Origin of the sequence: Thauera sp. SWB20, from assembly GCF_000831325.1 — a bacterium.
Taxonomy (GTDB): domain Bacteria; phylum Pseudomonadota; class Gammaproteobacteria; order Burkholderiales; family Rhodocyclaceae; genus Thauera; species Thauera aminoaromatica.
In genome coordinates this window covers 228317-340598 of sequence record NZ_JTDM01000017.1, presented here as the reverse complement: position 1 = coordinate 340598, position 112282 = coordinate 228317, and the positions used below count along the sequence as shown (strand labels likewise).

General features: G+C 69.4%; 104 protein-coding genes, 4 tRNA genes and 1 pseudogene (2 of these 109 cut by a window edge). 72 read left to right on the top strand and 37 right to left on the bottom strand.

What is annotated here, in order from left to right:
* The 3 genes from PO78_RS10445 to PO78_RS10435 form a co-directional block, all read left to right on the top strand.
* On the top strand, window positions 1-1020 hold the end of the coding sequence (locus PO78_RS10445) for an ABC transporter permease (RefSeq protein ID WP_043743513.1). 1503 nt of this gene lie to the left of the window's left edge; only the last 1020 of its 2523 coding nucleotides appear in the window; its start codon lies off the left edge, out of view; it ends in the stop codon at window positions 1018-1020.
* 4 nt (window positions 1021-1024) lie between these two features.
* Window positions 1025-2278 carry a DNA recombination protein RmuC gene (locus PO78_RS10440; protein ID WP_012585504.1) on the top strand — a complete coding sequence of 418 codons (1254 nt, stop codon included), beginning with the start codon at window positions 1025-1027 and terminating at the stop codon, window positions 2276-2278.
* A 191-nt stretch (window positions 2279-2469) separates the two neighbouring features.
* The gene (locus PO78_RS10435) at window positions 2470-2754 is read left to right on the top strand and encodes a hypothetical protein (protein ID WP_004321819.1); all 285 of its coding nucleotides are present in this window, start codon (window positions 2470-2472) and stop codon (window positions 2752-2754) included.
* A gap of 277 nt (window positions 2755-3031) precedes the next feature.
* Here the strand turns inward: PO78_RS10435 and PO78_RS10430 are convergent, their stop codons facing one another.
* Window positions 3032-4756, bottom strand: coding sequence for a hypothetical protein (locus tag PO78_RS10430; RefSeq protein ID WP_043743509.1), 1725 nt, complete (start codon window positions 4754-4756; stop codon window positions 3032-3034).
* Window positions 4757-4890: 134 nt separating this feature from the next.
* Here PO78_RS10430 and PO78_RS10425 point away from each other — a divergent pair, with 134 nt between their 5' ends.
* Window positions 4891-5718: a creatininase family protein gene (locus PO78_RS10425; protein WP_043743504.1), complete on the top strand. Its 828-nt coding sequence runs from the start codon at window positions 4891-4893 to the stop codon at window positions 5716-5718.
* Between the two features lie 32 nt (window positions 5719-5750).
* Here PO78_RS10425 and ribA read toward each other — a convergent pair whose 3' ends face one another.
* Window positions 5751-6908: a GTP cyclohydrolase II RibA gene (gene ribA / locus PO78_RS10420; protein WP_043743500.1), complete on the bottom strand. Its 1158-nt coding sequence runs from the start codon at window positions 6906-6908 to the stop codon at window positions 5751-5753.
* 97 nt (window positions 6909-7005) lie between these two features.
* Between ribA and PO78_RS10415 the strand changes: the two genes are divergently transcribed.
* The 3 genes from PO78_RS10415 to PO78_RS21880 all read left to right on the top strand — a co-directional run bounded on the left by PO78_RS10415 (window position 7006) and on the right by PO78_RS21880 (window position 9006).
* Window positions 7006-7878, top strand: a complete 873-nt coding sequence (locus tag PO78_RS10415; RefSeq protein ID WP_012585500.1) for a RibD family protein — start codon at window positions 7006-7008, stop codon at window positions 7876-7878.
* 267 nt (window positions 7879-8145) lie between these two features.
* Complete coding sequence (locus PO78_RS21885) at window positions 8146-8658, top strand: hypothetical protein (protein WP_144312161.1); 513 nt, start codon at window positions 8146-8148, stop codon at window positions 8656-8658.
* A gap of 18 nt (window positions 8659-8676) precedes the next feature.
* Complete coding sequence (locus PO78_RS21880; RefSeq protein WP_082047726.1) at window positions 8677-9006, top strand: helix-turn-helix transcriptional regulator; 330 nt, start codon at window positions 8677-8679, stop codon at window positions 9004-9006.
* On the opposite strand, the gene PO78_RS10405 is transcribed toward PO78_RS21880, so the two are convergent.
* From PO78_RS10405 to PO78_RS10385, 5 genes are read right to left on the bottom strand one after another with little or no spacing between them, the layout of a single operon-like run.
* On the bottom strand, window positions 8981-9961 hold the full coding sequence (locus PO78_RS10405; RefSeq protein WP_012585499.1) for a lysylphosphatidylglycerol synthase transmembrane domain-containing protein: 981 nt from the start codon (window positions 9959-9961) through the stop codon (window positions 8981-8983). The genes PO78_RS21880 and PO78_RS10405 overlap by 26 nt on opposite strands.
* Window positions 9958-10911 carry a class I SAM-dependent methyltransferase gene (locus PO78_RS10400; RefSeq protein WP_012585498.1) on the bottom strand — a complete coding sequence of 318 codons (954 nt, stop codon included), beginning with the start codon at window positions 10909-10911 and terminating at the stop codon, window positions 9958-9960. Before PO78_RS10400 ends, PO78_RS10405 begins: the two co-directional genes overlap by 4 nt.
* A gap of 29 nt (window positions 10912-10940) precedes the next feature.
* The gene (locus PO78_RS10395) at window positions 10941-12014 is read right to left on the bottom strand and encodes a glycosyltransferase family 4 protein (protein ID WP_012585497.1); all 1074 of its coding nucleotides are present in this window, start codon (window positions 12012-12014) and stop codon (window positions 10941-10943) included.
* Complete coding sequence (locus PO78_RS10390; RefSeq protein WP_004323165.1) at window positions 12011-12409, bottom strand: 6-pyruvoyl trahydropterin synthase family protein; 399 nt, start codon at window positions 12407-12409, stop codon at window positions 12011-12013. Before PO78_RS10390 ends, PO78_RS10395 begins: the two co-directional genes overlap by 4 nt.
* A gap of 30 nt (window positions 12410-12439) precedes the next feature.
* Window positions 12440-13438 carry a zinc-dependent alcohol dehydrogenase gene (locus PO78_RS10385; protein WP_043743499.1) on the bottom strand — a complete coding sequence of 333 codons (999 nt, stop codon included), beginning with the start codon at window positions 13436-13438 and terminating at the stop codon, window positions 12440-12442.
* A gap of 137 nt (window positions 13439-13575) precedes the next feature.
* Between PO78_RS10385 and PO78_RS10380 the strand changes: the two genes are divergently transcribed.
* Together PO78_RS10380 and PO78_RS10375 are read left to right on the top strand one after the other, a co-directional pair.
* Window positions 13576-14316 carry a CDP-alcohol phosphatidyltransferase family protein gene (locus PO78_RS10380; RefSeq protein ID WP_043743498.1) on the top strand — a complete coding sequence of 247 codons (741 nt, stop codon included), beginning with the start codon at window positions 13576-13578 and terminating at the stop codon, window positions 14314-14316.
* Window positions 14317-14358: 42 nt separating this feature from the next.
* On the top strand, window positions 14359-14976 hold the full coding sequence (locus tag PO78_RS10375) for a YceI family protein (RefSeq protein WP_043743497.1): 618 nt from the start codon (window positions 14359-14361) through the stop codon (window positions 14974-14976).
* Between the two features lie 43 nt (window positions 14977-15019).
* Here PO78_RS10375 and moaA read toward each other — a convergent pair whose 3' ends face one another.
* Complete coding sequence (gene moaA, locus PO78_RS10370) at window positions 15020-16108, bottom strand: GTP 3',8-cyclase MoaA (RefSeq protein ID WP_043743496.1); 1089 nt, start codon at window positions 16106-16108, stop codon at window positions 15020-15022.
* A 254-nt stretch (window positions 16109-16362) separates the two neighbouring features.
* Here moaA and PO78_RS10365 point away from each other — a divergent pair, with 254 nt between their 5' ends.
* On the top strand, window positions 16363-18792 hold the full coding sequence (locus PO78_RS10365) for a Lon protease family protein (protein ID WP_004323159.1): 2430 nt from the start codon (window positions 16363-16365) through the stop codon (window positions 18790-18792).
* Window positions 18793-18814: 22 nt separating this feature from the next.
* Here the strand turns inward: PO78_RS10365 and PO78_RS10360 are convergent, their stop codons facing one another.
* Complete coding sequence (locus PO78_RS10360) at window positions 18815-20197, bottom strand: FAD-dependent oxidoreductase (protein WP_043743495.1); 1383 nt, start codon at window positions 20195-20197, stop codon at window positions 18815-18817.
* A gap of 139 nt (window positions 20198-20336) precedes the next feature.
* Complete coding sequence (locus tag PO78_RS10355) at window positions 20337-20951, bottom strand: DUF2238 domain-containing protein (RefSeq protein ID WP_043743494.1); 615 nt, start codon at window positions 20949-20951, stop codon at window positions 20337-20339.
* A 265-nt stretch (window positions 20952-21216) separates the two neighbouring features.
* Here PO78_RS10355 and PO78_RS10350 point away from each other — a divergent pair, with 265 nt between their 5' ends.
* The 7 genes from PO78_RS10350 to mnhG all read left to right on the top strand — a co-directional run bounded on the left by PO78_RS10350 (window position 21217) and on the right by mnhG (window position 28263).
* Window positions 21217-21786: a lipocalin family protein gene (locus PO78_RS10350; protein WP_043743491.1), complete on the top strand. Its 570-nt coding sequence runs from the start codon at window positions 21217-21219 to the stop codon at window positions 21784-21786.
* 372 nt (window positions 21787-22158) lie between these two features.
* Complete coding sequence (locus PO78_RS10345) at window positions 22159-25068, top strand: monovalent cation/H+ antiporter subunit A (RefSeq protein ID WP_043743473.1); 2910 nt, start codon at window positions 22159-22161, stop codon at window positions 25066-25068.
* Window positions 25068-25409, top strand: a complete 342-nt coding sequence (locus tag PO78_RS10340; RefSeq protein ID WP_012585489.1) for a Na+/H+ antiporter subunit C — start codon at window positions 25068-25070, stop codon at window positions 25407-25409. The genes PO78_RS10345 and PO78_RS10340 overlap by 1 nt, the downstream gene beginning before the upstream one ends.
* Window positions 25406-27031 carry a monovalent cation/H+ antiporter subunit D gene (locus tag PO78_RS10335; RefSeq protein WP_004316291.1) on the top strand — a complete coding sequence of 542 codons (1626 nt, stop codon included), beginning with the start codon at window positions 25406-25408 and terminating at the stop codon, window positions 27029-27031. Before PO78_RS10340 ends, PO78_RS10335 begins: the two co-directional genes overlap by 4 nt.
* A complete protein-coding gene (locus tag PO78_RS10330) occupies window positions 27028-27546 on the top strand; it encodes a Na+/H+ antiporter subunit E (protein WP_004316288.1) in 519 nt (172 codons plus the stop codon). Before PO78_RS10335 ends, PO78_RS10330 begins: the two co-directional genes overlap by 4 nt.
* Window positions 27543-27827, top strand: a complete 285-nt coding sequence (locus tag PO78_RS10325) for a K+/H+ antiporter subunit F (protein WP_004316286.1) — start codon at window positions 27543-27545, stop codon at window positions 27825-27827. Before PO78_RS10330 ends, PO78_RS10325 begins: the two co-directional genes overlap by 4 nt.
* A 79-nt stretch (window positions 27828-27906) precedes the next feature.
* Window positions 27907-28263 carry a monovalent cation/H(+) antiporter subunit G gene (mnhG, locus tag PO78_RS10320; RefSeq protein ID WP_012585488.1) on the top strand — a complete coding sequence of 119 codons (357 nt, stop codon included), beginning with the start codon at window positions 27907-27909 and terminating at the stop codon, window positions 28261-28263.
* A gap of 284 nt (window positions 28264-28547) precedes the next feature.
* Here mnhG and PO78_RS10315 read toward each other — a convergent pair.
* From PO78_RS10315 to PO78_RS10305, 3 genes are all read right to left on the bottom strand, one after another.
* Window positions 28548-28623, bottom strand: a tRNA-Asn gene (locus PO78_RS10315).
* Between the two features lie 58 nt (window positions 28624-28681).
* A tRNA-Asn gene (locus tag PO78_RS10310) sits at window positions 28682-28757 on the bottom strand.
* Between the two features lie 88 nt (window positions 28758-28845).
* Window positions 28846-30054: an amino acid aminotransferase gene (locus PO78_RS10305; RefSeq protein ID WP_012585487.1), complete on the bottom strand. Its 1209-nt coding sequence runs from the start codon at window positions 30052-30054 to the stop codon at window positions 28846-28848.
* 151 nt (window positions 30055-30205) lie between these two features.
* Between PO78_RS10305 and uvrB the strand changes: the two genes are divergently transcribed.
* Both uvrB and PO78_RS10295 read left to right on the top strand, forming a co-directional pair.
* Window positions 30206-32293 carry an excinuclease ABC subunit UvrB gene (uvrB, locus tag PO78_RS10300; protein WP_043743470.1) on the top strand — a complete coding sequence of 696 codons (2088 nt, stop codon included), beginning with the start codon at window positions 30206-30208 and terminating at the stop codon, window positions 32291-32293.
* Window positions 32294-32317: 24 nt separating this feature from the next.
* On the top strand, window positions 32318-32791 hold the full coding sequence (locus PO78_RS10295; RefSeq protein WP_004316277.1) for a low molecular weight protein-tyrosine-phosphatase: 474 nt from the start codon (window positions 32318-32320) through the stop codon (window positions 32789-32791).
* Between the two features lie 153 nt (window positions 32792-32944).
* Here PO78_RS10295 and PO78_RS10290 read toward each other — a convergent pair whose 3' ends face one another.
* Window positions 32945-36130, bottom strand: a complete 3186-nt coding sequence (locus PO78_RS10290; RefSeq protein ID WP_012585485.1) for an Rne/Rng family ribonuclease — start codon at window positions 36128-36130, stop codon at window positions 32945-32947.
* A gap of 448 nt (window positions 36131-36578) precedes the next feature.
* Between PO78_RS10290 and PO78_RS10285 the strand changes: the two genes are divergently transcribed.
* A complete protein-coding gene (locus PO78_RS10285; RefSeq protein WP_004302746.1) occupies window positions 36579-37538 on the top strand; it encodes an RluA family pseudouridine synthase in 960 nt (319 codons plus the stop codon).
* Window positions 37531-38187, top strand: coding sequence for an HAD-IA family hydrolase (locus PO78_RS10280; RefSeq protein ID WP_043743467.1), 657 nt, complete (start codon window positions 37531-37533; stop codon window positions 38185-38187). Before PO78_RS10285 ends, PO78_RS10280 begins: the two co-directional genes overlap by 8 nt.
* A 15-nt stretch (window positions 38188-38202) precedes the next feature.
* Here PO78_RS10280 and PO78_RS10275 read toward each other — a convergent pair whose 3' ends face one another.
* On the bottom strand, window positions 38203-38931 hold the full coding sequence (locus PO78_RS10275) for an SAM-dependent methyltransferase (RefSeq protein WP_004302742.1): 729 nt from the start codon (window positions 38929-38931) through the stop codon (window positions 38203-38205).
* Window positions 38928-39503: a Maf family protein gene (locus PO78_RS10270; protein WP_004302740.1), complete on the bottom strand. Its 576-nt coding sequence runs from the start codon at window positions 39501-39503 to the stop codon at window positions 38928-38930. Before PO78_RS10270 ends, PO78_RS10275 begins: the two co-directional genes overlap by 4 nt.
* A 141-nt stretch (window positions 39504-39644) precedes the next feature.
* On the opposite strand from PO78_RS10270, the gene PO78_RS10265 reads away from it, so the two are divergent.
* The 9 genes from PO78_RS10265 to PO78_RS10225 all read left to right on the top strand — a co-directional run bounded on the left by PO78_RS10265 (window position 39645) and on the right by PO78_RS10225 (window position 46363).
* Window positions 39645-40169 (top strand): YceD family protein, encoded by a 525-nt coding sequence (locus tag PO78_RS10265; RefSeq protein ID WP_040828651.1) that lies wholly within the window; start codon window positions 39645-39647, stop codon window positions 40167-40169.
* A gap of 29 nt (window positions 40170-40198) precedes the next feature.
* Window positions 40199-40378, top strand: a complete 180-nt coding sequence (gene rpmF / locus PO78_RS10260; protein WP_004302736.1) for a 50S ribosomal protein L32 — start codon at window positions 40199-40201, stop codon at window positions 40376-40378.
* A gap of 95 nt (window positions 40379-40473) precedes the next feature.
* The gene (gene plsX / locus PO78_RS10255; RefSeq protein ID WP_004302734.1) at window positions 40474-41490 is read left to right on the top strand and encodes a phosphate acyltransferase PlsX; all 1017 of its coding nucleotides are present in this window, start codon (window positions 40474-40476) and stop codon (window positions 41488-41490) included.
* Complete coding sequence (locus PO78_RS10250) at window positions 41487-42452, top strand: beta-ketoacyl-ACP synthase III (protein WP_004302731.1); 966 nt, start codon at window positions 41487-41489, stop codon at window positions 42450-42452. Before plsX ends, PO78_RS10250 begins: the two co-directional genes overlap by 4 nt.
* Window positions 42453-42497: 45 nt before the next feature.
* On the top strand, window positions 42498-43427 hold the full coding sequence (gene fabD / locus PO78_RS10245) for an ACP S-malonyltransferase (RefSeq protein WP_004302728.1): 930 nt from the start codon (window positions 42498-42500) through the stop codon (window positions 43425-43427).
* 3 nt (window positions 43428-43430) lie between these two features.
* Window positions 43431-44180, top strand: a complete 750-nt coding sequence (gene fabG, locus PO78_RS10240) for a 3-oxoacyl-ACP reductase FabG (protein WP_004302726.1) — start codon at window positions 43431-43433, stop codon at window positions 44178-44180.
* An 88-nt stretch (window positions 44181-44268) separates the two neighbouring features.
* Window positions 44269-44508: an acyl carrier protein gene (gene acpP, locus PO78_RS10235; RefSeq protein ID WP_002930040.1), complete on the top strand. Its 240-nt coding sequence runs from the start codon at window positions 44269-44271 to the stop codon at window positions 44506-44508.
* Window positions 44509-44607: 99 nt separating this feature from the next.
* Window positions 44608-45843 carry a beta-ketoacyl-ACP synthase II gene (gene fabF / locus PO78_RS10230; RefSeq protein WP_004302724.1) on the top strand — a complete coding sequence of 412 codons (1236 nt, stop codon included), beginning with the start codon at window positions 44608-44610 and terminating at the stop codon, window positions 45841-45843.
* Window positions 45844-45865: 22 nt separating this feature from the next.
* The gene (locus tag PO78_RS10225; protein ID WP_004302722.1) at window positions 45866-46363 is read left to right on the top strand and encodes a protein YgfX; all 498 of its coding nucleotides are present in this window, start codon (window positions 45866-45868) and stop codon (window positions 46361-46363) included.
* 48 nt (window positions 46364-46411) lie between these two features.
* Here the strand turns inward: PO78_RS10225 and nadB are convergent, their stop codons facing one another.
* Window positions 46412-48010 carry an L-aspartate oxidase gene (nadB, locus tag PO78_RS10220; protein ID WP_004302720.1) on the bottom strand — a complete coding sequence of 533 codons (1599 nt, stop codon included), beginning with the start codon at window positions 48008-48010 and terminating at the stop codon, window positions 46412-46414.
* Between the two features lie 217 nt (window positions 48011-48227).
* Between nadB and rpoE the strand changes: the two genes are divergently transcribed.
* From rpoE to PO78_RS10115, 21 genes are all read left to right on the top strand, one after another.
* Window positions 48228-48827: an RNA polymerase sigma factor RpoE gene (gene rpoE / locus PO78_RS10215; protein ID WP_004302718.1), complete on the top strand. Its 600-nt coding sequence runs from the start codon at window positions 48228-48230 to the stop codon at window positions 48825-48827.
* Between the two features lie 8 nt (window positions 48828-48835).
* The gene (locus PO78_RS10210; RefSeq protein ID WP_004302716.1) at window positions 48836-49375 is read left to right on the top strand and encodes a sigma-E factor negative regulatory protein; all 540 of its coding nucleotides are present in this window, start codon (window positions 48836-48838) and stop codon (window positions 49373-49375) included.
* A gap of 14 nt (window positions 49376-49389) precedes the next feature.
* Complete coding sequence (locus PO78_RS10205; protein ID WP_004302714.1) at window positions 49390-50340, top strand: MucB/RseB C-terminal domain-containing protein; 951 nt, start codon at window positions 49390-49392, stop codon at window positions 50338-50340.
* Window positions 50337-50807 (top strand): SoxR reducing system RseC family protein, encoded by a 471-nt coding sequence (locus tag PO78_RS10200; protein WP_231570676.1) that lies wholly within the window; start codon window positions 50337-50339, stop codon window positions 50805-50807. The genes PO78_RS10205 and PO78_RS10200 overlap by 4 nt, the downstream gene beginning before the upstream one ends.
* A 14-nt stretch (window positions 50808-50821) precedes the next feature.
* On the top strand, window positions 50822-52267 hold the full coding sequence (locus PO78_RS10195) for a Do family serine endopeptidase (protein WP_004302711.1): 1446 nt from the start codon (window positions 50822-50824) through the stop codon (window positions 52265-52267).
* Between the two features lie 11 nt (window positions 52268-52278).
* The gene (locus PO78_RS10190) at window positions 52279-52539 is read left to right on the top strand and encodes a glutaredoxin family protein (protein WP_012585479.1); all 261 of its coding nucleotides are present in this window, start codon (window positions 52279-52281) and stop codon (window positions 52537-52539) included.
* 78 nt (window positions 52540-52617) lie between these two features.
* A complete protein-coding gene (gene lepA / locus PO78_RS10185; protein ID WP_004302707.1) occupies window positions 52618-54414 on the top strand; it encodes a translation elongation factor 4 in 1797 nt (598 codons plus the stop codon).
* A 40-nt stretch (window positions 54415-54454) separates the two neighbouring features.
* Window positions 54455-55243 carry a signal peptidase I gene (gene lepB, locus PO78_RS10180; protein WP_004302705.1) on the top strand — a complete coding sequence of 263 codons (789 nt, stop codon included), beginning with the start codon at window positions 54455-54457 and terminating at the stop codon, window positions 55241-55243.
* Between the two features lie 13 nt (window positions 55244-55256).
* Entirely contained in the window at window positions 55257-55619 is a 363-nt protein-coding gene (locus tag PO78_RS10175; RefSeq protein WP_012585478.1) for a DUF4845 domain-containing protein, read from the top strand.
* 4 nt (window positions 55620-55623) lie between these two features.
* On the top strand, window positions 55624-56295 hold the full coding sequence (rnc, locus tag PO78_RS10170) for a ribonuclease III (RefSeq protein ID WP_004302702.1): 672 nt from the start codon (window positions 55624-55626) through the stop codon (window positions 56293-56295).
* Complete coding sequence (gene era / locus PO78_RS10165) at window positions 56292-57221, top strand: GTPase Era (protein WP_004302700.1); 930 nt, start codon at window positions 56292-56294, stop codon at window positions 57219-57221. The genes rnc and era overlap by 4 nt, the downstream gene beginning before the upstream one ends.
* A gap of 15 nt (window positions 57222-57236) precedes the next feature.
* Entirely contained in the window at window positions 57237-57995 is a 759-nt protein-coding gene (gene recO, locus PO78_RS10160; RefSeq protein WP_004302698.1) for a DNA repair protein RecO, read from the top strand.
* Complete coding sequence (locus tag PO78_RS10155; RefSeq protein WP_004302695.1) at window positions 57995-58747, top strand: pyridoxine 5'-phosphate synthase; 753 nt, start codon at window positions 57995-57997, stop codon at window positions 58745-58747. Before recO ends, PO78_RS10155 begins: the two co-directional genes overlap by 1 nt.
* A gap of 197 nt (window positions 58748-58944) precedes the next feature.
* Window positions 58945-59322: a holo-ACP synthase gene (gene acpS, locus PO78_RS10150; protein WP_004302693.1), complete on the top strand. Its 378-nt coding sequence runs from the start codon at window positions 58945-58947 to the stop codon at window positions 59320-59322.
* A 19-nt stretch (window positions 59323-59341) separates the two neighbouring features.
* Entirely contained in the window at window positions 59342-60487 is a 1146-nt protein-coding gene (gene nagZ, locus PO78_RS10145; protein ID WP_043743463.1) for a beta-N-acetylhexosaminidase, read from the top strand.
* Between the two features lie 79 nt (window positions 60488-60566).
* Window positions 60567-62384: an excinuclease ABC subunit UvrC gene (gene uvrC, locus PO78_RS10140; RefSeq protein WP_004302690.1), complete on the top strand. Its 1818-nt coding sequence runs from the start codon at window positions 60567-60569 to the stop codon at window positions 62382-62384.
* A 138-nt stretch (window positions 62385-62522) separates the two neighbouring features.
* Window positions 62523-62597 (top strand) — tRNA-Val (locus tag PO78_RS10135).
* 69 nt (window positions 62598-62666) lie between these two features.
* Window positions 62667-62741, top strand: a tRNA-Val gene (locus tag PO78_RS10130).
* A gap of 403 nt (window positions 62742-63144) precedes the next feature.
* Entirely contained in the window at window positions 63145-64536 is a 1392-nt protein-coding gene (locus PO78_RS10125) for a hypothetical protein (protein ID WP_004302688.1), read from the top strand.
* A gap of 6 nt (window positions 64537-64542) precedes the next feature.
* Window positions 64543-67893, top strand: a complete 3351-nt coding sequence (locus PO78_RS22850; protein WP_156147798.1) for a hypothetical protein — start codon at window positions 64543-64545, stop codon at window positions 67891-67893.
* A gap of 173 nt (window positions 67894-68066) precedes the next feature.
* Window positions 68067-69914: a M61 family metallopeptidase gene (locus PO78_RS10115; RefSeq protein WP_043743455.1), complete on the top strand. Its 1848-nt coding sequence runs from the start codon at window positions 68067-68069 to the stop codon at window positions 69912-69914.
* 99 nt (window positions 69915-70013) lie between these two features.
* On the opposite strand, the gene PO78_RS10110 is transcribed toward PO78_RS10115, so the two are convergent.
* From PO78_RS10110 to PO78_RS10090, 5 genes are all read right to left on the bottom strand, one after another.
* Window positions 70014-70598, bottom strand: a complete 585-nt coding sequence (locus tag PO78_RS10110; RefSeq protein ID WP_004302682.1) for a hypothetical protein — start codon at window positions 70596-70598, stop codon at window positions 70014-70016.
* 253 nt (window positions 70599-70851) lie between these two features.
* Entirely contained in the window at window positions 70852-72369 is a 1518-nt protein-coding gene (locus tag PO78_RS10105; RefSeq protein ID WP_012585472.1) for a Y-family DNA polymerase, read from the bottom strand.
* Between the two features lie 113 nt (window positions 72370-72482).
* Window positions 72483-73301, bottom strand: a complete 819-nt coding sequence (imuA, locus tag PO78_RS10100; RefSeq protein WP_043743450.1) for a translesion DNA synthesis-associated protein ImuA — start codon at window positions 73299-73301, stop codon at window positions 72483-72485.
* A gap of 22 nt (window positions 73302-73323) precedes the next feature.
* The gene (gene lexA, locus PO78_RS10095; protein ID WP_004320360.1) at window positions 73324-73932 is read right to left on the bottom strand and encodes a transcriptional repressor LexA; all 609 of its coding nucleotides are present in this window, start codon (window positions 73930-73932) and stop codon (window positions 73324-73326) included.
* Window positions 73933-73991: 59 nt separating this feature from the next.
* The gene (locus PO78_RS10090) at window positions 73992-75029 is read right to left on the bottom strand and encodes a zinc-dependent alcohol dehydrogenase family protein (protein ID WP_231570673.1); all 1038 of its coding nucleotides are present in this window, start codon (window positions 75027-75029) and stop codon (window positions 73992-73994) included.
* A gap of 220 nt (window positions 75030-75249) precedes the next feature.
* Between PO78_RS10090 and PO78_RS10085 the strand changes: the two genes are divergently transcribed.
* The 3 genes from PO78_RS10085 to PO78_RS10075 all read left to right on the top strand — a co-directional run bounded on the left by PO78_RS10085 (window position 75250) and on the right by PO78_RS10075 (window position 78469).
* A complete protein-coding gene (locus PO78_RS10085) occupies window positions 75250-75747 on the top strand; it encodes a peroxiredoxin (RefSeq protein ID WP_004320365.1) in 498 nt (165 codons plus the stop codon).
* Window positions 75722-76210, top strand: a complete 489-nt coding sequence (locus tag PO78_RS10080; RefSeq protein ID WP_012585468.1) for an FKBP-type peptidyl-prolyl cis-trans isomerase — start codon at window positions 75722-75724, stop codon at window positions 76208-76210. The genes PO78_RS10085 and PO78_RS10080 overlap by 26 nt, the downstream gene beginning before the upstream one ends.
* 171 nt (window positions 76211-76381) lie before the next feature.
* The gene (locus tag PO78_RS10075) at window positions 76382-78469 is read left to right on the top strand and encodes an ABC transporter ATP-binding protein (RefSeq protein WP_004320371.1); all 2088 of its coding nucleotides are present in this window, start codon (window positions 76382-76384) and stop codon (window positions 78467-78469) included.
* 157 nt (window positions 78470-78626) lie between these two features.
* Here PO78_RS10075 and PO78_RS10070 read toward each other — a convergent pair whose 3' ends face one another.
* Both PO78_RS10070 and gloB read right to left on the bottom strand, forming a co-directional pair.
* Window positions 78627-80003: a transglycosylase SLT domain-containing protein gene (locus PO78_RS10070; protein ID WP_043743449.1), complete on the bottom strand. Its 1377-nt coding sequence runs from the start codon at window positions 80001-80003 to the stop codon at window positions 78627-78629.
* A gap of 6 nt (window positions 80004-80009) precedes the next feature.
* The gene (gene gloB / locus PO78_RS10065) at window positions 80010-80783 is read right to left on the bottom strand and encodes a hydroxyacylglutathione hydrolase (protein ID WP_004320376.1); all 774 of its coding nucleotides are present in this window, start codon (window positions 80781-80783) and stop codon (window positions 80010-80012) included.
* Between the two features lie 28 nt (window positions 80784-80811).
* Here gloB and PO78_RS10060 point away from each other — a divergent pair, with 28 nt between their 5' ends.
* Genes PO78_RS10060 through dnaQ form a run of 3 tightly spaced genes read left to right on the top strand, consistent with a single transcriptional unit; the run spans window position 80812 to window position 82731 of the window.
* Window positions 80812-81537 carry a methyltransferase domain-containing protein gene (locus PO78_RS10060; protein ID WP_004320379.1) on the top strand — a complete coding sequence of 242 codons (726 nt, stop codon included), beginning with the start codon at window positions 80812-80814 and terminating at the stop codon, window positions 81535-81537.
* A 2-nt stretch (window positions 81538-81539) separates the two neighbouring features.
* Entirely contained in the window at window positions 81540-81998 is a 459-nt protein-coding gene (gene rnhA, locus PO78_RS10055; protein ID WP_012585465.1) for a ribonuclease HI, read from the top strand.
* Between the two features lie 13 nt (window positions 81999-82011).
* Window positions 82012-82731: a DNA polymerase III subunit epsilon gene (dnaQ, locus tag PO78_RS10050; protein WP_004320384.1), complete on the top strand. Its 720-nt coding sequence runs from the start codon at window positions 82012-82014 to the stop codon at window positions 82729-82731.
* Between the two features lie 200 nt (window positions 82732-82931).
* Here the strand turns inward: dnaQ and PO78_RS10045 are convergent, their stop codons facing one another.
* The 4 genes from PO78_RS10045 to mutS form a co-directional block, all read right to left on the bottom strand.
* On the bottom strand, window positions 82932-83339 hold the full coding sequence (locus tag PO78_RS10045) for a CBS domain-containing protein (RefSeq protein WP_012585463.1): 408 nt from the start codon (window positions 83337-83339) through the stop codon (window positions 82932-82934).
* A 15-nt stretch (window positions 83340-83354) separates the two neighbouring features.
* Entirely contained in the window at window positions 83355-83558 is a 204-nt protein-coding gene (nqrM, locus tag PO78_RS10040; protein ID WP_041589852.1) for a (Na+)-NQR maturation NqrM, read from the bottom strand.
* A gap of 130 nt (window positions 83559-83688) precedes the next feature.
* Window positions 83689-84459, bottom strand: a complete 771-nt coding sequence (locus tag PO78_RS10035) for a fused MFS/spermidine synthase (RefSeq protein ID WP_004328146.1) — start codon at window positions 84457-84459, stop codon at window positions 83689-83691.
* Window positions 84456-87062, bottom strand: a complete 2607-nt coding sequence (mutS, locus tag PO78_RS10030) for a DNA mismatch repair protein MutS (RefSeq protein WP_407083906.1) — start codon at window positions 87060-87062, stop codon at window positions 84456-84458. The genes PO78_RS10035 and mutS overlap by 4 nt, the downstream gene beginning before the upstream one ends.
* Before the next feature lie 163 nt (window positions 87063-87225).
* Between mutS and PO78_RS10025 the strand changes: the two genes are divergently transcribed.
* Window positions 87226-87747 carry a retropepsin-like aspartic protease family protein gene (locus PO78_RS10025; RefSeq protein WP_004308208.1) on the top strand — a complete coding sequence of 174 codons (522 nt, stop codon included), beginning with the start codon at window positions 87226-87228 and terminating at the stop codon, window positions 87745-87747.
* Window positions 87748-87768: 21 nt separating this feature from the next.
* On the opposite strand, the gene PO78_RS10020 is transcribed toward PO78_RS10025, so the two are convergent.
* Window positions 87769-88569, bottom strand: a complete 801-nt coding sequence (locus PO78_RS10020; RefSeq protein WP_004308207.1) for an inositol monophosphatase family protein — start codon at window positions 88567-88569, stop codon at window positions 87769-87771.
* A gap of 143 nt (window positions 88570-88712) precedes the next feature.
* On the opposite strand from PO78_RS10020, the gene PO78_RS10015 reads away from it, so the two are divergent.
* Window positions 88713-89450, top strand: coding sequence for an RNA methyltransferase (locus PO78_RS10015; protein WP_004308205.1), 738 nt, complete (start codon window positions 88713-88715; stop codon window positions 89448-89450).
* 82 nt (window positions 89451-89532) lie between these two features.
* On the top strand, window positions 89533-91737 hold the full coding sequence (locus PO78_RS10010; RefSeq protein ID WP_012585459.1) for a RelA/SpoT family protein: 2205 nt from the start codon (window positions 89533-89535) through the stop codon (window positions 91735-91737).
* 114 nt (window positions 91738-91851) lie between these two features.
* On the opposite strand, the gene ppk1 is transcribed toward PO78_RS10010, so the two are convergent.
* Window positions 91852-93933 carry a polyphosphate kinase 1 gene (gene ppk1, locus PO78_RS10005; protein WP_004308203.1) on the bottom strand — a complete coding sequence of 694 codons (2082 nt, stop codon included), beginning with the start codon at window positions 93931-93933 and terminating at the stop codon, window positions 91852-91854.
* Window positions 93934-94115: 182 nt separating this feature from the next.
* On the opposite strand from ppk1, the gene ppx reads away from it, so the two are divergent.
* From ppx to PO78_RS09980, 5 genes are read left to right on the top strand one after another with little or no spacing between them, the layout of a single operon-like run.
* A complete protein-coding gene (gene ppx, locus PO78_RS10000; RefSeq protein ID WP_004308202.1) occupies window positions 94116-95615 on the top strand; it encodes an exopolyphosphatase in 1500 nt (499 codons plus the stop codon).
* A 6-nt stretch (window positions 95616-95621) separates the two neighbouring features.
* On the top strand, window positions 95622-96737 hold the full coding sequence (locus PO78_RS09995; protein WP_004308200.1) for an MlaE family ABC transporter permease: 1116 nt from the start codon (window positions 95622-95624) through the stop codon (window positions 96735-96737).
* Window positions 96734-97525: an ABC transporter ATP-binding protein gene (locus PO78_RS09990; protein WP_040829008.1), complete on the top strand. Its 792-nt coding sequence runs from the start codon at window positions 96734-96736 to the stop codon at window positions 97523-97525. The genes PO78_RS09995 and PO78_RS09990 overlap by 4 nt, the downstream gene beginning before the upstream one ends.
* 1 nt (window position 97526) lies before the next feature.
* Window positions 97527-98444: an MlaD family protein gene (locus PO78_RS09985; protein WP_004308197.1), complete on the top strand. Its 918-nt coding sequence runs from the start codon at window positions 97527-97529 to the stop codon at window positions 98442-98444.
* Between the two features lie 17 nt (window positions 98445-98461).
* Window positions 98462-99100 (top strand): ABC-type transport auxiliary lipoprotein family protein, encoded by a 639-nt coding sequence (locus PO78_RS09980; RefSeq protein ID WP_043743447.1) that lies wholly within the window; start codon window positions 98462-98464, stop codon window positions 99098-99100.
* Between the two features lie 72 nt (window positions 99101-99172).
* On the opposite strand, the gene PO78_RS09975 is transcribed toward PO78_RS09980, so the two are convergent.
* On the bottom strand, window positions 99173-100864 hold the full coding sequence (locus PO78_RS09975) for a GGDEF domain-containing protein (protein ID WP_040829006.1): 1692 nt from the start codon (window positions 100862-100864) through the stop codon (window positions 99173-99175).
* Between the two features lie 223 nt (window positions 100865-101087).
* On the opposite strand from PO78_RS09975, the gene PO78_RS09970 reads away from it, so the two are divergent.
* The 3 genes from PO78_RS09970 (at window position 101088) to PO78_RS09960 (ending at window position 103821) form a co-directional block, all read left to right on the top strand.
* Window positions 101088-101897 carry an enoyl-CoA hydratase gene (locus tag PO78_RS09970; protein ID WP_004308191.1) on the top strand — a complete coding sequence of 270 codons (810 nt, stop codon included), beginning with the start codon at window positions 101088-101090 and terminating at the stop codon, window positions 101895-101897.
* Between the two features lie 43 nt (window positions 101898-101940).
* The gene (locus PO78_RS09965) at window positions 101941-102717 is read left to right on the top strand and encodes a TatD family hydrolase (RefSeq protein ID WP_004308189.1); all 777 of its coding nucleotides are present in this window, start codon (window positions 101941-101943) and stop codon (window positions 102715-102717) included.
* Window positions 102718-102948: 231 nt separating this feature from the next.
* Entirely contained in the window at window positions 102949-103821 is an 873-nt protein-coding gene (locus PO78_RS09960) for a PEP-CTERM sorting domain-containing protein (protein WP_040829004.1), read from the top strand.
* Window positions 103822-103879: 58 nt separating this feature from the next.
* On the opposite strand, the gene PO78_RS09955 is transcribed toward PO78_RS09960, so the two are convergent.
* Window positions 103880-104473: a TetR/AcrR family transcriptional regulator gene (locus PO78_RS09955; RefSeq protein ID WP_004308182.1), complete on the bottom strand. Its 594-nt coding sequence runs from the start codon at window positions 104471-104473 to the stop codon at window positions 103880-103882.
* 171 nt (window positions 104474-104644) lie between these two features.
* On the opposite strand from PO78_RS09955, the gene PO78_RS09950 reads away from it, so the two are divergent.
* The 4 genes from PO78_RS09950 to PO78_RS09935 are packed head-to-tail and all read left to right on the top strand — an operon-like array spanning window position 104645 to window position 108842.
* Complete coding sequence (locus PO78_RS09950; protein ID WP_012584435.1) at window positions 104645-105394, top strand: electron transfer flavoprotein subunit beta/FixA family protein; 750 nt, start codon at window positions 104645-104647, stop codon at window positions 105392-105394.
* Window positions 105395-105396: 2 nt separating this feature from the next.
* The gene (locus tag PO78_RS09945) at window positions 105397-106329 is read left to right on the top strand and encodes an electron transfer flavoprotein subunit alpha/FixB family protein (protein ID WP_043743445.1); all 933 of its coding nucleotides are present in this window, start codon (window positions 105397-105399) and stop codon (window positions 106327-106329) included.
* A gap of 21 nt (window positions 106330-106350) precedes the next feature.
* Window positions 106351-107016 (top strand): energy-coupling factor ABC transporter permease, encoded by a 666-nt coding sequence (locus PO78_RS09940; protein ID WP_004325529.1) that lies wholly within the window; start codon window positions 106351-106353, stop codon window positions 107014-107016.
* Between the two features lie 29 nt (window positions 107017-107045).
* On the top strand, window positions 107046-108842 hold the full coding sequence (locus tag PO78_RS09935; protein ID WP_004325531.1) for an acyl-CoA dehydrogenase: 1797 nt from the start codon (window positions 107046-107048) through the stop codon (window positions 108840-108842).
* A gap of 143 nt (window positions 108843-108985) precedes the next feature.
* On the opposite strand, the gene PO78_RS09930 is transcribed toward PO78_RS09935, so the two are convergent.
* The 5 genes and pseudogenes from PO78_RS09930 to PO78_RS09910 form a co-directional block, all read right to left on the bottom strand.
* Complete coding sequence (locus tag PO78_RS09930) at window positions 108986-109768, bottom strand: peptidylprolyl isomerase (protein ID WP_004325532.1); 783 nt, start codon at window positions 109766-109768, stop codon at window positions 108986-108988.
* Window positions 109769-109778: 10 nt separating this feature from the next.
* Window positions 109779-110066 (bottom strand): BolA family protein, encoded by a 288-nt coding sequence (locus PO78_RS09925; protein ID WP_004325533.1) that lies wholly within the window; start codon window positions 110064-110066, stop codon window positions 109779-109781.
* Entirely contained in the window at window positions 110063-110362 is a 300-nt protein-coding gene (locus tag PO78_RS09920) for a YciI family protein (protein WP_004325535.1), read from the bottom strand. Before PO78_RS09920 ends, PO78_RS09925 begins: the two co-directional genes overlap by 4 nt.
* The gene (locus PO78_RS09915; protein ID WP_004325536.1) at window positions 110362-110970 is read right to left on the bottom strand and encodes a septation protein A; all 609 of its coding nucleotides are present in this window, start codon (window positions 110968-110970) and stop codon (window positions 110362-110364) included. Before PO78_RS09915 ends, PO78_RS09920 begins: the two co-directional genes overlap by 1 nt.
* Window positions 110967-112282: pseudogene (locus tag PO78_RS09910) on the bottom strand (ATP-binding protein); it runs 101 nt beyond the window's last position. The gene PO78_RS09915 and the pseudogene PO78_RS09910 overlap by 4 nt, the downstream one beginning before the upstream one ends.

Sequence of the window (112282 nt, the reverse complement as noted above, 5' to 3'; positions counted from 1 at the left end):
ATGGCGCCGCCCGATGCGCCCAACCGCTTCGTGATCAACATCCAGCCCGACCAGCGCGCCGGCATCGCCGCGCTGTTCGCCGCCGAGGGCCTGCCGGTGCCGCCCATCCAGCCGATGATTCGCGGCCGCATGGTGGCGATCGAGGGCAAGCCGGTCGACCCCTCGGCGTACGAGGACGAGCGCACGCGGCGCCTGGCCGAGCGCGAGTTCAATCTGTCGTACGGCGCCGAGCTGCCGCCGGGCAACGTCGTCGAGGCGGGGCGCTGGCACGGGGCGGCGGCGCAGCCGCAGTTTTCCGCGCAGTTTTCCGCGCAGTTTTCCGTCGAGGCCGGGCTGGCGAAGACCTTCGGGCTGGCGGTGGGCGACCGTGTGGCGTTCGAGATCGGCGGCCGCCGCGTCGAGGCGCCGATCACCAGCGTGCGCAAGCTCGACTGGGACTCGATGCGGGTGAACTTCTTCTTCATCGCCTCGCCGGGCGTGCTGGAGGATTTCCCCGCGACCCTGATCACCAGTTTCCACCTGCCGCCCGCGCGCCACGACTTCACCACGAAGCTGGTCGGCGAGTTCCCCAACCTCACCGTGATCGACACCGCGGCGGTGATCGCGCAGGTACAGTCGATGACCGACAAGCTGATCGTGATCGTGCAGTTCGTGTTCGGCTTCGCGGTGCTCGCCGGGCTGGTCGTGCTGTATGCCGCGCTGCAGTCCACTCACGACGAGCGCGACTACGAGCTCGCCATGCTGCGTACCCTGGGCGCGCGCAACCGCCAGGTGCGCCAGGCCTTGTTCGCCGAGTTCCTGGTGCTGGGCGGGGTCGCCGGCGTGCTCGCGGGCGTGGGCGCGAGCGCGATCGGCTGGGTGCTGGCCGAGCAGGTCTTCCGCATGCCCTACGTGCCGGCGCTGGCGCCGGTGCTGGTGGGCGTGGTGCTGGGCGCGGCCGGCGTGGTCGCCGGCGGCTGGCTGGGCACGCGTGCGCTGCTGAGCCGGCCGCCGCTCGCCAGCCTGCGTGCACTGGGCTGAACGCATGACGTCCTTGCAACTGACGCCGGTCGAGTGGCTGCTCGCCGGCCTGCTGGTGGCGGTGCTGGTGCTGCAGGCCTGGGGGCTGCTGCGCGGCGGCGGCGCCGAGCGCCGCCTGCGCGAAGGCCTCGGCGACGACCTCACCGACTTCATGGAGCAGCGCCTGGCCGCGCGCCACCGCGAGCTGCTGCTCGACCTGCACGACGGGCTCGCGCGCCAGACCGACCGCATCGGCGAGCACGCGCGCGCCGACCGCGAGCTGCTGCAGCGCGGCCTCACCGCCGCCTCGCTGCAGCTGTCGCGCGGCATGCAGGCGCTCACGCAGAGCGTGGACGGCCGTCTCGACACCCTCTCGGGTCAGGTCAACCAGCGCCTCGACGAGGGCTTCCGCAAGACCAACGAGACCTTCGCCAGCGTGATGGCGCGGCTGGCGACGATCGACGAGGCGCAGAAGAAGATCGACGGCCTCACCACCAACGTGGTCAGCCTGCAGGAGCTGCTCGGCGACAAGCGCGCACGCGGCGCCTTCGGCGAGGTCCAGCTCGAGAACCTCGTGCGCAACATGCTGCCGCCCGAGGCCTTCGCCTTCCAGCAGGTGCTGCCCAACGGCACCCGGGTGGACTGCCTGCTCACCCTGCCGGCGCCCACCGGCAACGTCGCGGTCGATGCCAAGTTCCCGCTCGAGAACTACCACCGCATGTTCGACGACACGCTCGCCGAGCTCGACCGCCGCGCCGCGCAGCAGGCCTTCCGCGCCGACGTGAAGCGCCACGTGGACGCGATCTCCGCCAAGTACATCCTGCCCGGCAGCACGGCCGATGGCGCGGTGATGTTCCTGCCCGCCGAGGCGGTGTTCGCCGAGCTGCACGCCTACCACCCGGAGATCGTGGCCTACGCGCAGCAGAAACGCGTGTGGATCGTGTCCCCGACCACGCTGATGGCGGTGCTCAACACCGCGCGCGCGGTGATGAAGGACGTCGAGACGCGCAAGCAGATCCACGTCATTCAGGACGCCCTCGGCAAGCTCGCGAAGGACTTCCAGCGCTTCGACGAGCGCATGGCCGCGCTCGCCCGCCACATCGAGCAGGCCAGTCGCGACGTGCAGGACGTGCACACCTCGAGCCGCAAGATCAGCGCGCACTTCCGCCGCATCGAGTCGGTGCAGCTGGACGAGGAGGACGAAGAGGCGGGCGAGGGCGCGCCGGCGGCGCTGGCTGCCGGGACCGTGGGAAGCGGATCCGTGGGGGGGCGGGATTGAATTCTGCGAACCTGGGGAATTCTTCCGGGGCCGCTGCGGTCGGACCACCCGTCACGGGCGCGCACGGATGATCGTCCGCCCGATTTGATGCGGGACAGGGACGGGGCGCGCCGCCGCCCGTATCTTCAGGCCCGACTCGCCGCAAGGCCTGCATCGCTTCTCCGATTCACCCGTCCGGGAACCCCGCACCGATGTCCGATTTTCCCCTGCCGATCCTTTTCATCATGGCGGTCTTCTTCACGATGTGGCTCATCCTGAGGAAGTTCCACCGCATCGAGCAGCGCAAGCGCGCGCTCCCCGAGCTCAACGCCTACTTGTACGCCAACAACCAGACCGAACCGCGCTGCTCGGCCTGCGAATCGACCGAATTCAAGGACGAGGGCCTCAGCCACGGCAAGGACGAGCGTCGCATCGTGTCGTGCGCCAAGTGCGACACCCTGCTGTACCGCATCGTGCCGCCGGAAAGGGCGGAGTAGTCGCTCCGCCAATCGCGACTTGCGTCGCTCCCACAGCCCTGCCCGGGCGCCGGCAACGAAGCGCGCGTGCCGGTTTTCGTAGGAGCGACGCAAGTCGCGATCACGGCCCCCGAGCCTGCACCGACGCCCCGTCAGCATCCCACACCGCCAATCGCGACTTGCGTCGCTCCCACAGCCCTGCCCGGGCGCCGGCAACAAAGCGCGCGTGCCGGTTTTCGTAGCAGCGACGCAAGTCGCGATTGCGCGGTCTGGAGGGGCGGTCATGCGGGCTGCGCACTCACCGCGGGCCCGAGAAGGCATCCACCAGCACCTGGGCAAGCTCATGCATCGGGCCGAGGGGTTGCTGTGGCGGCGTCAGGCCGGCGACGAAGCCGGCGGCCGCGAAGCGGGTGAGCAGCGCGGGGTCGGAGGCGATCACATGCACCGGCACGTCGTGCGGCTGGTCCGGCCCGCTCACCGTGCCGATCGGCTGGTGGTCGCCGATCACGATCAGGACCAGCTCCCGCGCGGCGTGATGGGCGAGGTAGTCGGCGAGCCAGCCGAGCTGGTAACGCATCGAGGCCAGATAAGCGGGGAGCGGCTCGGTCCAGGACACCCGCACGGCCGCCGCGGCTTCGACCTCCTCCTGGCTGAAGGCGTCCGCGCGCAGCAGCCGCGACCAGTCCTCGCGCAAGGGTGGGATCGCTGCGAAGGGGGCGTGCGTGGAGACGGTGGCGAAAACGACCAGCCGTGGCGCGCGACGCGCGGCAGCGGTCTCCGCGCGTGCGCCCGGACGGGAAGTGGGCGCGCTGGCGGAGGTGTCGCCCGCAGAAGCCGGGGAGGAGCCCGGGCTGGAGCGGGCCTGCTGCGTACCGACGGCCTCGCCGAAGCTGCCGCCCAGCTCGTCCACGTGGATGCGCGCCATCGAGGCCTGGTCGGGGATGCGCCAGAAGCCGAAGGGCAGGCCGGCGTAGCCCGCGCTGTCGGCATCGGCGATGCGGTCGAAGCCGTAGAAGCGGCCCTCCGGCCAGGGGCGCTGCAGCCCTGGCATCCAGCCCACGGTACGGTAGCCGTGGGTGGCGAAGTGGCGGACCAGGGTGGGGCGATCGGTGGTCAGCAAGAGTGCGTGGTCGGCCGGGTCGCGGGTATCGACCCCCGCGAGCACGGCGGCGTGCGCCAGCCAGGAGGCGCCGCCGAAGGTCGGCGAGACCACGCGGGCGGAGACGGCCTGGCGGCCGCTGGCCGCGATCGCGGCACCCAGCTCGGTGCGTGCGTCGGCGAGCGCCGCGGTGATCGGCGGTCGATCGAAGCTGACCGCGCCGTAGGCCTCGGCGAACACGATCAGCACGTCTGCGCCCCGCAGCGCCGCGAGGTCGCCGCGGAAGTCGGGGCCGGGGCCGAGCCGCTCGCCGCCGTCGGCGGCGAGCGCCGAGTGCAGGAAGCGGATCTGATCGGAGACCAGCGCGGCGACCGGCCGCGCGAAGGCCGACGCGGCGAGCGGGCCGGGCCACGGCGCCAGCGCCCACAGCAGGATTGCCGCGCCCGCGACACCGCCGAGCAGCGCACGCGCGCCCGGTGCCGCCGCGCTGCGTGCGAGGGCACGCACGCAGGCCGACACCACGCGATGCAGTACCAGCACGACGAGGATACCGAGCGCGAGCGCGAGCAGGACCTTCGCGCCCGGACCGTCGCCGCCCATGTCGAGCACGGCGCCGAGGTGGGGCAGGTCCCAGTAGAGGGTGAGCGGGCGGCCGAACAGCGCGGGGACGGTCACCTGCACGTAGCGCAGCACGATCCACAGCGTGGCCAGCCCCGCGAGCACGCGCACGAGGCCGTGCGCTGCGTGTTTCCGCCAGGCGGCGAAGAGCACCAGTGCGGCGACGGCGAAGGCGAGCTCGATCGAGACGGCCGGCGTCGGCCGCGGCCACAGCGTCGGCCAGGCGTTGTCGAACACCAGCAAGGCGTCGAGCGCGAGCAGCGGCAGGAGCGTGCCGAGCACAAGATCACGCGCCCGTGCGCTCATGCGACCCCTCCGCCGCGTGCGGCAAAGCGCGGGCGCGCGGGTCGGCACCAGGGCGCGGGACACGGCGACGTCGGGCCGTGGCCGAGTGCGGCTATGATCCGGGACAGCCGATGCCCCCCGGGAGACCGACCGAAATGAACGCCAAGCCCGCGCTGCCCTGGTGGCAGGACCTGACCCCGAGCCGCATTGCCGGGCTCGCCCGCGCCGATGCGGTCGCGTTGCTGCCGCTCGCCGCGATCGAGCAGCACGGAGAGCACCTGCCGCTGTCGACCGACCTCGACATCGCCCTCGGCCTGCTCGAGGCGGCCGTGCCGAAGCTGCGCGCGGGCCTGCCGCTGTGCGTGCTGCCGCCGGTCGCGGTGGGGTGCAGCCTGGAACACACGGGCTTTGCCGGTACGCTCGCGCTCGACGCGAAGACCGCGCTGGCGAGCGTGGTGGAGATCGGTGCCTGCGTCGCGCGCGCCGGCTTGCGCCGCCTTGTGCTGTTCAACACCCATGGCGGCAACAAGGCGCTGGTGGACCTGGCCGCGCTCGAGCTGCGCGCCGCGCAGCGCATGCTGGTGGTGCGCGCGCATTCCTTCCGCTTCCCGCCGCCACCCGCCGCGCTGCCGGCGGACGAACTGCGCCACGGCCTGCATGGTGGCGCGCTGGAGACCGCGCTGATGATGCATCTGGCGCCGCACAAGGTGAGGCGCGATGCGGTCGATCGATTCGAGTCGCTGGGGGCGCGCATGGCGGCGGCGGGGCGACTGCTCGGCCCCGAGGGCGAGGCCGGCTTCGCCTGGATGGCGCAGGACCTTCATCCTTCGGGGGCCTGCGGCGATCCTCGCCTGGCGGACGCCGCGCTCGGGGCGCGCCTGGTGGAACACTTCGCGAGCCGTCTCGCGCGCATCGTCGAAGAGGCACACGACTTCGACCTCGAAGCGCTGGTGACGCGCGCACCGGCGCCGGAGCAGCGCTGAGCGGGCCGCATGGCCGGCCTGGAGGCCGCGCCTCAGGCGCGGTGCGCGGCGTCCGCGGCGGGCAGGCATGCGGGCTCGTCGTCGCCCGGCTCGCCCTGCTCGTTCAGCAGATCGTTGAGCCAGTGGCCGTGACGGCTGGCCTTGGTCCTGAGGTAGCGCTGGTTCTGCGCGGTGACCTCGCCGTAGATCGCGCGCCGGCCGACGACGTGGATGCCGGCTTTCTGCAGCGCGGCGACCTTGCTCGGGTTGTTGGTGAGCAGCAGGATGCGGTCGATGCCGAGCTCGTCGAGCATCTCGTGGGCGATGCGGAAGTCGCGCTCGTCCTTGGAGAAGCCGATCACCTGGTCGGCGTCGATCGTGTCCAGTCCCTCGTCCTGCAGGCCATAGGCGCGCAGCTTGTTGGCCAGGCCGATGCCGCGACCCTCCTGCGAGAGGTAGAGCAGCACGCCGCCGCCGAGCGCGTCGATCGCTGCCACGCCGCGGCGCAGCTGCTCGCCGCAGTCGCAACGCAGGCTGCCGAAGAGGTCACCGGTGAGGCAGGACGAGTGCAGGCGCACCGGGACGTCCTCGGGCCAGTTCGCGCGCTCTCCGATGACGATGGCGACGTGCTCGTGCACGCCGTCGGCTTCACGGAAGAGCACGAAGCGGCTGTTCTCGGCCTCGGCCAGCGGCACGCGCGCCTCGCTGATGCGGGCGAGCCGGCCGGGGCCGCTCTCGCACAGGCGCATGGCCTCGGCGGCATCGACCGCGAGCAGATCGCCGCTCGCCACCGTGGCCGCAACCGCAGCGGCGCGATCGGGCGCGACTTCGCACACCAGCGCCGCCGGCACCCGCTGGGCGCGCCCGAGCAGGCGCAGGGCGGCGCGCTCGACCGGGCCGCCGTCGCGAAGTTCGGCGTCCGCGGGCAGGCTGGCGCCGCGCTGCCAGGCGAGCGCATGCAGACCGGCGGCGTCGGGAAGCGGCGACAGGCCGACGGAAACCGCCTGCGCGGCCCCGGCGCGGCCGATCGCGGCGAGGCGGTGGTCGCTCAGCACCAGGCGTGCGGGCGAGCCGGCCAGCATCTGCATTTCGCCCGCCGCGGCATCGTCCAGGCCTTCGACAGCGCACACGACGAAGGCGCGCGCGTGGTCGCGCACGAGGATCGAAAGTCCGCGTCGCAGGTCGAAAAGGGCACGCTCGGCTTGGCGCATTTGTTTTTCTCCGTTTGGGGTGTCGGGGCTCGACCCTGCACCAGGCGCTTTCCAGGCCGGCAGACGCGAGTGAAGACGATTTTTCAGGGAAGGATGGATGGCGGACGAACTTGTACCAGATTGGGGCTGGGCCTGCATCCTGCAAGCCCGCGACGCTGATTGGGCCGGCGCCGGGACGATAAGTTTCACGGTCGAGGGCGTGGCGATCGAGATCGCTCCGCGCGGCGCCTGGCGCTGCGCGCGGGCCTTGCGCGCGGACACCGCGGAACTGCTCGATCTCTTCCTGCCCTGGGTGGCCAGGCCCGGCCGTCTCGCGATCGCCCAGCTGGGGCAGAGCCTGGATGGCCGCATCGCCACCGCGAGCGGGGCCTCGCACTATATCAACTGCCTCGAGGCACGTACCCACCTGCACCGGCTGCGGGCGCTGGTGGATGCGGTGGTGGTGGGGGTCGGCACGGTGAATGCCGACGATCCTCAGCTCACGGTGCGCCACGTCGCCGGGCGCAACCCCGTGCGCGTGGTGCTCGACCCGCGCGGTCGCGCGCGGGCGGACGCGAGGCTGTTCCAAGACGGCGCCGCGCCCACCGTGCACCTGGTTGGCGAGGATCTCGCGCCGGGCACCGCCGCCGTGCTGCCGGGGCGGGTCGCGCGCGCGGGCCTGCCAGGTGCCGGGTCGGGTTTCGAGCCGGGCGCGGTGCTCGATTGGCTGGCACGGGCGGGCTGCAGGCGGGTGCTGGTGGAGGGGGGTGGGCACACCGTGTCGCGTTTCGTGCAGGCGGGGGCGATCGAGCGGCTCCATCTGCTGGTCGCACCGCTGCTGATCGGCTCGGGGCGCGCCGGGCTGGTTCTGCCGCCGATCGACACGCTCGACGAGGCCCTGCGTCCGGTGTGCAGGCCGTTCCGCTGCGGGAGCGACAGCTTGTTCGACCTCGACTTCGATGGGGCGGGGCGGGCGGCGCAGCAGAGATGAAATCTCGATATAAAAGAAAAACATCGACAAACGCGTTTCTCGTCGACGAATGACTGATATGATCCCGCAGGTCTTCGTAATCGTTTCCGTGCGATCCTGAATCGTTCGGCTGCGCTGCGGGACAACCGGCGCTCCACGGCGAGTGGGCGACGGACCCCGCTGCAGCCGGCTCGCCGATTCACTGGAGTGAGGATGTCGATCGACCTGCCGTCCAATTCGCATCAAGGCCCGCTCCCGACGCGGGCCTCCGCAACCGCCCGACCTGTGGTGCACGATCTGCCGCGGGCGCGGGAAGCCGGCGCGCGTCCGGCGAGTGTGCAGCGCCTGGACCTGTGCCGGCTGGTCGCCGATGTCGTGCCCGACGAGGCCCCGCCCAACCCCGCGGAGCAATACGAGGCCCTCGTGCTCGTGCGCGGGCACGCCTTCCTGCGCAGCAGCGAGGCGGCGATCGAGCTGGAGCCCGGACAGATCCTGCTCGGCACCGGTGCGTCGCCCGAGCTGCTCTATTCGGCCGATAGCGAGCTGTGGAGTGTGCTCGTCCCCGAGTCCGTGCTGCGCGAAGCGTGTTCGGAGTGCGGCTGGCTCCACGCGGGAGAGGGCGTGCGCTTCAACCGCTGCCCCTGCACGCGCGACGAGCTCGACCACCTGGTCACGCTGCTGCGCCTGGTTGCGAGCGAGAGCGCCAGCGGGGCGCTACGCGCGCAGCTGTTCATGCACTACGCCCATGCCGTGGCCAACAAGCTGCTGTTCACCCTGCAGCATAACCAGCCGACCTCGTAGACCTGCGGCCAGGCGCGCCTGTTCGAGCGCCTCGAGCGCCACATCGAGGCGCGCATCAAGCAGGACATCAGCGTCGAGCAACTCGCCCAGTTCGCCGGGCTGAGCCAGCGCTCGCTCTATCAGGTGCTCAAGGACCAGGCGCGGATGTCGCCGCGAACCTACATCCGCCGCAAGAAGCTCGAGCATGTGTACGCCACCCTGATGGACCCGGCCGTGCGCGTGGCGAGCGTCACCGCGGTGGCGCTCGACTACGGCTTTACCCACCTCGGGCGCTTCGCCGAGCTCTACAAGTCGAGCTTCGGCATCCTGCCCTCGGAGAGCCTCAAGGCCCGTCCGCCCGGCAAGTAGGCGTCGCCTCGGCGGTGGAGCGCGCGCCGGGCTCGTGGCGCCGCAGCGCCAGCGCGCCCGGCAGCGTCGACAGCAGCACGACCACGCCGTAGCTCACCGAGGCCGCCACGCCTTCGGCGGCGTCCAGCCCGGCCGCCTGCCACACCAGCGCGGCCGCGCCTTCACGGATGCCCCAGCCCGCCACCGAGAGCGGGATCGCCATCGCCAGCAGCACCCAGGGCACCAGCGCCGCCGCCTGGGCTGGCGGCGTGGCGAGCCCGCTCATGCGCATGCAGCACAGCCACACCGCGACGTAGCTGGCCACGATCAGCAGCGAGGCGAGCAGCTGGCGCAGCAGCACCGCGCGCCCGAGCAGCGCCTGCCGGGTGGCGCTGGCCAGGCTGCGCAGGGCCGTCCTGGTGCTGCCTGCGAGTGCTGTCGCGACGAGGGCGAGCACGGCGAGCACGCCCATCCACGGCAGTCCCCGGAGGTCGACGGCGTCGCCCAGGCGTCCCGGCACAACCTGCAGCGCGGGGGCGGCGAGCACGCTCGCGACCACCACCAGCAGCAGCGCGAGCTGGCCCGCGCCGCGCTCGATCACCACTGCCTGCCAGGCTGCGTCGCGGGCTGTACCCGGCAGACTGGCGTGGCGCCAGGCGCGCGCGGCGTCGCCCATCACCCCGCCCGGCAGGATCTGGTTGAGAAAGCTCGCGAGGTAGTACTCGCGCAGCGCATGGGCGAAGCCGAGCGGGGCGCCGAGGCGGCCGGCGGTGAGCTGCCAGCGCCACGCCGACAAGGCCGTCTGCAGCACGCCGATCGCGAGCGCGAGCGCCAGCCAGGCGGGCGCAGGCGCGCCGAAGGCGGCGATGAGGGCGCGCGGTTCGATCCACCACAGCACGCCGGCGAGCAGCCCGAGGCTCGCAAGCGCACGCAGGACGGGCAGCGGGCGTCGAGTGCGCCGGGCTTCGCCGCTCATCGCGCGCGGGCGGCGGGGCCGTCGGGCCGGAGCGCTGCCGGGGTGGCGACCGGCGGGCTGGCGAAGAGGTCGAGGTGCCCGACTTCAAGCACCTCCTTGCCCCGTGCGGCGCACTGCGCACTGCGGCGTGCGTGCCAGGCGGCGATGCGCGCGGCGGCGTGCGGGCACTGCGCGGTGGCGGCGTCGCGCCAGCCGTCGATGAGCGCGCATGCGAGCGCAGCCTGGGGCGGGGCGGCGAGGTCCAGCCGCCACGGGCTGGCGGCGGTCTCGACGTCGAAGCCACGCGCCGCGAGCAGCTCGGCGAGCGCGGGTGCGGCGTCCGGCCCGAGGGCGGCACCGAGGCCCTTGTCGCGGCGTTGGTGGGCGTTGAAGGCGTCGCGGACGAAGGCATCGTCGGGGACGGGTGGCTCTGCGGAGCCGTGGGTCAGGAAGCGCCAGGTCCCGTCCACGCTCTGCGTGATCAGCAGCGCGCAGCCGGTGCTCGTGCAGGCATCGGCGAGGCGGACCAGCCAGCTCGCTGGCATGAGGTCGAGCACGGCGGAGGCGCACACGAGGTCTGTGTCCGCGAGCGCAGGTGCGGCGAGCGTGCCGAGGTCCCGGCAGCGGGTGTGGACCTGCGGCTTCGCGCCCTGCGCATCGCGCAGGTCCGCGCCGAGGGTGCGGGCGCGTTCCAGAAGACCGGCGTCGTGGTCGACCAGCGTCCATTGCTGCGGGCCGGGCAGGCGGGGTGCGAGGTGGCGCGCGTTGGCGCCGCTGCCGCAGCCGAGGTCCATCAGGCGCAGCGGGGCCTGCGGGTGCCGTCGCCGCCGCCCCTGCAGCCAGGCGGCGGCGAGCGCTTCGAGTCGGGGCGCGCGCGCGGCGCGGTCGGCGGCGGCGCGCAGCGCGAGCCAGTCGGCATCGAAGCAGGCGTCGGGATGGCGGGGGGCGGCGGCGTCGGGGTGGGTCGGCATGGCGGCTCCGGGTGGGCGCGCGGACGGGATCACGCGGACGCCGGCGCGAGTTCGGCAAGGGCGGCGGCGAAGGCCTCGCCCGCTTGCGGCCAGCCGCGCAGTCCAGCGCGTGCGCGGCGGGCGCCGTCGCGCAGGCGCAGGCGCCGGGCGCGGTCGCCGATCAACTCGCCAAGCGCGCCGGCGAGCGCATCGACGTCGCCGGGCGGCACGGCCAGCCCGGCGCCGGGAGGCAGCGTGCCCGCGAGCGCGCCGCCGGTGGTGGCGAGCACCGGCAGCCCGGCGGCGATCGCCTCGGCGACCACCATGCCGTAGCCCTCGTAGTGGGAGGGCAGCACGAAGAGGTCGGCGGCGGCGTAGGCGTCGCGCAGGGCCGCGTCCGCGCATTCGCCGGAGAGCCGGATGCGGTCCTGCAGGCCGAGGCTGCGGACGAGTTCGGCCACCTCGCCGGCGTAGCCGGGGTCGCGATGCGTGCTGCCGATCAGGGTGCAGCGCCAGGGCAGCGCTCGTACGCGCTCGAGCGCGCGCACGAGCACGTCCTGGCCCTTGCGCGGGGTCAGGCTGGCCACGCACAGCAGCTGCGGCGGCTCGCCCTCCGCGGCGGCCAGCGCGAGCGGCGCCACGCCCGGCTCGACCCAGCGGATGCGCTCGGCGCGCAGTCCGAAGTCGAGCAGCCGGCGCGCGGTGAAGGCGCTGGTGGTGATCGCGAGGCGCACGGCGGCGAGCGCGGCCCGTTCGCTCGCCAGCAGGCAGCGCCGCAGCACGGGATCGAGGCCGCGCTCGTCGGCCAGGGGGTGGTGCACCAGCGCGACCAGTGCCAGCCGTCCGGCGTGCTCGATCGCGACCTCGGGCAGGCCGCCGAGCGCGAGCCCGTCGATGACCACGCGCCGACCGGCGGGCAGGGTGGCGAGGGTGTCGTGCAGGGCGTCGCGCGCCGTGGGGTCGGCGTCGGGGAAGCGGCCGGGCAGGCCATGGACGGTGACGGTCCAGCCGAGGTGGCGCAGCGCCTCGACGATGCGGGCATCGTAGAGATAGCCGCCGGTGCGCTGGGCGGGGTCGCCGGGGACGATGAAATCGAGGTCTGCGCTCCCCCTGTGAGCGCTCACAGCGCGCCCTCGTAGCTCGCCCATGCGACGTGCGACTCGTGCAGGCTCACCTTCAGCCGCTCCAGCCCCTGCGCCCCGGGGCCCAGCCGGCCGGCGCGGATCGTGGCGGCGAGGCGGTCGAAGATCACCCTGGCCATGAACTCGGTGGTGGTGTTGCGGCCGCGGAATTCCTCGAGCTCGTCGAGGTTGCGGAAATTGAACTCGGCGAGCACCGCCTTCAGCGTTGCGGCGGCGAGGCCGATGTCGACCACCAGGCCGTCGGCGTCGAGCTCGCTGCGCTGGAAGCAGGCGTCGACCAGGTAGGTCGCGCCATGCACCCGTTGCGCCGGGCCGAAGATCTCGCCGCGGAAGCTGTGGGCGATCATGATGTGTTCGCGGACGGTGAGGCTGTACATGGGGGCTCCGGATCGATGCTCGGGTGGATCTCAGGTGCTCGGACTGGCATAGCGGATGCGCTCGCACAGCGCCCCGGCGGGGGCTTCGGCGAGGCGCTGCATCAGCGCGGGCAGGTCGGTGAAGTCGGTCTCGCCGCTGATCAGTGCGTCCAGACGTGGATCGACGAGCAGCGCGAGCGCGAGTTCCATGCGGCGACGGTAGTCCCAGCGCGGGCTGCGTGGCGGCGGCAGGCGGCCGACCTGGCTGGACTGCAGGCGCAGGCGGCGGGCGTGGAAGGCGGCGCCGAGCGGCAGCTCCGCGCTGCGGCGGCCGTACCAGCTCATCTCCACGACGGTGGCGTCCTGTCCGGCGAGTTCGAGCGCGCGCACCAGGCCGGCGGGGTTGCCGCTGGCGTGGAAGACGAGGTCGCAGTTGCCACGCGCCTGGTCCGGGAGGCGGTGAACGAGGCCGAGCGCGGCGGCGAGGCCGGCGCGGCCGGGGTCGGTGTCGATCAGCTCGAGCTCGACGCCGGGGAGGCGCGCGCACAGCCAGGCCACCAGGCTGCCGACCACGCCGGCGCCGACCACCGCGATGCGGTCGCCCAGCGCGGGGGCGCCGTCCCAGCAGGCGTTGATCGCGGTCTCGAGGTTGGCGGCCAGCACCGCGCGCGCGGCCGGCACGCCGGCGGGGAGGGGGACGACGGCGCCGGCGGGTACCACATAGCGCTGCTGATGCGGGTGCAGGCAGAACACCGTGCGGCCGCGCAAGGCGGTGGCCGCGGTGCCGACGCCGTCCTCCACCACGCCGACGCCGATGTAGCCGTACTTGAGCGGCCCGGGGAAGTCGCCCTCCTGGAAGGGGGCGCGCATGCGTTCGTATTCGCTTTCGGGCACCTCGCCGCGGAACACCAGGCTCTCGCTGCCGCGGCTGACTGCGCCGAAGAGGTTGCGCACCCGCAGCTCGCCGTCTGCGGGCGGGCGCAGCGGCGCCGGGCGCAATTCGCCGTAGCCCGGGCGGACGGTCCAGAAGGCGAGGTTGGTGCTGGACATGCCGAGCTCCTTGTGCGAACCCTTTCGCGCGGCGGATGATCGAAGGAGGAATGGTAGCAGGGCGCTGCAGCCACTGTAGGCGCGCCGCCAGGCGCGAATGGGGCCTGAACGAGGTGGGAAAGGGGCGCAAGGGCAGCATGGCGATGGAGCAGGGCGGATCTTGTGTTCGGCGCGGCGGACTTCCCCGCCTCTGGCTCGATCTGGCCGGGGGCTTCGGCGGCCTCGTCGCGCTCGTCGCGCTGGCGTCGAGCACGCTCGCGCTGCCGCTCGCGGCTGCTTGGGCGGCGGGCGCGGTGTTGCTCGCCATCGCTGCCTTGATCCGGCACTTCTGGTCCGACCCGCGCCGCGGCTTGGGTCCGGCGAACCGGGTGACGCTGGTGCGCGCCCTGCTGGTCGCCCTCCTCGCCGGGATGCTTGCCGCGCCCGCATGGGTGGATGCACATCCCGTGCAGGTGGCCGCGCTCGCCGCGCTCGCGCTGCTGCTCGATGGCGTGGACGGCTGGGTGGCGCGGCGCTGGCGCTGCGAGAGCGACTTCGGCGCGCGCTTCGACATGGAGCTCGACGCCTTCCTGATCCTGGTCCTGTGCGTGCATCTGCTGGCGATGGACAAGGCGGGACCCTGGGTGCTGGCGATCGGTGCGATGCGCTACGTCTTCGTCGCCGCGATGCGGCCCTGGCCTTGGCTGGAGCGGCCGCTGCGGGAGAGCCGCCGGCGCAAGCTGGTCTGCGTCTGGCAGGTCGCCTGCCTGCTGCTATGCCTGCTGCCGGCGATCGGCGGTGCGCTGGCGACGGCGCTGCTGGTGCTGGCGCTGGCGCTGCTGGCGTGGTCCTTCGCGGTCGATGTGCGCTGGCTGTACCACACGCGTCCGCAATCCTGACCGCGGAAGCCACATTCGCAAGTCCCTGGAGGAGGAAGGAAGATGGAATCGCGCAGACGTTTTCCCCGCATGCTCGCCGCGGCCGTGCTGGCGGGCGTCCTCGGTGCCGCGCCGGCCTGGGCGGAGCCGCGCAGCTACACGATCGACCCGGAGCATTTCGCCATCGGCTTCCAGGTCGAGCACCTCGGCTACGCCGACATCATCGGCCTGTTCCTGAAGGCGAGCGGGCGCTTCGAATACGACGAGGCCGCGCGCACGTTGAAGTCGGGGAGGGTGGTGGTGGCCGCCGACAGCGTGTTCAGCAACCACGAGGCGCGCGACCGCCACGTGCGCGACAGCGACTTCCTCGACGCCAGGAAGCATCCCGAGATCGTCTTCGAGGCCAGCGGCTTCGAGGCCGGCGCCGAGCGCGACGGGCGCCTGCACGGCAAGCTCGCCGGCCGTCTGACCCTGCTCGGGCAGACCCACCCGGTCGTGCTCGACGTCACGCTCAACAAGGCCGCAAGCTATCCCTTCGGCCACCGCAAGCACACGCTCGGCATCTCGGCGCGCACGACCATCGAGCGCAGCCGCTGGGGCATGGACTACGGCGTCAGCCGCGGCATGGTGGGCGATGCGGTGGCGCTGCGCTTCGAGCTGGAGGCGATGCGCGACGATTGAGGCGACGATCGAGGTGGCGCAGGCCGCGGTGGCGGCGGCCGCTTCAGCCGCCGATGTAGGACATCTCGATCTTGCGCAGCGCGGCGGTCTCGGCGGTGCGGATCTCCGAGTAGCGGTCCTCGCGCCCCTGCCACACCTGGGCGATTGCCGCGTCGATACGGGCATCGTCGGCACCTTCGCGCAGCAGGGCGCGCAGATCGTGGCCCTGCTGCGCGAACAGGCAGGTGTAGAGCTGTCCCTCGGTGGACAGACGGATGCGCGTGCAGCTCGAGCAGAAGGCCTGGGTCACCGAGGAGATCACGCCGATCTCGCCGGCGCCGTCCTTGTAGCGCCAGCGCTCGGCGACCTCGCCCTCGTAGTTGGGGTCGACCGGCTCGAGCGGGAAGAGGCGGTCGATGCGCTCGACGATCTCGCGCGAGGGCAGCACCTCGTCCATCTTCCAGCCGTTGGAAGCGCCCACGTCCATGAACTCGATGAAGCGCAGGATGTGGCCGCTGTTGCGAAAGTGCGCGGCCATCGGCTCGATGTCGACGTCGTTGGTGCCGCGCTTGACCACCATGTTGACCTTGATCGGGCCCAGGCCCACCACCTTGGCCGCCTCGATGCCCTCGAGCACCTTCTCCACCGGGTAGTCGGCGTCGTTCATGCGCCGGAAGAGCGCATCGTCGAGCGCGTCCAGGCTCACGGTGACGCGGTGCAGGCCGGCGTCCTTGAGCCGGCGCGCGAGCTTGGGCAGCAGCACACCGTTGGTGGTGAGCGTGACCTCGACGCCGTCGAGTGCGGCGAGCATGCCGATCAGGCGGTCGACGTCCTTGCGCAGCAGCGGTTCGCCGCCGGTGATGCGGATCTTGCGCACGCCGCGCGCGACGAACAGCCGCGCCACGCGCAGGATCTCCTCGAAGCTGAGCAGCTGCCGCCGCGGCAGGAAGGCGTAGTCGTCGCCGAAGACTTCGCGCGGCATGCAGTACACACAGCGGAAGTTGCAGCGGTCGGTGACCGAGATGCGCAGGTCGCGCACGCTGCGCGCGCGGCGGTCGACCAGCGCAGCGCCGGGCGCCGCAACGGGCGCGGGGGCCGCGGGGGCCGCGGGGGCGAGGGGAGACGCGGCCTGCTGGATCGGGATGACTTTCATGGTCGGCTGCGGCTGCGGGCTGGGGTTCGGGTTGCGGGATTATCGAGTCGTGGACAGCGCGGCGCAAGGCGAGGTTCGCGCAGGCGTGCATCTCGAGCTTCGTCGCAAGCCCGCGGCCGATCGCGACTCGCGTCGCTCCCACGAGAAGCGGAGCCGCCGTAGCCGGGGGCAGTGGGCGTGGATCACGGGGCCTGCGGGGCGGGGTGTATCATTGCGCTCCCTGCCGCTCCGGCACCAGAAGAAAGATCAAATCCATGGCCGATCTCGTGCCACTGCCGGCGACGGCTTTGCGCAAGCGCTGCGACCCCGCCTGCTTCAGCTTCGACACCACCGAATCGCTCGCCGACCACGCCGGCGACCTTGGCCAGGAGCGCGCCGTCGAGGCGATCCGCTTCGGCCTCGCGATGGGCCACACCGGCTACCACGTGTTCGTGCTCGGGGATGCCGGCAGCGGCAAGCACGCGACCACCTTCCGCCTGCTGCGCGAGCGCGCGGCGCGCGAGGACGTGCCGCCCGATCTCTGTTATCTCCACAACTTCGACGAGCCGCTCAAGCCCCGCCTGCTGACCCTGCCGGCCGGGCGCGGCGCGGCGCTGCGCACGCGCATGCAGACCTTCATCCGCGACCTCGGCCCGGCGCTCGGCGCCGCGCTCGACAGCGACGCCCACGTCGAGCGTGTCGAGTCGCTGCAGAGCGCGCACAAGGCGCGCGAGGAAGGGGCGCTGCGCGAGCTCGGCAAGGCCTGCAACGCCGAAGGCATCTCGCTGCTGCAGACCCCCGAGGGCTTCGTGTTCGCGCCCACCAAGGACGGCGAGCCGCTGTCGCCCGAGGCCTTCGAGGCCTTGCCGGAGGACGAGCGCAAGGCCATCGAGGCGCGCATCGGCGCGTGGAGCGACCGCCTCGAGGATCTGCTCAACGACTTCCCCGGCTGGCGCAAGTCGGTGCGCGAGTCGATCGACCGTGCCGAGCGCGAGGTGCTCGGCCCCGCGGTCGCGCACCTGCTGCGCGAGGTGCGCGAGGCGCACGAGGACCTGCCCGAGGTGCTCGCCTTCCTCGACGCGGTCGAGCGCGACGTCATCGACAGCGCGGTGCGCGGCACCATGCTGGAGGAAGAAGACGACGAGGCCCCCGAGCCCGAGGAGAACACGCGCTACCACCGCTACCAGGTCAAGCTGCTGGTGGATCATTCCGGCTCGCAGGGTGCGCCGGTGGTGTTCGAGAACAACCCCGGCTACGGCAACCTGATCGGCCGCATCGAGCACATCGTGCAGCAGGGCAACCAGGTCAGCCACTTCAACCTGATCCGTGCCGGCGCGCTGCACCGCGCCAATGGCGGCTACCTGGTGCTCGACGCGGAGCGCCTGCTGTCGCAGCCCTTCGCCTGGGAAGGCCTCAAGCGCAGCCTGCGCGCGGGCGAGATCCGCATCGAGCCGCCGGCCGAGGCGCAGGGCTGGAGCGGGGCGTTGACCCTGGAGCCGGAGGCGGTGCCGAGCGCGCTCAAGGTGGTGCTGATCGGCGACCGCGAGGTCTACTACCTGCTGATGGAGCACGATCCGGAGTTCGCCGACCTCTTCAAGGTGGCGGCCGACTTCAACGACGACATCCTGCGCACGCCCGAGAACGAATGCGAGTACGCCCGCCTGATGGCGCTGCTCGCGCGCGGCGCGAAGCTGCTGCCGGTCGAGCGCAGCGGTGTGGCGCGCCTGGTCGAGGAAGCCTCGCGCCTGGCCGAGGACTCCGGGCGCCTGTCGCTCAACACCCGCGCGCTCTCCGACCTCATGCGCGAGGCCGACTTCCACGCCCGCCAGAAGGGCCTCGCCGCCACGACGCGCGCCGAGGTCGAGGACGCGCTCGCCGCGCGCGCGCGGCGGGCCAATCGTTACCCGACCCGGGTACTGGAGTCCATCCTCGACGGCACCACGCTGATCTCAACCACCGGCGAGCGCGCCGGCCAGATCAACGGCCTGGTGGTGATCGAGCTCGCCGGGGAGCTCTTCGGCCACCCGGTGCGGATCACCGCCACGGTGCGCATGGGCGAGGGCGACGTGGTCGACATCGAGCGCGAGACCGAACTCGGCGGTGCGATCCACTCCAAGGGCGTGCTGATCCTGTCGGCCTTCCTCGCCGCGCGCTACGCCCGCCACCAGCCGCTGTCGCTGTCGGCGAGCCTGGTGTTCGAGCAGTCCTACGCGCCGGTCGAGGGCGACTCGGCCTCGCTCGCCGAGCTGTGCGCACTGCTCTCGGCGCTGACCCAGGTGCCGATCCAGCAGCGCTTCGCGATCACCGGCTCGGTGAACCAGTTCGGCGAGGTGCAGGTGATCGGCGGTGTGAACGAGAAGATCGAAGGCTTCTTCGACCTGTGCAGCGCGCGCGGGCTGGACGGCACGCAGGGCGTGGTGATCCCGGCGGCGAGCGTGCGCCACCTGATGCTGCGCGAGGACGTGGTGCAGGCCGCGGCGGAGGGCCGCTTCCACATCCACGCGGTGAAGACGGTGGACGAGGCGATGACCGTGCTGACCGGCGTCGAGGCCGGCGAGCCCGACGCCAAGGGCGTGATTCCCAAGGGCACGCTCAACCACAAGATCGCCACCGTGCTCGCCGAGATGACCGCGGCGCGCCACGCCTATTCGGACGCCGACGGCGCCGCCGGCGCCCGCCAGCACCGCCGCCGGCACGGGGTGTGAGCCCCGCGCCGGACGGGCCGGCTTACGAGAACATGTCCTCGTAGATGGTCTGCGCCCAGCCGAAGTCCTGCGAGATCGTCGCCGCGGTGCGCTCGTTGTAGTCGATCTGGGTCTGCTCGATGATGCCCTGGGCGTTGACCTTGTAGTCGAACTGCACCGAGATGCCTTCCTGTGGGGCGATATTCACCATCATGAAGCAGAGGTTGTCCGGGAGCCGGTAGTCGGGTTCCCGCCCGGCCTCGCGCTCGGAGATGTAGTAGGCCACGATGCGGGCGTGGCGGTTGGCGACGTGGCCGGCCTTGGGGTAGAAGCCGAACTGCGGCGACACGAAGCCGACCGCGTCGCCGATGACGAAGACCTCCTTGTCCGTGCGGTCGTGCAGGAAGAGCGGATCGACGTCGGCCCAGCCGCCGCTCGGGTTGCCCGCACCTGGACGCGGCACCAGACCCGCCTTCCAGGCGAGGTCGCCGGCCTGGTGCGGGGCCATGAGGATGGCGTGCTGGAAGTCGAAATCGCCCGCCTCGGTGCGGATCCTGCGCTTGAACGGATCGACCTCCTCGATGCGCGCGTCGGGGACGTAGGTGATGATGTCCTTGTACAGCTCTTCGAAGGTGGAACGGAAGCCCGGGCCGATCGGGCGCGCGCCGTCCTTGTGGTCGAGGATGTAGATGCGCCCCGGGATCTTCTTCTGCTTGAACATCGACGCGATCAGGCAGGCGCGCTCGTAGGGGCTGGGCGGGCAGCGCTGCGGCGGGGGCGGCAGGGTCATCACGAGGTCGCCGCCCTTGAAGGACTGGAGCGCGTTCTTGAGGTGGAAGTGCTCGGCGCTCGGGATGTAGGCCGCCGGAAAGCGCGCCCGGGTGGCCTCGGCCATGCGGCGGTCGTTGCCGAACCAGGCCTCGTAGTTGTAGCGGATGCCGGGGGCCACGATCAGGTAGTCGTAGTGGATGGCGCCGGCCGCCGTGATCACCCGCTTGCCCTCGCGCTCGATCTCGAGGATCTCGGTCTGGATGAAGCGGTAGGCGTACTTCTCGGCGACGGCGAGGTAGTCGTGGGTGAGATACCGGGTATCCACCTGATCGACCAGCCACTTGTTGCTCATCGGGCAGGAGAAGAACACGGGGTTGCGCTCCAGCAGCACGACGTCGAGCTGGGGGGCGAGCTGGCGCAGGTACTTGGCGGCGGTCACCCCGCCCCAGCCGCCACCGCAGATCACGACGCGGCGTTGCTTGCCGGGTGGCAGCAGGGTGTCGGTGGCGCGGCCGATCAGGAAGGGCAGGCTGCGCTCGGTGCTCGCGGCGGGGGGCGCGGACTGCGCCAGGGCCGGGCCGGCGACGGCGGCGGTGGCGAGCCCGCCGGCCGCGGTGAGGAAGCGCCGGCGTGGGTTCGAGGATGGCTGGTTCATGAGGTCTCCCGATAGGTGAGCCGCCCCGGTGCGGGAAGCCGCCGGGGCTTGATGAGCCGGGCGCGACGGCCCGGCAGGGCCTGGCGACCGCAGTCGCCGCGACGGACGGCCGATATGAAGATCGGCCGGATGCGTCCGTTCAGGTGGAGGGCTGCGCGGCGAGGCGTGCGAGCTGGCGGTCGTGCAGCCGTCCGAACACGATCTGCGCGATTATCGCTCCGAGCAGCGCCATCAGCATGTCGGCCTGGGCGTCCCAGGGGTCGCCCTGGGTGCCGAGGAATTCCACCGCGCCGCCGGCCCACAGCTCGGCCGAGGCCCATTCGACGAGCTCGTACAGCGCGCTGATGCCGGTGCAGCTCAGGGTGAGCAGGGCGAACAGCCATTTTCCGGGGCGCAGCGGCGAGGTGCGCAGCAGCAGCTCGCGCCCGAGGATGGCCGGGGTGACACCCTGGAAGAAGTGGCCGAAGCGGTCGTAGGGGTTGCGCGCGAGTTCGAACCAGTCCTGCACCACGAAGCCGACCGGCACGCGCGCGTAGGTGTAGGCGCCGCCGAGGATGAGGATCAGCGAGAAGAACGCGATCAGACCGTAGGTGAGCGGGGTGAGCGGGAAGCGCTGCGCGCTCGCGAGCAGGATGGGCAGCGCGATCAGGACCGGGGCCACCTCGGCCCACCACACGCCACGGTCGTAGGGGGCGACGCCCGAGGCGAGGAGGGCGGCGAGGACGAGGATCAGCAGGGCAGTGCGCAGGTTCATGGGGGCTCCCGGCGATGACGATGGTGGCGCGTGCCGGCCGGCGATGGCTGGACCGGCGGGTGGGTGCGCTGGGCATTCGGCTCGATCGCGCGGGGCCTCCTGGGGGGCGGAGGGCTACGGGCGACGGCCTTTTCGGGCAATCCTGAGGCTTCGCGGCAATCCTCGCCAGCGTGGCCTGTTGGCGTCGGTTCGTCGTCTGCGCGAGCGCGCAGAAACTTCGCGCCCTGTGCCAAGTCCTACCGGCCCCAGACATGCAGGAGTTCTGATGAAAGCCCGTCCGCTCACGCTCGCCGCCTGTGTCCTCGCCCTCTTCGTGCGCCTTGGCCCCGCCGTCGCGGCCGATGCTCCGCTTCCGCCCGTGGAACCGATCGCCGCGCTCGACGTGCCGCGCTACATGGGCACCTGGTACGAGATCGCGCGCTATCCGAACTGGTTCCAGAAGAAGTGCGTAGGGGATTCTCGCGCAGACTACAGCTTGCTGGAGCGCGGTGAGGTGCGCGTGCTGAACCGCTGTCGCGAGGCCGATGGCAGCGTCTCCGAGGCGGTCGGCGTGGCGCGGCAGATCGGTGGTGCCGATTCGCCGCGGCTGGAGGTGCGCTTCGCGCCGGCCTGGCTGTCCTTCCTGCCGATCGTATGGGGCGACTACTGGGTGCTCGACCTCGACCCCGACTATCGCCTGGTGGCGGTGGGCGAGCCGAGCCGGGAGTACCTGTGGGTCCTGTCGCGCACGCCGACGGTGGAGGCGCGTGCCTACGCCGAGCTGCTCGAACGCCTCGCGGCGCGCGGCTTCGATGTCGGGCGGCTGGTGCGCGGGGAGCAGGGTGGCGGCGGGTGAGGGCGGTGCGAGCGTCATCGCACCCTTCAGCGGCGATCGCGACTTGCGTCGCTCCCACAAGAACACCGCGGTTCCGGCGCCCCCACCGGGTGATTCGGGCACCTTGTGGGAGCGACGGGCACCTTGTGGGAGCGACGCAAGTCGCGATACGGCGGTGGAAGGGTCGGTGAAGCGGGTCGAAAGCGCTGGAGCGCGCCGCTCCCGCGCTCCCAGAACCCGACAGACCCCTGCGGGAGCTCCGCCTTTTCATGCGTGCCCGGTAATCTGGCACCAAATTTGCTGTGGTAACCTCGGCAGGGTTTCGCCGGACCGCCGCACGTCGTCCTGGCCCCCGCCCCGTCCCTGAACGCCTCTCCAACCCGATCCGCCTCGATGCTGCTCGCCTCGCTCGTCCTCCTCCCCTTTCTCGGTAGCGTGCTCGCCGCGCTGATGCCGCAGGACGCGCGCAACCGCGAGTCCTGGCTGGCGATCGGGGTGGCGGTGGGCGGACTGGCGATCGCCGCAGCCTTGTTCCCGCAGGTCGCCGCCGGCGAGGTCGTGCGTGCGGAGTTCGCCTGGCTGCCCGCCGAGGGCTTGGACTTCGTGCTGCGGGTCGACGGCCTCGCCTGGGTCTTCAGCATGCTGGTGCTGGCGATCGGACTGCTGGTGGTGCTGTATGCGCGCTACTACATGTCGCCCGAAGACCCGGTGCCGCGCTTCTTCGCCTTCCTGCTCGCCTTCATGGGCTCGATGCTGGGGGTCGTGCTGTCGGGCAACCTGGTGCAGCTGGTGGTGTTCTGGGAGCTCACCAGCCTCACCTCCTTCCTGCTCATCGGCTACTGGCACCACCGCGCGGACGCTCGCCGCGGCGCGCGCATGGCGTTCACCGTGACCGCCACCGGCGGCCTGTGCCTGATGGCCGGTGTGCTGGTGCTGGGGCATATCGTCGGCAGCTACGACCTCGACGTGGTGCTCGCCGCCGGCGACCAGATCCGCGGCCACGAGCTCTACCTGCCCGCGCTGGTGCTGGTCGCGCTCGGTGCACTCACCAAGAGTGCGCAGTTTCCCTTCCACTTCTGGCTGCCGCATGCGATGGCGGCGCCCACGCCGGTGTCGTCCTACCTGCACTCGGCCACGATGGTGAAGGCCGGGGTGTTCCTGCTCGTGCGCCTGTGGCCGGCGCTTGCCGGCACGCCGGAATGGACCTGGATCATCGGCGGCGCCGGCGTGTGCACCCTGCTGATCGGCGCCTTCGTGGCCATCTTCCAGCACGACCTCAAGGGCTTGCTGGCCTACTCGACGATCAGCCACCTCGGCCTCATCACGGTGCTGATCGGCATCGGCACGCCGCTGGCGATCGTCGCGGCGATCTTCCACATCCTCAACCATGCGACCTTCAAGGCCTCGCTGTTCATGGCCGCCGGGATCATCGACCACGAGACCGGCACCCGCGACCTGCGCGTGCTGCGCGGCCTGCGCCACAAGCTGCCGATCACCGCCACGCTGGCGATTGTGGCCAGCGCGGCGATGGCGGGGGTGCCGCTGCTGAACGGCTTCCTGTCCAAGGAGATGTTCTTCGCCGAGACGCTGCACGTCGGGGGGGATCGCAACTGGTGGATGTCGTACGCCGCGGTGGCGATGGGCATGTTCAGCGTGGCCTACTCGCTGCGCTTCATCTCGGTCTTCTTCGGAACGTCGGCGCAGGGCCTGCCGCGCGACCCCCACGAGCCGCCGCGCTGGATGCGCTTTCCGGTCGAGCTGCTGGTGCTGGCCTGCCTGGTGGTGGGCGTCGCCCCCGGCGTGAGCATCGAGCCGCTGCTGCACCTGGCGGTGGTCGCCACCCTGGGCGAGGCCGCGCCGGCCTACGACCTGGCGGTGTGGCACGGCTTCAACCTGCCGCTGCTGATGAGCGTGTGCGCGCTCGTGGGCGGCATGCTGCTTTACGGGGTGCTGCGCCGCCATTTCGACCTGGCGCGGCGCGAGCGCGTGCCGCTGCTCCACCGCCTCAACGGCGCGCAGGCCTACGAGACGACGATGCTGCAGCTCACCCGCGGTGCGGAGTGGCTGCTGCGCCGCGTCGGCACGCGCCGGCTGCAGCCGCAGCTGATGCTGATGATGCTCGCGCTGCTGCTGATCCCGCTCCTGCTGGCGGGCGCTCCGCCGGCGTGGACCGTGATCCCCGTGCGGGGCTTCGACCCCATCTTCGCCGGCATGTGGCTGATCGGCGCCGGCTGCGCGCTGGCGGCGGCGTGGATGGCGAAGTACCACCGCCTGGCCGCGCTCGCGCTCGTCGGCGGCACCGGCATCGTCACCGCGGCGACCTTCCTGTGGCTGTCTGCGCCCGACCTGGCGCTGACCCAGCTGATGGTGGAGACGGTGACCACGGTGCTGATCCTGCTCGGCCTGCGCTGGCTGCCGCCGCGGATCGAGTCGATCGCCGGCCCGGTGCAGCCGCCGTGGCAGGTATGGACGCGACGCACGCGCGACCTCGCGCTCGCCGTCGGCGGCGGCCTCGCGCTGGCGGCGCTGACCCATGCGGTGCTGGTGCATCCGGCCTCGGACACGATCGCGGACTTCTTCCTGCTCAACGCCCTCGGCGGCGGCGGGGGCAGCAACGTGGTGAACGTGCTGCTGGTGGATTTCCGCAGCTTCGACACCCTGGGCGAGATCACCGTGCTCGCCGTCGTCGCGCTCACCGTGTATGCGTTGCTGCGCCGCTTCCGCCCGGCGCCGGAAAGCGCCGGCATCCCGCCGCAGCAGCGCTTCGAGGGCGATCCGGCGAGCCGGCAGAGCCCCGCCGAGCAGGCCGGCAGCGGCTACCTGCTGGTGCCGGGGATCTACCTGCGCCTGCTGCTGCCCTTCATGGGGGTGATCGCGGTGTATTTCTTCATGCGCGGGCACAACCTGCCGGGCGGCGGCTTCGTTGCCGGACTGATCTTCGCGGTGGCGATCCTGGTGCAGTACATGCTCGCCGGCACGGTGTGGGTGGAGAGCCGCCTGAACCTGCGCCCGCATCGCTGGCTGGGCTTCGGACTGCTGCTGGCCTGCACCACCGGCCTGGGGGCGTGGTGGTTCGGGCATCCCTTCCTCACCACCCACACCGCGCACGTGGAGTGGCCGCTGGTGGGCGAGCTGCACCTGCCGAGCGCCTTCGTGTTCGACCTCGGCGTGTTCGCGGTGGTGGTCGGCACCACGATGCTGATGCTGGTCGCGCTCGCGCACCAGTCGCTGCGCGCGCACCGCCACCCGGGCGAGGACCTGACGGCGGACGGACAGGGCGGTGCCGAGGGGAGGCGGATCTGATGGAACTGGTACTGGCGATTTCCGTAGGCGTGGTGTTCGGCGCGGGGATCTGGCTGATCCTGCGTCCGCGCACCTTCCAGCTCATCACCGGGCTGCTGTTGATGTCGTACGCGGTGAACCTGTTCATCTTCGCGATGGGGCGGCTGTGGGTGGACAAGCCGCCGATCACGCCCACGCCCGCCATCGATCCGGCGCAGTTCGCCGACCCGCTGCCGCAGGGCCTCGTGCTCACCGCGATCGTGATCGGCTTCGCCACCACCGCGCTCTACCTGGTGATGATGATCGGCGCGCGCGGGCTCTCGGGCAGCGACCACGTCGATGGCGAGGAGCCGCGCGAATGACGGTGTTGCCCTGGCTCAACCACCTGATCATCGTGCCCGTGCTGCTGCCGCTGATCGTCGGCGCGCTGATGATCCCGATCAACCAGAAGCGCCACGGGCTCAAGTTCGGCCTCGGCCTCGCGAGCGGCATGCTGCTGTGGGCGGTGGCGGTCGCACTGCTGGTGCTGGCCGACGGCGGGTACTGGCCCGGCGGCATCGGCGTGTATCTGGCGGCCAACTGGGCTGCGCCCTTCGGCATCGCGCTGGTGGCCGACCGCCTCTCCGCGCTGATGCTGGTGCTGACGGCGACGATCGCGCTCGCCGTGCTGGTGTTCTCGGCGCGGCGCTGGGACCGCGTCGGCGTGAGCTTCCACCCGCTCTTCCAGTTCCTGCTGATGGGGCTCAACGGCGCCTTCCTGACCAACGACCTGTTCAACCTTTTCGTGTTCTTCGAGGTCATGCTGGCGGCGTCCTACGGGCTCGTGCTGCACGGCTACAACCTGCGTCGCATCCAGGCCGGCATGCAGTACATCGCGGTGAACCTGGTGGCTTCGCTGGTGTTCCTGATCGGGGTGTCGCTGATCTACGCCGCCTCCGGGACGCTCAACATCGCCGACCTCGGCGCCCGCGTGGCCCTGCTCGGCGCGCAGGACGCCTGGCTGCTGCAGGTCGGGGCGGCGGTGCTGGCGCTCGCCTTTCTGACCAAGGGGGCGATGTGGCCGCTCGGGTTCTGGTTGCCCACCACCTACGCCTCGGCCTCGGCGCCGGTGGGGGCGATGCTGGTGCTGATGACCAAGGTGGGCGTGTATGCCGTGCTGCGGGTGTGGCTGGCGGTGTTCGGCGAGGGGGCGGGCGCCGCGGAGGGCTTCGGCTTCGCCGCGCTGACCCTCGGCGGCATGGCGACCGTGCTGTTCGGCGCCATCGGCATGCTCGCGAGCCAGGACGGCGGGCGCATGGCGGGCTATGGCGCGATCGTGTCCTCGGGCACGCTGCTGGCGGTGATCGGGCATTCCGGGGGGGCGGTGCTGGCCTCGGGCCTCTACTACCTGCTCGGCTCCACGCTGGCGATGGCGGCCTTCATGCTGCTGATCGAGCTCACCGAGCGCATCCGTCCGCCGGGCGCGGCGCTGATCGCGATCACCATGGAGGCCTTTGCGATCGAGGACAAGCCGGAGGATCCGGTCGGCGTCGGCATTCCCGGCACGCTCGCCTTCCTCGGCCTGAGCTTCGCCGCGTGCGCGCTGGTGATCGCCGGGATGCCGCCGCTGGCGGGCTTCGTCGCCAAGTTCAGCCTCTTCCACGCCATGCTCGCGGCCGCGCCCGAAGGCGTCCCGGCGACGACCTGGGGCCTGATCGGGCTGATGATCCTCGCCGGGCTGGCGGCGATCATCGCGCTGATGCGCCTGGGGGTGCGCACCTTCTGGGCTGCGGGCGCGGTGACGCCGCCGCGGCTGCAGTTCTCCGAGGCGGTGCCGGTGGGGGCGCTGGTGATCCTGTGCGTGCTGCTGACGGTGCAGGCGGGCACGGTGTTCGACTACCTCGACCGCACCACCGCGGGCCTGCTGCGCAGCGGCGACTACGCGGCGCGCGTGCTCGGCGAGCCTCCGGTGCTGCGCGCGCCGGGCGCGGAGGGTGCGCGATGAGACGCTGGCTGCCTTCGCCGCTGCTGTCGGCGAGCCTGCTGCTGATGTGGCTGATGCTCAACCAGAGCCTGGAGCCCGCGCACTGGCTGCTCGGCGGCGCGCTCGGCGTGCTCGCGCCGCTGCTGTCGCAGCCGCTGCAGCCGCACGGCCACGCCCGCATCCGCCGCCCGCTGGCGCTGTTCCGCCTGCTGTGGATGGCGGCGATCGAGATCGTCCGCTCCTGTTTCAACGTCACCCAGATCATCCTGTTGCGGCGTTCGGCCGATGTGAACTCGCAATTCATCCGCGTGCCGCTCGACCTGAAGAGCCCGCACGGCCTGGCCCTGCTGTCCTGCCTGATCAACTCGACGCCGGGCACGGTGTGGGTGGAGATCCTTCCCGACGGCCACGAGCTGCTGCTCCACGTCTTCGATCTGCACGACGAGGCGTGGTGGGTGCACACCATCAAGACGCGTTACGAACAGCCGATCATCGAGGTGTTCGAGACGCCCGAACCCGGAGGAGGCCGGACATGACGACCGCGACGCTGCTCTCGGCGGCGACACTTTTCGCGCTGGCCTGCGTGGTGCTGGCCATGCTGTTGTGCACGCTGCGGCTGATGATCGGCCCCTCGGCACAGGACCGCGTGCTGGCGCTCGACACGCTGTGGATGTGCGTGATGGTGCTGGCGCTGCTGCTGGGCATCCGCCACGGCAGCCAGATCTATTTCGAGGCCGCGCTGATCATCGCGCTGCTCGGCTTCGTATCCACGATCGCGCTCGCCAAGTTCCTGATGCGCGGGGAGGTGATCGAATGAGCGCGTCCGCACCACCGCCCGAAGGAAAGCGCTCCCCTCCCTCGGGGAGGAGGTCGCGCAGCGACAGGAGGGCAGCCCAATGAGCGGTGCCGAATCCCTGCCGTGGTGGGCGGCGATCCCGGTGGCCCTGCTGCTGGTGCTGGGCGGCATCGTCACCCTCGTCGGCACGCTCGGCCTGGCGCGCCTGCAGAGCTTCTACCAGCGCATCCACGGCCCCGCGATCAGCATCGCGCTCGGCGCCGGCTGCATCCTGGTGGCATCGATGCTGTACTTCACCGTGACACAGTCGCGCCTGGTGATCCACGAGTTGCTGATCAGCGTCTTCGTGCTGATGACCGCGCCGGTGGTGTCGATGCTGATCATGCGTGCCGCGGTGTACCGCGACCTGCGTGCCGCGCGCGAGATGGACCCGGCGAACGATGCGGGCAATTCGTGAGGGCTCGCGGCACGGCGGCGAACCCGGTTTCAGTGCTCGTTGACGCATCGTGGCGCGGGGCCGGACGCCGGTGCTCGTTCGCGCGCCGTATCGCGACTTGCGTCGCTCCCACCGCGGGCTCGGTCGTCATCGCTTCCGTGAGCCGTCGGGTCGTTCCGCCCGCCTGTAGGAGCGACGCAAGTCGCGATAGGCGAGGTCGATCCGGCGCGGAATAGTGCCGCGTCGCGCTGGCCCCGCCAACAAAAAAGCCAACCCCGAAGGATTGGCTTTCTTGTTGGCGATGCTGGCTCCTCGACCTGGGCTCGAACCAGGGACCTACGGATTAACAGTCCGGCGCTCTACCGACTGAGCTATCGAGGAAGTACTCGGTTGCGATGCTGGCTTGCTGTTCCTTTATGAAACACCAAGTCCTGAAACTTGGCTCCCCGACCTGGGCTCGAACCAGGGACCTACGGATTAACAGTCCGGCGCTCTACCGACTGAGCTATCGGGGAACAGAGGCGCGCATTTTAGGCAGCAGATGCGCGCTCGTCAAGGCTGGGGCGGAAGATTTTGCGATCCCGCCGCCCTGGCCGGGCTGGATCAGCCCTTGACCACCTGCGCGATCGCCTTGGCGACGTAGCCGATGTTCTTGGAGTTGAGCGCGGCCAGGCAGATGCGGCCGGTCGACACGGCGTAGATGCCGAAATCGGCCTTGAGCTTCTCGACCTGCGCGGCGGTGAGCCCGGTGTAGGAGAACATGCCGCGCTGCTTGATCACGAAGGAGAAGTCCTGCGCCACGCCCGCGGCCTTCAACTGCTCGACCAGGCCGGTGCGCATGGCGCGGATGCGCTCGCGCATGCCGCCGAGCTCGTCTTCCCACATCTGGCGCAGCTCGGGCGAGCTCAGCACCGCGGCGACGATGGCGCCGCCGTGGATCGGCGGGTTGGAGTAGTTGGTGCGGATCACGCGCTTGACCTGCGACAGCACGCGACCGGCCTCTTCCTTGCTGGCGGTGACGATGGACAGCGCGCCGACGCGCTCGCCGTAGAGCGAGAAGCTCTTCGAGAACGAGCTCGACACGAAGAACTGCAGGCCGCTGGCCGACAGCGCGCGCACGGCCACGGCGTCGGCGTCGATGCCTTCGGCGAAGCCCTGGTAGGCCATGTCGAGGAAGGGGATCAGGCCGCGCTCGCGGCACACGGCGACCACTTCGTCCCACTGCGCGTCGGACAGGTCTGCGCCGGTGGGGTTGTGGCAGCAGGCGTGCAGCACGATGATCGAGCCGGGCTGCAGGCTGTCGAGCTTGGCCTTCATGCCGGCGAAGTTCACGCCGCGGCTGGCGGCGTCGTAGTAGGGGTAGTTCTCGACCGGAAAGCCGGCGGATTCGAACAGCGCGCGGTGGTTCTCCCAGCTCGGGTCGGAGATGTACACGGTGGCGCCGGGGACGAGACGCTTGAGATAGTCGGCGCCGACCTTGAGCGCGCCGGTGCCGCCGAGGGCCTCGACGGTGATGGTCTGGCCGCTGGTGGCGAGCTGCGAGTCCTTGCCGAAGAGCAGGCCCTGCACCGCGTTGTTGTAGGCCGCGGGGCCTTCGATCGGCTGGTAGCCGCGCGGCGGCATGGCTTCGAGGCGTGCCTTCTCGGCGGTGCGCACGGCGGCGAGCAGCGGGATCTTGCCGTTGTCGTCGTAGTACACGCCGACGCCGAGGTTGACCTTCTCGGCGCGGGTGTCGGCGGCGAAGGCCTCGTTGAGGCCAAGGATCGGGTCACGGGGCGCCATCTCGACGGCGGCGAAGATCGAAGCGGACATGAGGACTCCAGTTGTTCCGGTAGGGCGGCAGTGAATGCGCGTGGCGGGAACGGACTTGCGCCGTGCCTTGTCACGCGATTTGGGAAATAATCGGCGTTTTCGTCCGGTGCCGCCGTGCGGCGATGCACCGGAATGGAGCGGGAATTTTAGCATGACGACTCAAGGCAATAGCGCCGGAAACGATGCACCGCAGCAAGGCGGGACCGTGCTCGGCTTCGAGGGCAGCCCCTTCCGCCTGCACCAGCCGTTTCCGCCCGCCGGCGACCAGCCCGAGGCGATCCGCCTGCTGTGCGAAGGCGTCGAGGACGGCCTGATGTATCAGACCCTGCTCGGCGTGACCGGCTCGGGCAAGACCTACACCATGGCCAACGTCATCGCCCGCATGGGGCGACCGGCCCTGGTGCTGGCGCCCAACAAGACGCTGGCCGCGCAGCTCTACGCCGAGTTCAAGGAGTTCCTGCCCGAGAACGCGGTCGAGTACTTCGTCAGCTACTACGACTACTACCAGCCCGAGGCCTACGTGCCCTCGCGCGACCTTTTCATCGAGAAGGATTCGTCGATCAACGAGCACATCGAGCAGATGCGCCTGTCGGCGACCAAGAGCCTGATGGAGCGCCGCGACGTGGTCATCGTGGCCACGGTGTCGTGCATCTACGGCATCGGCGATCCGGTCGACTACCACGCCATGATCCTGCACCTGCGCGAGGGCGAGCGCATGGCGCACCGCGACCTCATCCAGCGCCTGGTGGCGATGCAATACACCCGCGCCGACATCGACTTCCGCCGCGGCACCTTCCGCGTGCGCGGCGATGTGATCGACGTCTTCCCGGCGGAAAACGCCGAGCTCGCGGTGCGCATCGAGATGTTCGACGACGAGATCGAACACCTGACCCTGTTCGATCCGCTCACCGGACACCTCAGGCACAAGCTGGCGCGCTTCACCGTCTATCCGTCCAGCCACTACGTGACCCCGCGCGCGACGGTGCTGCAGGCGATCGAGGCGATCAAGGAGGAGTTGAAGGAGCGCGTCGCCTTCTTCCAGCGCGAGGGCAAGCTGGTGGAGGCGCAGCGCATCGAGCAGCGCACCCGCTTCGACCTCGAGATGTTGAACGAGATGGGCTTCTGCAAGGGCATCGAGAACTACTCCCGGCACCTGTCCGGGCGCGGTCCGGGCGAGCCGCCGCCGACGCTGATCGACTACCTGCCGCAGGATGCGCTGCTCTTCATCGACGAGTCGCACGTGGCCATCGGCCAGGTCGGCGGCATGTACAAGGGCGACCGCTCGCGCAAGGAGAACCTGGTCGGCTACGGCTTCCGCCTGCCGTCGGCGCTGGACAACCGGCCGCTCAAGTTCGACGAATTCGAGCGCCTTATGCCGCAGACCGTCTTCGTCTCCGCTACCCCGGCGAAGTACGAGGAGGAGCACCAGGGCCAGGTCGTGGAGCAGGTGGTGCGCCCGACGGGCCTGATCGATCCGATGGTCGAGGTGCGCCCGGCAATGACTCAGGTCGATGATCTGCTGTCCGAGATCAAGAAGCGCCTGGTGGTGAACGAGCGTGTGCTGGTCACCGTGCTCACCAAGCGCATGGCCGAGGACCTCACCGACTATCTCGCCGACAACGGCATCCGCGTGCGCTACCTGCACTCGGACATCGACACCGTGGAGCGGGTCGAGATCATCCGCGACCTGCGCCTGGGCGAGTTCGACGTGCTGGTCGGCATCAACCTGCTGCGCGAAGGCCTGGACATCCCGGAGGTGTCGCTGGTGACGATCCTGGACGCCGACAAGGAAGGCTTCCTGCGCTCGGAGCGTTCGCTGATCCAGACCATCGGCCGCGCCGCGCGCCATCTGCACGGTACCGCCATCCTCTATGCCGACCGCGTCACCGACTCGATGAAGGCGGCGATCGGGGAGACCGAGCGCCGTCGCCACAAGCAGATCGCATTCAACGAGGCCAACGGCATCGTGCCGAAGTCGGTGACCAAGCGCATCAAGGACATCATCGACGGGGTGTACGATGCCGATGGCGCGAAGCGCGACGTCGCGCGCGTGGCGGAGAAGGGCGGCGACTACGCGGCGATGGACGAGAAGGCGCTGGCGCGCGCGATCAAGCGGCTGGAGAAGGAGATGCAGGAGCACGCCCGCAACCTCGAGTTCGAGAAGGCGGCGGCGGCGCGCGACGAGCTCTTCAAGCTGCGCGAGCGCGCCTTCGGCGCCGACCAGCATGGCAGCGTGTGAACAACAAGAAGAGGAGGGGAGGGGATGAAGAGGATCCTGTTCGTATGCACTGGCAACATCTGCCGCTCGCCGACCGCCGAGGCGGTGGCGCGCCACTTCGTCGAGACCGGCGGGCTGGGTGCGCAGGTGTTGCTCGACTCTGCCGGCACGCAGGGCTACCACGCCGGCGAGGCACCCGACCCGCGCACGCAGAAGGCGGCCAAGCTGCGCGGCTACGACCTCTCGGCGCTGCGCGCGCGCAAGCTCGAGCTGCGCGACTTCCAGGAGTTCGACTTGTTGCTGGCGATGGACCGCGGGCATCTCGAGCACATGCAGCGCCATTGCCCCGAGGTGTACCGGCCCAAGCTGCAGCTCTTCCTGCCCTTCGCCGGCGCGCAAGCTCACGGCGAGGAGGTGCCCGATCCCTACTACGGCGGGCCGAAGGGCTTCGACCTGGTGCTCGACATGTGTGAAGACGCAGCACGCGGGATCGTGCAACGCGTCCGCGGCGAGGGCTGAGTTCGGGGCGAGGGCTGAGTTCGGGGCGACAAGGAAATCGCGACTCGCGCCGCTCCTGCGGAAAGCGCAACCACGCGGGCTGGTTTCCTGCAGGAGCGATGCAAGTCGCGATGTGCGCTCGACAAGCCTTCGCGCCGGGGTTGGTGGAACCGCTTACTTGCGGGTCTCGACCTGTTGCAGCGGCTCTTCGGCGATCACTGCGGCCGGGCGGGGCTGGCGGCCCAGGCGTGCCGGCTGCTCCGGGGCGCCGGTGCCGAACTGCACGCGCTTGGCCGGATCGGTCTCGATCCTGATCAGGCCGCTGTCGCCGGACGGCACCGCGATCGGTGCGCTCGGCGCGTGGCTGGCACGGCCGGCTTCCATCGCGCGAACCACCGTCGACTCGGCTGCCGCAGGCACGGACGGTTCGGCGACCTCCGTCGAATCCGCGAGCGGGGCTGGCACGGCTTCCGGCGCTGCGGCGGCGACCTCGGGGGGGACGCCGGCGCTCGACGTGGGGGCGGGCTCGGCGACCGCGACGGGTTCGGTGCCGATGACCGCCTCCTCGCCCGCTGCGGAGGCGACCGCAGGCGGCGCTTCCTCGGCAGAAGCCGAATCGATCATGGCAGCGGTCTCGGCACGGGGCGCCGCGGCGGATACCGCTTCGACCGTGGCAGCACTCCCGGCGGCAAGCTCTTCGGCAGCAGCACCTTGCTCGGCGAGCACCGCTTCGGCCGCAAGGGCCTTGTCGACCGGGACCTCCGCGGCAGGCGCCGTTTCAGCGACGACTTCCAGCGCTGCGCCGACCGGCACCGGGGCAAGCGGCACCTGAGGTGCGGCCAGGGCGACCGGTGTGACGTCCTCCGCGGTGCCGCCGACGATCGGCAGTTCGGCGATCTGCGCATCCGCCGGAGCGGTTTGCACCACGGCTGTGGCGGCAGCGCCGACGTTCGCGTCCTGTCCGGTCGTGACCGGGCTGGCAGCGTGCGCGGACTCGACGGTCCCCTGCTCGACGGCGGACGCCGCGATTCCCGGCAGTTCGCCCTCGGGCGCTTTCGCCCCGGTCTCGGCTTCGTTACCCGCTTCGGCGGCGCCGTCGATGCCCTGCGGCTCGCCCGAGCGACGGCCGCGGCCACGGCCGCGACGGCGGCGCTTCTCGGACGGGGTGCCTTCCTCTTCGCCGCCTTCCGTGCTGGCAACGGTCTCGGTCGTGCCGGAGTCCGCCGTCGTGGCCGCTGCCACCATCGCAGTGGCGGTGGCGGCCTTCAGCAGATCGTCCTCGGTCTGGGCCGCGCGCTGCTCGGCGCCTTCCTGGGCACGCTCGCCGCGCTGGCCGCGACCACGGCGGCCGCCTTCGCTGCGCTCGGCACGCTCGGGGCGTTCAGCACGCTCGGGGCGCTCGGCACGCTCGGGGCGCTCGGCACGCTCGGCCGCGACGCGCTGCGGGCGCTCGGTGCTCTCGCCACGCTCGGCACGGCTGCCGCGGGTGGAGGGCTGCGCCTCGCCGTCGCGCTCGCCGCGACGGCCACGGCCGCCATTGCTGCCGCCATTGCGGCGACCCTCGCCGCTGCGTTCGCCACGCGGGCGCGCCTCGCGTTTCGGAGTCTCTTCCACGACCGGGGCGGGGACCGGTTCCGCGGCGCCCTTGCCGGCGGAGAACCAGCCCATGATGCGCGCGATCAGCCCCTTGGGCTCGGGCGCGGCAGGGGCCGGGGCCGAGGCGGGAGCGGGCTCGGGTGCAGCCATCGGGGCAGGCTGCGCGGGGGCGATGCCCTTCACCGCGGCCTCGGGGCGTGCCGGGCGCTCGTTGGCCTTGGAGGGCAGGCGGGTGTCCTCTTCGACCGGCTTCTGCACCATCTGATAGCTCGCCAGGGCGATGTCCTCGGTGTTGAGCTGGTCGTGGCGCAGGCGGATGATCTCGTGCGCCGGCGTCTCGAGATGGCGGTTCGGAACGATGATGAGCTGCACCTTGTGGCGCATCTCGATGCGCGCGATGTCGACCCGCTTCTCGTTGAGCAGGAAGGTGGCGACATCGACCGGCACCTGCAGGTGCACCGCGCCGGTATTGTCCTTCATCGCCTCTTCTTCGAGGATGCGCACGATGTGCAGCGCCGACGATTCGGTGCTGCGGATGTGGCCGGTGCCGTTGCAGCGCGGGCAGGTGATGTAGCTGGTTTCGGCGAGCGCCGGGCGCAGGCGCTGGCGCGACAGCTCGAGCAGGCCGAAGCGGCTGATCTTGCCGGTCTGCACGCGGGCGCGGTCGTGGCGCAGCGCGTCGCGCAGGCGGTTCTCGACCTCGCGCTGGTTCTTGGCCGATTCCATGTCGATGAAATCGATGACGATGAGGCCGCCGAGGTCGCGCAGGCGGAGCTGGCGGGCGATCTCGTCGGCCGCCTCGCAGTTGGTGCGGAAGGCGGTCTCCTCGATGTCCGAGCCCTTGGTGGCGCGGCCCGAGTTGACGTCGATCGACACCAGCGCCTCGGTATGGTCGATCACCACGGCACCGCCCGAGGGCAGGTTCACCTGGCGCGAATAGGCCGACTCGATCTGGTGCTCGATCTGGAAGCGCGAGAACAGCGGCACGTCGTCGCTGTAGCGCTTCACGCGGGCGACGTTGCCCGGCATCACGTGGGCCATGAACTGCGTGGCCTGCTCGAAGATGTCGTCGGTGTCGATCAGGATCTCGCCGATGTCGGGCTGGAAGTAGTCGCGGATCGCGCGGATCACCAGACTGCCTTCCTGGTAGATCAGGAAGGCGCCGGACTGGCCCTGTGCCGCGCCTTCGATGGCGGTCCACAGCTGCAGCAGATAGTTGAGGTCCCACTGCAGCTCTTCGGCGCTGCGGCCGATCGCCGCGGTGCGCGCGATCAGGCTCATGCCCTGGGGGACGTCGAGCTGATCCATGTTCTCGCGCAGTTCGGCGCGCTCGTCACCCTCGACGCGGCGCGAGACGCCACCGCCGCGCGGGTTGTTGGGCATCAGCACCAGATAGCGGCCGGCCAGCGAGATGTAGGTGGTGAGCGCCGCACCCTTGTTGCCGCGCTCGTCCTTCTCGACCTGGACGATGAGTTCCTGGCCTTCCTTCAGGGCTTCCTTGATCGAGGCCTTGGCGTCCGCACCAGGCTGGAAGTAGGAACGCGAGATCTCCTTGAACGGCAGGAAGCCGTGGCGGTCGGCACCGTAGTCCACGAACGCCGCCTCGAGGCTGGGCTCGATGCGGGTGATGACGGCCTTGTAGATGTTGCTCTTGCGTTCTTCCTTGGCGGCCGATTCGATATCGAGGTCGATCAGTTTCTGACCGTCCACGATCGCGACGCGCAGTTCTTCGGCCTGCGTCGCATTGAAAAGCATGCGCTTCATTTGGATCGTTCTCCCGCGAGAAGACACACGGGCAGGACGAACGGCGCGCACCATCGCGCTTTCCGGGATCAGGAGCGATTGGGTAGGGCTGCTGCTTTCATCCGGTGGGTTAACAGGGCTGTGATGGGTCGGCTGGTCGAATTTCTCTTGTTCCCGCCCGCGGTGCCGGTGCGGCAGCGTGGCCGGAACATTTGATCCTGCGTCGGTGACTTGCGCGTCAAAATCCAACCCGGGGGCTGGATGGGTGTGTCGAAGGGGATCGCTTGCGTTACCATCGGCGCCTTTTCGGCCTTGGATGGCGGGCAAGGGTTGTGACCGGGAGCGCTCTTCAGGGCTCTTTGCCAGCAGTCTGCGCGCGTCGTCCGGAGCAGGTGTTTCGACCTGACGGACTGCTGACGCGCCGCACTTGGGTGGCAGCGACCGGTTCAACCGCGCGAAAGTATATTTCATGACGACGATTGAAGGCAAAGCGATCGCGGTTCGCCACGAACGCATCGACGAGGCGGCGGCGGGCCAGCGCATCGACAACTACCTCCTGCGCATCGCCAAGGGGGTGCCCAAGAGCCACGTCTATCGCATCCTGCGCAGCGGCGAGGTGCGGGTGAACGGGCGTCGCGTGCAGCAGACCTATCGCCTGCAGGAGGGCGACGAGGTGCGCATCCCGCCGATCCGCATCGCCGAGCCGACCCACGCCGCACCCGCGCCGGCGGGCAAGCCGCTGCCGGTGGTGTACGAGGACGAGGCGCTGCTCGTCATCGACAAGCCCTCCGGCAAGGCGGTGCATGGCGGCAGCGGGGTGAGCTATGGGGTGATCGAGCAGCTGCGCGTGCAGCGCCCCGAGCTACGCATGCTCGAGCTCGCCCATCGCCTCGACCGCGAGACCTCGGGGCTGCTGATCGTCGCGAAGAAACGCTCGGCGCTCACCGCGTTGCACGACATGATGCGCGAGGGCAGCGTGGAGAAGCGCTATCTGACCCTGGTGCCGGGGCGCTGGTCCAATCCGCTGCAGCACGTCAAGGTTCCGCTGCACAAGTACCTGACCGCCGAAGGCGAGCGCCGGGTGCGCGTCGCGGACGAGGGCAAGGCGGCGCACAGCATCGTGCGCCTGGTACGGCGCTGGCGCGACTACAGCCTGCTCGAGGTGGAACTGAAGACCGGGCGCACGCATCAGATCCGCGTGCATCTTGCCCATCTCGGCTTCGCGCTGTGCGGCGACGACAAATACGGCGACTTCGCGCTCAACAAGCGCCTGGAGGTCGAGGGCTTGCGGCGGATGTTCCTGCACGCTGCGAAGCTGCGCCTCGCCCACCCGCTCACCGGTGCGCCGCTCGCCTTCGATTCGCCGCTGCCCGCGGACCTGCAAACCTTCCTCGACCGGCTCGATGCCGCGGAGAAAAAGCATGGCTGAACGTTTCGACCTGATCGTCTTCGACTGGGACGGCACCTTGATGGATTCGGCTGCCGCCATCGTGCGTGCGATGCAGGCCGCGGCGCGCGACCTCGATCTGCCGGTGCCCTCCGAGGAGCGCGCGCGCTACGTCATCGGCCTCGGCCTGGGCGATGCGTTGCGCCACGCCGTGCCCGATCTGGAAGAGTCCGACTATCCGCGCATGGTCGAGCGCTATCGTCACCACTACCTGTCCTCGGATCACGAGCTGAGCCTCTTCGAGGGCATCGACGCGCTGATCGACGCGCTTGCCGGGCGCGGCCACCTGCTGGCGGTCGCCACCGGCAAGAGCCGCGTGGGCCTGAACCGTGCGCTCTGCCACACCGGGCTGGGTCGCTATTTTCATGCCACGCGCTGCGCCGACGAGTGCTTCTCCAAGCCGCATCCGGCGATGCTTGAAGCGCTCATGGACGAGCTCGGCGTGGCGCCGGAGCGCACCCTGATGATCGGCGACACCACCCACGACCTGCAGATGGCGAAGAACGCGCGCACCGCCGGGCTGGCGGTGGGCTTCGGCGCGCATCCGGTCGAGGTGCTGATGGCCGAGTCCCCGCTCGCCTGCGTGCGTACGCCGGGTGAGCTCGCGGGCTGGCTGCTGGCCAACGCCTGAGCCGCGTAGCGTCGTTCAGGCCAGCAGCAGGAAGAGCGCGGGGCGGCGGGCGAGGGCGGGGCGCGCAGCCTTCTTCCACTCGCGCACGCTGCGGGTGAGGAGGAATTCGTCCGCGGTGTTGAGTTCGCAGGCCACGCACAGCCGGGTTTCGGGCTTGAGCGTGCGCAGCAGGGCGTCGAGCATGCGCTCGTTGCGATAAGGCGTCTCGATGAAGATCTGCGTGCGCCCGAGCTTCCGGGATTCGTCCTCGAGCGTGCGCAGGGCCCCATCGCGCTCGCCCTCGGCCACCGGCAGGTAGCCGTGGAAGGCGAAGCTCTGGCCGTTGAGCCCCGAGCCCATCAGCCCGAGCAGGATGGAGGAGGGGCCGACCAGCGGCACGACGCGGATGCCGAGGGCGTGCGCGCGTGCCACCAGGCGGGCGCCGGGGTCGGCCACCGCCGGGCAGCCGGCGTCCGAGAGCAGGCCGAGGTCCGTGCCGGCGAGCGCGGGGGCGAGCAGCGCGTCGAGCGCCGCGTCGGCGGCCTCGGCGGGCAGCTCGCGGATGTCCGTGTCGCGCAGCGGGTGGGGATAGTCGAGCTGCTTGAGGTGGGCGCGCGCCGCGCGCGCGGTCTCGACGACGAAGTGGCGCAGGCCGGCTGCGATCGCCTGTGCCTGCGCAGGCAGGAAGTGTGCCCACGGTGTGTGCTCGCCCAGGGCCACGGGGACCAGGTAGAGGTTGCCGCGCGGCATGGCGTCGCCGCTCATGGGAGATGCACTCCGGCCGTGCGCAGCATGCGCGCGAGGGCGATCAGCGGCAGGCCGATCAGTGCGGTGGGGTCGTCGCCCCGCATCGCTTCGAGCAGCGCGATGCCGAGGCCTTCGGACTTGGCGCTGCCGGCGCAGTCGAGCGGCCGTTCGCGCTCGACGTAGCGGCGGATCTCGTCGTCGGAGAGTTCGCGGAAGCGGACGTGCGTCGGCACGCCCTCGACCTGGGCGTGGCCGCTGCGGGTGTCGAGCAGGGCGAGTGCGGTGTGGAAGACCACGGTCTGTCCGCGCATGCGCTGCAACTGCGCGATCGCACGCGCCTCGGTGCCCGGCTTTCCGAAGACCTCGTTGCCGAGGTGGGCGACCTGGTCCGAGCCGATGATCAGCGCGCCGGGCCAGCGCGCGGCGACGGCACGGGCCTTCTCCAGCGCCAGGCGTTCGGCGGTGGCGGCGGGTGCCTCGCCGGGCAGAGGCGATTCGTCCGTCTCCGGGCGGTCGGTCTCGAAGGGGAGTTGCAGGCGCTCGAGCAGCATCCGGCGGTAGGCGGAGGTGGAGGCGAGGACGATCTTCATGGGTCCGGTGCGAACACGACCCGCCGGAGACCGGTCGAGTTGTTCGCGCGACTGTGCTGGAGAGGAGGGATCGGGGTGGGGCTTCCCGAATCGAATGAAGCCTTTACAGGCCGATCCGAAAAATATTATCATGCGCGGCTTATGTCGCAACATGGCGATCCATCCAGGATCATCTCCGACCCGTTTCGATTTGCCGCGGAGGCGCGCACGCTGGAAGGCGTGACCGCTGTCGCGGAGATGCTGCGTCTGTCCGACGTGCTCGCGTCGTCCGGCGGGCAGGTGTCGTGGCGGATCGAGGGGTCGATGGTCGAAGGCGTCGAGGCGCGTGAACCGCGGCTGCACCTGATGATCGAGGGCGAGCTGCAGCTTTGCTGCCAGCGCTGCCTCGGCGGGATGGCATGGCCGGTCCAGGTGGACTCGGTGCTGCAGCCGGTGCGTTCGGGTCAGCCCATCCCCGAGGAAGAGCTCGAGGATGACGAGATCGATGCGATCGAGCTCGATGGCGAGCTCGACGTGATCGCCCTGGTCGAGGACGAGATCCTGCTCGCCCTGCCGATCGCCCCGCGACACCAGGTTTGTGACGCGCCACGGCCCGATGGTGGTGCGTCGAAGGAATCGCCTTTCGCTGCGCTGGCGTCGCTGCGAGGCAGTCACAGCGCGAAATAGGCGCGATATTTGTTTTAGGAGCTTTACTCATGGCCGTTCAGCAGAACAAGAAGTCCCCGTCCAAGCGTGGCATGCACCGTGCCCACGACTTCCTCACCGGTCCGGCGCTGGCCGTCGAGCCCACCACCGGCGAGACCCACCTGCGCCACCACGTGAGCCCCAGCGGTTTCTACCGTGGCAAGAAGGTCGCCAAGGGCAAGGGCGAGTAATCCTGCTGCCTGAATCGAGAAGGGCGGCGTCGGGCGCATTGCGCCGGCGCCGCCTTTTTTCCGGCTCCCGAAACCTGTAATCACGCGAGAACCCGATGGGTGTCACCATTGCGATCGACTGCATGGGTGGCGATCACGGCCCGGTCGTGACCGTGCCTGCCGCGCTGGAATTCCTGCGCAGCCATCCCCAGGCCAGCGCGATCCTCGTCGGGCGGGAGGAGGCGATCGCGCCCCTGCTCGGCAACGCGACGACCGAGTTCGGCGCGCGCATCCGCGTGCGCGCGGCCTCCGAGGTGGTGGCCATGGACGATCCGCCCGCGATCGCCATGCGCAACAAGAAGGATTCGTCGATGCGCGTCGCGGTCGACCTCGTCAAGGCGGGCGAGGCGAGCGCTGCCGTCTCGGCGGGCAATACCGGCGCGCTGATGGCGATCTCGCGCTTCGTGCTGAAGACCCTGCCCGGGATCGATCGCCCTGCGATCGCGACCGTGCTGCCGTCGATGAAGGGGCACACGTATGTGCTCGACCTCGGCGCCAACGTCGATTGCAGCGCCGAGCATCTGCTCCAGTTCGGTGTGATGGGCGCGATGCTCGTCGCTGCGATCGAGCATAAGGACCGTCCTACGGTCGGCCTGCTCAACATCGGTGAGGAGGTCATCAAGGGCAACGACGTCGTCAAGGAAGCGGGCGAGCTGCTGCGTAACAGCGGCCTCAACTTCCAGGGCAACGTCGAGGGCAACGACATCTATGAGGGCACGGTGGATGTGGTCGTCTGCGACGGCTTCGTCGGCAACGTCGCGCTCAAGACCTCCGAGGGCCTGGCGCAGATGGTCGGCGCCTTCCTGAAGCAGGAGTTCAAGCGCACGCTGTTCACCAAGCTGCTGGCGGTGGCGGCGATGCCGGTGCTCAAGCGCTTCAAGAAGCGCGTCGATCATCGTCTTTACAATGGTGCGCCGCTGCTCGGCCTGCGCGGCGTGGTGCTCAAGAGTCACGGCTCGGCCGACGTGCTCGCATTCGGCAATGCGCTTTCGCGCGCTGCCGAAGCGGCGTCGAACCGGCTCATCGAGCGCATCTCCGAACGCATGGCGAGCATGAACGAGGCGAAGGCATGATCTATGCACGGATTGCCGGTACCGGCAGCTACCTGCCCGGCGAACCGGTCAGCAACGACGACCTGGTCAAGCGTGGCATCGATACCTCCGACGAGTGGATCGTCAGCCGCTCCGGCATCCGCAGCCGCCATCTGGCGGCGGCCGACACCGGGGCGAGCGACCTCGCCCGCGTCGCCGCCGAGCGCGCGATCGAGGCCGCCGGCTGCGAAGCGGAGGACATCGACCTCATCATCGTCGCCACCTCCACGCCCGACTACATCTTCCCGAGCACGGCGGCCCTCGTGCAGTCCAAGCTCGGCATCCGCAACGGCGGCGCCGCCTTCGACGTGCAGGCGGTGTGCAGCGGCTTCATCTATGCGCTCAGCGTGGCCGAGAAGTTCATCCGCTCGGGCAGCAACAAGCGCGCGCTGGTCATCGGCGCCGAGGTGTTCTCGCGCATCCTCGACTGGTCCGACCGGGGCACCTGCGTGCTCTTCGGCGACGGCGCAGGCGCGGTCGTGCTCGAGGCCTCGGAGCGGCCGGGCATCCTGGCTTCGGCGCTGCACGCCGACGGCAGCCACCACCCCATCCTGTGCGTGCCGGGCGCTGTGGCCTCGGGGCAGGTGATCGGCGATCCCTTCCTGCGCATGGACGGCCAGGCCGTGTTCAAGTTCGCGGTCAAGGTGCTCGGCGATGTGGCCAACGAGGTGCTGGATGCCGCGGGTGTGCAGGCGTCCAGTGTCGACTGGCTGATCCCGCATCAGGCCAACATCCGCATCATCCAGGCCACCGCCAAGCGGCTCGGTGTGCCGATGGAGCGCGTCGTGACCACGCTCGATCATCACGGCAACACCTCGGCGGCGTCGATTCCGCTCGCGCTCGACGAGGCGGTGCGTGCGGGGCGGTTGCGCCCGGGGCATCGCATCGTGGTCGAGGGCGTCGGTGGCGGCTTCACCTGGGGCGCGGCCCTGATCGATTTCTGAGCTTCGTTTCCCGATTTCCCACTTTCGACACAAGCGGAGAACAGCATGGCTTTTGCGCTGGTTTTTCCCGGCCAGGGTTCGCAATCGGTCGGCATGATGGCCGCCTACGGCGAGTCCGCCGTCATCCGTGACACCTTCGCGGAGGCCTCCGAGGCCCTCGGAGAGGATCTCTGGGCGATGGTCTGCGACGGCCCTGCCGAGCGCCTTGCCCTCACCGTCAACACCCAGCCGCTGATGCTGACCGCCGGCGTGGCGGCCTGGCGTGCCTGGCGGGCCGCGGGCGGGCCGAAACCGGCCCTGGTCGCCGGCCACAGCCTGGGCGAGTACTCGGCGCTGGTCGCCGCGGGCGCGCTGGCCTTCAAGGACGCCGTGCCGCTGGTGCGTTTCCGCGCCCAAGCCATGCAGGAGGCCGTGCCGGCGGGAGAGGGCGCGATGGCGGCGGTGATGGGCCTGGAGCCCGACGCGGTGCATGCGGCCTGCGCCGAGGCCGCGCAGGGCCAGGTGGTCGAGGCAGCCAACCTCAACGCGCCGGGGCAGATCGTGATCGCGGGCGCCAAGGCCGCGGTCGAGCGCGCGAGCGAGATCGCCAAGGCCAAGGGCGCCAAGCGTGCCGTGCTGCTGCCTGTTTCCGCGCCCTTCCATTGCGCGCTGATGCGCCCGGCCGCCGAGCGCCTGGCCGAGCGCTTGGCCGGTGTGGCGATCGTCAAGCCGGAGATCGACGTCATCAACAACGTCGACGTCGCGGTTTACGATGATCCCGAGAAGATCCGCGACGCCCTGGTGCGGCAGGCGTATTCGCCGGTGCGCTGGATCGAGCTCGTGCAGGCGATGGGCGCCCGCGGCATGAGCCACGTCATCGAGTGCGGCCCCGGCAAGGTGCTCGCCGGCATGACCAAGCGCATCGCCAAGGAAGTCGAGGGTGGCTCGGCGCATGACGCGGCGAGCCTGGAACAAGCCATTGCGGCGGTGAGGTAAGACATGAGTTTTTCGCTCGAAGGCCAGGTCGCCCTGGTCACCGGCGCGTCGCGCGGCATCGGCCGTGCGGTGGCGCTCGAACTCGGCCGCCTGGGTGCGACGGTGGTCGGCACCGCCACCTCGGAATCCGGCGCCGCCGATATCGGCAAGGCGCTCGCCGACGCCGGCATCCAGGGGGCCGGCATGGCGCTGGACGTGACCGACGCGGCAGCCTGCGAGGCGCTGGTCGGCGAGGTCGAGAAGCGCTTCGGTGCGGTCGGCATCCTGGTCAACAATGCCGGCATCACCCGCGACAACCTTGCCATGCGCATGAAGGACGAGGAGTGGGATGCGGTGGTGAACACCAATCTGCGCGCGGTCTTCCGCATGAGCAAGCTGGTCATGCGCGGCATGATGAAGGCCCGCCACGGCCGCATCATCAACATCACCTCGGTGGTGGCCAGCTCCGGCAACCCGGGCCAGGCCAACTACGCCGCCGCCAAGGCCGGCGTGGCGGGCATGACGCGCGCGCTGGCGCGCGAACTCGGCAGCCGCAACATCACGGTCAACTGCGTCGCCCCCGGTTTCATCGACACCGACATGACGCGCGCGCTGCCCGAAGCCGCGCGCGACGCCTTGCTCGGCAACATCGCGCTGGGCCGTCTCGGTCGTCCGGAAGAAATCGCCGGCGCCGTGGCGTTCCTCGCCTCCCCCGCTGCCGCCTATGTGACGGGGACCACCCTGCACGTCAATGGCGGCATGTACATGTCCTGATTTGCGTCGGGATAGCGGTTCCGCGGCGTTTTGGTAGAATACGCCGGCTTTTTACATTCACCTGTCACCCTCAGGAAGGAGTTGGTTCATGGAGAACATCGAACAGCGCGTCAAGAAGATCGTCGCTGAGCAACTTGGCGTGAACGAATCGGAGATCAAGACCGAGTCTTCGTTCGTCGATGATCTGGGCGCGGATTCGCTGGACACCGTGGAACTGGTCATGGCGCTGGAAGAAGAATTCGAGTGCGAGATCCCGGACGAAGAGGCCGAGAAGATCACCACCGTCCAGCAGGCGATCGACTACGTCAACGCCCACCTCAAGAAGTAATCCCCGCGCATTTTCCCGCGCGTCCTGTCCGCGTTACCGCGCATCGTTGCGGCAACCGGACAGGTTTGAATTTCTCCAACGATTTCAACGGAGTCGCCTGTGTCGCGTCGTAGAGTCGTCGTCACCGGTCTGGGCGTGATCTCGCCTGTCGGCAATACTGTTACCGAAGCCTGGTCCAACCTGATCGCCGGCAAGAGCGGCATCGGTCCGATCACCCGTTTCGACGCGAGCAACTTCGCTGCCCGCATCGCCGGCGAGGTGAAGGACTTCGACGTGTCCGCCTACCTGTCGCCCAAGGAAGCTCGCCGCATGGATGTGTTCATCCACTACGGCATGGCCGCTGGCATCCAGGCGATCCGCGACTCCGGCATCGAGGTCACCGAGGCCAACGCCGACCGCATCGGCATCAATATCGGTTCGGGGATCGGCGGCCTGCCGATGATCGAGGATACGCACAACGACTTCCTCGGTGGCGGCCCGCGCAAGATCTCGCCCTTCTTCATTCCGGGCACCATCATCAACATGATCTCGGGCAACCTCTCGATCATGTTCGGCATGAAGGGGCCCAACCTCGCGGTGGTCACCGCCTGCACAACCGGCCTGCACGCGATCGGCATGGGCGCGCGCATGATCGGCTACGGTGATGCCGACGTGATGGTGTGCGGTGGCGCGGAATCCACCGTGACCAACCTCGCCATTGGCGGCTTCGGCTCGGCCAAGGCGCTGTCCACCCGCAACGACGATCCCGCCACCGCCAGCCGGCCGTGGGACAAGGGGCGTGACGGCTTCGTGCTCGGCGAGGGTGCCGGCGTGATGGTGCTCGAGGAGTACGAGCACGCCAGGCGCCGGGGCGCGAAGATCTACGCCGAGGTTGCCGGCTTCGGCATGAGCGGCGACGCCTACCACATGACCGCGCCCGACACCGACGGCCCGCGCCGCAGCATGGTCAATGCGATGAAGGACGCCGGCGTGAACGTCGATCAGGTGCAGTACCTCAACGCGCACGGTACCTCGACCCCGCTCGGCGACAAGAACGAGACGGACGCGATCAAGCTCGCCTTCGGCGTCGAAGCGGCGAAGCAGCTGGTGGTGAACTCCACCAAGTCGATGACCGGTCACCTGCTCGGTGGCGCCGGGGGGCTGGAGTCGGTTGTGACCGCGCTGGCGGTGTACCACCAGATTTCGCCGCCGACGATCAACATCTTCGAGCAGGATCCGGAGTGCGACCTCGACTACTGCGCCAACGTCGCCCGCGAGATGAAGATCGACGTGGCCCTGAAGAACAATTTCGGCTTCGGCGGAACCAACGGCACCCTGGTGTTCCGCCGGGTGTGAGCCTTTCGTTCTGCTCCGCGGCATGCAGTTCCCCGTCGAACTGAAGCTGCGCGGCTGCAGTCTCGTGAAAGCGTCGGTGTGGGTCGTGCATGCAGCGGCCGCACTGGCGCTTTTTCACGTGCCTGTCTTCACGGACTGGGAGGCGGGAGACGTGGATCGGGCGATCGCCGCCTGCGCCTGGGCGCTGATCTTCCTGTCGCTGTTTCGCGGCTTGCGTGCGCAGGCTCGTCTGGATGGCTGCACGCTCTGGCTGGAGCGCGACGGCGCGCTCGAACTGTTGCAGGAACCGGACGGTGAAGGTGGGCTGTATCGGGTGCGCGAACGCTCGCAGGTGGTGTTGCCGATGGCCGCCTGGTTCACGCTGGTGCCCGCGCAGATATCGGCGCCGGGGCAGGGCGCCCCGGTTGCTCGAACGCTGTTCCTCGTTCCCGGCAATCTATCCGCCGGCAGTTTCCGCCTCCTCAGGGTCTGGCTGCGCCATCGCTCGGGGCGCGTCGGGCCCGACGCCGCTGCGCGCTGACGCGGTCTCGTCCGCGGACGGATCGCGCCGGCGCGACAGGGCTGGCGCTCAGCGTTTGCGGGGCGTGCGCGCCGGCGGACGAAGCACGGTGTCGCGTGCGCGTGGAAGTGTCTCGGGATAGTCGCGCGAGTGGTGCAGGCCGCGGCTTTCCTTGCGCTTGAGCGCGCAGCGCACGATCAGGTCCGCAGTGGTCACCAGATTGCGCAACTCGATCAGGTCGTTGCTGACGCGGAAGTTCGAGTAGAACTCGTGGATTTCGCGCGACAGCAGGCGGATGCGGTGCTGGGCGCGGCGCAGGCGCTTGTTGGTGCGCACGATGCCGACGTAGTCCCACATGAAGCGGCGCAGTTCCGCCCAGTTGTGCGAGATCACCACCTCCTCGTCGGCGTCGGTGACGCGGCTCTCGTCCCAAGCCGGAAGCACGGGTGCAGGCTCTTGCGCCTTGGAGAGGATGTCCTCGGCCGCGGCTTCGCCGAACACCAGGCATTCGAGCAGCGAGTTGCTCGCGAGGCGGTTGGCGCCGTGCAGGCCGGTGCATGCAGATTCGCCCACGGCGTAGAGCCCGGGAACGCCGGTGCGCGCGGCAAGGTCGGTCATGATGCCGCCGCAGGAGTAGTGCGCCGCGGGCACGACCGGGATCGGCTCCTTGGTGATGTCGATGCCCAGCTCCAGGCAGCGCGCGTGGATATTGGGGAAGTGGCCGCGCAGCCAGTCGGCCGGCTTGTGGCTGATGTCGAGGTAGACGCAGTCGATGCCGCGTTTCTTCATCTCGAAATCGATCGCGCGCGCGACGATGTCGCGCGGTGCGAGCTCCTCGCGCGGGTCGTGCTCGGGCATGAAGCGCGTGCCGTCGGGCAGCTTCAGCAGGCCTCCCTCGCCGCGCACCGCCTCGGAGATCAGGAAGGACTTCGCCTGCGGGTGGTACAGGCAGGTGGGGTGGAACTGGATGAATTCCATGTTCCCCACCCGGCAGCCCGCTCGCCACGCCATCGCGACGCCGTCGCCGGTGGCGACGTCCGGGTTGGTCGTGTAGAGATAGACCTTGCCGGTGCCGCCGGTGGCGAGCACGGTGTTGCGCGCGGCGAAGGTCAGCACGCGCTCGCCGTGGATGTCGAGCACGTAGGCGCCGAGGCAGCCTGCGCCGGACTGCCCCAGCTTGTCCGCGGTGATGAGATCGACCGCGATGTGGTGCTCGTAGATGTCGATGTTCGGGTGTCGGCGCACGTGGTCGCCGAGTGTCGCCTGCACCGCCGCGCCGGTGGCGTCCGCGGCGTGGATGATGCGCCGGTGGGAATGGCCGCCCTCGCGGGTGAGGTGGTAGCCGAGCTGGGAGTCGGCCTCGCGGGTGAAGGGTACGCCGCGGTCGATCAGCCATTCGATCGCGCGCTTGCCGTTCTCGACCACGAAGCGCGTCGACGTGGGGTTGCACAGGCCGGCGCCGGCGACGAAGGTGTCCTGGATATGAGCTTCGATGCTGTCGGTGTTGTCGAGCACCGCGGCGATGCCGCCCTGCGCCCAGTTGCTCGCGCTGTCAGCCAACTCGCGCTTGGTCACGAGCGCCACGCGCAGGCGGTCCGCCAGACGGAGGGCCATCGACTGGCCGGCGGTACCGCTGCCAAGAATGAGTACGTCGTACTGTTTCAGCAAGATGTCGCTCGGGCAGGATTTGCGGGAGAGGGAATATAGCATGCGGTGACAGGCCGTCGGGCGCGCCCGGTCGTCCGTCCTGCCCGTCCGCGCGCCTGAACTATTTCCACCCGACCCTGTCAGTTCCAGTGTCTTCGATTTCTGCTGAGTACGTGGCCCGCTCGCTTATAATCCGGGATCTTCGAATCTTTGAATTCCCCGGAATCAACAGGAACCCATGAGCGATCGGGAACTCGATCAGCAACTCGTCGAGCGTGTTCAACGTGGCGACAAGCAGGCGTTCGGTCTGCTGGTATCCAAGTACCAGCGCAAGCTGAACAGATTGCTGTCGAGGCTGATCCGCGACTCGGCAGAAGTCGAGGACGTGGCGCAAGAGACCTTCATCAAGGCTTATCGAGCGCTGGGTTCGTTTCGGGGTGACAGTGCCTTCTACACCTGGCTGTACCGCATCGGCATCAACACGGCGAAGAACTACCTGGTCTCCCAGGGGCGCAGGGCCCCGACCTCGACGAGTTTCGATTCTGAAGAGGCGGAGACCTTCGAGGAAGGCGATCAGTTGCGCGACATCAACACGCCCGAGCGGCTGCTGATGACCCGCCAGATCGGCGAAACCGTGGAGGACGCGATGGCCGCACTGCCCGAGGAACTGAGGACGGCGATCATGCTTCGCGAGCTCGAAGGGCTCAGTTACGAGGAGATCGCCGGCATCATGGAATGCCCGATTGGCACGGTGCGCTCGCGGATCTTCCGTGCGCGCGAAGCGATAGCAGAACGTCTGCGGCCCCTGCTGGACACGGCCCCGGACAAACGTTGGTAGGTGCAAGCATGAAGGACAAAGTGTCGGCGCTGTTCGACGGAGATCTCGACGACCAGGGCATGCGTGCGGTGTTCGACGGCATGCGCAAGGATGCTTCGCTGCGCAAGGAGTGGGACACCTATTGCCTGATCGGCGACACCCTGCGTGGCGACTCCGCCGGTTCAAGTGATTTCGTTTCCCGTGTCATGGTCAGCCTGGATGACGAGCCGACGCTGCTCGCGCCTGGGGTCCCGGCGGCAGGCCTCGCGCAGCGCGGCCTCGTGCATCGCCTGATGCCGCTGGCCGCTTCGGTGATGGGGGTGGCCGCGGTGGGGTTGGTGGCCGCGAGTCTGTACCGGCAGGACGCGCCGGCGCCGCAGATGGCGGTCGCCGCGTTGCCGATCCAGTTCGTCGGTTCCTCGAATGTGCGCCCGGTCGCCGCTCCGGCGGCCGATCCGATGCGCGAGTATCTCTTCGCCCATCAGGGCCTCAGCCGCGGCGGCCCGATGCCGGCCGGCGTGCAGTACGTCCGCACCGTATCCGACACGCGCGAGGGCGGCGCTCGATGAGGTGGTTCCCCGCCATGCTCGGTCTCTGCGCGCTGCTCGCGCAGGGACCGGCGTCTGCCGAACACCCGACCGACCCCTTGTCCTGGCTCGGACGCATCTCGACCGCGGGGCAACGACTCAATTACGTTGGCACCTTCGTGTATCAGTCCGGCAGCCATGTCGAGACCTCGCGGATCGCGCATCGTGTCGATGCCAGCGGCGAGTACGAGCGCCTCGAGGTCCTCGATGGCAGTCCGCGCGAAATCATCCGCCGTGGCGCCGAGGTGCGTTGCGTATTGCCCGACGAGCGCACGGTGATCATCGACGAAGCGCAGGGCCGTCGCGCCTTCCCGGCTCGCCTGCCGGCGTCGCCGACCGGGCTGGCCGAAAACTACCGTGTGCGCAAGGGCGAATTGGGCAGGGTGGCCGGGCTCGAGGCCCAGGCGCTGGTCCTCGAGCCCAAGGACGAATTGCGCTACGGCCACGTGCTGTGGGCCGACGTGCAGTCGGGCCTGCTGCTGAAGTCGCGTACGCTCGATCAGCACGGTGCTGTCATCGAGCAATTCAGCTTCAGCGAGCTGCGCATCGGGGGCGAGGTGGAGAACAGCCTGCTCGAGTCGCGCTTCAAGACCGACGAAGGCTGGCGGATGGTCAATGCGCGCGGTGTCAGCATGTCCGTCGAGGCTGCCGGCTGGGTGCTCGAGCCGGCGGTTCCGGGTTACGCGCTCACCTCGGCCATGAAGCGCCCGCTGGGGCGGGATCGCGGTGAAGCGGTGCACATGGTTTTCAGCGACGGGCTGGCGGCGATCTCCGTGTTCATCGAACCGATCGGCGAGGGTTCGCGAGCCGGCCTCGGCCCGCTCTCCAGCGGCGCGATCAACATTTTCAAGCGCGCGATCGACGGTCACCTTGTCACCGCACTCGGCGAGGCGCCAGAGGCGGCGGTGCGTCGCATCGGCGAGGGCATTCGGCCGGAGGCACGATGATGGAAGCGCGCGCCCGTATCCTGCGGATCGAGAATGGTCAGGCCTGGGTCAAGCTCAGTGGCAAGCAGGGCGGCTGCGGACGCTGTGACGAGCCGGGTGGTTGCGGCTCGGTGCAGATCTCCCACGTCTTCGGCATGCCCCGGGACGAATTCTCCATCCCCGCGGACGCCCGCTTCGCAGCTGGCGATGCGGTGGTGATCCGCATCCCGGACGGTGCGCCGCTGCGCGCGGCGCTGGTCAGCTACGGGCTGGGGACGCTGCTGCTTCTGGTCGGCGCCGCGTTCGGCAGCCTCTTGGGCGGCGTGCAGCACGGCGATGCCTGGGGTCTGGCCGGGGGCGTCGCGGGGCTCGCGCTGGCCTGGGTCGTCAATCGGATGCTGTCGCGCAGCCGCAACTGGCGGAACAGTCTCAGCATGGAGCTCTCGGTCGAGGAGAATTGCAGCCGCCGGCTGCGCGTCCTGCAATGAACCCCGAAGTCCGCATGCAAACGGGCGCCGCGAGGGCGCTCGCCTTGGTACTCTGTCTCCTGCTGATGCTCTGCGCGCCGAAGGGCTTCGCGGCCGGCACGGCAGAGCGGGCGATGCTCCCCGATTTCACCCGCCTCGTGGCGACACAGGGCGCCGCCGTGGTCAATATCAGCGCCACCCAGGTGGCTGCGCAGCCGCAGAAGCAACCCTTCCGTCTTCCGGAACTCGACGAGTCGGATCCGATGTTCGAGTTCTTCCGCAAGTTCATCCCGCGCATGCCCGAGTACCCGGGGGCGGAGCCCGACGACAAGTCGCTCGGCTCGGGCTTCATCATCAGCGCCGACGGTTTCATCCTCACCAACGCGCATGTGGTGGAGGCCGCAGAGAGCATCGTGGTCCGCCTCGCCGACAAGCGCGAGTTCGACGCCACGGTGATCGGCGCCGATGCGCGCAGCGACGTCGCGCTGATCCGCATCGAGGCCAAGGACCTGCCTCATGTCGTGCTCGGCGACCCCGAGGCGCTCGCGGTGGGCGAGTGGGTGCTGGCGATCGGTTCGCCCTTCGGCTTCGAGCAGTCGGTCACCGCCGGCATCGTCAGCGCCAAGGGGCGCAGCCTGCCCGACGAGAACTTCGTGCCCTTCATCCAGACCGACGTCGCGATCAATCCGGGAAATTCGGGCGGGCCGCTGTTCAACCTGCGTGGCGAGGTGATCGGCATCAATTCGCAGATCTACAGTCGTACGGGCGGGTTCATGGGTCTGTCCTTCGCGATCCCGATCGATGTCGCGATGGACGTGCAGCAGCAACTGCGCGAGAAGGGCAGGGTGGAGCGCGGGCGCATCGGGGTGTCGATCCAGGAGATCACCCGCGACCTCGCCGACAGTTTCGGGCTGCCGCGCCCTGCGGGTGCGCTGGTGAGCAGTGTGGAGGCCGGTGGTCCGGCGGCGCTCGGCGGCGTCGTCCAGGGCGACGTGATCGTGCGCTTCAACCAGCGCAACGTCGAGAATTCGGCCGACCTTCCGCGCATCGTCGCGGCGGCGCGCCCGGGCAGCAAGGTCGAGGTCGAGATCTATCGCGACGGGGCGCCGCGTTCCCTGAGCTTGACGCTGGGCGAATGGCGCGACCCGGAGGAAGAGGTCGAGCCCGTGGCGGTCGGTCTGGCCACGGGCGCGACCAACCGCCTCGGCCTCGAACTCGTCGCGCCCACGGCGCAGCAGCGGCGCGAGCGCGGGCTTGCGCACGGCCTGTTGGTGCAGCGTGCCGAAAAGTCCGCCGCGCGGGCCCAGATCGTTCCCGGCGACCTCGTGCTGGCGATCGTCGTCGAAGGGCGCCAGGTCAGGCTCGATCGCATCGAGGATTTCGAACGCGTGGTCGCCGCGCTCAAGCCCGGGCAGCAGGTCACCCTGCTGGTCGGGCGCGGCGAGAGCGCGTCCTATGTCAGCCTGCGCGCCGACAAGTGAGCCCGGTCGCGATGGAACGGCGTTTTACCGTGATGAGCCGGGAATGGTGCCACCTGTGCCATGTGCTCGTGGACGCCCTGCGCCCGCTCGCCGAAGCGGCCGGCTGGGGCATCGAGGTGATCGACGTCGACCAGCATCCCGAGCTCGAGGCGCGCTGGGGTGAATGGGTGCCCGTGCTGCTGCACGGGGAGCACGAACTTTGCCACTATCACCTCGACGAGGCCGCGGTACGCGCTTATCTGGGCGGTTTTCCGCTAGAATCGCGGGCCTGACGCGCTGGACCGAACCCGCCCGGCGACTAACCGAATCCTTTCCGAAACGGGTGCTGAAAGGCACCTTTTTCGTTTCAAATGAAGCACATCCGAAACTTCTCCATCATTGCCCACATCGACCACGGCAAATCGACCCTGGCCGACCGACTCATCCACTTCTGCGGCGGCCTGTCCGAGCGCGAGATGGAGGAGCAGGTGCTCGACTCGATGGATATCGAGCGGGAGCGCGGCATCACGATCAAGGCGCAGACCGCGGCCCTGCACTACAAGGCCAAGGACGGGCAGGTCTACAACCTCAACCTCATCGATACGCCGGGACACGTCGACTTCTCCTACGAGGTCAGCCGCTCGCTTGCCGCCTGCGAGGGCGCGCTGCTGGTGGTCGATGCCTCGCAGGGCGTCGAGGCGCAGACCGTGGCCAACTGCTACACCGCGCTCGACCTCGACGTCGAGGTGGTGCCGGTGCTCAACAAGATCGACCTGCCCGCGGCCGACCCCGAGAACGCGCGCGGCGAGATCGAGGACGTCATCGGGGTCGATGCCTCCGAGGCCATCCTGTGCTCGGCCAAGACCGGCCTGGGCGTGGAGGAGGTGCTCGAGGCCATCGTCGCCCGGGTGCCGCCGCCCCAGGGCGAGCCCGACGGGCCGCTGAAGGCGCTGATCATCGACTCCTGGTTCGACAACTACGTCGGCGTGGTCATGCTGGTGCGCGTCGTCGACGGCGAACTCAAGCCCAAGGACCGCATCCTGCTGATGTCGAACGGCTTGCAGTATCCCTGCGACCAGGTGGGCGTGTTCACGCCGCGCTCGGTGGGCCGGGATGCGCTGCGCGCGGGCGAGGTGGGCTTCGTCATCGCCGGCATCAAGGAGATCGAGGCGGCCAAGGTGGGCGACACGATCACGCTCGCCAACAAGCCGGCGAGTGCGCCGCTGCCCGGCTTCAAGGAGATCAAGCCGCAGGTCTTCGCCGGCCTGTATCCTGTGGAATCTTCCGAATACGACCAACTGCGCGACTCGCTCGAAAAGTTGCGCTTGAACGACTCCTCGCTGCAGTTCGAGCCCGAGGTCTCGCAGGCGCTCGGCTTCGGCTTCCGCTGCGGCTTCCTCGGCCTGCTGCACATGGACATCGTGCAGGAGCGCCTCGAGCGCGAGTTCGACATGGACCTCATCACCACCGCGCCGACGGTGGTCTACGAGGTGGTACTGAACGACAACTCGATCATCCGCATCGAGAATCCGGCCAAGCTGCCGGAGCCCGGCAAGTACCAGGAGATCCGCGAACCGATCATCACCGCGACCATTTTCCTGCCGCAGGACTACGTCGGACCGGTGATCACGCTGTGCAACCAGAAGCGCGGCAACCAGATCGACATGCGCTACCACGGCCGCCAGGTGCAGCTGATCTACGAGATGCCCATGAACGAAGTCGTGATGGACTTCTTCGACAGGCTCAAGTCGGTGTCGCGCGGCTACGCCTCGCTCGACTACGATTTCAAGGAGTACCGCACGGCCGACCTCGTCAAGCTCGACCTCATGGTGGGCGGCGAGAAGGTGGACGCGCTGTCCGTCATCGTGCACCGCGCCAGCGCGCAGTATCGCGGCCGCGAGCTCGCCGCCAAGCTGCGCGGCCTGATCCCGCGGCAGATGTTCGACGTGCCGGTGCAGGCGGCGATCGGTGCGCACATCATCGCGCGCGAGACCATCAAGGCCCTGCGCAAGAACGTGCTCGCCAAGTGCTACGGCGGCGACATCACGCGCAAGAAGAAGCTGCTCGAGAAGCAGAAGGAAGGCAAGAAGCGCATGAAGCAGGTCGGCAACGTCGAGATCCCGCAGGAAGCCTTCCTCGCCGTGCTGCGCACCGACGAAGGCAAGTGATCGACGCCGGCCCTGGGGGCCGGCCTAAGACGGAAACCGCATGAACTTTGCCCTGATCCTGTTCCTGTTGCTGATCGCCTCCGGCGCGCTGTGGTCCGTCGACCGCTTTCACGCGCGCAAGCTGCGTCCCGCGGGCACGCCCGACCCGTGGTGGGTGGAGTACGGCGCGAGCTTCTTCCCGGTGATCCTGATCGTGTTCGGCCTGCGCTCCTTCGTCGTCGAGCCTTTCAAGATCCCTTCCGGTTCGATGATCCCGACCTTGCTGGTGGGCGACTTCATCCTGGTCAACAAGTGGACCTACGGGATCCGCCTGCCGGTGATCAACCGCAAGATCGTCGCCGTGAACGATCCGCAGCGCGGCGACGTCATGGTCTTCCGCTATCCGGCCGATCCGTCGATGGACTACATCAAGCGCGTGGTCGGCCTGCCCGGCGACCGCGTCGAATACATCGACAAGCGCCTCACCATCAACGGCGAGGCGGTGCCGATCCGTGAGGACGGCAGCTACCTGCATCCGGATCGGCTGTACTACTCGCCGAAATACGTCGAGAGGCTCGGCGAGGTCGAGCACTCTGTGCTGATCGAGCGCGACGCGCCGGCCTACGTGCCGCAGGTGCTCAACTTCCCCGGGCGCGAGCATTGCACCTACGTGCATGCGGGCGTGCGCTGCACGGTGCCGGCCGGGCACTACTTCGTGCTCGGCGACAATCGCGACGCCAGCAGCGACAGCCGCGTGTGGGGCTTCGTGCCGGACCAGAACATCGTCGGGCGTGCCTTCTTCATCTGGTTCAACTTCGGCGACATGAAGCGGATCGGCGGCTTCGACTGAAATGGGGGTGGAGATGAAGATGCGTTCCCAACGCGGGCTCACGCTTCTGGGCGTGCTGGTGACCGGCGTGATCGCGGCCTTCGTGCTCGTCGTCGGGTTCCGCAGCGTTCCGGTGATCAACGAGTATCTCGCCATCAAGCGCATCCTCGGAATCGTCGCCGACGAGTCCGACAAGGGGGCGAGCCTGATCGAGGTGCGGCGCAGCTTCGATCGGCGCCGGCAGATCGACGACGTGAGCAGCGTCGGTGGCGCGGATCTGACGATCGACAAGTCGGGTGTCCGCACCGTCATCGACGTCGAGTACACCCGCAAGATTCCCCTGCTCGCCAACGTCAGCCTGTCGATCGACCTGCATCCGAGCAGCGAGCCGCGCTGAGCCGATGATGCCGGATCGACTTCAGGCGCGCCTGGGCCACGCGTTCTCCGATGTCCGCCTGCTGCAGGAGGCGCTGACCCATCGCAGCTTCGGGCAGCCCAACAACGAGCGTTTCGAGTTCCTCGGCGACGCCGTCCTCGACTGCGTGGTGTCGATCGCGCTGTTTGGCCGCTTCGGCGAGCTGCGCGAGGGAGAGCTGTCGCGGGTGCGCGCCTCGCTGGTGCGCCAGGACACGCTGCACCGCCTCGCGCTCGAGCTCGAGCTCGGCGACTGCCTGCGCCTGGGCGAGGGCGAGCTCAAGTCCGGCGGCAGCCGGCGCCCGTCCATCCTCGCCGATGCGCTCGAAGCGCTGTTCGCCGCGGTCTATCTGGACGCCGGCTTCGAAGCGGCGAAGGGGGTCATCGACCGCCTCTACGCACCGCTGATCGCCGAAGTCGATCCGTGCAAGCCGAGCAAGGACCCCAAGACCGCGCTGCAGGAATGGCTGCAGGCGCGCCGCATTCCGGTGCCGAGCTACACCATGGTCGAGATCGTCGGCGAAGCCCACGCGCAGGAGTTCGAGGTCGCCTGCGAAATCCCCAAACTCGCGGTACGCACGCTGGGCCGCGGCCCGAGCCGGCGCATCGCCGAACAACAGTCGGCCGAGCTCGCGCTCGCCGCGGTGAGAAAGAAATGAGCGACGCGTCCCAGACTCCCCTCAGCGACCAGCCCACCGGCGAGGACGGCTTTCGCGCCGGCTTCGTCGCCATCGTCGGTCGCCCCAACGTCGGCAAGTCGACGCTGCTCAACCGTCTGATCGGGCAGAAGATCAGCATCGTCTCCAGCAAGGCGCAGACCACCCGACACCGCGTCACCGGCATTCTCACCGAGCCGGGCGCGCAGTTCGTGTTCGTGGACACCCCCGGCTTCCAGACCCATCACCGCAACGCGCTCAACCGTTCGATGAACCGCACCGTGTCGCAGGTGCTGGCCGACGTCGATCTGGTGTTCTTCGTCATCGAAGCCGGGCGCTTCACCGAGGACGACCGCAAGGTGCTGGCGGTGATCCCCGAGTCCTCGAAGGTGATCCTGGTCATCAACAAGGTCGACCAGTTGAAGGACAAGACCCGCCTGCTGCCCTTCATCGCCCAGGTGCGCGAGGCGCGCGACTTCACCGAGATCGTGCCGCTGTCGGCCGAGAAGGGACGCAACGTCGACGAGCTGGTCAAGGCCGCCACGCCCCTGCTGCCGGTCGGTACGCCGATGTTCGAGGAAGACGAGATCACCGACCGCAGCGAGCGCTTCCTCGCCTCCGAATTCCTGCGCGAGAAGCTCTTCCGCCTGCTCGGCGACGAACTGCCCTACGGGATCGCGGTCGAGATCGAGAAATTCGAGGTCGAGGGCAACCTGCGCCGCATCTACGCCGCGGTGATCGTCGACAAGCCCGGCCACAAGTCCATGGTCATCGGCCGCGGTGGCGAGAAGCTCAAGCGCATCTCCAGCGAGGCCCGCGTCGAACTCGAGAAGCTCTTCGACGGCAAGGTCTTCCTCGAGGTCTGGGTCAAGGTCAAGAGCGGCTGGGCCGACGACGAGCGCGCGCTGAAGAGCCTCGGCTACGAGTGATCCGGACCCCGGGTCATGGCGGCAGCCAAGCAGCGCATCGAGCAGCAGCCGGCCTGGGTGCTGCATACCTACCCGTGGCGCGAGACCAGCCTGATCGTCGAGATCTTCGCGCGCGAGCATGGCCGCGTCGCCCTGGTCGCAAAGGGTGCGCGCCGCCCGCACTCGCAGTTGCGCGGCGTGCTGCTCGCCTTCCAGCCGCTGTGGATGGATTGGTCTGGCGGTGGCGAGGTCAAGACCCTGGTGCGTGCCGAATGGCAGGGCGGGCAGCCGCTGCTGATCGGGCGCGCGCTGATCTGCGGCTACTACCTCAACGAGCTGCTGGTGCGCCTGACCGCACGTGAAGATCCCCACCCGCGCCTCTTCGACGCCTACGCCGAGGCGGTGCGTGCGCTCGGCCGCGGCGAGGCGGAGTCGCCCATCCTGCGTCGCTTCGAGCTCGCCCTGCTGCAGGAGCTCGGCTACGAGGCCGGGCTCGCGAACGAGGGCGACAGCGGCGAGCCGGTGCGGCCCGAGGGGCGCTACCTTTATATAATCGAGCGCGGTCCGGTGAGGCTGGAGGCGCTGGAGGAAGAGGGTGCTGCCCTCGACCCTGCCGCGCTCGGCGAGCAGCCGCTGCTCTCCGGTCAGACCCTGCTCGACATGGCGGCCGGCGACTTCTCGCGTGCGGAGACGCTGGGCCAGTCCAAGCAGCTGCTGCGCATGCTGATCAACCACACCCTGGGCGGCCAGCCGCTGCAGTCGCGCCGGGTGCTCAAGGAATTGCAGGAGCTCTGATGATCGAACTCGGCGTCAACATCGACCACGTCGCCACGCTGCGCCAGGCCCGCCGCACCTGGGAACCCGATCCGGTGTGGGCCGCCGTGGAAGCCCACCTCGGTGGTGCCGACGGCATCACCATCCACCTGCGCGAGGACCGCCGCCACATCGGCGACGAGGACGTGCGCCGGCTCGCCGAGCTCACCCAGGTCAAGCTCAACCTCGAGATGGCGGCCACCGACGAGATGGTCGCCATCGCCTGCCGCACGAAGCCGCAGATGGCGATGCTGGTGCCCGAGGGCCGCCACGAGATCACCACCGAGGGTGGGCTCGACGTGATCGCGCAGGAGACGCGCCTGAAGGACGTGATCGCCCGCCTCGCCGACGCCGGAATCGTCACCAGCGTGTTCATCGACGCCGAGCCCGAGCAGATCGAGGCCGCCGCGCGCATCGGCGCGCGCGTGTGCGAGATCCACACCGGCCCCTACGCCCACGCCTTCCACGCCGCCGGACGCGACGCCGAGGCGCCGGCGGTGCTCGCCGAGCTCGACAAGATCCGCACGGCGGGTGAAGTGGTGCGCAGCCTGGGCATGCGCTTCAACGCCGGCCACGCGCTCAACTACTACAACGTCGAGCCGATCGCCCGCCTGCACGGCATCCGCGAGCTGCACATCGGGCATTCGATCGTCAGCCGTGCGGTGTTCGTGGGCCTGCGCGCGGCGGTCGCCGAGATGAAGCGGCTGATGCGCGAAGCGGCGCAGGGCGCCTGAGGAAGCGCGATGCGCGTGCCGCGCCCCTGCCCCCTTGCACCCGCCGACAGCGCAGCGCGCCGGCGTCCCCCTGCAGGAGCGGCGCAAGCCGCGAATGCTGCACCCAATCCGGGCGGTGGAGTGGATCCGGGCGCCGCATTCGCGGCTTGCGCCGCTCCGACAGGGGCGCGCGCGAGCCTGTGTGCGAGCGTGCAAGCATGATCCACGGCATCGGCACCGATCTCGTGCAACTGCGTCGGATGCGCGAGGCGCTCGAGCGCCACGGCGAGCGTTTCGCCCTGCGCATCCTGGCCGCGAGCGAGGTCGAGGCCTGGCGCGCCCATCGCGACCCGGCGCGCTTCCTCGCCAAGCGCTTCGCCGCCAAGGAAGCCTTCGGCAAGGCGCTCGGCACCGGCGTCGCGGTGCCGGCCACGCTGCACGCGGTTGCGGTCGGCCACGACGCGCGCGGCAAGCCCGAATACCGCTATGACGAGCGCCTCGCCGCGCACATGCGGGACAACGCGCTGCGCGCCCACCTCAGCATCAGCGACGAGGACGAGCACATCGTCGCGTTCGCCCTGATCGAAAGCGTGTGAGCCCCGGAGCCTCCAGAACATGAATCCACCCATCCGCCGCCCACGCGGCCCCGTCATGATCGATGTCGCCGGCACCGCGCTCACCGACGAGGAGCGCGAACGCCTGCGCGACCCTCTGGTCGGCGGGGTGATCCTGTTCGCGCGCAACTACACCGGCTCCGAGCAGCTGCGCGCGCTCACCGCCGAGATCCGCGGGCTGCGCGACCCGGCGCTGATCATCGCGGTCGACCACGAAGGCGGCAGGGTGCAGCGCTTCCGCACCGACGGCTTCACCCGCCTGCCGTCGATGCGCAGCCTCGGCGCCTTGTGGGCGCAGGACCATCTGGTGGCGCTCGACGCGGCGCGCGCCACCGGCGTCGTGCTCGCCGCCGAGCTGCGCGCGCACGGGGTCGACCTGAGCTTCACCCCGGTGCTGGATCTCGACTACGGCTGCTGCCGCGCGATCGGCAACCGCGCCTTCCATCGCGATCCGCAGGTGGTCGCGGCGCTCGCGCAGGCGCTGTGCGCCGGCATGGCGGAGGCGGGCATGGGCTGCGTGGGCAAGCACTTCCCCGGCCACGGCTTCGTCGAGGCCGACTCGCACCACGACGTGCCGGTGGACGAGCGCGACTTCGACACGGTTTGGAACGAGGACATCGCCCCCTACCGCCATCGTCTCGGCCGCCAGCTCGCCGGCGTCATGCCCGCCCACGTCGTCTACCCCAACGCCGACCCCAGCCCCGAACCGCAGCCCGCAGGCTTCTCGCCGTTCTGGCTGAAGGAGGTGCTGCGCGACCGCCTCGGCTTCCAGGGGGTGATCTTCAGCGACGATCTCAACATGGAAGGCGCCCGCGTCGCCGGCGACATCGTCGGCCGTGCGAAAGCAGCCTACGCGGCCGGCTGCGACATGCTGCTGGTGTGCAATCGACCTGACCTCGCGGCCGAGCTGCTGGATCGCTGGGCGCCGGACCTGGACGCCGGCAACCTGGCCCGACTCGCCGCGATCTTGCCGGACACGGCCAGGCCAGCCTGGCTTGCCGACCCCTTCGCACTCGAACTGCACGCCCCCTACCTCCGGGCCCGCGAGCACCTCGCGTCCATTCCCGAGGACAAGAGCGCCGCGCCAACCATGACCGCCGCCACCATCGGTGAGCAACCTACCGAAGTCCTGCGCAAGGAAGGATAATTCCGCCCGGCGGTAGCGAACTCCCCTGTAGGAGCGACGCAAGTCGCGATCAGCGGCGTTGCTCAAACATCCTGCTCCCATGACCGACCCGACGCCCGCCCCCGCCTTCGACCCCAAGCCCTTCCTGCGTACCCTGACCGAGGAGCCGGGCGTCTATCGCATGATCGGCGCCGACGACAAGGTGCTCTACGTCGGCAAGGCGAAGAACCTCAAGCGTCGCGTCTCCAGCTACTTCCAGAAGACCGTCTCCAGCCCGCGCATCGCGATGATGGTGGCGCAGGTGCTGCGCGTGGACATCACCGCCACGCGCTCCGAGGCCGAGGCGCTGATCCTCGAGAACAACCTCATCAAGAGCCTCGCGCCGCGCTACAACATCCTCTTCCGCGACGACAAGACCTACCCCTACATCGAGCTCTCCGCCGACGAGTTCCCGCGCCTGGCCTACCACCGCGGCGCCTTCACCAAGGGCGCGCGCTACTTCGGCCCCTTCCCGAACGCCTGGGCGGTGCGCGAGAGCATCCATCTGCTGCAGAAGACCTTCCAGCTGCGCACCTGCGAGAACACCGTCTTCGCCAACCGCTCGCGCCCCTGCCTGCTGCACCAGATCAAGCGCTGCACCGCGCCCTGCGTCAGTCTTGTCGAGCCCGCCGCCTACGCTGCGGACGTGAAGCTCGCCACGCGCTTCCTCGACGGCCAGGCGAGCGAGGTGATCGACGACCTCACGAATCGCATGCAGGCCGCCGCCGAGCGCCTCGCCTTCGAGGAGGCCGCGGCCTGTCGCGATCAGGTGCGCGTGCTGCAGGCGGTGCTGCACAAGCAGTTCGTCGACAGCCGCAAGGATGAAGATGTGGACGTGCTCGCCGCGATCGAGGCCGACGGACTCACCTGCGTGAACATCGCCATGGTGCGCGGCGGCCGCCATCTCGGCGATCGCCCGCAGTTCCCGAGCGGTGCGGCGGTGTCGGGTGCGGTGGACAGCCTGCTCGCCTTCGTCGAGCAGCACTACAGTCAGCACCCGATCCCGGCGCGCATCCTGGTCAACCTGCCGCCGGAGGCGGTCAAGGAGACGCTCGCCGAGATCACCGAGCGTCCGCCCGGCGTGGTGTCGCCGCGCTTCGAGGCGGAAAAGGCGTGGATGGAGATGGCAGAGAAGAACGCCCACCTCGCCATCCAGGCGCGCGCGCGCGACACCGGCCGCATCGAACAGCGTCTCGAGGCCCTGCGCGAGGCGCTCGGCATGGACGAGGCGCCGCAGCGCATCGAATGCTTCGACATCAGCCACACCATGGGCGAGGCCACGGTGGCGTCCTGCGTGGTGTGCGAGGCGGGCGCCATGAAGCGCGCCGAATACCGCCGCTACAACATCGCCGGCATCACCGGCGGCGACGACTTCGCCGCCATGCGCCAGGCGCTCGAGCGCCGCTATGGCAAGGTCGCGGCCGGGGAGGGGGTGTGCCCCGACCTGATCCTGATCGACGGCGGCAAGGGGCAGGTGAGCGCGGCGCGGGCGATCCTCGCCGAGGTCGGCCTGGAGGCGGTGGCGATGGTGGGCGTGGCCAAGGGCGAGGGGCGCAAGGCGGGTCTGGAGACGCTGATCTTCCCTGACGGGCGCGAGGGTCTGGCGCTCGGCGGCGAGTCGGCGGCGCTGCACCTGATCGTCGAGATCCGCGACGAGGCTCACCGCTTCGCCATCACCGGGCACCGCGCCAAGCGCGCCAAGGCGCGGGTGGGCTCGAAGCTGGAGGACGTCCCCGGCGTCGGCCCTTCGCGCCGTCGCAACCTGCTCGCCGCCTTCGGCGGGCTTGACGGGGTGCGCGAGGCGACGGTGGAGGACCTGTGCCGGGTGGAGGGCGTCAGCCGCAAGCTCGCGGAGCAGATCCACGCTGCGCTGCGCTGAGCGGTCGCGCGTGTCCCGGCTCCGGCTGCCCGCGCGGCGCCGCATCGCCAGGGGGCGTGCGTGCGAGCAACGCCGCGCGAGCGATGCCGCGCTTGACGCCCGGCGACTCGCCTTCTAAAATGCGGCCTCTTTTCGGGAGGGCGGTTAGCTCAGCGGTAGAGCACTGCCTTCACACGGCAGGGGTCACTGGTTCGATCCCAGTACCGCCCACCAGGTAAATCAACGACTTGGTGCCCTCCTGCAAAGAAGGTACGGAAATCGTACGGAACAGGTTCCAGAGACGGGCGATTAACTCAGCGGTAGAGTGCCACCTTCACACGGTGGAAGTCACTGGTTCGATCCCAGTATCGCCCACCAGACAGCAGAAAAAAGCCGGCCCGCGAGCCGGCTTTTTTCTTGTCGACGGAACCATCTGCAACTCGGCCCTCCACCAGCTCTCATCCGGATGCGAGGTGTCCATCTCCGCGCGCTCCTCATGCCTCAGGAAGTGCGAATGGGTCGGCGCGACCGACCATCCGACCCTCCAGTCGAACCACATGCGACGACACTTCGCCAGCAACCACAGGTTCGGTGCGGTGAAGGAACCCAAGCGTGCCCCTTGGCGGCAGCGGGCGAGTCTTTCTTGTAGTGTCTAGAATGTTACAGGCCCGTATGCGGGCGGACACAAGCCGGGACACGTCGTTGGTCGATCGACGACGACGTATTCACGCGTAGGCCGCCGTAACCACCAACCGAACCTGGGAAGAGGAGGGATGCAGCCATGGCACTGGAGCGAGTTGCAGTACGGCCGATCGAGCACGAGTCGCCTGGCGCCCGACATCTGGCAGATATCGCGCATTCCTTCACCTCGGACGCCCAACACTTCTACGATCACTCCATGTCGAGAGACCCCAAAGCGGAGGGGTACAAGCCTGCCAAGCGCGAAGAAATCCCGGGACCGAATCGCAGGCTGGTCGAGCGGGCCGCCAAGTTCAGCCTGGATCTCGGCGACTACTGGGCGAGCGCACGTGAGACGGCGTCCGACGCCTACGAATTCGGAGCCTCCACGCTCGAACGTTTCGGGGCAGGCTTGGAAGCGGACTTCAAGTCGATTGATCGAGGTCTGGAAGAGCGATTGGCCGAGTGGGAAGAGGCTACCAGTCCGGCGGCCGAATATGATCCCGATCGGATCGGCGCGGCAGCCGATGCCCTTCGAGAGAGTATTCGCGCGGCCCGCGCAACGCTCGATTCGCGCCTCGAGGGAATGCGCCTGCAAGATCGCGCCGAAATCGCCTGCCTGTCACTGCTCGGCAGCGCGCTGACCGGCCTGTCTGAGCAGATTGCCGAGCGTCTGCATGCCATCGCCGCAGGCGGCATCGTCGAGCCGATCACGATGAGCACGCAGACCAAGCAGTTGATCGAGCGCGCCGGCATGGATGAGGCGGGTGATCTGATTGAACAGGCGCGGGCGAACATGGAGACGGAGCTCGCGAAAAGGCGCGACAACAAGGCCCGCAGCGAGCAGCTGATCCATGATCGGACGACAGAGCTCGACGGCCTCCGCATCGAATTGCAAGGTCCGGACCTGACGGCCGCTCAGCGCGACGAGGCGACACGGAAAGTGTCCAAGCTGGAACGGGACATCAGCCGTCTCAAGAGCGTGTCGGACCGACTGGACAGCGTCATCGCCCTGACAGAGAACGGACTTGCAGCCGCCTCGGACCGTAGCGCCGCATATGAACAGAGCTTCCAGACCGCCGCAAGCGCGTTGGCCAACGGGCAGGATCTCGCAGAGTTCTGGCGCTCGTCGAAGTCACGGCTGTTCAGCGAGGTCGACGCCCTGCTCGGGAAGAGCGTCCGCAAGGTACTCGATGCCGCGTTCGATTCTGATTTGGCGAGCAAACTGGACGACTTCACGAAACAGTTGGTGAAGTCCAAGCTGGATCCGCAGAAACTGCAGAACCTCGCATCGACGCTGCTGCAAACCCTCGACGCGTATGCGCTGCGAACCCGCTCGATCCTGAATGGAGAAGACAGCCGTGCGGCGGCGGGCGACCCGCTGGCGATTGAACAGATCGCGGATGGCGCCTGTGCACCCATCGCGGCGCTGCGCGCCGCAATCGCAAAGGAATTGACCTTTCTGTTCCAGAACGGCGCGTTCGAATCGAGGTGAAACGTCATGAACACGACCGAATGCACTTCGCCTGCATCCACCAGCGAAACGCCTTTCGACCCCTACTATTCGGAGATTCTGGTTCCCGCGGCGGCGGGCGATTCAGTCGCGATGCAGCAGGTGCTGACGGCAAGGCGTCACGTCCTGAACGAGAGGACCGTTGCGGCGACCACCAATCTGACGGTCTATGGCGACGAGGTGGTGGTTGAAGGCGTGATCACCTTGCCCGGACGGCAGGTAACGATCGTCTGCCGGCGCCTGGAGTTCCTGCCCGACCCATTGAACCCAGGCAATTACGGGGGAATCGATGTAAGCGGTTGTCGTGGCAAGGATGGGTGCAGCGGAGGCCAGACGACCGCCGGCACAGAACCAATGGCGGCGACCGCGGGACAGGACGGACAACCAGGGCGGCACGAAGGAGGCGTTGGGTCGAACGGTCAACCGGGCGGGGATGGTGGCAAGGGGGGCGAGGGGGGCTCGATCACGATCTGGTGCGATCGACTGGTTCGGGGACCGCAGTTGGTCCTCGATGCCAGTGGGGGCCTCGGCGGCAACGGAGGGAAGGGCCAGCCTGGCGGACGCGGCGGAAACGGGATCGACAACCTGGATGACAACGATTCGGAGTCGGCACGTGGGGGCGCTGGAGGCTGTGGCGGTCACGGTGGAAACGGCGGGGCAGGTGGCGACGGCGGAACCATTTCGCTGAATTTTCTGGGGTTTGATTTTCCGATGTCAGGCATGAGCCTGTCGGTTGCGGGTGGCATCGGCGGCAACGGAGCATCACCCGGAATCGGCGGCAACGGTGGAAACGGCGGTACGCCCAAAATGGACTCGCTGCGCTACAAGCCCAATTTCCTCGCTTTCATGGGCGGCAGGGATCCGGATGGGCACCAGAACGGCGCCGACAGCGGCGGCGGCGGTGTCTGCGGACTTCCGGGTTACGGCGGAGTTGCCGGCAGCCCTGGCACGATCGCCATTGGCGCGCTCCGCCCGCCGGCAGTTCCATCCGTCGACCCGAAGACGTACCAGATCATTCGCGTGGAGGCCGAGCAGGCGGCCTTCGAAGGAACGATCGCGAATATCTGGGCAGTGTGGACTCGCGCCAAAGTGTGGGGCTCGTGGAATGAGATTCATACGCCCATCGATGCGAACGGGGCAGATGGGCAAGCGCTGCCGGCGGAGCAGACGTTCGGAAAAGCGGGAACACCAGGCGGGCCCGCACCCGTAGATCCCCGGTATGGCGCCGTCAATGGCGGCTCAGACATCCGAGGGCGCGGATTTGGTCCGGGGCAAAGCGGGCAGGTCGGCGCCAACAATACCAATCGCCCTGCGCAAGGCGCGAGGCCCGTTGCGACGCCGCCCACACGTGTAGGCATCAGTCCCGCGTCAAACTATCCCGGCTGCTGGTCGATCGTCGATGACAGATCGCTTGCGTTGCAACTGAGCGGGGATCTTCTGCCCATGGTCTTCGAGCGTTGCCGCGAACGTTTTCTCTTCACGAACGTTCATGCGAACACCAACGAGACTCGCGAAGCGGTCGGCAGCCTGCAGGCAACCCTGTCATGGATTGTCCGGATGGCTACGGAGCGCAAAGAGGCCGACCTTGCTGCAGCGGCGACGATGACGCTGGAGTCGCTTCGACAGGGGCGGAACCTGTTCGGGCACGATCATGATTTCGTCGCGCTTGGGTCGATCGACCGCTATCAGCCGGATCTGACCGAGGTGGTCGCAGAATACAGCGCCATAGAGCAGACGCACGGCGCCTTGGCAGGCGCGCTGAAGAACGCGCAGGAGCGAGCCGGCTTTCTCGGCAACCTCTCGGGGAGTCAGAGCCGCACATTGACGGCGCTCGAGGCGGACGTAGCCGACAGCGTCGCCAAGGTCAATGCGGCCCTGAAGTCCGTTCAGCAGTTCGAGGCGAACCGCGCCGAGGGCTCGGTGCACTTGATCAAGAAATTCACCGATTTTGAAAATGAAGTCACGCTCGGCACAGGCCTTACGCCCGCAGCCCTGTTGTCCGCCATCGGTCAGTTGGCCTTCATCAACCCTGAGGCGCCAGCCTTCGCGATACCGCTCGTTGCAAGCCAGGCCGGCGATTTGATCTCGAAGACTGCCAACGAGATCGCGACCGACAACGGCACCACGGTGAATCGTTCGTATCTCAGCCGTCAGGTGCTGTCCTTGTCCAATGAAGTCACCGACTTCACCGGATTGAAACAGGCCAGTGACGGACTGATCAGCGCCGACGGAACCGAGCAAGGCCGCCTGATGGCGACGCGCAGGCAGGTTGATGCGATCTGCGCCGAATTCTTCAGCAAGTGTCCGACAGCGAAGAAATTAAGCGACGATCTGGCGCACTACATCGAACTGGTCGCGACGCGGAATGCCAAGATTGCCGAGTACAACGACGCGCTTACCGAATTGTGCTACCTGCGATCGCAGACGGATGCCATAAGGTCGGCCAAGAACAAGACCGAAAGTTGGCGGGTCAGTCAGGCCGGTCTCAGCCTGCCGCAGATGGCCGCGTTCAGCAGCGCGTTGTGGCGTCACGCGCGCGAGCAGTGTGTGGAGACGCTGTACCTGGCGAGCCGCGCATTCACGATGCACACCTTGAGCAACAAGGATGTGTTCGTCGACGTGCTTCGGCAGTTGATGGCTGGCTCGCAGCGGCCCGACAACATCAACTCGACCGCGTTCAGAGCCGCGTTGATCGACTTCATCGTCGGACGACTGAAAGAGGAGAACAAGCGGCTTTCGACCATTCAAGCTTTTGTCCCCATGGGCAACTCCTGCCGAATCGAGTTCACAAAAGCGCGGAACCCCCTGCTGTTCGCAACGCTGATGAACGGCAACGAGGGGCTGGTGTCGATTCTTCCGGCGCGAAAGGACACCAACACCGACCATACACACTTCCCGGGAATGGCCAACGTCCGCCTCTCCGCCATTCGAGCGTGCGCGCTCGGGATGAGGACCAAGGACAACATTCACGTGATTCAGTTTACGCATCCCGGCGTAGAGACGATCGTGACCGCCAGCGACGTGCCGGTCACCGTCAATCATCAAAAAGTGCATCACGAGTACCGCTACGATGCACGTGCGCTCTCCCCCGACGGCACGACAATTTCGGCAGGTGCGGCGGCCGCAGCAAGACCCGAGACGGGCACCGTTACCAGCGCACCAGCGGCGACACCAGCGCCCGTGCTGACCGGCGGGTTCCTGGACGCGCAGCGACAAATGATCGGGCCGTTCTGTCAGTGGTCAATCCGAATTCCCCGGGAGTACAACAGTGAGCTCGATCTGAGCGGACTCCGGTCGATCATCATCGAGTTCGAAGGAACCTATCAGTCGTTCGCGTGATGCGCACGGTAATCGATCCATGGGGATGACGGGTATCCGCGGATCGCGGCCGTCACGCCGGGCGTTCGCCGTTGGGCGCCGGGAGATCGCAGCCGACCTCTGTCGCCTCCCCGGCGCCCGGCCATGCGGTTACGATTGGACCTCTTCCAGACGAGTTCCGCCGGAGCCTGCCGATGTCCGCCCGTTCCACCCGCTTGTCCGCCGCCGCGTCGGCGCTCCATGACCGTCCGCCGCCCGCGGTCGAATACCGCATCCGCCCGGCGAACCCCGGCGCCCACCTCTTCGAGGTGAGCTGCACGGTGGCCGAGCCCGACCCCGCGGGGCAGGTCTTCAGCCTGCCGGCGTGGATCCCGGGCAGCTACATGATCCGCGAGTTCGCGCGCAACATCGTGCGCCTGCGTGCCGAGGCCGACGGCGAGCCCTGCGCGCTGGAGAAGCTCGACAAGCACACCTGGCGCGCGGCTGCGGTGCCGGGCGCGCGCGTGCTGAGCGTGCATTACGAGGTCTATGCCTGGGACCTGTCGGTGCGCACCGCCCATCTCGACACCACACACGGCTTCTTCAACGGCACGAGCGTCTTCCTCGCGGTGGCGGGGCGTACCGAAGCACCTTGCGTGGTGACCATCGAACGCCCCGAGGACGACTGCGGGCGCGACTGGAAGCTCGTCACCGCGCTGCCGCCCGAGCACGGCCACCCGGGCCAGGCCTGCCGCTTCGGCCGCTTCCGCGCCGCGGACTACGACGAGCTCATCGACCACCCGGTCGAGATGGGCCGTTTCACGCTGGCACGCTTCGAGGCCGCGGGCGTGCCGCACGACATCGCGCTCACCGGCCGCCACGACTGCGACCTCGAGCGCCTGTGCGCCGACCTGCGCCGCATATGCGAATGGCAGATCGCGCTCTTCGGCACGCCGGCGCCGGTGGACTATTACGCCTTCCTGACCATGGTGGTGGGAGAGGGCTACGGCGGGCTGGAGCATCGCGCCTCGACCGCGCTGATCTGCAGCCGCGCCGAGCTGCCGTGGAAGGGCATGGAGGGTCTGCCCGACGGCTACAAGAGCTTCCTCGGCCTGTGCAGCCACGAGTATTTCCACACCTGGAACGTCAAGCGCATCAAGCCGGTGGCGTTCACGCCCTACGATCTCGCGCGCGAGAACCACACCCGGCTGCTGTGGGCCTTCGAGGGCTTCACCTCGTATTACGACGACCTCGCCCTGGTGCGCAGCGGCGTGATCGGCATCGATGACTACCTGGGGCTGCTCGGCAAGACCATCGCCAACGTCTTGCGCGGCAGCGGCCGGCTCAAGCAGAGCGTGGCGGAGTCCTCCTTCGACGCGTGGACCAAGTACTACCGCCAGGACGAGAACGCACCCAACGCCATCGTCAGCTACTACGCCAAGGGTGCGCTGATCGCGCTCGCGCTCGACCTGCAGCTGCGCGCGGGCAGCGAGGGTGCGGCCAGCCTGGACGACGTGATGCGGCTGCTGTGGCGGCGCCACGGCCTCACCGGCGTGGGCGTGCCGGAGGATGGCATCTTCGCCGCGGTGCGCGACGCGGGCGGCGAACGCCTCGGCGCGCGCCTGGCGAAATGGCTGCAGAAGGCGGTGGACGGCTGCGAGGATCTGCCGCTGGCGCGCCTGCTGCGTCCCTTCGGCGTGAGCCTGCGCGCCGAGGCGGCGGGGACCGCGCCGGTGCTCGGGATGAAGCTCGGCGGGGGCAGTGGCGAGGCGAAGGTCGCCAATGTGTACGACGACGGTCCGGCGCAGGCGGCGGGCGTCTCGGCCGGGGACGTGCTGATCGCGCTCGACGGGCTGAGGATCTCCAGCGCCAAGGGGCTGGAGGATCTGCTCGCCCGTCGTGGTGCGGGCGACGAGGTGGAACTGCATCTCTTCCGTCGCGACGAGCTGATGAGCTTCCGTGCGGTGCTCGCTGCACCGCCTGCCGAGCGCCAGGAGCTCAAGCTGGCGCCGCGCGCCGATAGCGCGGCAGCGAAGCTGCGGCGGGGTTGGTTGGGGGGGTGATGCGCCGCCTTGCCGTGCGCGAGGCGCAGCCGCGGACGACGGCAAGGTGTGACGGAGCGGGCACGCACGGCCAGGCGCGCCCGCGGCGGCAGGTCGCGTTCAGGCCTCGGGGGCGGCGTCGTGCGCCGGGAACAGCTTCGGCTGCCAGTAGCGCCAGGCGAGGAAGCCGGCGAGCCCCGCGATGATCAGCCAGAAGCCGACGCCCTGCCAGAAGGCGATCGGATCGGTGGCGAGGAGGTAGTCGCGCGGCGGGCGCACGAAGTGGATCCGCCCTGTGGTCAGCGCGCGCACCGCCTGTGCGATCGCCGCCAGCGCGGGCATGAACCAAACCAGCAGCCCGGCGCCGACGATGACGCGGTCGAGCAGCGGCGTGGCGAGGCTGCGCGCGCTGTAGACGCTGCGCACCCCGAACCACACCGCGATCAGGAAGCCGAGCGCCGCAGCGAGCGGGCCGATCGCCATCACGCCGCCGAGCAGGGTGGCCGCCGCGAGGAAGCCGAGCCCCTCCAGGCGCACGATCTCCGGCCACAGGCGCTCGAGCTGGCTGAACAACAGCCACGATGCAGGCAGCGCGACCACGCATACCAGCAGCGCGAACAACGCGCGGCGCCGGTCGAGGTCGCCCGGCAGGGGGCGGGCGCGGGTTTCAGCGGAAACGGTGACGGAAGAGGAAGGCTCGGGCATGGGAATGGAGGCGGTGGAAAAGGTTCGGAGCCCCGGAAGTGTACTACGCGCACAGCCCCGCGCCCCTGCAGTTCCCGTCACGCGCTCGCGCGTCGTCGTGATCGCGACTTGCGTCGCTCCCACGAAAATCGGCACGTTACCGCAGCACGATGCAGCTTCGGACCCCGCTGTGAGCGACGCGAGTGGCGATCCTCCGTCCCGGCTCGCGCCGCCCTCGTCGCGGGCTCCGGCACCGTGATCGGGACCGGCGTCTTCAGCCGAAATACCCATGCACGAACCACTGCCCCGGCGCATCCAGGCTCTCGAAGATCCAGCACAGGACGTTGTCGGCATCGCGCGCGAGGTAGTAGTCGCGACGGACCGGCATGCCGTCCCACCAGCCGGTCTCGATGCGTTCGGCGGCGCCGAGCAGGGTATAGCGGGGAGCGGAGATCGGACGCGGCGCGGGCAGCAGCCAGAGCGGGCGCAGGCCTGCTGTCGTGCGTGGCGGCGGCGATGCCGTCCGTGTCGAGGCCGGCCCCGCAGCGGCGTCGCGGCCGGCGCGTGCAGTGGTCGCCTGTGCGGAGGGCACGGTGTTTCGCCAGGCGGCTTCGGGACGGTGATCGGCGCGAAGATCCAGGCGCTGCACGCATTCCTCGCCAAGTCGCGCCTGCAGGCGGGCAAGCAGCAGGGCGGCGTCCTCTCCGGCCTGGGCAGGATCGCCGAACAGGTCCCGGGCGCGCGGGTCGGCAGCCACGGGGCTTTCCGCACACAGGGTGATCGAGTCGACCTCGGCGGACAGCTCGAGCATGGCCAGGCGTTCGCGCACGATCAGGGCGAAGTGCCCCTCGTCGCGGCTTGGGCGGCCGAGCGCGAACTCGAGTTCGGTGGGCGGTCGCGAGCCGTGGCCGAAACGCAGGCGGAAGCGGTCGACTGCCGCGTGGCGGGCATCGAGCCAGGCGGCAAGGCTGGCGAAGAGGCGGCGTGCGGCGAAGAGCAGGGCCTCGGCGTGAAGTTCCGGCGCGGGCAGGGCGATGCCGTGGTGGAAGCGCAGCGGCGCTTCGAACCAGGGGCGTGGATCGGCGAGCTCGCCGCGCGCCCGCGCCAGCGCCCGCGCGGCCGCCTGCGCACCACGGCGGGCGAGTCCGGCGGGCGGCAGGCGGCGAAGCTCGCCAAGGGTGCGCAGGCCGAGTCCGGCGAGCAACTCCAGCGTGGCGGCGTCGCAGGCGTCTTCCTCGCTCAGGAGTTCGAGCGGCAGCGGGTCGAGCGCAGCGCGCCAGTCTTGCCCGGCGGCGTCGGTGGGGAGTGCCGCGTCGGTCGGGGGGCAGGAGAGGGCGGAAGGAGCGGCCGCCCGTGCAAGCCAGCGCGCGGCCAGTGGAGTGGGTGCGCAGGCCAGCAGGGCCGTGAAGCCCAGCTCGGCAAGGCCTTCGCGCAAGGCGGATTCGATCTGTGCCGTGCCACCGAACAGGCGCAGGCAGGAGGAGATCTCCAGCAGCACCGCGTCCGCTGCGGACAGGCTGATCCGCGGGCTGAAGCGCCCGGCCCAGGTGGCGATCTCGGCGAGGGCTTCGGCTTCGCGCGCCGGCTCGTGCGGTTGCAGGCGCAGTTCGGGCAGCAAGGCGAGGGCGCTCGCCGCACGCTGCCCCGGTTCGATGCCGGCCGCGCTCGCCGCCGCGCTGGCGGCCAGCACCCGGCCCCGGGGCGACAGGATCGCCAGCGGTGGGGCGGCGCGTACGCCGCGTGTGAAGACCTGCAGCGACAACGCCGGCAACAGGATCGCCAGCCACAACATGGAAACGCTCCGCGTCGAGGTGTTTGAATCGGTCGGCAGCGAGGGCTGCGGTTAGAGCGACGAAACGATTGCGGCGGGTGGAGGAAGGCCGCCGATCGCGACTGGCGTCGCTCCTACAGAAAACGCCGCGCTTCCGGTTTGCATGCAGGCGCGACGGGGGCGACGGTGGTGGATGCGGTAGGGTGGGAAGCTGCCGAGAGGGGCATCCGGGGGGATTGCCCTGCGCGGGATGCCTTCGGTACCGGGCTGGCCCCGGGCGGCAGGGCGAGCACGAGCGGCGCGGCGGCGAGCGGTCCGCGGCGCTTGAGGATGCGTAGCTGCAGGCCTTCGGGCTGCGGGGCGAGCGCAATCCGCAACACCGCCGGCGAAGGCTGACCGGCGACGCTGCCGGGACGGAAGAGGAAGAGCGGGGTGGCGCTTTCCTCGGCGGCCAGCTGCAGGCGGCGCAGTCCGGCGTTGTCGATGCGCTGCGGCCACGCCAGCACGCAGGCGCAGCTGCCCGACAGCAGTGCCTGGCGTGCGGCCCACAGCAGGTCTTCGCGGCGCTCGGGGCGCACCACGAGCAGGCGCGCCAGCGGCACGCCTGCGTTCGCCAGCGCGGGAGCGTAGGGCAGCAGCGGCGGGGCGATGCAGACGATCCAGCATGCGGGCGGGGTGGCGCCGAGCAGCGGCAGCAGCAGGCTCAGTTCGCCGACGCCGGGGCGGTCGGCGAGGAGCTCGATGAGCGCCCCGGCCGGCCAGCCGCCGCCGGGCAGCTCGGCGTCGAGCGCGGAGAAGCCGGTCGGCAGCACCGCTCCTGCGGCGCCTGCGAGCCGGCTCGCCTGCCACACGCTGCCCGCAGGCAGGCCGGCGAGCACGCCATGCGTGCCGGTGGCGGCAGGAGCTACAGCGCGCAGCGACGCGTCGGCGTGGCGTTGGAGCGGGAGGGCCATGGCGGGTGCGGCATCGGCTCGCTCAGTGGTCCTTGCGGATCAGCCCCACCATGACGCCTTCGATGACCAGCGGCTCGCGGCGGGTGTCCACGACGATCGGGGTGTAGTCCGGGTTGGCGGGGAGGAGCTCGACCACCGGGCCCTTGCGTTGCAGGGTCTTGACGGTGACGTCGTCGTCCACCCGGGCGACCACGATCTGGCCGTTGCGCGCCTCGCTGTTGCGATGCACCGCGATGAGGTCGCCGTCGAGGATGCCGGCGTCGCGCATGCTCATGCCGCGCACGCGCAGCAGGTAGTCGGCCCTGGGCGAGAACAGCGCGGGGTCGAGCTGATAGCGCGCCTCGACGTGTTCGGCGGCGAGGATGGGGCTGCCCGCGGCGACGCGGCCGACCAGGGGCAGGCCGAGCGCCTCGGCCAGGCGGATGCCGCGCGCGCGCCCCTCCTCGAGCAGGATCGCGCCCTTGGCGGCGAGCGCGCGCAGGTGGGTCTCGGCGGCGTTGGGCGAGCGGAAGCCGAAGGCGGTGCACACCTCGGCGCGGGTGGGCGGGCGGCCTTCGGACTCGACGGTGGAGCGGATGAAATCGAGGATTTCCTGCTGGCGCGCGGTGAGGTTTTCGCTACGGGCGGTCATGACAGCCTCCATGGGATGGCTGTAATTTTAAACAGTCCCGCAGCGCTGGCAAGCGGAATTCAGGGCAGCAGCACCGCCGCCCCCTGCAGCGCGCCGCGGCGCAGGCGCTCGAGCGCCTCGTTGGCGTCCTCGAGGGCGAAGCGGACGACCTCGGTGCGTACCGGCACCCTGGGCGCGAGGGCGAGGAATTCGTCGCCGTCGCGGCGGGTGAGGTTGGCGACCGAGACGATGCGGCGCTCGCCCCACAGGATGTCGTAGGGGAAGGCGGGGATGGTGCTCATGTGGATGCCCGCGCACACCACCGTGCCACCCTTGGCGACGGCGCGCAGCGCGGCGGGGACGAGCTCGCCGGAGGGGGCGAAGATCAGCGCGGCGTCGAGCGGGTGCGGGGGGCGCTCTTCGCCCGCGCCCGTCCAGCAGGCGCCGAGCCGGCGGGCGAAGGCCTGGCTTGCGCTGTCGCCGGGACGGGTGAAGGCGTACACCTCGCGACCCTGCCACACCGCCACCTGGGTGATGATGTGGGCGGCCGCGCCGAAGCCGTAGAGGCCGATGCGGCGCGCGGCGCCCGCCATCTCCAGCGCACGATAGCCGATCAGGCCGGCGCACAGCAGCGGCGCGGCCTCGGCGGCGTCGAGCGCCTCGTCGATCGGGAAGCAGTAGCGTGCGTCGGCCACGGTGTATTCGGCATAACCGCCCTGGATCTGGTAGCCGGTGAAGCGCGCCGCGTCGCAGAGGTTCTCGCGCTGGCTGGCGCAGAAGCCGCAATGCCCGCAGGTCCACCCCAGCCAGGGCACGCCGATGCGCTGACCCGGCACCATGCCCGCGGCGTCGCCGACGCCTTCGCCCAGTTCGACCACGCGGCCGATGATCTCGTGGCCGGGAATCATCGGCAGCACCGGGTCGGGCAGCTCGCCGTCGATGAGGTGGAGATCGGTGCGGCACACGCCGCAGGCCTCCACCCGCAGCAGCACCTGCCCGGGGCCGGGGCGCGGCACCGCCAGATGCACCGCGCGCAGGGCCTCGCCGGGGCGTTCGAGTTGCATCGCGCGCATGCCGGCGGGGGGCTTGGCGGGGGCGTTCGGATGGGGCCGGGGCATGCTTGCGGTCTCCAGGACAGGCGGAACGATGGTGCGCTGCGACTTGAGTACGGCCCCGATCTGGGCTATTCGTTGGACACGGAGCCGCATCGCGGCACCCGACACGACGACAAGGAAAAGGGAGGAGACCCCCATGCTCGACCAGTCCGAAGCCTGCGGTCCCGGCGGTAGTGTTCGCCTGGGGTCTCGGCTAGAATCCGGCCCACATCAGGGAGAACACATGCTGCAGAGCGGAGACATCGCCCCCGCGTTTTCGTTGCCGGATGCCGACATGGAAATTTTCGACCTCGCGTCGGTGGCCGGCAAGCACAATGTGGTTCTCTACTTTTACCCTCGCGACAAGACCCCGGGCTGCACGCGTCAGGCCGCCGATTTCAGCGACCACGACGACGAGTTCGCCCGCTACGACTGCATCGTGGTCGGCGTGAGCCCGGACGATTGCCTGACCCACGCCGAGTTTCGCGACCAGGAAGGATTGTCGATCCGCCTGCTCTCCGATTCGGACACCGAGGTGTGCCGGCTCTACAACGTATGGCATGAGCGCGAAGTCGACGGGATGAAGAAGATGGGCGTGCGGCGGTCGACCTTCGTGATCGACAAGCAGGGCAGGATCCGCCACGCGCTCTACGATGTGACACCCCGCGGCCACGCCGCCGCGGTTTTCGAATTGGTCAAGGAACTGGAACACCAGCATGCAAAACGAAATCGTCAAGAATAGCGTGGTGACGCTGAAGTACACCGTGCGCGACCCCGAAGGCGCGGTGATCGACGACGGCGAGCACCCGCTCGTTTATCTGCACGGCGGCTACGATGGCATCTTTCCGTTGCTCGAAGAGGCCCTGCACGGCAAGAAGGTCGGCGAGCAGCTGCAGGTCAAGCTGCAGCCCGAAGACGCCTTCGGCGACTACGACGAGGAGCTGATCCTGGTCGAGGACGCCAAGCTTTTCCCGGACAACATCGAGATCGGCATGAGCTTCGAGCGCGTCTCCGAGGACGGCGAGGAAGACATGATCTACCGCATCACCGACATCGCCGACGGCAAGGTCGTGGTCGATGGCAACCACCCGCTGGCCGGCGTGGCGCTGGTGTTCGACGTCACCGTCGCCGAGGTGCGCGCGGCGAGCGCCGAGGAGATCACCCACGGCCATGTGCATGGTCCCGGTGGTCATCACCACCACTGATTGCACCGATGTCAGGACGGGGCCGCGCAAGCGGCCCTTTCGACATGTGGACGGCACCTGCGGCTGCGTGGTGCGTGTCAGGGGCCGTCCGCCTCGTCCGCGCCTCGTTCGCCTCTCTCCGCCTTCCTCCGCCTCGATCTGCTGCGGCCCTGCAAGGGTCGTCCCACGCGCATGAACGCTCCGCTCCCCGCCGATCTCCCTGAAGCCGCGACCGCTGCGCTGCTGCACGTCGAAGGACTGGGCGTGGCGATCGCGCGCACCGACGGCGAGGAGGTCCGCCCGGTCGACGGGGTGAATTTCGCCATCGCCGCGGGCGAGACCTTCGCCTTGCTCGGCGAATCGGGCTGCGGCAAGTCGATGACCGCGCTCGCGCTCGCCCGCCTGCTGCCCGACGGCGGCCGCATCGCCGCGGGCAGCGTGCGCCTGGGCGACGAGGACCTGCTCGCGCTGCCCGAGGCGGCGATGCGGCGGGTGCGTGGCGGGCGCATCGGCATGATCTTCCAGGAGCCCGCCACCAGCCTCAACCCGGTGATGAGCGTGGGTGCGCAGATCGCCGAGGCGCTCGCCGCCCACGGCTTGCGCGGCGCGGCGGCGCGCGCCGAAGCCTGTCGGCTGCTCGCAGCGGTGGGCATCCCCGACCCCGAGCGCCGGCTGCAGGAGTTTCCCTTCCAGTTCTCGGGCGGGATGAAGCAGCGCGTGATGATCGCGATCGCGCTCGCCGGCCGTCCGCGCCTGCTGATCGCCGACGAGCCGACCACCGCCCTCGATGTCACCATCCAGGCCCAGGTGCTCGACCTGCTCGCCGAGTTGCAGCGCCGCGAGGGCATGGCGATGCTGCTGATCACCCACGATCTCGGCGTGGTCGCGCGCGTCGCCCACCGCGTGGGGGTGATGTATGCCGGTCAGGTGGTGGAGAGCGGTCCGCGCGAGGCCTTCTTCGCCACGCCGCTGCATCCGTATTCGCGCAAGCTCTTCGCCGCGCTGCCCGAGGCGGCCAAGCGCGGCGGCGCGCTCGACGCGCCCGTGGGCAGCGTGCCGCCGCCCGACCGCCACTTCCCCGGCTGCCGCTTCGCGGAGCGCTGTCCGGCCGCCTTCGACCGCTGCGACGAGGAAGTCCCCGTCTGGCATGCGGTCGGCACGCAGGCCGTGCGCTGCCATCTGTACGAAGGCGTTGCGATTCCGCGCCGGTTCGTGCGCGAGACGGCGGGTGCGGCCGATGTCGTCGCCGCACGCCCGGCGCAGAGCGTGCTCGAGGTGGCCGAGCTGGCGGTGCATTTCCCGGTACGCAAGGGTTTCCTGCGCCGCACCGTCGGTCACGTGAAGGCCGTCGACGGCGTGAGCCTGCGCCTGCAGCCCGGGCGCACGCTCGCGCTGGTGGGCGAATCGGGCTGCGGCAAGACCACCGTGGGCAAGGCCCTGCTGCGCCTGATCGAGCCCACCGCCGGCCGCCTATGGCTCGATGGCGAGCGCTACGACGCACTGCCGCTCTCGGCGCTGCAACCCCTGCGGCGTGCGGTGCAGATGGTCTTTCAGGACCCCTTCGCCTCGCTCGATCCGCGCATGCGGGTGGGCGAGATCATCGAGGAGGGCCTGGCTGCGCTCGGCGTCGGCGCCGACCACCGCGCGCGCCAGGCCCGCGTGACCGAACTGCTCGAGCGTGTGGGGCTGTCGGCGGAGATGCGCTGGCGCTATCCGCACGAGTTCTCCGGCGGTCAGCGCCAGCGCATCGCGGTGGCGCGTGCGCTCGCGGTGGCGCCGCGGGTGATCGTGTGCGACGAGCCCACCAGCGCGCTCGACGTTTCGGTGCAGGCGCAGCTGCTCAACCTGATGCGCGAGCTGCAGCACGAGCAAGGCCTCGCCTACCTCTTCATCACCCACAACCTCGCGGTGGTGGAGTACCTCGCCGACGAGGTCGCGGTGATGTATCTCGGTCGCATCGTCGAGGAGGGCCCGATCGAGCGCGTGCTCGGCGTGCGCGCCCACCCCTACACCCGCGCGCTGCTCGCGGCGGTGCCGCGGATCGAGGGCGCGGGCGGCGCGGCACCGGACGTGGGGGGCACAGGCGTTGCGGGCGGGAGCACGGCGACCCCCGGCACGATCATGGCCGAGCTGCCGTCGCCGCTCGCCCCGCCGAGCGGCTGCCATTTCCATCCGCGCTGCCCATACGCCACCGACGTATGCCGGATCCGCTACCCCGCGCCCGCCGACCTCGGCCAGGGCCACCGCGTGCGCTGCCACTGGCCGCTCGCGCTCCGCTGACACCGGTTTTCTTGCAGGAGCGACGCGCGTCGCGATCGCGCGAGCGTTCAAGCGCCTGCGCTCGTCGAGGCGCTGCAGTCGCGACTGGCGTCGCTCCTTGTGCGGGGGGCGCGAAGCGCGGTGGGAGCCCCGGGACTCCATGCCCCCGCCGCCAGGATCAGCGCTTCTTGCTGCGCTTGGTGCTGCGCTTCTCGCCCGGGCGCGGCCTGGCCTTGGGCGACTTGAGGTGAGGCTCGCCGCTGCGGGCCTGGCTGGTGTTGAGCTTGAGGCCCGGTTGGCGGGCGGCGGTGGCGGCGAACGGGAGCAGGCTGGTCACCTCGAGCGCACCGTCCGGGTCGATGCCGTCGGGCACCAGCAGCGAATGGCCTTCGCCCGGCTGGCTGCCGGGGCCGAGGCCGTTGAGCCTGCGCAGCTCGGCCGAGCTCAGGCCATGGCGGGCGGCGACCGCCTCGAGGGTCTCGCCCGCGGCCATCACGTGCATCCGCCATTCGCCGTCCTCCTCGTCGAGCTCGGCGAGGCCTTGCTGCAGCTGCTCGGCGCGGTCGGTGGGCACGATGAAGATCTGCCCGGGCGTGGTCACCGCGGGGCGGTTGAAGCCCGGGTTGAGGGCGAGGAACTCGTCCAGCGGCATGCCGGAGAGCTTCGCCGCGGTGGCGAGGTCGACCCCGATCGGTGCCTCGACGCTGACGAAGTGCAGCTCGTTGGCGACGTAGGGCAACTCGAAGTGGAAGAGCTCGGGCTCGGCGACGATGTTCTTGATCGCCTGCAGCTTGGGCACGTAGTTCCGCGTCTCGTCGGGCATGCGCAGGTGCTCGTATTCGAGCGGCAGGCCGTCCTCGGCGTTGCGCTTGAGCGCGCGCTGCACCGCGCCTTCGCCCCAGTTGTAGGAGGCGAGCGCGAGGTGCCAGTCGCCGTGCATCTCGTAGATGCGCTGCAGGTAGTCGAGCGCGGCGTTGGTCGAGGCGATCACGTCGCGGCGCTCGTCCACCCAGTGGTCCTGGGTGAGGTTGTAGTGCTTGCCGGTCGAGGGGATGAACTGCCACAGGCCGGAAGCGTGCGCGCGCGAGTAGGCCATCGGGTTGTAGCTGCTCTCGACCATCGGCAGCAGCGCGAGCTCGGTCGGCATGCCACGGCGCTCGAGTTCGTCGACGATGTAGTAGAGATAGCGCCCGCCGCGCTCGAAGACCTGCTTGAGGAAGCGCGGGCGGTTGAGGTAGAAGCTCTGCTGGTCCATCACCCGCTGGCTGTCGAGGTCGGGCATGCCGAAGCCGCGGCGGATGCGATCCCATATGTCGTTGGCGTCGCGGGTGAGATCGAGCGTGAGCACGCGCGCCGTCTCGGGCGCGGACGTCGCTACCGCGGCGCTAGCGGCGGTGTCGCTGGCGGTGAGGGTGGCCGGGGCCGCCGTCACGTCACGGGCGGACGCGGGAGAGGCGAGGGCGGCAAGGGCGAGGGCGCAGGCGCAGACGGCCAGCAGCGGGCCATGCCTGCGGCCGCCGCGGGGCTGGGCGGCACAAGAAGCGGAAGAGGTCATCGGGGCTCAGAAGCGGTCCTTCCAGGCACGCAGCGCGGCGAGGCATTCGAGCGCATCCTGCGGGCGGCTGCCGGTGTGCGCGGCGACGGCCTCGATCACCCCGGGCTGGTCGCAGCGCAGGAAGGGGTTGATCGCCAGCTCGCGGGAGACGGTGCTCGGCAGGGTGGGTTCGCCGCGTGCGCGCAGCGTCTCGCAGTGCGCGGCCCAGGCGTCGCGTTCGACGTTCTCGGGCTCGGCCGCGCGTGCGAAGGCCAGGTTGGACAGCGTGTATTCGTGGGTGCAGAACACCCGGGTGTCGGGGGGCAGGGCGGCCAGGCGGGCGAGCGAGTGCTCGAGCTGGGTCGGCGTGCCTTCGAAGAGCCGGCCGCAGCCGGCGGAAAAGAGCGTATCCCCGCAGAACACCAGGCCCGGCTCGATGTCCATGCCGACGTAGGCCACATGGCCGGCGGTGTGCCCGGGCACGTCGAGGACGCGCAGCGCGATGGCGGGCGCGGGCAGGTGGATTTCGTCGCCGTCGGAGACGGCATGGACGACGCCCGCGATCGATTCGCGCGCGGGGCCGTAAACCGGTACACGGTGGCTCGCCACCAGCGCGGCGATGCCGCCGGTGTGGTCGGGGTGGTGGTGGGTGACCAGGATCGCGCCGAGCACGAGGCCGTGCTCGCGCAGGGCTTCCTCGACCGGGGTCGCGTCGCCCGGATCGACCACCAAGGCATGGCGGCCGTCGTGGACGAGCCAGATATAGTTATCGCGGAAGGCGGGAACGGGGATAATGTCCATCCCGCGAATTGTGAGGACCTGAGTGCCGATGTCAATCCTCCGGCTCGAGGAATGGCTGCAGACCCCGCAGGGGCGCTACCTGCTCGACTGGGAGCAGGACGGACTGGACCGCCTGGTGGCGGACATTTTCGGCTATCACGCGGTGCAGCTCGGGCTGTCCGGATTCGATTTGCTGCGCGCCAATCGCATGCCGCGCCGGATCGATTGCGGCCCGCAGGGTCGCGACCTGCGCTGCAGCGAATACGAGCTGCCCTTTGCCACCGGCAGCCTCGACCTTGTGCTGCTGCCGCATGTGCTCGAGTTTTCCGCGCACCCGCACCGGGTGCTGCGCGAGGTCGAGCGCGTGCTGGTGCCCGAGGGCAGCGTCGTGATCAGCGGCTTCAACCCGCTCAGCCTGTGGGGCCTGCGTCGCCTGATCGCGCGCCGCGGCGCGGAGGCGCCGTGGAGCGGGCATTACCGCTCGGCGATGCGCATCCGCGACTGGCTCAACCTGCTCGGCTTCGAGATCCAGGAGAGCCGCTTCGGCTGTTACGCCCCGCCGCTGCGCACGCCGCAGTGGCTGGAGCGCTGGGGCTGCCTCGACCGCGCTGGCTCGCGCTGGTGGCCGGTGCTGGGCGCGGGCTATCTGCTGCACGGGGTCAAGCGGGTGCAGGGCATGCGGCTGATCACCCCCCACTGGCGCGGCCGCAAGGCCGCGGCCAAACGACTTTCGCCGGTCGCCCAGCGCGACGGCTCGACGAGGAACATGCAGTAACGATGGAAGAAGTGGATATCTATACCGACGGCGCCTGCAGCGGCAATCCCGGACCCGGCGGCTGGGGCGCGATCCTGCGCTCCGGATCGCACGAGAAGGAGATCTGGGGTGGCGAGCCGGCGACGACCAACAACCGCATGGAGCTGCTCGCGGTGATCCGTGCCCTCGACGCGCTCAAGCGCCCGGTGGCGGCGCGAGTTCACACCGACAGCCAGTACGTGCAGAAGGGGATCTCGGAGTGGATCCACGGCTGGAAGGCGCGGGGCTGGAAGACGGCCTCGAAGGAGCCGGTCAAGAACGCCGACCTGTGGCGGGCGCTCGACGACGCGGCATCGCGCCACCAGGTGAAGTGGTTGTGGGTGCGCGGCCACAATGGCCACCCCGAGAACGAACGCGCCGACGCGCTCGCGCGCCGCGGCGTGGACGCGGTGCGCAAGTCCGGCGCCGCGGTGCAATGCTGAGCGGGAGCGTGCAATGAGACAGATCGTCCTCGACACCGAAACCACGGGCCTCGACTGGCGCAACGGCGACCGCGTCATCGAGATCGGCTGCGTCGAACTGCTCGACCGCAGCCTCACCGGCCGCCACTACCACGTCTACATCAACCCCGGGCGCGGCATCGACGCCGAGGCGGTGGCGGTGCACGGCATCACCGAGGAATTCCTCGCCGACAAGCCGAAGTTCGCCGATATCGTCGCCGACTTCGAGGACTTCGTGCGCGACGCCGAGCTGGTGATCCACAACGCGAGCTTCGACGTCGGCTTCCTGGATGCCGAACTCGAGCGCCTCGGGCGCGCGAAGCTGGGTGCGCTGTGCGCCGGGGTCGTCGATACGCTGAAGCTCGCCAAGGAGCAAAACCCGGGCAAGAAGGCTTCGCTCGACGCGCTCTGCGACCGCTACGAGATCGACAACGCGCACCGCGAACTGCACGGCGCGCTGCTCGACGCGGAACTGCTCGCCGAGGTCTTCCTGGCGATGACGCGCGGCCAGGAAAGTCTCATGATCGGGCTCGACGAGGAAGCCGCGCCGCGGGAGTCCGACAGCGAGGGCGCGCCCGTGCTGCGCGCCGCGGTCCGGGTGTTGCGTGCGAGCGCCGACGAATGCGCCGCCCACGATGCAGCGCTCGCCGACATCGCAAAGGCGAACAAGGGGCTGTGCTTGTGGTTGCCTCCGGAGCCGGCGTCGGCGGGATGAGCGCCTGGCGGCTGAGCCCGCCGTGACTTGCCACGCCCCTGCAGATGCGGGAGCGTGCGCCGGCGCTCATGGAAGGCGATGCAAGTCGTGATCAGGGCGCATGGGATCTGCGACGGCGCCATGGAAGCGCCCGCTCGCGACTCGCATCGCTCCGCAGGTGCCCCGCAGCGCACCGGTTTCGTGCACGAGGACGCTGAAGGCTAGCGTTCGTCGCGGCGGACCTTCTCCAGGCCCTTGAGGATGTCGTGGCGGGAAATCTGCCCGATCAGGCGCGCGCCCTCGACGACCGGCAGGATGTGGTGGTTCCTGGCAAGGAAGAGTTCGATCGCGTCGATCAGGCTGGCACTGGCGCGGATCGAGACGACGTCGCGGTTCATGAAGTCTTCCACCTTCCCTTCGTCGCGGCGGAAATACGAGGCGTCCAACGCCGCCTTGAGGCAGTCCTTCTCGGAGAGGAAGCCGATGAGGCGTCGGTTTTCGTCGACCACCGGCGCTCCGGAGAGGCCGCGCTGGAGCAGCAGACGGACCGCCTTGAGCAGATCGGTGTCCGGCGAGAAGGCGAGGTGGTCGCCGACCATATAGTCCTTGACGAGAAGGGAGCCGAGCATCATGTCTCCGGGGAATCAGTGTGGTTGTTCGGCCTGCGCCGCCATCATGCGGGCCTGGCGCTTCGAGCACGGCTTCTTGCAGCCGAACTCGCAGTCCTGACCCATCGAGCCGAGCCCGCCACAGCTGCCGGAGATCGGCTTGCGCCCGAAAAGGACGCCAACCGCCATGGCCAGGATCACGAGGCCGACGACGAGCAGGGTGATCAGAAAAGTGTTCATGGTTTGCAGCTTATCGGGTTGCGGATGCACGGACATCCGATCGGGTGGACAATAACGCGGGCTGCCGGGTTCTGGCCATGGGGCCGTTCGAGCACGCGCGCCGGATCGACGCAAGTCGCGAGCGGGCGGCTCACATGCGCAGCACGCCGCCCGGGAGTTCCCCCGCGGCTTCGAGGCGCGTCACTGTAGGCAGGAGGTCGAGTCCGGTCTCGGCCTTGAGCTGGCGGGCGCGTTCGCGCAGTTCCTCGACGCTGCGTTCGATCGGCTCGCCGGCCGCGCCGAAGGCGACCACGTTGCCGCTGTCGCAGGACGGAAAGGCGAGCGCGCGGTCATCGAAGGCGCGCACGATGCGCTGCAGGCTGGCCTTGTAGCCACGCGCGCGGCCGAAGAGGTTCACCGCCATGATGCCGCGCGCCGACAAGCGCGCACGCACGGCCTGGTGGAAGGGCTCGGTGTCGAGCACGCCGGCGCGCGCATTGCGGTCGAAGCCATCGACCAGCACGTAGTCCCAGGTCTCGTCGTGCTCGAGCACGAACTGGGCGCCGCAGCCGAGGTGCACCGAGAAGCGCGCATCCTCCGTCGGCAGCTTGAAAAACTGGCGTGCCGCGGCCACCACCGCGGGAGCGATCTCGACCACGCGGATCCTGGCCTGCGGCAGGTGGTGATGCACGAAGCGCGCCAGCGAGGCCGCGCCGAGGCCGATGATCAGCACCTTGCGCGGCCAGTGCCCGCCGTCGGCGGCAAGGCCGTCGCGCAGCAGCAGGCCGGCCATCATCTCGCGGGTGTAGGCGAGTTCCAGTGCGTACGGCTTGCGGATGCGCATCGCGCCCTGGATCCAGTCGGAGCCGAAGTGCAGGTAGCGCACGCCGGCTTCTTCGGAGATGTCGATCGGCGGGTTCATGTGTTGCGGTCTCCGGCCAGGCGCTTGAGGGCGTAGAGGCGTTCCAGCGCCTCGCGCGGGCTCAGTGCATCGGGGTCGATGTCGGCGAGCGCGCTGAGCACCGGGTGCGACAGCGGCGCGTCCTCCGGCTCGGGCAGGGCGGCGAAGAGGTCGGCCTGCGGGCCGGCGTCGATCTCGCGGTTCTCCAGCGCGCGCAGCCGGCGCTTGGCGTCGCGGATCACCGCGGCCGGGATGCCGGCGAGCGCGGCGACCTCGATGCCGTAGCTCTGGCTCGCCGGGCCTTCCTCGAGCGCGTGCAGGAAGACGATGCGGTGGCCGTGCTCGACCGCGTCCAGATGCACGTTGGCGCACTCGGGATAGTCGGCGTTGAGCCGGGTGAGCTCGAAATAATGCGTGGCGAACAGTGTCAGCGCGCGCGACTTCTCCAGCAGGTGGCGGGCGATCGCGAACGCGAGCGCGAGGCCGTCGAAGGTCGAGGTGCCGCGGCCGATCTCGTCCATCAGCACCAGGCTGCGCTCGGTGGCGCCGTGCAGGATGGCGGCGGCCTCGGTCATCTCGACCATGAAGGTCGAGCGCCCCGAGGCGAGGTCGTCGGAGGCGCCGATGCGAGTGAAGATGGCGTCGAGCGGGCCGAGCTCGACGGCATCCGCCGGCACGAAGCTGCCGACATGGGCGAGCAGGCAGATCAGCGCGACCTGGCGCATGAAGGTCGATTTGCCGCCCATGTTGGGGCCGGTGATCATCAGCATGCGGCGCGTGGCGGCCAGGCGGGCGTCGTTGCGGATGAAGCTCTCGACCTGGCGCTCGACCACCGGATGGCGGCCGCCTGTAATGGTGAGCCCGGGTGTCTCCAGGAAGCGTGGCTGTACGTAGCCGTAACGCAGCGCGGCCTCGGCCAGCGCGGCGAGGCCGTCGAGCAGGGCCAGCGCGCGCGCGATGCGCTGCAGCGCCGGGATGTGGGCGGCGAGCACCTCGAGCACCTGGTCGTAGAGCGTCTTCTCGCGCGCCAGCGCACGCTCGTTGGCCGACAGCGCCTTGTCCTCGAAGGCCTTGAGCTCGGGCGTGATGTAGCGCTCGGCGTTCTTCAGCGTCTGGCGGCGGCGGTAGTCGTCGGGCACCTTGTCGGCGTTGGCGCGGCTGACCTCGATGTAGAAGCCGTGCACCTTGTTGAACTCGACCTTGAGCCCGGGGATGCCGCTGCGCTCGCGCTCGCGGGTCTCCAGCGCCATGAGGAATTCGCCGCAATTGGTCTGGATACCGCGCAGTTCGTCGAGCTCGGTGTCAAAGCCGGGGGCGATCACGCCGCCGTCGCGCACCATGGCGGCGGGCTCGGCGGCGATGGCTTGCTGCAGCAGGGCGAGCGGCTCGGGGGCGATGGCGAGCGCGCCGACGATCTCGGCGAGCAGCGGCGCCCGGCAGGGTGCGAGCGCGGCGGCGAGCTCGGGCAGCCGCAGCAGGCTCTCGCGCAGCGCCGAGAGGTCGCGCGGGCGCGCGCTGCGCAGCGCGATGCGGGCGGTGATGCGGTCGACGTCGGCCACGCCGCGCAGCGCGCTGCGCACCGCGAAGGCGATGCGGCCGTCGCGGCCACCGAGCGCGAAGCCGCCGGGGGCTGCGCCGGTGTGCTCGCTCATCTCGCCTTCGACCGTACCCACCAGCTCCGCCACCGCGGCATGGCGCGCGGCGGGCTCGGCGCGCTCGCGCAGCGGGTGGTGCAACGCATGGCGCAGCCAGCGCGAACCCATGCTGGTCACGCAGGTATCGAGCAGCGACAGCAAGGTGGGCGAGGACTCGCCGCGCAGGGTCTCGGTGAGCTCCAGGTTGCGCCGGGTTGCGGCGTCCAGGCGCAGATATTCCGACTCGCGTTCGACCACGAGGCCGGTGACGTGGGAGAGCGTCTGGCGCTGGGTGGCCTGGGCGTAGTCGTACAAGGCCGCGGCGGCGCCGAGTGCCACCGGCAGGTCCTCGACGCCGAAGCCGGCGAGGTCTCGCGTGCCGAAGTGGGTCGTCAGCAGCCGCGTGCCGGTCTCGGCGTCGAACTGCCAGTCGGCCAGGCGGCGCAGCGCGGGGGCGAGGGTGTCGAGGAGCGGCAGGGCGAGGCCGTCGGGCACCAGCACCTCGGCCGGGCGCAGGCGCTCGAACTGCGCCTGCAGTGCGTCCGATGGGCACTGCATGAGGCGGAAGTCGCCGTTGGCGAGATTCAGCCAGGCCAGCCCGAGCACGCCGCGGTGCAGGCTGGCGGCGAGCAGCAAGGAGTCGCGGCGGTCGTCGAGCAGCGCGGCGTCCGTGAGCGTACCGGGGGTGACGATGCGGCTCACCGCGCGCTCCATCGGCCCCTTGTTCGCGCCCGGCTCGCCCACCTGCTCGGCGATCACCACCGATTCGCCGAGCTTGACCAGGCGCGCGAGGTATTGCTCGACCGCGTGGAAGGGCACGCCCGCCATGCGGATCGGCTTGCCGCCCGACTGGCCGCGGGTGGTGAGCGTGATGTCGAGCAGGCGCGCGGCCTTCTCGGCGTCGTCGAAGAAGAGCTCGTAGAAGTCGCCCATGCGGTAGAAGAGCAGGGTGTCCGGATGCTGCTGCTTGATCCGGAGGTACTGCTGCATCATCGGAGTGTGGGCGCCGATCTCGGCCTCGCTCAGCGCGGCGGGGCGGATGGCCGTGTCGCCGAAGGGCGGCTTGCGGATTGCCAACTGAAGAAACCTCCCGGTTGCCGTGCTGTCGTCAGCAAAGGCAGGATTATCACCGTGGATCGAAGGAAAGACCGACTTGAACACACCCGACGCCGACACCCGCCGCATCGGCCGCAGGCTGGGCCTGCTGGCGACGCTCGCCTTTCTCGCGCTGGGCTGGGTGAGCTTCGACGGCGCGCTCGAGCGCCGCGAGGACCCCAACCGTAATCTCGTGGTCGCCCCCGGCGCCAGCGAGCTGGTGCTGCAGCGCAACCGCGCCGGGCACTACCTGCTGCCCGGCGAGATCAACGGCCGTCCGGTGCGCCTGCTGCTCGACACCGGCGCGACGCAGGTGTCGGTCCCTGCGCGCCTCGCCGCGGAGCTTGGGCTGCAGGCGGGCGCGCCGGCCTCGGTGCTGACCGCCAACGGCGCGGTCACGGTGCGCCAGACGCGCATCCCGCGCCTCGCCTTCGGCCCCTTCGAGTTCCGCGACGTGGCCGGCCACCTGAACCCGGGCATGCAGGGCGACGAGGTGCTGCTCGGCATGTCGGCGCTGCGTCACCTGGAGTTTACCCAGCGCGGCGACACGCTCACCCTGCGCGCGCCGGGTTCCGGCTAGCGGGCCGCGTTTTCTCGGTCCTCAGGCCCGCAGGTTGGCCGGGCGCCAGGCCTGGATGATCGGCAGCAGCTGGCCGAAGATCTTCGGCGTGCCGGCAACCAGGTTGCCGGTGGTGAGGTAGTTGGCTTCGCCCGACAGGTCGGACACCAGGCCGCCGGCCTCCTGGATCAGCAGCACGCCGGCCGCCATGTCCCAGGGCGACAGGCCCATCTCCCAGAAGCCGTCGAAGCGGCCGGACGCCACGTAGGCGAGGTCGAGCGAGGCGGCGCCCGGGCGGCGGATGCCGGCGGTCTTCTGGGTGAGTTCCTTGAACATCGCCAGGTAGGCGTCGACGTGGTCGAACTGGCGGAAGGGGAAGCCGGTGCCGATCAGCGCCTCGTTGAGGCGGGTGCGGCGCGAGACGCGGATGCGGCGGTCGTTGAGGAAGGCGCCGGCGCCGCGCGAAGCGGTGAACATCTCGTTGGTGTTGGGGTCGTAGACCACCGCGTGCTCGAGCACGCCGTTCTTCGCCTGCGCGATCGAGACCGCGTACTGTGGCATGCCGTGGATGAAATTGGTGGTGCCGTCGAGCGGGTCGATGATCCAGGTGTATTCGCTCTCGGGTCCGGACTCGCCGGACTCCTCTGCTAGAATCCCGTGCCCCGGGAAGGCGTCGCGCAGCACCTCGATGATCGCCTGTTCGGCGGCGCGGTCGACCTCGGTGACGAAGTCGTTGGGCGACTTGGACTGGACGGTCAGCAGATCGAGCTGGGTCGACGCGCGGTTGATGACGGACGCGGCGCGACGGGCGGCCTTGACGGCGATGTTCAGGGTGGGATGCATGCGGAGCGGTCTCGGTTAAAGAATCGGGGCCTGCCACGTGCCTCGGGCGCGCGCCGCCGCCCGCTTCATCGAGCCGCCGCGCGACCGCCGGGCCACGTTCCGGGCAGGCAGCCCGGCAAATTCGGAAAACGCGGAATTTTAATATGAATCGCCCCCTCGCGCTCGACCGCATCCGCGTCGTGCTGTCCCGTACCACCCATCCCGGCAACATCGGCGCCGCCGCGCGCGCCATGAAGACCATGGGCCTGCGCGAGCTCTGGCTGGTCGCGCCCGAGTCCTTTCCCGACGAGGTCGCCACCGCGCGCGCCTCGGGCGCGGCCGACCTGCTGGACGCCGCGCGGGTGGTCGGCACGCTGGAGGAGGCGCTCGCCGACACGGTCTTTTCCGCGGCGCTGACCGCGCGCCGGCGCGAACTCTCGCTGCCGCGCCTGCAGGCGCGCGACGCGGCGCTGGAGCTGGTGCGGCGCACGCAGGACGGCGCCGTCGCGCTGGTGTTCGGCAACGAGACCAGCGGGCTCACCAACGAGGAGGCCGCCTTGTGCAGCCTGCCGGTGACCATCCCCACCGACGCCGGGTTCTCCTCCCTGAACCTCGGCGCGGCGGTGCAGGTGCTGGCCTACGAGCTGCGCATGGCCGCGCTCGGCGACGCCGCCGCGCCCGCCGACCCGCAGCCCGAGCCGGCCACGCATGCCGACTTCGAGGGCTTCATGGCGCACCTCGAGCGTGCGGTCACCGCCAGCGGCTTCCACGATCCTGCCAACCCCAAGCGCCTGTTGCCGCGCATGCGGCGCTTGTTCAACCGCGTGCGCCTCGAGCGCGAGGAGGTCGCCCTGCTGCGCGGCATGCTCACCACCTTCGAGACGCCGCGCCGGCGCGGCTGACCCGGGGAGTCGCACCCGGCGAAGGGGCTGCGAGCACGGGCATGCAGCACGATGGACTGCCCGATGTGGGATAATTGCACCCATGGTATCCGTCACCCACGCCATCTCCCAGGGCGACACCGCCCCTCCGATCGATCTGCTCGCGGCCGGCCTGGAGCCGACCGAACGCGAGCACATCGAAGCCGCGCTCGAATGGATCGCCGACCTCTACGAGGGCAAGGTGCTCGGCACCGGCGAGCCGACCTGGACGCACGCGATCGGTGCCGCGTTGATCGCGGCCTCGCTGCGTTTGGACGCCGAGACGCGCGTGGCCGCGCTGTTGTTCGCAGCCTGGGAGGAACTCGAGGCCCCCGCCGAGGAGATCGAGGCGCGCTTCGGTCCGGCGATCACCGCGCTGGTGCGCGGCCTGCACAAGCTCAACGGCCTGCGCGTGCTCACCCGCCTCACCACCAGCGCGAGCGCGCCCGAGATCCGCGCGCAGACCGAAGTCCTGCGCAAGATGCTGCTGGCGATGGTCGAGGATATCCGCGTCGTGCTGGTGCGGCTGGCCTCGCGCACCCAGACCCTGCGCTTCTACACCGACCTGCCGGGCGAGGCCCGCGTCGAGGTCGCGCGCGAGAGCCTGGACATCTACGCGCCGCTCGCCAACCGGCTGGGGGTGTGGCAGATCAAGTGGGAGCTGGAAGATCTCTCCTTCCGCTTCATCGAGCCCGACACCTACAAGCGCATCGCGAAGATGCTCGACGAGCGTCGGGTGGAGCGCGAGCAGTTCATCCGCGACTCCATCGAGCGCCTGAAGAGCGAGCTCGCCGCGGTCGGAATCGAGGCCGAGATCACCGGCCGCGCCAAGCACATCTACAGCATCTACAACAAGATGCGCAAGAAGCGGCTCGACTTCTCGCAGGTCTTCGACATCCGCGCGCTGCGCGTGCTGGTGCCCGAGATCAAGGACTGCTACACGGTGCTGGGTATCGTGCACCAGATGTGGCAGCCGATCGCGAAGGAGTTCGACGACTACATCACCAAGCCCAAGGGCAACAACTACCAGTCGCTGCACACCGCCGTGCTGGCGGGCGACGGGCGCGCGCTCGAGGTGCAGATCCGCACCTTCGACATGCACAAGCACGCCGAGCTCGGCGTGGCCGCGCACTGGCGCTACAAGGAAGGCGCCAGGCAGGGCGGCGACTACGACGAGAAGATCGCGCTGCTGCGCAGCCTGTTGTCTTGGCGCGACGAGGTTACCGATGCGGCGCACTGGGTGGAGCAGCTCAAGCGCGCCTCGCTCGACGACACGCTCTACGTGCTGACGCCGCAGGGCAGGGTGGTCGATCTGCCGCGCGGCGCCACGCCGGTCGACTTCGCCTACCGCCTGCACACCGACGTCGGCCACCACTGCCGCGGCGCCAAGGTCGACGGCCACCTCATACCCCTGAACACCCAGCTGGAGAGCGGGCAGACGGTGGAGATCGTCACCGCCAAGGAGGGCGGCCCCTCGCGCGACTGGCTGGACACGCGCCAGGGCTACGTCGCCACCTCGCGTGCGCGCAGCAAGATCAAGCAGTACTTCGCACAACTGGACGAGGAGGAGATCCTCTCGCGCGGGCGCAGCTTCGTCACCAAGGAGATGCAGCGCGACGGCCACGGCCAGGCCAACATCGACGGCCTGGCCGAGCGCCTCGGCTTCAAGAACGCCGAGGCGCTGTACCTGGCCGCCGGGCGTGGCGAGGTGGGCCCGCGCGCGATGCAGACCGCGCTGCGCGAGGGCAGCGCCCCCGAGCCGGCGGCGGAGGCCGAACCCGAGTTCGTGGTCAGCCGCAGCCGCTCGGGCGACAATCAGGACAAGATCCTGATCGTCGGCGTGGGCAAGCTGATGACCTCGCTGTCGCGCTGCTGCAAGCCCGCGCCGCCGGATGCGATCGAGGGCTTCGTCACGCGCGGCCGCGGCATCTCGATCCACCGCGTCGACTGCGCCGACTTCCAGGACCTCGCGCGCAAGCACCCCGAGCGCGTGATCCCGGCCGAGTGGGGCGAGAAGGCGCACGACACCCGCAACGCGCTCTACCAGGTCGACATCAACGTCCAGGCGAGCGACCGCCAGGGACTGCTGCGCGACATCTCCGAGGTGCTGTCGCGCGAGAAGCTCAACGTCATCGCGGTCAACACGCTCACCAAGAAGGGCACCGCCTACATGCGCTTCACCATGGAGGTGGGCGGCATCAAGCAGGTGCAGCGCGCGATCACGCTGGTGCGCGAGGTGCCCGGCGTCATCGACGCTCAGCGCAAGTGAGCGCCGCCCCCGGCCCTGCGGCGGGCTTGCGCAGTATCGGGCTTGGTCCGGCGAGCGCTTCAGCGGCGCCCCCCCATCGCCGACTCGCGCAGCACGCCTTCCCATATCGACGCCTCAGCTGCTCGCCGCGAGCTCCTTCAGCAGGATGAGCTGCGCCGCGCGGCGGATGCTGCGCGGGTGCTTGCGGCGGTATTTGCCATCTGCCTGCATGTCCCAGGCCTGGCAGTTGTCGCCGAGGTAGGGGCGCAGGCCTTCCTTCATGACGCGGCGCTTGAGGCGCGGGTCGAGCACCGGGAAGGCGATCTCGATGCGGCGGAAGAAGTTGCGGTCCATCCAGTCCGCGCTCGACAGGTACATGTGCTCGGCGCCGTCGGCGTGGAAGTGGAAGATGCGGTGGTGCTCGAGGAAGCGGCCGATCACCGAGCGCACGCGGATGTTGTCCGACAGCCCGGGCACGCCCGGGCGCAGCGCGCACGGGCCGCGCACGATGAGGTCGATCTCGACCCCGGCCTGCGAGGCCTCGTAGAGCGCCTCGATGGTCTCGGGTTCGAGCAGCGCGTTCATCTTCGCGATCACCCGACCGCGCCGGCCTGCGCGCGCGATCTCGGCCTCGCGCCGGATCGCCGCGACCACGTTGGGCTGCAGGGTGAAGGGCGCCTGCCACAGGTGGCGCAGCTCGGTGGCCTTGCCCAGGCCGGTGAGCTGCTTGAACACGGTGGCGACGTCCTCGCCGATCTCCGCGTTGCAGGTGAGCAGGCCGAAGTCGGTGTAAAAGCGTGTGGTGCGCGGGTGGTAGTTGCCGGTGCCCATGTGCACATAACGGCGCAGGCCGTCTTCCTCGCGGCGCACGATCATCAGCAGCTTGGCGTGGGTCTTGTAGCCGAACACGCCATACACGACGTGCGCACCGACCTCTTCCAGGCGGTTGGCCAGCGTGATGTTGGCCTCCTCGTCGAAGCGCGCCATCAGCTCGAGCACCACGGTGACTTCCTTGCCCTTCTGCGCCGCGCGGGCGAGGTGCTCCATCAGCACCGAGTCGGTGCCGGTGCGGTACACAGTCATCTTGATCGCCAGCACCTGCGGGTCGTCGGCCGCCGCGCGCAGCATCTCGATCACCGGGGCGAAACTCTGGAAGGGGTGGTGGAGCAGGATGTCGCCGCCGCGGATCGCGGTGAAGACCTGGCGGCGTTTGTCGAGCACCTTGGGCAGGCCGGGCACGAAGGGTGCGTACTTGAGGTCCGGGCGCTCGACCCAGTCGGGGACCTGCATGAGGCGCACCAGGTTCACGATGCCGGGCGTGCGGTAGAGGTCGTCGGGGGTGAGGTGGAAGTGCTGCAGGAGAAAACCCGCCATCTCCTCGGAGCAGTTGTCGGCGACCTCCAGGCGCACCGCGTCGCCGAAGTGACGTTGCTGCAGCTCGCCCTTGAGCGAGGCGCGCAGATCCTTGACCTCTTCCTCGTCGACGAACAGGTCGGAGTTGCGCGTGACGCGGAACTGGTAGCAGCCGAGCACGTTCATGCCCGAGAACAGCTCGCCCACGTGGGCGTGCAGCACCGAGGACAGGAACACGAAGCCGTACTCCTGATCGCACAGCTCGCGCGGCAGGCGGATCACCCGCGGCAGCGCGCGCGGCGCCTGCACGATCGCCGCGCCCGAGTCGCGCCCGAAGGCGTCGCGGCCTTCGAGCTCGACGGCGAAGTTCAAGCTCTTGTTGAGCACGCGTGGGAAGGGATGCGCCGGGTCCAGCCCGATCGGGGTCAGCACCGGCATGACCTCGCGCATGAAGTAGTCGTGGATCCACGCGCGCTGGGCCTCGGTCCACAGGCTGCGGCGCAGGAAGACCACGCCTTCCTTCTCGAGTGCCGGGAGGATGTCGCCGTTGAGCAGCTGGTACTGCTCGGAGATGATCTCGTGCACCTCGTCGCTGACGCGCTCGAGCAGCTCGACGGGCGCGATCCCGTCCTCACCCGACTTGCGGCTGCCGATGCGGATCTGCTCCTTGATGCCGGAGACGCGGATCTCGAAGAACTCGTCCAGGTTGCTCGACACGATGCACAGGAAGCGCAGGCGCTCGAGCAGCGGCACGGTGGGGTCGGCGGCCTGCGCCAGCACGCGGCGCTGGAATTGCAGCAGCGAAAGCTCGCGGTTGAGGAAGTGCTCGGGCGGGTAGTTCAGGGTCATGCGGTCGACGGGCATTCGGGATTCCTGTGCGCGGAAGTTCGCTCGCGATTATGTGACATTTCCATTTCGGTTTGATGACGTCGGGCCGCGCCCGCGGGGCCTTCCCCGGCGCCATGCCGGCGCGGCTCGGAAGCCTTTTGCGGGGTGCTAGAATCCAGGGTTCCGGCGCCCCGCGGGTGCCAGCCGCCGACAAAACCATGCAAGATCTGATCGCCGCAATCGACCTCGGTTCCAACAGCTTCCGGCTTCAGGTGGGCCGCATCGTCAACGACCAGATCTATCCGCTCGACGGTCTCAAGGAGGCGGTGCGCCTGGCCGCCGGCCTGTCGCCCGACAAGATGCTCGACCTCGCCTCGCAGCAGCGCGGGGTCGGCGCCCTGCAGCGCTTCCACGAGCGCCTGCGCGACTTCCCGCCCACCCGGGTGCGCGCCGTGGCGACCAACACCTTGCGCGTGGCCAAGAACGCGCCCGAGTTCCTGATCCGCGCCGAGGCCGCGCTCGGTTTCCCGATCGAGATCATCGCCGGCCGCGAGGAGGCCCGCCTGATCTACGTCGGCGTCGCACACACGCTGCCGGATCCGCACCGCCAGCAGCTGGTGGTCGACATCGGCGGCGGTTCGACCGAATTCATCATCGGCAAGAGCTTCGAGTCGCAGCTGCTGGAGTCGCGCTACATGGGCTGCGTCGGCTACAGCCTGCGCTACTTTCCGGAGGGCCGCATCGACAAGCGCGCCTTCAAGGAGGCCGAACTCGCCGCCCGCCGCGAGCTGCAGACGATCTCGGCGGCCTACCGCGAGGCCGGCTGGGAAGAAGCGGTGGGTTCGAGCGGCACTGCCAAGGCGATCGTGGAGATCCTCGAGCAGAACGGCCTGTCGGCGAGCGGGATCACCCGCGAGGGCCTGGAGAAGCTCAAGGCGCTGCTGCTGCGCGCCGGCAGCCTGGACAACATCGACCTCGCCGGCCTCAAGGGCGACCGCCTGCCCGTCATCCTGGGCGGCTTCGCGATCATGAGCGCGATCTTCAAGGAGTTCGAGCTCGAGCACATGGTGTTCTCCGAAGGTGCGTTGCGCCTGGGCGTGCTCTACGACCTGCTCGGTCGCTACCACCACCACGATCTGCGCGACGCCACGGTAAGCGCCTTCGTGCGGCGCTACGGCGTCGACCTGCGCCAGGCCCAGCAGGTCGCCGACACGGCCTGCCACCTGCTCGCCCAGCTCGAGCCGGAGACCGCCGATCCCGAGCACGACGACCACCGCTTCCTGCGCTGGGCGGCGATGCTGCACGAGATCGGCATCTCGGTGGCGCACTCGAGCTACCACAAGCACAGCGCCTACATTGTCGGCAACGCCGACATGCCCGGTTTCTCGCGCATGGACCAGGCCCGCCTGGCGCGCCTGGTGCTGGCGCATCGTGGCAAGCTCGAACGTGTCGCCTCGATCGACCCTGGCAGCGTGGACTGGCTGCTGATCGCCTGCATGCGCCTGGCGGTGGTGATCCACCGCGCCCGCGACGCGCGCGGCCTGCCGCCCGTCACGCTGCGTCGCGAGGGCCGCGGCTTCAGCCTCACCGCCGCGCCGGGCTGGCTGCAGAAGCTGCCGCTCACCGCGGCCGCGCTCGACGAGGAGCAGCGCCAGTGGCAGGGTCTCGGGCGCGCGCTCTACATCCGGGCGCTCAGCCTGCGCACGCCTGTGGCCTGAGCGCAGATGGCAGGGCGTGTGCTCGACGAGGTCTTCACGGCCGGAGCCGAGGGCATCCGCCTCGCCGGCGACTGGACCCTGCGCGGTCTCGACGAGTGCCTCCCGACGCTGCGCCGGGCGCTGGCCACGGTGCCTCCCGACGCGCGCTGGTCGCTGCGCGCGGTGCGCCGCATGGACAGCTTCGGCGCCTTGCTGCTGTGGCAGGCCTGGGGCGGACGCTGGCCTGCGGCGCTCGAGGCCGATGACGCCCAGCGCGCCATCATCGGCCGTATCGAGAACGCCTCCGCCCGTGCGCTGCCCGAGCCGCCGCGCGCTTCCGCGCTCGACGCGGTGGCGCTGCTCGGCAAGGGCCTGTTCGCATTCGCTGGCCATCTTTCCGGCTTCGTCGCGCTCCTCGGTCGTCTCGTGCTCGATCTCGGCCACCTGCTGCACCATCCACGCGACTGGCCGCTGCTGGAGATCTCGGCAAACCTCCACAAGGTAGGCGTCAAGGCGATGCCGGTCTCGGCCCTGGTCGGCTTCCTGATCGGTGTGGTGCTGTCCTATCTGTCCGCGCTGCAGCTGCGCACCTTCGGCGCGGACGCCTTCATCGTCAACATCCTCGGCATGGGCATCATCCGCGAGCTCGGCCCCGTGCTGGTGTCGGTGCTGGTGGCGGGGCGCTCCGGTTCGGCGATGACGGCGCAGCTCGGGGTGATGCGGGTGACCGAGGAGATCGATGCGCTCGCGGCGATGGGCGTCTCGCGCAGCCTGCGCCTGGTGCTGCCCAAGGTGGTGGCGCTTTCCCTCGCGATGCCGCTGCTGGTGTTGTGGACCTCGGCGATCGCCCTTTTCGGCGGCTGGGTGTCGGCCTGGGTGGAGCTCGGCATCGGGCTGCAGTTCTTCCTGCGGGCGCTGCCCGATGCGGTGCCGGTGGCCAACCTCTACATCGGGCTCGCCAAGGGGGCGGTGTTCGGTTTCCTGATCGCGCTCGTGGCCTGCCATTTCGGCTTGCGGGTGAAGCCCGACACCGAGAGCCTGTCCGCGAACACCACCGCCTCGGTGGTGGCGGCGATCACGGTGGTGATCCTGGTGGACGCGGTGTTCGCGATCGCCACCCGTTCGATCGGGCTGCCGCTGTGAGCGAGCGGGCGACGAGCGACGCCGTGGTCTGCCTCGAAGGCATCGTCACCCGTTTCGGGCGCAATATCGTGCACGAGGGGCTGGACCTCACCATCCGCGCGGGCGACATCGTCGCCCTCGTGGGCGGCTCGGGCAGTGGCAAGACCACACTGCTGCGCCACCTCGTCGGGCTGAGCCGGCCCGCCGCCGGCCGGGTGGAGGTGTTCGGCGAGGCGCTCGATGCCGGCGGGGCGGCCGCGCGGCTCGCCCGCCAGCGCCGCATGGGGGTGTTGTTCCAGCACGGCGCCTTGTTCTCGGCGTTCAGCGTGGCGCAGAACATCGCCTTTCCGCTGCGCGAGCTCGGCGTGATCAGCCGGCCGGAGATCGACCGCCTGGTCGCCCTCAAGCTGGCGATGGTGGAGATGGAGCCGGCGCATGCGCCACTGATGCCTGCCGAGCTGTCCGGCGGGATGATCAAGCGGGTGGCGCTCGCGCGCGCACTCGCGCTCGAGCCCGAGTTGCTGCTGCTCGACGAGCCCACCGCCGGGCTCGACCCCGACCGCAGCGCGAGCTTCATCCGCCTGATCCGCGCGCTGCATCGCGAGCTCGGACTCACCGTGGTGCTGGTCACGCACGATCTCGATACACTGGCGCAGATGGCCACGAGCGTGGCGGTGCTCGCCGAGCGCCGCATCGTCAGCCACGCCTCGCTCGCCGACACGCTCGCCTACGACCACCCCTTCGTCGCCCGCTTTTTCAGTGGGCTGCAGGCGCGCTGCGGCCAGCCGCGCGGCGCAGGAGCAGGCTGAAATGGAAAACCGTGCCCACGCGCTTGCCGCCGGGCTGTTCGCAATCTTGCTCGGTGCCGGCGTCGTGTTCGCGATCTGGTGGTTTTCGGGCCAGCGCGTGCCGATGCGCGAGATCGTGCTCGAGGCACGCGGCGACATCAACGGCCTGGGCGCACAGTCGCGCGTGCGCTACCGCGGCATGGCGGTGGGGAGCGTGCGCGCCGTCGCGATCGACCCCGAGGACCTGCGCACGCTGCTGGTGCGCATCGCGGTGCCCGCCGATCTGCCCCTGACCCGCGGCACCACCGCCGCGCTCGGCACGCTGGGCGTGACCGGCCTGGCCTTCGTGCAGCTCGACGATCGCGGGGTGGACCGCCGGCCCTTGGCTGCCGCCGATGGCGAGGTGCCGCGCATCGCCTTGCAACCCGGGCTGGTGGAGGCGCTCTCCGGGCGGGCGCTCGCCGCCCTCGACCAGTTCCAGGCGCTCGGCGAGCGCCTGCAGGGGGCGCTGGCCAGCCTGGAGTCAGCGGCCGCGGGCGTCGATCGCGGGGTGGCGGAACTGCCGGCGACCCTGGCCGCGCTGCGGGCCGCCTTGAGTGCCGGGAACATCGCGCGCATCACCTCCGTGCTCGGGAACCTCGAGCGCGGCTCGGCCGAAGCCGTGCCCGCCGTTGCCGAGCTGCGCCGCCTGATCGTCCGCATCGATCAGGCGGCCGCGCGTCTGGAGCTCCGCGCCGCCGCCGCAGGGGACGACCTCGTCGAGCGCACGCTGCCGCAGCTCGATGTCCTGCTCGGTGAGCTCACGAGCACCTCGCAACGCTTCGGCCACCTGGTCGAGGAGCTCGACGCCTCGCCGCAGCTCCTGCTGACCGGGCGCGACCGTCCTCTGCCCGGGCCCGGTGAGGCGGGCCACGAGGGCTTTGCGGGGAGCGACCGATGAGCCGAAGGGAGAAAGGAATGCAGCCACGTCATCCCGACTGCCACCGCGTCCTGCCGCGCCTGTCCGCGTGTATCGCGACCGCGCTGCTGGTGGCCGCCTGCCAGGTGCTCCCCGAGCGTCCGCGTGCGGCGACGACCTACGATCTCGGCACCGGCGAGCGCGCCGCGCTCGCCCACGGGCTCGCGCCCGCGCGGGTGGCGGTGTCCTCGCCCCCCTGGCTGCAGACGACGACGATGCATTATCGCGATGCCCGGGTCGATCCAGGGCGTCGCCGCGCCTATGCCGACAACCGCTGGGCCGCTCCACCTCCCGCCATGCTCGGACTCGTGCTGGAGCGCACGCTCGGTGCCGGCGAGGGGGGCGGGTGCCGGCTGCAGGTCCAGCTTGACGAGTTCGAGCAGGTCTTCACCGCGGGCGAACGCAGCGAGGCTCGTCTCCTGGCTCGCTTCGCCCTGCTGCCGGTGCGCGGCGCCGCGGTCATCGCCAGCGCTTCGCTCGTCGTGGCGGAGCCGGCCACGACGGCCGATGCGAGCGGTGGGGCGAGCGCCTTCCGTGCGGCGACCGAGCGGCTGGCGCTTGCCATCGCGCAGTGGATCGCCGAGACCGACCGCGCGCTCTCCGGCGGGCTCGGCATCGCGGGTCGCTGCCAGCGCTGAGGAAGGCGATGCCGCGGGGGGCGGCCGTCTCGAGCGCACCGGCGGCGGCCTGGTGGAGTGGGGCGCTCGGTTTCAGCGGGCGGCGATCACGACCTGGTTGCGCCCGGCGTCCTTGGCACGATAGAGCGCATCGTCGGCGTGCTGCAGCACCACGCCGAGGGTCTCGCCCGGTTCCGCCAGGCAGGCGCCGATGGTGACCGTGACGCGTTCGCCGCAGGCCGCGCTGCCGTGCTCGATGTCGGCGCGGACGCGGTGGGCGATCGCCTCCAGCGTGGCCGCGTCGCAAGGCGAGAGCAGCACGAGGAATTCGTCGCCACCCCAACGTGCGGCGCGGTCGTAGGGGCGCAGGCATCCTTCCAGGACACGCGCCAGCCTCGTCAGCGCCTCGTCGCCGGCACCATGGCCGCGGCGGTCGTTGATCTCCTTGAAGTGATCGACATCCAGCCACAGCAGGCCGAAGCGGCTGGCCTGGCGTTCCGCGCGGATGATCTCGGCCTCCAGCATTTCGCTCATGCCGCGGCGGTTGGTCAGGTTGGTGAGCGGATCGATCCGCGCCAGCCGGTGCAGGGCGTCGGTGCGCTCGCGCACCTTGGCCTCGAGCTCCGCGGTGTGCGCCCGGATCGCGCCCGCCATCGCCTCGAAGTGCTGGGTGAGACGCCCGATCTCTCCACTCGCCTGCGCCAGCGGCGCGGGGCTGAGGTCGCCGTCGCGCACCCGCAGCATGGCCTGCTCCAGCCTGCCCAGAGGGTCGAGAATGAGGCGACGCAGGACCAGATGGACGAGGACGAGCGCGACCAGCAGGGTGAGGACGAAGGCGACTGCGACCGGGGTGAGGGCTGCCACCGGCATCAGTACGTCGAGGTCGAGCAGGGTGATCTCGTACCAGCCGATCTCGGGCACGAAGGCGATTCCGAGCAGGGTCCGCCGCCCGCCGGACTCGACAAAGCGGTCCAGGACCCGCGGAACGCCGTCGCCCGACGCCGCCAGGGCACTCATCGTCTCGCGCAGTGCCACGCGGTCGGACTCGCGATCGAGCAGCTGGTCCGCCAGGCTCTTCTGCCCTTCCGGCTTGACCAGGCTGGCGAAGTCGATGAGCTTCGCGTCGCGGTGAAGCTGGATCGCACCGGAAAGATCAGCGAACAGCGTGCTCACGCCGTCCTGGTGCAGGTCCACGATCTCGTCCAGAAAGCGTGTCAGCTCGATGCCGGTGCCGACCACGCCGAGGATCTCGTCGCCGTCGCGGATGAGGACGTCGATCCACAGCTTGGTGACGCCCAGTTCGGCATCGGGATTGACGTTGAGGTGGAAGTCGGGCCCGACCTGGACGAGCTTGTAGAACCACGCGTCGGCGGGTTTGGCGGGGTCGAGGTGGTAGCGCAGCTGGCGGCCGGCGAACTCGTCCCCGGCGTTGTTGTGGTAATAGGCCCCGGAGGTGCGCAGCGCGACGAAATAGTTGCCGGAGCTGAAGTTGCGGCGGAAGTTCTCCATTTCGCGCACTGCCTCGGCTTCGAGCGCCGGATCGACGGGCGAGCGTGCCCAGCGTTTGAGCACGAGCGAGTCGGCCATCTGCCGCGCCAGCGCGATCTCGCGTTCGAGCGGTTGCAGGAGGCGGGCGCGGTCGTAGCGCACCTGGATGTCGGCGACGCGTTGTCCCCACTGCATGACGATCTGCCGGGCAAGATGATGGAACACCGCCCATGCGGATACCGAGCCGACCACGATGAGCGCGGAGATGAGGAGGAGAAATCGAGTTCTCAGGTTCACGCGCCGGCACTCCCTGCGTTCGGGTCGCTGTCCGTGGCTTCTTGCTCAGTTTGGGCTGCCGGCGCGGGCGCAGGTGTGCGTTTTCTCACACCCGGACGCATGGCGCGACGAATCGTGATGGGCGGAGCGCTGCGCGAAGCGCTGGCGTGGCGCGCTTGTTGACGTTAACGTTGCCGCCCGTGGCCACATGGCCCTGCGAACACGAAACCACGAGGAGAGAACCATGAACGCCGAATTCCGCCCCGATGCCGCAGCCGAAGCCCCCATCCTGCGCCGCGAGGATGCCGGCGGCGTGACCACCCTCACGCTGAACCGTCCGCAGCAGTTCAACGCGCTCTCGTTCGAGATGCTCGAGGCGCTGATCGCCGCGGTGGATGAGATCGCACGCGACGAGACGGTGCGCGTGGTGGTCATCGCCGGCGAAGGCAAGGCCTTCTGCGCCGGCCACGACCTCAAGGAGATGCGCGGCAACCATACGCTGGAATTCCAGCAGCGCCTGTTCCGCCTGTGCGGCAGGTTCATGATGAAGCTGACCGAGCTGCCCCAGCCGGTGATCGCGCGGGTGCACAGCATCGCCACCGCCGCGGGCTGCCAGCTGGTGTCGATGTGCGATCTCGCAGTGGCGGCCGAGCACGCGCGCTTCGCGGTGTCGGGCATCAATGTCGGCCTGTTCTGCGCCACGCCCGGCGTCGGCCTGTCGCGCAACATGGGGCGCAAGGAGGCCTTCGAGATGCTGGTGACGGGCGATTTCATCGACGCCCGCGAGGCGCAGCGGCGCGGGCTGATCAACCGCGTGGTGCCGGCCGACCAGCTCGACGAGGAGGTCGGCCGCCTGGCCGCGTCCATCCTGGCCAAATCGCCGGTGGCGATCCGCATGGGCAAGCAGATGTTCTACAAGCAGCTCGAGATGGGCCTGGACGCCGCCTACCAGCTCGCCTCCGAGACCATGGCCTGCAACGCGATGTGCGAGGACGCGGCCGAGGGCATCGATGCCTTCATCGCCAAGCGCAAACCTGAGTTCAAGGGGCGCTGAGCGGCGTCGGGATCATCCCCGTCGAGCAATGCGAAGGCGACCGGTGCTGATCGACACCCACGTCCACCTCGATGCTGCGGAGTTCGACGACGACCGCGAGCAGGCGATCGCGCGTGCGCGCGCCGCGGGGGTAGGGCGCTTCGTCGTTCCTGCTGTCGAGCGCCGGGGGTTCGATGCGGTCGAGCGGCTCGCCGACGACCATCGCGGCATCGTTCATGCGCTCGGCATCCACCCGCTCTACACGATGCGGGCGGCGCGGGAAGACCTCGAACTCCTCGACCAGCGCCTGAACCGTGGCAGGGCGATCGCCGTCGGAGAGATCGGCCTCGACCATTACGTGACCGACGTCGATCGCGGCGTACAGCTCGAGTTCTTCACCGCACAACTCCGCCTGGCCGCTCGCCACGGACTGCCGGTGATCCTGCACGTGCGGCGTGCGATCGATCCGATACTCGCGCAACTGCGCCGCATCCCGGTCCCGGGTGGAATCGCACATGCGTTCAACGGCAGCCGCCAGCAGGCGGACATCCTGATCGGGATGGGGTTCAAGCTGGGTTTTGGCGGATCGATGAGCTACGGCGGATCCACTCGGATCCGCGAGCTCGCCGCCTCGCTGCCCTTGGAGGCGATCGTCCTCGAGACCGATGCACCCGACATCGCGCCGGAATGGGCGCGCGGCAGGCGCAATGAGCCGGCGAACCTCGCCCGTTACGCCGGTATCCTGGCGGAGCTGCGAGGGATGGCGCCCGAAGAGGTGGCGGACGTGACCACGGCCAACGCCATCCAGGTCCTGCACTGGCCACCCCTCGAAGAAGAATAGGCGACGCGGGCGCCGAGATCCCCGGCGCCCGCTTGTCGATTTTTTTTACATTTTTTTCGCGAGCCACTCGATCGACTCGGCAAGTGTCTGTATTGATGGGGAAGAGCTTCCTGGTTCGAAATTTGCTTTAGCCGAACCGTCGCGGTGATGAATGCATACCCTTGTGCCGCGAGATTTCGAGTTAACGCTTATTGGACGGGCCTCGTACGCCCGCAACCGGGAGAAAACAACATGAAAAACGGAATGGCCCTGCTCGCCGCCATCGGCATCGCCACCCTTTCAGCGAGCGCGCAAGCTGCGCTCATCCGCCTCGAGGTTTCGGGCAATCTCGCCTACGGGACCGATCGGACCAACGTCTTCGGCCTGGGGGCAAACACCAGCCTCACCGGACGCGCCGCGACCTTCTCGTGGCTCATGGACTCTGCTTCGCTGGGATCCGATCGCAACGCCGATCCGACCCTCTCCGCCTACGGATGCGGATCCGCAGCCCCCGGCTGCACCTACTTCATGAGCGCATCGGTCACCATCAACGGGGTCACGCGCACCCTTGCGGGGCGGGGGAGCGACCTCACGAACGACGTGCGGATGTACTCGGATACCAATGGCCCCGGTCTCGGCTCGGCGGACGGCTACTACCTGCGGATGGGGCAGACGCGGGATGTCGGAAACTGGTATCTGGACGAGGGCGGCAACTGGTATCGGGCCGCGACGCGGATCACGTCCAAGGTGGAGATCGGCGTAAACGATGCAGTCGACTCCATCCTCGCCGGCCTCGATCCGGCGGAGCTCCACGGCTGGTCCACCAGCCTGCTGACGGGCACGAACGATGACGGGAGCACGGTCTTCGTCTTCAGCGAGACCGATCTCAACGGCGTGCAGATTTTCGAGTACGCAACTGGTGGGCTGTTGTTGACGGACCGCTCCACGCGGTGGTGGACCGACACTGCGCCCAGTTCGGGTTCGGGCACCGGGGGGACCAACAACCCGGGCGGTGGCACGAACGCTCCCGCGATAACGGTGCCGGAGCCCGCAACGATCGCCCTGCTCGGCTTGGGGCTCGGATTGTTGCGCAGGAAATCCAGGCGCCATTCCGGTCGAGCCTGATTCCGCCCTCGACGCCTGCGCGCGCGCATCGCTCGGCGCGTGCGCTGCCGCGCAGGCGCTAAGCGACCACCCTCGACGGCGAGCGCGCGATCAGGTCGGCGATGTCGCGCTTGAGCCGGACGACGTCGCGATCGAATTTCTCGTAGATCATCAGCGAGACCCCGAACACGTAAGCGTACAACAGCATGCAGCGGCTGGAAGCCTCGTCCATCGGCACCCCGCAGGCGAGAAAGAGGTCGCGTGCGCAGCGCAGGCGGACGTCGTCGACCTCGGCGACGATCGCCGCGGCCTCGGCGTCCCGACGCGCCCAGTCGCGCACGGCAAGCTCGATCATCATGCCGCGACGGCTGCGGCTCGCGCTGTAGACGTCGATGACGTGGTAGATCTGCTCGAGCTCGCGGCCAGGCTGTGCCCGCGTCTGCTTGATGATGTCGCGGATTCGACCTTCCTTCCACTGCGCGAGGACGGCCATCAGCAGGTCGCGGCGGTCGGTGAAATGCCAGTAGAAACTGCCCTTGGTGACCTTGAGCCGCTTCGCCAGCACCTCCACGCGCAAGCCCGCGATGCCTTCCTCGGCGAGCACCTCGGTGGCGCCTGCGATCCAGGCGGCACGGTCGAGCTGGGTACGCGGCTTTTTCACAATGTTTTCCATACGGCGTAGTATTGACGATTCGGTGACCATACGCTACCGTATGCGCCATACTTGGCCGTATGGAAATGCTGCTGCGCAGCAGTGCGACCGGCCAAGGGCGGTGACATAATCCGAAAGTCGGGTCCGCATTTCGGGCCTACCATCCCCTGCAAAGAAGAGGAGCGCGTCAGAGTGAAGATTCTCGTACCCGTAAAGCGCGTGGTGGATTACAACGTCAAGGTTCGCGTGAAGGCCGACGGCAGCGGCGTGGACCTGGCCAACGTCAAGATGAGCATGAACCCCTTCGACGAGATCTCCGTCGAGGAGGCGGTGCGGCTGAAGGAAGCGGGCGTGGCCACCGAGGTGGTGGCGGTGTCCTGCGGCGTGGGCGCCTGCCAGGAGACCCTGCGCGCGGCGATGGCGATCGGTGCCGACCGCGGCATCCTGGTCGAGACCGATGTCGAGCTGCAGCCGCTGGCGGTCGCCAAGCTCCTGAAGGCGGTGTGCGACAAGGAGCAGCCGCAGCTGGTGATCTGCGGCAAGCAGGCGATCGACGACGACGCCAACCAGACCGGCCAGATGCTGGCGGCGCTGGCGGGCTGGCCGCAGGCGACCTTCGCGTCCAAGGTGACGCTGGCCGACGGGAAAGCCGCGGTGACGCGCGAGATCGACGGCGGCCTCGAGACCCTGTCGGTGAAGCTGCCGGCGGTGGTGACCACCGACCTGCGCCTGAACGAGCCGCGCTACGCGACGCTGCCCAACATCATGAAGGCCAAGAAGAAGCCGCTCGACACCGTGAAGCCGGCCGACCTGGGCGTGGATGTCGCGCCGCGTCTGGCCACGCTGAAGGTCGCCGAGCCGCCCAAGCGCAGCGCCGGCGAGCGCGTGGCCGACGTGGCCCAGCTGATCGACAAACTCAAGAACGTTGCGAAGGTGATCTGAACATGGCCATTCTCGTCATTGCTGAACACGACAATCAATCGATCAAGGCGGCCACGCTCAACACCGTGAGCGCGGCCGCGAAGCTGGGCGGCGACGTCCATGTGCTGGTGGCCGGCGCCGGTTGCGCAGCCGCGGCCGAAGCGGCGGCGAAGGTCGCCGGCGTCGCCAAGGTGCGGGTGTGCGACGCGCCGCAGTACGAGGCGCAGACCGCGGAGAACGTCGCCGAGCTGGTGAAGGGTCTGGCGGGCGGCTACAGCCACGTGCTCGCACCGGCGACGCCGGCGGGCAAGAACATGCTGCCGCGCGTGGCCGCGCTGCTGGATGTGGCGCAGATCAGCGACATCGTCGCGGTCGAGTCCGCCGACACCTTCGTGCGCCCGATCTACGCCGGCAACGCGCTCGCCACCGTCAAGAGCGCCGACGCGATCAAGCTGATCACCGTGCGCACCACCGCGTTCGACGCGGCCGAAGCCGGCGGCAACGCCGCGCCGGTGGAGGCGGTCGCGGCGGCGGCCGACCTCGGCGTGACCGCGCTGGTCGGTCGCGAGATCGTCAAGAGCGCGCGCCCCGAACTGGGCGCGGCCAAGGTCATCGTCTCCGGCGGCCGCGGCCTGGGCAGCGGCGACAACTACCACAAGCTGCTCGAGCCGCTCGCCGACAAGCTCGGCGCCGCGCTCGGCGCCTCGCGCGCCGCGGTGGACGCGGGCTACGTGCCCAACGACTACCAGGTCGGCCAGACCGGCAAGATCGTCGCGCCGCAGCTCTACATCGCGGTCGGCATCTCGGGCGCGATCCAGCACCTGGCCGGCATGAAGGACTCCAAGGTGATCGTGGCGATCAACAAGGATCCCGAAGCGCCGATCTTCCAGGTCGCCGACTACGGCCTGGTGGGCGATCTGTTCCAGGTGGTGCCGGAACTGACCGGGGCGCTCTGACCGGGCGCGAGGAGCGCGGGCATGGATCTCCCGGCGGCGCTGCTTTCGGCAGACGTTCAGGGGGTGGTGTTCGCGCTCGCCGCGCTGGGACTGCTCGCGCTCGCGCGCAAGCTGCCGTGGAGGGAGCTCGCCGGCGGGGTGCATCTGAACCTGCTGCTCGGCTTCGCGGTGTGCCTCACGCTGATCTGGAGCATGAAGGCCGGGGTCAAGCCGGGGCTTAACCTGCATCTGCTCGGGGCGATGGCGGCAACCCTCGCGCTCGGGCCGTGGAAGGCGATCGCCGCGCTCGCGCTCGCGCTGTGCGGGATCACCCTCAACGGCGCGCTGGAGTGGGGCGACTGGCCCGCCAACTTCGTGCTCATGGTGCTGGTTCCGGTTTCCGTCGCGAGCGGTCTGCATCGCCTGATCGAGCGCCTGCTCCCGGCGCATTTCTTCATCTTCATTTTCGTGACCGGCTTTGCCGGTTCCGCGCTGACCGCAATCGCACAGGGGCTGACCGCCTCGTCCGTGCTGGCGCTGTCGGGCGCGTATTCCGCAGATTTCCTGTGGAGCGACTACCTGCCGTTCTTCCTGCTGCTCGGGTTTTCCGAGGGCTGGATCAGCGGCGCGATCATCACGCTGATGGTGGTGTATCGGCCCGAATGGGTGAGTGCATTCGACGATCGCCGCTATCTGCTCGACAAGTAGGGCTGTTCAACCTTTTCCGGAGCGCAACAATGAGTCAATACAACGCCCCCATCCGCGACATGCAGTTCGTGATGCGTGAGCTCGCCGGTCTCGACGAAGTCATGCAGTTGCCCGGCAACGAGGAGGTCTCGGCCGACCTCGTGGACGCGATCCTGGAAGAAGCCGACAAGTTCGCCAGCGGCGTGCTCGCTCCGCTGAACTGGACCGGCGATCAGGAAGGCGCCAAGTGGAACAATGGCGAGGTCGCCACCGCGCCGGGCTGGAAGGACGCCTACACGCAGTTCGCCGAGTCGGGCTGGACCGCGCTGCCGTGCGATCCGGAATACGGCGGCCAGGGCCTGCCCAAGCTGCTCGCCACCGCGGTCATGGAAATGTGGAAGTCGGCCAACATGGCCTTCTCGCTGTGCCCGATGCTGACCAGCGGCGCCATCGAGGCCCTGATGCTGCGCGGCACCGACGAGCAGAAGAACCTCTACCTCCCCAAGATGATCGCCGGCGAGTGGACCGGCACGATGAACCTGACCGAGCCGAACGCCGGCTCCGACCTCGCCGCGGTGCGCACCAAGGCCGAGCCGCAGGGCGACGGCACCTACAAGATCTTCGGGCAGAAGATCTTCATCACCTACGGCGAGCACGACCTCACCGACAACATCATCCACCTCGTGCTCGCCCGTCTGCCGGACGCGCCCGAGGGCGTGAAGGGCATCTCGCTGTTCGTCGTGCCCAAGTTCATGGTCAACGCCGACGGCAGCCTGGGCGCGCGCAACGACGTGCATTGCGTGTCGATCGAGCACAAGCTCGGCATCCACGCCAGCCCCACCGCCGTGCTCGCCTTCGGCGACAAGGGCGGCGCGATCGGTACTCTGGTCGGCGAGCCCAACCGCGGCCTCGAGTACATGTTCATCATGATGAACGAAGCCCGCTTCGCGGTCGGCATGGAAGGCCTCGCGCTGTCCGAGCGCTCTTACCAGCACGCGCTGCAGTACGCCAAGGATCGCATCCAGGGCACCGACGCCGGCGTGCGCGGCGGTCCGAAGGTCAACATCCTGCATCACGCCGACGTGCGTCGCCTGCTCATGAACATGAAGAGCAAGACCGAGGCCATGCGTGCACTCGCCTACGTCGTCGGCGCCGCCTTCGACAAGGCGCATCACCACGCCGACGAGGCTGTGCGTGCGCAGAATCAGGCCTTCGTCGACCTGATGATCCCGGTGGTCAAGGGCTGGTGCACCGAGAACTCGATCGACGTGACCTCGGACGGCGTGCAGGTGCACGGCGGGATGGGCTTCATCGAGGAGACCGGCGCGGCGCAGCACTTCCGCGATTCGCGCATCACCACGATCTACGAGGGCACGACCGCCATCCAGGCCAACGATCTGATCGGCCGCAAGATCGCCCGTGAGAACGGCGCCACCGTCGGTGCCGTTGTGAAGATGATGCGCGCGGTCGAGGCCGAAGTGGCCGGCGTGCAGGACGAGGCCTTCGCAGCCATCGCGCGCGCGCTCGGCAAGGGCATCGCGGCCGTGGAAGAGGCTGTGGCCTACATCCTCGCCACCTACTCCCAGGACATCAAGGCGGCCTCGGTCGGTTCGGTGCCCTTCCTGAAGCTGCTCGGCATCGTGGCTGGCGGCTGGCAGATGGCGCGCGCCGCGCTGGTGGCCAAGCGCAAGCTCGAGGCGGGCGAGGGCGATGCCGGCTTCTGCAAGGCCAAGATCGTCACCGCGCGCTTCTATGCCGACCACGTGCTCGCGCAGGCCGGCGGTCTGGCCTACACGGTCGTCAATGGCGCCCCGGGCGCGCTGGAGCTGACCGAAGAGCTGTTCTGACCGGATATTGCCCGGCGTGGAAGCGCCGGAGCAACCGAGCGAAAAAAACCCGCTGCGGGCACTTGCCCGGCAGCGGGTTTTTCTTGTGTTCGTGTTCGCGCCTTCCACGCAGGAGCGTCGGAAGGCGCGGACAGGACGGGCGCTTACTCGACCTTGGCCTTCTCGCGCAGATCGAGCACGTGGCGCTCGATCTTCTGCTGCTGCAGGCGTTGCTGCAGTTGCGGCTTGACCTCCTCGAACGGCGGCGGTTGCACGTCGCGCACGTCGTCGAGCTGGATCACGTGATAGCCGAAATCGCTCTTGACGGGCGTCGTCGTGTATTTGCCCTTCTGGAGCTGGACCATCGCATCCGAGAACGGCTTCACGTACATGGCGGGGTTGCTCCAGCCGAGCTCGCCGCCGCGCTCCTTGGAGCCCGGGTCGCGCGACTCCTTGGCGACTTCCTCGAAGGCGGTACCGCCCTGCAGGCGGGCGATGATCGCCTTGGCCTGGTCTTCGGTCTCGACCAGCACGTGGCGGGGCTTGTATTCCTTGTCGCCCATGCGGCCCTTGATGGCCTCGTATTCCTTCTTCAGCTCGGCGTCGTCGACCGGGTTCGTGCGCACGTAGTCCTGCAGGTAGGCACGGATCAGGATGGCCTGGCGGGCCATCTCCATCTGCGCCTTCACGTCCGCCTTCTTGTCCAGGCCCCTCTTGCCGGCTTCCTGGCTCAGTACCTCGCGGCGGATCAGTTCCTCGCGCACCGCATTGCGCAGCTGTTCACCGTCGGGCGCGCCCTGGGCGCGCTGCTCGGCCAGCATGGCGTCGGAACGCTCGCCGGGAATCGCGACTCCATTGACCTTGGCGACCGGGGATGCGGCGAGGGCGGGCAGCGCGAGGAAGCCGGCAAGCAGGGTGATGGCGAGACGGCTCGGGAAATGTTTCATGGAGATTCCTTCAATGTCCTTGTGATTCGGCCTCTGCGGCCGTTAGCGCGCGGATGGCGAGGGCATGGATGTCCTTGTGCATCATGTCCCCGACCGCGTCGTAGATCATACGCTGCCGGACGACTCTGCTGCAGCCCTGGAAAGCTTCCGAGACGATGAAAACCCGATAATGTCCGCCTCCCTCGCGCGCACCCGCGTGCCCGGCGTGCAGCGCGCTGTCGTCGCCGATCTCGAGGCGTGTCGGTGCGAAGCGTTCCTGCAGCGCGGCGCGGATGCGCTCGACCCTCGTCGCGCTCACGGCAGCGTCTTCCGGAACGGGCGCACGGTGGTCCGTACGAACACGCCCTGGCGCACGTAGGGGTCGTCCCGAAGCCAGGCCTCGGCGCTGGCGAGCGAGTCGAACTCGGCGACGATCAGGCTGCCGGCGAAGCCCGCCGGGCCGGGGTCGGGCGAGTCGATCGCGGGCATCGGCCCGGCCAGCAACAGGCGGCCGTCGTCGCGCAATGCCTCGAGGCGGGCGACATGTTGCGGGCGCACCGCGAGGCGCGTCTCGAGCGCGCCGGGAGCGTCCTCTCCGATCAGGGCGTAGAGCATCAGTTGCTTTCCTCTTCCATGTGACGGGACAGGTAGAAACCCTGGGCGAGCACGAAGGCGAGCATCAGCCCCATGCCGCCGAACATCTTGAAGTCGACCCAGGCTTCTTCGCTGAAGTTGTAGGCGACCCAAAGGTTGAGCACGCCCATCGCGATGAAGAAACCGGCCCAGGCGAGGTTGAGCCGCGCCCAAACCGGGTCCGGTAGCTTGATCTGGGCCTCCAGCATGGTGCGGATGAGGTTGCGTCCGAGCAGCGAGGCCGAGCCGAGCAGCACCACGCCGAACAGCCAGTAGAGCGCGGTCGGCTTCCACTTGATGAAGGTGGGGTTGTGGAAGAAGAGGGTGGCGCCGCCGAATACGACGATGATCGCCAGGCTGATCCACAGCATGGTGTCCACCTTGCGGTGCTTGAGCCACACCAGTGCGATCTGCAGGAAGGTGGCGAGGATGGCGACGAAGGTCGCGATCAGGATGGGCGCCTGCGAGACCGCGATGCCGTCGCCCAGCCAGCCGGCAGCGAAGGCATGCGAGGCTTCGGGGTTGGCGCCGCCGATCTTGTAGGCGGCGAAGAAAAGGATCACCGGCAGGAGATCGAAGAGGAATTTCATGGTCGGTCCGGTTCGCTGTGCGCGGAGCGCCGCATTCTATCCTGTTCCCCGGCGGGAGCCGCGAGCGGCAGGCAGAGCGCCGCGCGCAGACCGCCGCCATCGCGGGCGGACAGCTCGAGGCGGCCCTGGTGGGCGCGCATCACCCGATCCACGATCGCCAGGCCCAGGCCGGCGCCCTTCGTGTTGCTGCGCGCCTTCTCGAGCCGGGTGAAGGGCTGGCGCATGCGCTCGATCTCGCTCTCGGGGATGCCCGGTCCGCGGTCGGCGACCTCGATGCGTGCCTGCCCGTCCTCGATGGAGACCGTCACCTCCAGCGGCGCGTTCCCGCCCGCGTAGCGCAGGGCGTTGTCGATCAGGTTGGCGAGCGCGCGCCGGATCGACAGGGCGCGCGCCTGTACGAACAGGCTCTCCGGGACCTCCAGGCGAAGATCCACGCCGCGCAACCGGTACGGTTCGGTGACCTCGCGCGCCAGGGTGGCGAGATCGATGGCCGCGGTGGGTTCCTGCGCGTCGCCGCGGCCGAAGTCGAGGAACTGGCCGATGATGCGATCCATTTCGCCGATGTCCGCGACCATCGCGGTGACCTCGTCGTCGGGCGCACCCGACATCTCGATACCCAGGCGCAGGCGCGCGAGCGGCGTGCGCAGGTCGTGGGAGACGCCAGCGAGGATCAGCGCGCGGTCCTCGTCCATGCGCGCGAGGTTGCCCGCCATCTGGTTGAAGGCGCGCGCCACCAGCGCAATCTCCTGCGGGCCGCTCTCGGGCTGCGGAGGCGGGCGCTCGCCGCTGCCCACCATGCGCGCCGCGCGCGCGAGCTGGCGCAGGGGCGCGCTCACCCGGGCAACGATCAGGAAGGCGCCGAGCAGGGCGGCGAGCAGCGCGCCCCCCCCCCCAGCCGAGCCAGCCGAAATCGTCCGGGTTCTCGATACGCTCGGGCGGCAGCATCACCCAGTATTCATCGTTGGCGTCGTCCGGATCGAGACGGAAGCTCACCCAGAAGCCGTCCAGCGTCTTCCAGCGCGAGGCGAAGCGGGTATGGTCGCCGAGCTGCCGACGTACGTCGGCAGTGAGCAAGCGCAAGGGCCGGGTGTCGGCGAGCGGCGCGAGCTCGTCGGTGGCCTCGGCGGGATAGATGCGGATGCCTTCCAGGGCGGCGAGGTCGATCAGCAGATCCATGCGACGGTCGAAGTCGGCATTGATCAGCGCGGTGCGGGTGAGGTTGATCACCGAAACCACCATCTGCGCCACGTCGCGCGAGCGCGCCGGCTCCTGGAAGTAGCGGAAGATCTGCACCCAGCTGCCGAGGGCGACG

Bases quoted from the DNA above. Each gene is read 5' to 3' on its own strand.
- PO78_RS10440 (WP_012585504.1), top strand. From the start codon at position 1,025: ATGACGTCCTTGCAACTGACGCCGGTCGAGTGGCTGCTCGCCGGCCTG.
- PO78_RS10435 (WP_004321819.1), top strand. From the start codon at position 2,470: ATGTCCGATTTTCCCCTGCCGATCCTTTTCATCATGGCGGTCTTCTTC.
- PO78_RS10430 (WP_043743509.1), bottom strand. From the start codon at position 4,756: ATGAGCGCACGGGCGCGTGATCTTGTGCTCGGCACGCTCCTGCCGCTG.
- PO78_RS10425 (WP_043743504.1), top strand. From the start codon at position 4,891: ATGAACGCCAAGCCCGCGCTGCCCTGGTGGCAGGACCTGACCCCGAGC.
- ribA (WP_043743500.1), bottom strand. From the start codon at position 6,908: ATGCGCCAAGCCGAGCGTGCCCTTTTCGACCTGCGACGCGGACTTTCG.
- PO78_RS10415 (WP_012585500.1), top strand. From the start codon at position 7,006: ATGGCGGACGAACTTGTACCAGATTGGGGCTGGGCCTGCATCCTGCAA.
- PO78_RS10405 (WP_012585499.1), bottom strand. From the start codon at position 9,961: ATGAGCGGCGAAGCCCGGCGCACTCGACGCCCGCTGCCCGTCCTGCGT.
- PO78_RS10400 (WP_012585498.1), bottom strand. From the start codon at position 10,911: ATGCCGACCCACCCCGACGCCGCCGCCCCCCGCCATCCCGACGCCTGC.
- PO78_RS10390 (WP_004323165.1), bottom strand. From the start codon at position 12,409: ATGTACAGCCTCACCGTCCGCGAACACATCATGATCGCCCACAGCTTC.
- PO78_RS10385 (WP_043743499.1), bottom strand. From the start codon at position 13,438: ATGTCCAGCACCAACCTCGCCTTCTGGACCGTCCGCCCGGGCTACGGC.
- PO78_RS10380 (WP_043743498.1), top strand. From the start codon at position 13,576: ATGGCGATGGAGCAGGGCGGATCTTGTGTTCGGCGCGGCGGACTTCCC.
- PO78_RS10375 (WP_043743497.1), top strand. From the start codon at position 14,359: ATGGAATCGCGCAGACGTTTTCCCCGCATGCTCGCCGCGGCCGTGCTG.
- moaA (WP_043743496.1), bottom strand. From the start codon at position 16,108: ATGAAAGTCATCCCGATCCAGCAGGCCGCGTCTCCCCTCGCCCCCGCG.
- PO78_RS10365 (WP_004323159.1), top strand. From the start codon at position 16,363: ATGGCCGATCTCGTGCCACTGCCGGCGACGGCTTTGCGCAAGCGCTGC.
- PO78_RS10360 (WP_043743495.1), bottom strand. From the start codon at position 20,197: ATGAACCAGCCATCCTCGAACCCACGCCGGCGCTTCCTCACCGCGGCC.
- PO78_RS10355 (WP_043743494.1), bottom strand. From the start codon at position 20,951: ATGAACCTGCGCACTGCCCTGCTGATCCTCGTCCTCGCCGCCCTCCTC.
- PO78_RS10350 (WP_043743491.1), top strand. From the start codon at position 21,217: ATGAAAGCCCGTCCGCTCACGCTCGCCGCCTGTGTCCTCGCCCTCTTC.
- PO78_RS10345 (WP_043743473.1), top strand. From the start codon at position 22,159: ATGCTGCTCGCCTCGCTCGTCCTCCTCCCCTTTCTCGGTAGCGTGCTC.
- PO78_RS10340 (WP_012585489.1), top strand. From the start codon at position 25,068: ATGGAACTGGTACTGGCGATTTCCGTAGGCGTGGTGTTCGGCGCGGGG.
- PO78_RS10335 (WP_004316291.1), top strand. From the start codon at position 25,406: ATGACGGTGTTGCCCTGGCTCAACCACCTGATCATCGTGCCCGTGCTG.
- PO78_RS10330 (WP_004316288.1), top strand. From the start codon at position 27,028: ATGAGACGCTGGCTGCCTTCGCCGCTGCTGTCGGCGAGCCTGCTGCTG.
- PO78_RS10325 (WP_004316286.1), top strand. From the start codon at position 27,543: ATGACGACCGCGACGCTGCTCTCGGCGGCGACACTTTTCGCGCTGGCC.
- mnhG (WP_012585488.1), top strand. From the start codon at position 27,907: ATGAGCGGTGCCGAATCCCTGCCGTGGTGGGCGGCGATCCCGGTGGCC.
- PO78_RS10305 (WP_012585487.1), bottom strand. From the start codon at position 30,054: ATGTCCGCTTCGATCTTCGCCGCCGTCGAGATGGCGCCCCGTGACCCG.
- uvrB (WP_043743470.1), top strand. From the start codon at position 30,206: ATGACGACTCAAGGCAATAGCGCCGGAAACGATGCACCGCAGCAAGGC.
- PO78_RS10295 (WP_004316277.1), top strand. From the start codon at position 32,318: ATGAAGAGGATCCTGTTCGTATGCACTGGCAACATCTGCCGCTCGCCG.
- PO78_RS10290 (WP_012585485.1), bottom strand. From the start codon at position 36,130: ATGAAGCGCATGCTTTTCAATGCGACGCAGGCCGAAGAACTGCGCGTC.
- PO78_RS10285 (WP_004302746.1), top strand. From the start codon at position 36,579: ATGACGACGATTGAAGGCAAAGCGATCGCGGTTCGCCACGAACGCATC.
- PO78_RS10280 (WP_043743467.1), top strand. From the start codon at position 37,531: ATGGCTGAACGTTTCGACCTGATCGTCTTCGACTGGGACGGCACCTTG.
- PO78_RS10275 (WP_004302742.1), bottom strand. From the start codon at position 38,931: ATGAGCGGCGACGCCATGCCGCGCGGCAACCTCTACCTGGTCCCCGTG.
- PO78_RS10270 (WP_004302740.1), bottom strand. From the start codon at position 39,503: ATGAAGATCGTCCTCGCCTCCACCTCCGCCTACCGCCGGATGCTGCTC.
- PO78_RS10265 (WP_040828651.1), top strand. From the start codon at position 39,645: ATGTCGCAACATGGCGATCCATCCAGGATCATCTCCGACCCGTTTCGA.
- rpmF (WP_004302736.1), top strand. From the start codon at position 40,199: ATGGCCGTTCAGCAGAACAAGAAGTCCCCGTCCAAGCGTGGCATGCAC.
- plsX (WP_004302734.1), top strand. From the start codon at position 40,474: ATGGGTGTCACCATTGCGATCGACTGCATGGGTGGCGATCACGGCCCG.
- PO78_RS10250 (WP_004302731.1), top strand. From the start codon at position 41,487: ATGATCTATGCACGGATTGCCGGTACCGGCAGCTACCTGCCCGGCGAA.
- fabD (WP_004302728.1), top strand. From the start codon at position 42,498: ATGGCTTTTGCGCTGGTTTTTCCCGGCCAGGGTTCGCAATCGGTCGGC.
- fabG (WP_004302726.1), top strand. From the start codon at position 43,431: ATGAGTTTTTCGCTCGAAGGCCAGGTCGCCCTGGTCACCGGCGCGTCG.
- acpP (WP_002930040.1), top strand. From the start codon at position 44,269: ATGGAGAACATCGAACAGCGCGTCAAGAAGATCGTCGCTGAGCAACTT.
- PO78_RS10225 (WP_004302722.1), top strand. From the start codon at position 45,866: ATGCAGTTCCCCGTCGAACTGAAGCTGCGCGGCTGCAGTCTCGTGAAA.
- rpoE (WP_004302718.1), top strand. From the start codon at position 48,228: ATGAGCGATCGGGAACTCGATCAGCAACTCGTCGAGCGTGTTCAACGT.
- PO78_RS10210 (WP_004302716.1), top strand. From the start codon at position 48,836: ATGAAGGACAAAGTGTCGGCGCTGTTCGACGGAGATCTCGACGACCAG.
- PO78_RS10205 (WP_004302714.1), top strand. From the start codon at position 49,390: ATGCTCGGTCTCTGCGCGCTGCTCGCGCAGGGACCGGCGTCTGCCGAA.
- PO78_RS10200 (WP_231570676.1), top strand. From the start codon at position 50,337: ATGATGGAAGCGCGCGCCCGTATCCTGCGGATCGAGAATGGTCAGGCC.
- PO78_RS10195 (WP_004302711.1), top strand. From the start codon at position 50,822: ATGCAAACGGGCGCCGCGAGGGCGCTCGCCTTGGTACTCTGTCTCCTG.
- PO78_RS10190 (WP_012585479.1), top strand. From the start codon at position 52,279: ATGGAACGGCGTTTTACCGTGATGAGCCGGGAATGGTGCCACCTGTGC.
- lepA (WP_004302707.1), top strand. From the start codon at position 52,618: ATGAAGCACATCCGAAACTTCTCCATCATTGCCCACATCGACCACGGC.
- lepB (WP_004302705.1), top strand. From the start codon at position 54,455: ATGAACTTTGCCCTGATCCTGTTCCTGTTGCTGATCGCCTCCGGCGCG.
- PO78_RS10175 (WP_012585478.1), top strand. From the start codon at position 55,257: ATGAAGATGCGTTCCCAACGCGGGCTCACGCTTCTGGGCGTGCTGGTG.
- rnc (WP_004302702.1), top strand. From the start codon at position 55,624: ATGATGCCGGATCGACTTCAGGCGCGCCTGGGCCACGCGTTCTCCGAT.
- era (WP_004302700.1), top strand. From the start codon at position 56,292: ATGAGCGACGCGTCCCAGACTCCCCTCAGCGACCAGCCCACCGGCGAG.
- recO (WP_004302698.1), top strand. From the start codon at position 57,237: ATGGCGGCAGCCAAGCAGCGCATCGAGCAGCAGCCGGCCTGGGTGCTG.
- PO78_RS10155 (WP_004302695.1), top strand. From the start codon at position 57,995: ATGATCGAACTCGGCGTCAACATCGACCACGTCGCCACGCTGCGCCAG.
- acpS (WP_004302693.1), top strand. From the start codon at position 58,945: ATGATCCACGGCATCGGCACCGATCTCGTGCAACTGCGTCGGATGCGC.
- nagZ (WP_043743463.1), top strand. From the start codon at position 59,342: ATGAATCCACCCATCCGCCGCCCACGCGGCCCCGTCATGATCGATGTC.
- uvrC (WP_004302690.1), top strand. From the start codon at position 60,567: ATGACCGACCCGACGCCCGCCCCCGCCTTCGACCCCAAGCCCTTCCTG.
- PO78_RS10125 (WP_004302688.1), top strand. From the start codon at position 63,145: ATGGCACTGGAGCGAGTTGCAGTACGGCCGATCGAGCACGAGTCGCCT.
- PO78_RS22850 (WP_156147798.1), top strand. From the start codon at position 64,543: ATGAACACGACCGAATGCACTTCGCCTGCATCCACCAGCGAAACGCCT.
- PO78_RS10115 (WP_043743455.1), top strand. From the start codon at position 68,067: ATGTCCGCCCGTTCCACCCGCTTGTCCGCCGCCGCGTCGGCGCTCCAT.
- PO78_RS10110 (WP_004302682.1), bottom strand. From the start codon at position 70,598: ATGCCCGAGCCTTCCTCTTCCGTCACCGTTTCCGCTGAAACCCGCGCC.
- PO78_RS10105 (WP_012585472.1), bottom strand. From the start codon at position 72,369: ATGTTGTGGCTGGCGATCCTGTTGCCGGCGTTGTCGCTGCAGGTCTTC.
- imuA (WP_043743450.1), bottom strand. From the start codon at position 73,301: ATGGCCCTCCCGCTCCAACGCCACGCCGACGCGTCGCTGCGCGCTGTA.
- lexA (WP_004320360.1), bottom strand. From the start codon at position 73,932: ATGACCGCCCGTAGCGAAAACCTCACCGCGCGCCAGCAGGAAATCCTC.
- PO78_RS10090 (WP_231570673.1), bottom strand. From the start codon at position 75,029: ATGCCCCGGCCCCATCCGAACGCCCCCGCCAAGCCCCCCGCCGGCATG.
- PO78_RS10085 (WP_004320365.1), top strand. From the start codon at position 75,250: ATGCTGCAGAGCGGAGACATCGCCCCCGCGTTTTCGTTGCCGGATGCC.
- PO78_RS10080 (WP_012585468.1), top strand. From the start codon at position 75,722: ATGCAAAACGAAATCGTCAAGAATAGCGTGGTGACGCTGAAGTACACC.
- PO78_RS10075 (WP_004320371.1), top strand. From the start codon at position 76,382: ATGAACGCTCCGCTCCCCGCCGATCTCCCTGAAGCCGCGACCGCTGCG.
- PO78_RS10070 (WP_043743449.1), bottom strand. From the start codon at position 80,003: ATGACCTCTTCCGCTTCTTGTGCCGCCCAGCCCCGCGGCGGCCGCAGG.
- gloB (WP_004320376.1), bottom strand. From the start codon at position 80,783: ATGGACATTATCCCCGTTCCCGCCTTCCGCGATAACTATATCTGGCTC.
- PO78_RS10060 (WP_004320379.1), top strand. From the start codon at position 80,812: ATGTCAATCCTCCGGCTCGAGGAATGGCTGCAGACCCCGCAGGGGCGC.
- rnhA (WP_012585465.1), top strand. From the start codon at position 81,540: ATGGAAGAAGTGGATATCTATACCGACGGCGCCTGCAGCGGCAATCCC.
- dnaQ (WP_004320384.1), top strand. From the start codon at position 82,012: ATGAGACAGATCGTCCTCGACACCGAAACCACGGGCCTCGACTGGCGC.
- PO78_RS10045 (WP_012585463.1), bottom strand. From the start codon at position 83,339: ATGCTCGGCTCCCTTCTCGTCAAGGACTATATGGTCGGCGACCACCTC.
- nqrM (WP_041589852.1), bottom strand. From the start codon at position 83,558: ATGAACACTTTTCTGATCACCCTGCTCGTCGTCGGCCTCGTGATCCTG.
- PO78_RS10035 (WP_004328146.1), bottom strand. From the start codon at position 84,459: ATGAACCCGCCGATCGACATCTCCGAAGAAGCCGGCGTGCGCTACCTG.
- mutS (WP_407083906.1), bottom strand. From the start codon at position 87,062: ATGCAGCAGTACCTCCGGATCAAGCAGCAGCATCCGGACACCCTGCTC.
- PO78_RS10020 (WP_004308207.1), bottom strand. From the start codon at position 88,569: ATGCATCCCACCCTGAACATCGCCGTCAAGGCCGCCCGTCGCGCCGCG.
- PO78_RS10015 (WP_004308205.1), top strand. From the start codon at position 88,713: ATGAATCGCCCCCTCGCGCTCGACCGCATCCGCGTCGTGCTGTCCCGT.
- PO78_RS10010 (WP_012585459.1), top strand. From the start codon at position 89,533: ATGGTATCCGTCACCCACGCCATCTCCCAGGGCGACACCGCCCCTCCG.
- ppk1 (WP_004308203.1), bottom strand. From the start codon at position 93,933: ATGCCCGTCGACCGCATGACCCTGAACTACCCGCCCGAGCACTTCCTC.
- ppx (WP_004308202.1), top strand. From the start codon at position 94,116: ATGCAAGATCTGATCGCCGCAATCGACCTCGGTTCCAACAGCTTCCGG.
- PO78_RS09995 (WP_004308200.1), top strand. From the start codon at position 95,622: ATGGCAGGGCGTGTGCTCGACGAGGTCTTCACGGCCGGAGCCGAGGGC.
- PO78_RS09985 (WP_004308197.1), top strand. From the start codon at position 97,527: ATGGAAAACCGTGCCCACGCGCTTGCCGCCGGGCTGTTCGCAATCTTG.
- PO78_RS09980 (WP_043743447.1), top strand. From the start codon at position 98,462: ATGCAGCCACGTCATCCCGACTGCCACCGCGTCCTGCCGCGCCTGTCC.
- PO78_RS09970 (WP_004308191.1), top strand. From the start codon at position 101,088: ATGAACGCCGAATTCCGCCCCGATGCCGCAGCCGAAGCCCCCATCCTG.
- PO78_RS09960 (WP_040829004.1), top strand. From the start codon at position 102,949: ATGAAAAACGGAATGGCCCTGCTCGCCGCCATCGGCATCGCCACCCTT.
- PO78_RS09955 (WP_004308182.1), bottom strand. From the start codon at position 104,473: ATGGAAAACATTGTGAAAAAGCCGCGTACCCAGCTCGACCGTGCCGCC.
- PO78_RS09945 (WP_043743445.1), top strand. From the start codon at position 105,397: ATGGCCATTCTCGTCATTGCTGAACACGACAATCAATCGATCAAGGCG.
- PO78_RS09940 (WP_004325529.1), top strand. From the start codon at position 106,351: ATGGATCTCCCGGCGGCGCTGCTTTCGGCAGACGTTCAGGGGGTGGTG.
- PO78_RS09935 (WP_004325531.1), top strand. From the start codon at position 107,046: ATGAGTCAATACAACGCCCCCATCCGCGACATGCAGTTCGTGATGCGT.
- PO78_RS09930 (WP_004325532.1), bottom strand. From the start codon at position 109,768: ATGAAACATTTCCCGAGCCGTCTCGCCATCACCCTGCTTGCCGGCTTC.
- PO78_RS09920 (WP_004325535.1), bottom strand. From the start codon at position 110,362: ATGCTCTACGCCCTGATCGGAGAGGACGCTCCCGGCGCGCTCGAGACG.
- PO78_RS09915 (WP_004325536.1), bottom strand. From the start codon at position 110,970: ATGAAATTCCTCTTCGATCTCCTGCCGGTGATCCTTTTCTTCGCCGCC.